The sequence below is a fragment of the Myxococcales bacterium genome (genome assembly GCA_016699535.1).
Taxonomy (GTDB): domain Bacteria; phylum Myxococcota_A; class Polyangia; order Polyangiales.
Map to the genome: position 1 here is coordinate 1,827,793 of CP064980.1, position 115,343 is coordinate 1,943,135.

A 115,343-nucleotide genomic window follows, 5' to 3' on the forward strand; every position below is an offset into this window, starting at 1 on the left:
TAGCCTTGCACGCGTAGATCCGGGACGAGTAGCTCAACACTTCCCGCACCTGTGTCACGCAAGGTTGGCGCAAGTGGCGCGTAGGTTTTGAAACGAATGGGGGAACTTGGTAGCGCCGCTTCTGGCAAAGGGAGAAGCGCGCTTAGAAAGCCCACGTTCAATTCTTCGCCGCTGATTGGGGGAGCGTCGAGTTCTTGACTGAATATTCCTGCACTCCACGCTGCGTAAAAAGCTGCATTGATTAAGTCCGTGGATAGACCCGCACTGACCTTACCGTTGCGATCCAAGTCCGGTCTTCCCTTTCGGAAGTTAACGATGGTGCCTGGCCCTTGTAGAACAGGATCAAGTGCCCGAAGGCCCACGTTGGCATAGATTTCAATTGCGTTTGCATTGATCGCGATTGAAGCAGGCGTAGCGGTAACACGTCCGCGATAGCCTGAAAGTTCGAAGTCGTAGGCAAGTTCTGTTTGAAGCGCTTTGTCGATGGATAGGTCGGTGTCCTTATGGATTTCACTGCGCATCGTCGCCATCGTTGTCTGTCGAACTTTTTCCTTTATGGCAGAAAGCTGCGCAAAGGAGTTGTACAGATTGCTGTTCATGCTCAGTACGCACTGATTGATATTGGGACAAATTGAGACCTCAGGCGGTGGAAGGTCGATAACAACTTTACCATCCTTGACGTCCGCTCGTGCGTGGAACTCCGTTCGTACAACGGGAATGAATAGGTTGCCGTTATCGGGAGGAATATAGTGAGAGCTGATCGTGAAGTAGGATCGGTAGTTGTAGAGTTGGGCGACAATGTGGAGTTCACCCCGTTTTAGTTCGACGCTTATGTCGGCTACACCGCTGTGTGTTGATTTGTAGCCGTTGACCTCATATAAAATATTGCCGAAGGAGTCGTACACCTTTGCCAGTGGATTTAGGGCATTGATTTTGGCGGTAAAGTCACGAGCAGCTACAAGCTTCTCTGCATAATTGGCGATTTCATTGAGCGCATTTTGCCCGACGGAAAAACCGATTGCATCGGGTATTTCGACGCCGCTTTGGGAATCAAGCTTGTCGCCGACAGCCGCTGCAAGATGTCTGCACATCATGTTGTCTGCACGATCCACTGCGCATATGCGTCTGCGTTGAGCACCGGGCTGTACTCGTTCATCGATTACGAAATGATTGTCTGCGCCTGAAAAAAGCAGATTCTTGCTGCGGTTTCGGATGTAGGTTGGATCCTCAATAAAAATACGCTTGAGGTTGTTGTCGGCAATGTGGCCTTTGACCAAAAAGCGTTCGCCATCGGAGGCCCCGACGCCGTTTTCATAAGGCGCATCAAAGTAGATGACGGGGCGCTCTGGGTCGCAATAGAAATCAACGTTGGCACTTAAATCGGTATCGGGAACCCATACCACGACACTTTGCACGTCGTCGCAACCGTCGAGTTCGACCGTGGTGCTAATCCTGCCGTTGCGAATGGTTTCTTGTTTGCCGTTGACTTCGACGTAGCGGATGTCGGGATCGGTCAGTTTCATCCTTGCCTGGACGGTGACTGTGGTTGTCGGCAAAAACCCAGCTGGCTCAGGCGAAATGATGCGTAGCCATCCACTTGCCGATTTGACCTCAATGTTCGAGGTGTCGCGAGGGTCACGGGCTTGTTGCGGAACGCAGGACAAAGACCCAAGGGTCCATAGAAAAAGGAGCCCGACGAGAAATACACACTTTTTCATGGTGGTTTTTGGTTACCACCACAAATGGCCCTGCGCAAAGAGAATGTATCCTTTTTATGGCGCGTCAAGCTAACGCGTTGCGTCAGGTTCTTGTCTCGCTTTTTGCGTGATTGTATGGTTATTTCGGTGCTTGATGGCGTTTTTTGTGAAATTTATCACTCAATTCTGCTCGAGTAGTTGGCATCTATTCACTACGCTACGAATTTTTTAGGGCACAGCGCGTCAACAACGACAGGCTATAGGAATCAAAAGCATGCAAGGAAAAGCAATTGTAACTGGAGCGAGTGGTTTTATTGGATCGCGTTTGCGCGAGCGACTTTTAAAGGACGGTATAGACGTCCTTGCCATACGGCGTCCAGGCTCGCCGCCAGCGAAGCAAGGCCGTTCGGTCGAAGCGAGTTATGAAGATCTGTCAAAACTTAGGGCTATCGTTAGCGAGGAAAAACCAAACTACTTGTTTCACGTGGCTGGAGCGACCAAGGGCGTGCATTATTCAGATTTCGAACGAGCAAACGTGTTGCCCACCGAGAATCTTGTCGAAGCGTGCAATGCTTCTGGTCATAATCTCGAGCGATTTGTCTTGGTTTCCTCGTTGGCTGCATTTGGGCCTTCTGGACTAAACTGGGAGCATGACGAGAGCAGCGAAGCCAGACCGATCGAGTTTTACGGGCGAAGTAAATTAGCCGCAGAGCGCGTTTTACAAGAAAAGGGAAGTGATCTGCCTTGGACGATTGTGCGCCCGTCTGGTGTGTATGGGCCTGGCGATGTCGATTATTTTCAGCTGTTCAAAGCAGTAGCGCGCCGGGTTAACGTGTTTTTTGGAAATCGCGAACGGCTTTTCTCTGCGGTGTACGTGGATGATTTAATCGATGCACTTGTGCAAGCTGCGGAGAGTCCCAAAAGTGTGGGTAAGGGCTACTTTATCAGCGATGGAAAGCCGGTGACTTGGCAGCATTTTCAAGATGAAATTATTCGAGCAGGTAAGAAGCGAACCCTCACTTTGAATTTGCCGGAAGCACTCGTCTATGTGGCTGCATTTGGCGGCGAGTTCTTGAGTCGCTTCGATGGCAAACCGCGTTTGTTTAACCGTCAAAAAGCAGCCATGGGTGCTCAGGATGCTTGGACTTGCAGTCCTTCAGCTGCGCATCGGGATTTTAATTTCAATCCGAAAATATCTGTCCCTAAAGGTGTGGAGTTGGCCTTCCAATGGTACCAAGACCAAGGCTGGATCTAGAGCCCCTTGGAAAGTGCTCTAAGCTCGTGAGGCATTTCTTCCTTCGCGTTTTGCTTGGTACAGTTTTTCGTCTGCAACCTTGATGAGTTGTTCTGGATCTTGGATATCTTTTGTCCACTCGGCGATACCGAGGCTAATGGTGATATTCAGACGTAGTCCTTCGAAGGCGAAGATTTTTTGTTCAACAAGCTTGCGTAGCTTTTCAGCCAGTTCGAAAGCTCCGCGTTTTTGAACTTCAGGTAATAGAACGCCAAATTCTTCACCGCCCAAGCGGGCTACAATGTCGTCGCGACGGACACGGGACTTAACCATTTGGGCCATTTGTCGAAGTACGGCATCGCCGGCAAGGTGGCCGAAGTTGTCATTGACTTGTTTGAAGTGATCGATGTCGAAAAGAATTAGCGAGAAGGTTCGCTCGTAGCGCCGTGCTCGAGAAATCTCTTTTTCGAGTTCTTCATGAAAGTGGCGTTTGTTGTAAACGTCTGTCAGTCCGTCGATGGTCATCAAACGGTAAATTTCTTCGTGGTACTGACCCTCAACATTGTCGCCACTAATAAACTTAAGAATGGTGCGACCTATTTTAATTTGGTCACCGTCGAGCAGCACTTTTTCGTCGACAAAAGCGTGGTTTACAAAGGTGCCGTTGGTCGAGCCTAGATCACTAACGATGTACTCTCGTCCATTATATGTGACTTGCGCGTGGTTGCGTGAAACGTTGTCTTGGTCCACTTGCACATCACAACGTGATGAGCGTCCAATGACGATGGGTTCTGCACCAAGAGGCACCCTTCTTCCCAAGTCATCGCCATAGATGACGACCAAGCAGGCTTGGCTGCTTGCGCCTCGCCGCTTGGGGGTCGAAGTAATAACTGTGACGACCGTTTTACTTGGGTTGGTCGTGCGTTCGGTACTCACACCTTAAGTGTAGCCTCATATTTGGCTTGTCGGCAAAACTAAGGTGAGTTTTATGTCGCTTATGGACCCACTTGGGCAAAAACAGAGGGCTAATTTCGCACCAAGGGGCATTCCAAGAGGTGCGTCTGACTAGGGGAATGTGCGTCTAGGCTGAGCCCTTTGCCGTATGCCTCGTAGCCGGGCCTGCCAAGCAAGCCTGAGGTCAGTTGTTTGCTTGCTTCGACGCCTGGCTGATCAAAGGCGTTGATGCGATACAATTCGCCGGCCAAAGCGGTGGCTGCTTCGTGTAAAAAGAAAAGGGCACCCAGGCTTCGCTCATTGACGGCAGATAGCTTGATGCACAGTGAAGGCCTGCCTTGTCGATGGAGCGCTGTGCGCGTGGCAAGGCACTCGGCACGAAGCACGGCTTGCAGGCTGTGCTTCGCAAGGTATGCCAGATCTCCAGAGCTTTCGGGAATCTTCAGATCCTTTTGAGCGTTCAGCACTTCGATGAAGCTATAAAACTTATCATCAGGACCTTCTGAGAAAAGCTGAAGCTGGGCGTGCTGATCGGTCGCGCCAATGGCTGGAAGCTGGGTGGGCCCAACGTGGACTTCTTTTCCAGACAAGTCGAGCCGCTTGCCTAGGCTTTCGGCCCAAAGCTGCACGAACCAGCCTGCGTAAGGACGCAGCGCATCGGCGTAGGGCATAAGTACATGCACATGCCGACCATGCATCTGGTGGTGCAGGTAATTGAGAATTGCTAGTAGTCCTGCTGGGTTCTCTTTAAGCGAGGTGGCCGCGCATGCTTTTTTCATTTCGCGTGCGCCCGCTTGAACTTCCGCAATGTTGATGCCGCTCATAGCTGCTGGAAAAAGGCCTACGGCGCTTAATACAGAAAATCGTCCTCCAACATTGGATGGAACTGCAAGTGTTTGGATCCCTTCTTCCTGAGCTTTTTCACGAAGCTTTCCGTCCTTAGGGTCGGTGATGAGAACAAGATGCTTTTTGGCAGTCTGCTTGCCCAGCGTACTCGCTAGCCACTGCTCGACAATAAGGAGTTGCGACATGGTTTCAACGGTGCCGCCGGATTTAGAAATCGGGACGACCAAGGTCTTGCTGGCTTCGATACGTTCGAGCAACTGCTGCAAATACCAAGGATCGCTGTTGTCGACGAAATAGACCCGAGGCGTGTTTTGCTTTGCATCGGCTGGAATCTCAAGTGAGCCGCTGAGCGCGTGGCATAGACTTTTGCCTCCGAGCGACGAGCCTCCGATGCCCAGAACAAGGAGATGTCTAATCTCTTTTGGGAGCGCTTTCTTTAGCTCGGAAATCGATGCAAGCAGACTTTCATCATCGGGCAAATTCCAAAAACCTAGTTCGCCGCTTTGTACGCGTCTCAGGGTATTGGTTAACGCATTTTGAAAAGAGGATTCATGCTTGATCAGCTGTGCGTCATCGATGGCTTTTGAGCCACTTCCAACCGCAAATGAATAGTCCAAGGACAGGATATGTTGTGAAGTCATAGGGCGCTAGCTAGCGCCAGTTGAACAAAATCACAACTGGCGAATGAAAATGGCCCGTTTCAAGCGTTTTTTTTGCTTAGTGCGTGCCGTGGATGGCTTTTTAGCACCCTACTATGACTGATGCTTTGCTCAGTTATGATGGCGTTGAATTTGGCCTTATGGTGCTGCACTCTACAGTTTTTGGCTCCATGGGCGGGAGTAGGGTTAGCATCGTTCGGTGGTTTATCGTTGTTTTAGTCTTCATCGCGTGCTTTTTTTTGCTCGGCTCGTGCTGCTTTTGTTTAGTGGCTCAAGTTTGGCTGTAGCCAGTCCGGAGGTTGTGCGTTCGGAACATGGCATGCAGATGCAAGTCGATCTCAACAACGTTGATGTCGAACCTTCGGCTTTTTTGTACGAAGAGCATGCTGTGGTTGTGCCAAAGCAAGACCGCGCGTTGGTGCTAAGTTTGCATCCGGGTTTGCAACAGCATTTGAGTGCGCTTTTAGAGCGGAACGAAGTTCCCGCAGCAGGCGTGGTGGTGATGGAAGCAAAAACCGGACGTGTGCTGGCCTATGTAAGTCATCAAAGCGATGCAAAGCAAAGCAATGTCGAGCGTGCGCAGTCCGTCGATTGGGCACGTGAAGCCAAAGCGCCAGCTGCATCGGTCTTTAAGATCGTAACAGCGGCAGCCTTGCTCGACTCGGGTATCACGGCCTCAAAAAAGACATGTTACAGCGGAGGACGTAGCAGTCTTGTGGCTTCAAACCTGCTTGATAATCCTGCACACGACACCTCCTGTGCGAGTTTTGCGCAAGCTCTGGGCTATTCCATCAACAGTGTGTTTGCCAAGCTCGCGGTGCAGAACTTAAAGCCTCAAACCCTAGAGCGTTATGCTTCGGCCTTTGGTTTCGGCCATGCCTTGCCTTTTGATTTGCCAACATCGATTAGCGCGGTGGACATTCCACAAGATGATCTTGAGTTTGCGCGCATGGCAGCAGGTTTCCGTCATTCGACGCTTTCTCCGCTGCACGGAGCGCTGCTTGCTTCAACTATCGCCAATCAAGGCGTTATGCCGCGCCCTTACATGATTCAAAGTGTACGTTACCCTTGTGGCGAAATTGAAGTTGCTCATGACTCTAGTCCTTTTCGTTCGGTGATTCCTTCGTCAACTGCTCGAGTGCTTGGCTCGATGATGGAGCGCACCGTAAGTTCTGGAACATCGTACAAGAGTTTTCATGACAAAGATGGTAAGGCCTATCTTCCAGGTGTTTCGGTGGCAGCCAAGACCGGTTCGCTAAGCGACTCCAATCCTTTTCGAGCTTATTCCTGGTGGGTAGGGTATGCCCCTGCCCAGAATCCCAAGTTTGCGGTTGGCGTCTTGGTGGTGAACCATCCGAGCTGGCGGATCAAAGCGCCTTACGTTGCCAAAGAAGCGCTTCGCTACGGTCTCTATGAAATGAAAAGCCAAAAGGCTACTCCGTCTCAAGAACGAGCTTGCCGTCAGGGCAGTCACGATTCTTTTTCAGGATAGAGACTCGTTGCGGGGACAGGGACTGTACATGCGACCGTAACTGTAACTGTGACCGGGTCTGTGTCAGTGACCGTGACAGCCACCGTCCCAGTCACTGACACGGACACGGCTACAGTCACTGGGGTCACAAGGTATCGGCGCTCTGGGGTTTGGGGAGCATGGATGGCGTGTTTCGTGTAGGTTTGCGTGGGTCCGTGTGGCACCTGCGATCGTGTGCAGCTGAGCTCGCTAGGGTGAGTTCTTTGATTTGTTTTGCAAGCGAAAACTATTAGGTTGTGATTTCAATGATTTGAAGCTTGTCTTGTGGAGTGGCGATGAAGCACTTGCTTGGGGGCAAAAAAGAGGGATAGTGCGGCACTGTTTGGTACGGTTTTTGCTTATTTCTTAGCTTACTATGTTGTTGACCTACTTTTTTGTCTCAAAGCTTCCTAAGTTGCTGCGCTTTAAACTGCTTAGTGTGCTTGTGGTTGGAGCTTTACTTTGCTCCCTTCCGGGCTGCTCCGCGCTTGCGGGCGATGATGTGGCTGCTTCCGATGCCGAAGCCATGATGGCCATCGAGCAAGACTTATTTTCGCTTTCTGAACACGAAGCTTTAGAGCGAGTTGTGCGCGCTTCGTATCGCCTGGGTTGGTTTCATCCCTTGTCAAAATATCCTAGCGAAGATGCTGCTGTGGCTGCTGAGGCCGAGACTTTTTTCAACAAAGTGGATAGCTCAAACGAACGCTTAAGCATCACAGACTGGCTCACGACAAGCCGTCGCGATGAAGTTGAGCGCTGGACGATTGCAAAAGCAAGATTCGATAAGCAGCCGTCGTATATTCAGTCGAACATTCTAGGCATCATGTCCGGTGAAGTACTTACGGGCGACCTTGTAGCCGAAAACGATTTTGCGACCTGTCCGATTATTGTAGGCATACAGCAATGGTTACATAGCGCGGAGTTGATGCCTGAGAAAATTCGCGACGGTATTAGTGCGCTGCTTCCTTACTGTTCCTCTGCGGATGCCGTGCCAGCTAAAAATACCACACTAGCAAAACCGTCAGAACAGATCGAAATCGTTCTCGGAATCGTGGGCATAGTCATGTTAGCCGCGTTGTTGATATTTAGTGTTGCACTCTTAATTTCCCCGAATCGAGAGCAGATGATTCAGGATGCTTCGGCGGCCATATCGCAGATTTGGTACAACGTGACGCATCCTGCCCAAGTGACGCAAACTGCTATTACACAACCCACTCAGGTTGAAGCCAGTTTCGCAACGGTGACACGAGACGGTGACACGATCACCGTAACTGGGGAAATCTGTGATGCCCAAACGGGCAGCTGTGAAACGATCGTGATCGAACTTCCGGTCGAAGAGCTCGGCGAAGCAGCAGAAAAGATTGCAAATATCATTAAACGTATCTTGGAGCTTGTTGAGCAGTGGGTTCGTGGCAATGTTGGATCCGTTGGCGGCCTGGATCCCAACGATGTAACGACCGGGGATTGGAACGCTCGCCGTGTCTTGATTGATCAGCTCATTAGTCTATTAGGTGTCTACCTCGATGCGATCTATAGTGAGGTGGAAGATCCGTCCTGGATATGCGAACTCGTTGCCGCGCTTTTGCAAGAAGTGCAGGCAGCGCGTGAAGCTTTCCTTCAGGCAAGAGATGCACTCTATGGGCAATATCCGCCGTATAGCGTTGAGCGACAATTATAGAGCATCATATGAATACGACTCGTGGCAATTTGGCTTGCTTGATCTTCTCTATGGCCTGGAGTGTGGTAACCCAGCCTTGCCACGCACCTAGCGACAGGCGCTTTCGGCTGTGTTATCACTTCGCGCAGAGGTGATATGCGGCGAATTTATCCAGCTACGTTAGTAATGTTGCTTGCGGCAGCGGCAGGCTTTGTGTTTGCGGCTTTCTCAACGCACGACTTTATTAATCATCTAGACCGGCAAGTGCACAGTTTGCATTGCTCTTTTATTCCCGGGCTTGCCGCGGCCGATGCCACTGGCAGTTCGGGCTGTCATGTGACCATGATGAGCCCTTACTCGTCTTTTCTAAGAAGTACGGTCTGGGGTGGGGTGCCAGTATCCTTGCCGGCCATGGCCGTCTTTGCCTTTTTGTTTTTCTGGGCACTTAAGTTGTGGTTCGGCGGGCAGCAACGTGATCAGGGACGCACGGGCTTTTTGTTTTTGGCGACCTTGCTTCCTTTCCTAACTTCGGTGGTCATGGGCATTATTTCCTTTGCCACTCTTGGTGCGGCCTGCAAACTCTGCATCGGGATTTATGCTTCGAGCATAGTGTGTACGGTTGCTGCTTGGCTTTTATGGAAGGGTGCGGCTGGATCTCCGGCAGACGGCCGCATGGCTGCTGTATCTCATGAAACAGAGTTGGGTAATGATCCTCCCTTTCCTGGCAGCGAGCCTACACGGCCGTTTGTCAGAAGCGTGCCTTCTGATTTTTCTTTTGGGCAAAGCTTCTTTTCCTTTTTACTCGGCGTGGCTTTTGTGGGGGTAGCCGTTGCGGCTTATTTGGCAGCGCTGCCCGATTATTCACAGTACACACAGGGTTGCGGCGAACTTAGCAAAGGGGAAGACATTTATGACGTGATGGTGCCACTCGGCTCGCAGCTTGGTGTTGAGACGATTGAAGTCGTTGACCCTTTGTGCCCCGCTTGTTCAGCTTTTGAGCAGAGGCTTGAAGCTTCCGGTCTTAGTGAGAAGCTTTCACGTAAGGCTTTGCTTTTCCCGCTTGATTCAACATGCAACTGGATGGTCGGCGAAGCAGTGCATCCTGGTGCTTGCATCATCAGTGAAGCGGTGATGTGTGCTGATGAACAGGCCGATACGGTGCTTGCCTGGGCTTTTGAGCATCAAAGTGAGATTCGAGAGCTCAGTGCTAACAATCCCAAGGCAGCGGAACGTGCGGTGCTTGCAGCCTTTCCTAGGCTAAAGCGTTGCATTGGATCACCCAAAGTAAAAGCAAAGCTTAATAAATCGCTAAGGTGGGTGGTTAACAACCATTTGCCAGTGCTTACGCCGCAGCTTTATGTTGGAGGCAAAAAGCTGTGCGACGAAGATATTGATTTGGGACTTAGCTATACCTTAAGTCGTATGCTCGATAAGCAGCAGAAAGGAGCTTTCTAATGACCAAAGCGATGCAATGGATAGCTGCCTTAGTCTGTTTACTGCTACCTGCAGTGCTTGCACATAGCTGGGTGAGCGCGGCAGAAACGCGTTTGGTGCAGCTTGAACAGGAGCACGAAGAGGCCGAAGTAGCAGTGGCCGCTGCGGCTGATGAAGAATACTGCACAGCAGATTTAAAGCGCATTTTGCGGCGAGTTTTGCAAAGCTGTGGTTTGCTGAGCAGTGGGCAAGTGCGAGGTTGTCAGCCACTTGAGGCTAAAAACGTGGCAACAATGAGCGGTGAAGACTTTAACGCTTTGTTTTTGCCCATGGGCGAGCGCGCTGGCATTGTGCAATTTGATCGCGACTCTTCTGGGCTTGATCAGTTTGATGCGACCTTAATCGATAAAGTTTTTGCTGACCAACGTGGAGCAAGTTACTTTTTTATAGTGGCGCGTGCTTCCCCAGAAGGTGCTGTCGAGCACAATCGTGAACTCTCACGCGCTCGGGCCGAAGCAGTCATGAATCACTTGAAGGCTACGTTCAATGATCCGGATTTGGATCGCGAAGTCGGTTTGCTCTGGCTCGGTGAAGAGTTTGCTCAGCTTGAGCAAGTGTTTTGCAGCTGGAATCGCAGTGGCGCTCAGGAAGGGTGTCAGCCCGAAGAACTTAATCGGAGTGCCTTTATTACATGGATAGATTGTCGCTTATGAAATTGTCGAGCTTGGTGCTTGTCTTTAGCTTTCTCGCTATCGGCTCTTGCAGCAAAGGTGAAGAAAAAGTAGCGGAGCCGCTTCGCCGGCGTGTCGATTCAATCAAAGCGCCAGAAAAGAAAATCTCGCTGGATGCCTTTTGTGATGTGCGCGCTGAGCTATCCAAAGCCCCAGAGTTTCACTTGCCTGAACTTGCAAGTGAGCCCAGCTCTACGCCCAAGGGCTGGCGCTGGATTAACGTGTGGGCCACCTGGTGCAAACCATGCATTGAAGAGATGCCGCGCCTAGCAGCATGGAAAGCACGACTTGAAAAGACAAAACACCAGTAAGTATGGAGTTTATGTCTGTTGATAACAGCGCCGAGGTTGTCGATAAATTCCGTAAGGCGCATCCAAAGATTCCAAACGGCGTACGCATAAAAGAGTTTGGCCTGCTCGAAGGCTGGTTCAAGAGCATTGGCCTTGATGCAGGGGCCACAATCCCGATTCATGTCTTTGCTAATCCCCAAGGCAAAGTCCGGTGTGTTCGCACTGGAGCAGTTGACGAGCCTGACTACGACATAGTCAAAGCCCTAATCAAAGCAGGATAATTCTCCGATCCAGGATCCCGCGATATTACCGTAGAGAATTCAACAACTTAGAGGCTGCAGCGCGATAAATGGGTTTTAGACTCAAAAATATGCCTAAGAAGTGGTCTCGTTTATGGATGCCCACCTTCCAGTTCATGTCTTCGCCAATCCCGAGGGCACAGTACGATGTGCGGGCACGGGAGCCGTCGATGAACCGGACTACGATCCCGTCAAGATTTTAATCACGACGGGATACATCGCTTTTTCCATTCCTTAGAAAACGTCAGTGGGGACGTCTTGCAGACATTTGAAGGTGGTTTCAACCAAGAAGTTGGAACCGCAGGTATGACGTTCGGCATGGAAAAGCTCCAAGGGGTATACCTCTCCGTCTACCAATGCCAATGAGGCTTGGAGATCATCGAGATTAACAGATTCGTCTTGAGGATTATGTGGACCACCAAGATCGATCACTAACTTGTCGTTCATGAACACCCACAAGTCATCATCGCCTCTGAATCGGAAGGTTTGGCCTGTGCCCTCGAGATACTGAAAAGTGATGTGCATCTCAGTCGTGAAATGGTATTGTGGTTTTCAAATCCTGGCTCTTCGGTACACGGATCGGTGAGTAAATTCTCAGGGTAAAAACCGTACGTTCCCGCTACCTCATCCAATGGGAAAAACCGGTTGCTTTCATAGCGCCAAGTGCCATCGGATTGTTTTTCAAAAGTGAGGCTAAGCTCAAAGCGTTTATTTTGTCCTTGCTCATTGCCTGGAACGTCACGATACCATTTATCGAAGAGGGCCTTGCTGTGTGTGGTGTCACTTGATTGTCCGTCTAGCGCATAGACCGGTTTGCGGTCCGTTGTATTGAGTTGCTCTTCAACGATACCTTTTTCATCAGGCCAGCTTACATATTCAAAATCTGGATGGCCCAATGTGGCACTCTCATCAACGGAGCGGAAGTCTCGGACAATTACGGGCACAATCCCATCACAGGTGTCTGCACCATTTAGAGAGCCATCGCCAACAGTTGTCCCGCCGTTGCTTGAGTCAGCCCCCGCGTCATCCGCTGAATTGTTATTGGAACCATTGCTGTCCGAGCTGGAAAAGATATCGCAGCCCAGAAGCAAAAAGAAAACAACAACGTTAATCTTACATAATCAAATCCATAACTGCCCGCCTCGCCCTCAACACATGAATTGTTTTAATTGTACCAGAGCGAGACAGTAGGCGCTAAGTTCAGATGGAAAATAATCCTATTTTCCGTTGATTGCTTTCGATCCGCTCCAACTTACTATCATAACGATACAAGATCGGTGTGTTGACAGAAAAATTCTTACACTCGCTTACTCCGATCCACATGTCTGCAATGAGACTTGCTTTATGACCGGTTTTGCCGGAGTTTGTTTTGGATTCGACTAAAGGTGAAAATAATTAAAGAACTTATTATAAACGCAGGGGCCAGTTCATAGAGGTCAAAGATACCGCCTTTCAAGGGGCGCCAGATGAAGACCGTGGCGGCGCCGCTGAGGATGCCGGCTAGGGCCGCAGCGCGAGTAGTACGTTTGTCGAGTAAGGAAAAAAGCATAAGTGGGCCGAAGGCTGCGCCAAAGCCGGCCCAGGCGTAAGCGACTAGATCAAGTACGCGGTTTTTGGGATTCCACGCAAGTACAAGGGCTAGGCACGCGACAGCAATTACAGCGGCTCGACTTAGCCAAATTAGTTCCTTTTGACTTGCATTCTTGTGAAGGAAAGCGCGGTAGATGTCCTCGGTTAGGGCGCTAGCACAAACGAGGAGTTGAGAGTCGACGGTGCTCATCACCGCTGCAAGGATAGCGGCTAGCAAAAGACCGGCCATCCAGGGATTAAAGAGAATTTGAGTTAATGCAATAAAGACTTTTTCGGGTTGCTCCAGGGGTGCATCGGCAAAGTAAATGCGACCGAAGAGGCCCGTGCAGATGGCGCCGCAGAGCGATAGCACCATCCACGACATCGCAATGTTGCGTGCAACGGGCATGCGCTTTAGGTCACGCAGAGACATGAAGCGCACCAGAATGTGGGGTTGGCCGAAGTAGCCCAGCCCCCAGGCAAGTAATGATGCTACGGTGATCCATCCGGTTGCTTGGGTTTTGTCCGATGAAAAAGTAACTATCTGGCGAAGATCAATGTGTGACAATAAAAACACGGGGGTTGCGATCAAGGCAAAAAGCATAAGTAGGCCCTGAAAAAAATCAGTCCAGCTTACGGCATTGAAGCCACCCAGGAAGGTGTAACTGACGATGACAGCAGCGCCGATGAGCAAGGCCATATGGTAGGAGAGACCAAAACTTTCCTCGAACAAGATGGCTCCACTGACCAGACCTGAAGCGGTGTAGATTCCATAGAAGGCGAGAATAATCGCGGCTGAACTACTGCGAATCAGACGGCTTTTGTCAGCGAAGTGATTTTCGAAAAAATCGGGGATGGTGAGTGCGTCTCCCTGGGCCTGGCTTTGTGCTCGAAGTCGAGGTGCTACAAATTGCCAGTTGAGATAAGCTCCGATAGTTAGGCCTACTGCCATGTAGATATTGACCCAACCACCGGCATACAAAGCTCCGGGAAGCCCCAGTAATAGCCATCCGCTCATATCGGATGCCCCAGCGCTGAGCGCTGCTACCGGGGAACTGAGTTTTCGACCTCCAAGAATGTAATCGGAGAGTTCGCCGGTGCCTTTGAAAAACTTGGCGCCAATAAACACCATGGCGAGAATGTAAAGCGCGAAGGTGACAAGCGTTGGGATCGGCATCGTTACTAAAAGCTACGGACAATCACACCGGCGATACCGATGGGGCAAACCCATTTGACATAACTTGGCCAGATTTTCCAAAACAAGCCGTGCTCCAAATGAGGAATGGCAATGCGGAGTTCTTCAAGAAGTTTGGCACGCTTCCAGATCCAGCCAAGAAAAATGCAATAGACGAGGCTCAGAAGGGGCTGACCGTATTCGGTGGTGATTGTGACGACCCACGAAAAAAGTAGATCGAAGTTTAAGGCGATGATTGTCGTGACAATGGCGATAATTATTCCCAAGAAAACGGTTATCCGAATGCGGTTGGCTTGAAAGGTTTCAATGCATACTGACACCGGAACTTCGAACATGGATATGGCGGAGGTTAGCGCTGCCATGGACATCAGCGTGAAAAAAGAAAAAGAGACGACGGGGCCTACGCTGCCCATGTTGTCAAACAACGCTGGCAGGACCTTTAGGATTAATGCAGGACCGGCAATCAGTTTGCCTTCTGCATCCATAATAGTAATACCATGTTCTTGGGCAGCATACATGGCAGGGATCACCAACAGACCAGCCAAAAATGCCAGGCCAACATCGAGCAAGGTGACCCACACAGCGAGTCGCGGGAGGTTTTCTTTTTTACTCAGATAGGAGCCGTAGACCATCATGGTGCCCACTCCTAAGGACAGGGAGAAAAACGCCTGTCCCATGGCATCGAGCAAAAGCGATGGACTAAGCACCTTGGAGAAATCTGGGAATAGATAATGTTTGAGGCCTGTGGTCGCGCCAGGTTGACCGAGTACGTAAAATACTAGGGCAAACAAGATGGCAATCATGGCTGGCATGAGGCGTTTGGACCAGCGCTCAATGCCTTTGGTGACGCCGCCAGCGATGATCCAAAAACAAAGAAGAAGAAAAAGCAGGGCAAACATTGCATCGCTCAAATCACTGCGGCCCATGAGTGCATCACTGCGAAGGTCAACGTTCCAAAATGCGAAAAGGGAACCACGGTCTCGCGAAGCATCCATCCGGCGACGATCGAGTAGAAACATAGAATCAAACTGCCACAGACAGTGCCAGCGATGCCCGTGATGAAGGCAATTCGTGTTGTTTTTGGCCCAATAGCGATCGTCTGAAGGGCGGTGACCGGATTGGCTTGAGCGTGCCGTCCGATAGTGAGCTCTGCCATCAGGACTGGATAGGCTAAACAAAAGGCCAGGCCTAAATAGACAAACACAAAGATAGCACCGCCATTTTCGGCTGTATTTGTAGGAAAGGCCCAGATATTGCCAAGCCCGACGGCAGAACCTGCCGCGGCCATGATGAATCCAAGCTTTGAGGAGAATTCGCCTCGAGCAATCATAAAATCAGGGTTTACTACAGGCACGCCTTTGGCGTAAACGAGCTGGAAGATGTTGGGACCGTTCAATGAAGGCTTTTTCTGCCAGATAATGCGGCTCCCCCCAAATGATGTTGGGAGCTGGGTTTGGACTTAATACGAGAGTACGTCATTTTAGCCGCCAATTTATTAGGGAATTCGACTTACTTTCCCTATTTGCTCATCGGGGTTGGCTCTTTTTTCACCATCTATCTGGGATTTCCGCAATCCGTTATTTTATTCATGCTTGGAAGGTTTTGAGTGGACGCTACGAGCGAGAGGACGCTGAAGGCGATACCACCCATTTTCAGGCTTTGGCCACCGCGTTATCGGGCACGGTTGGCACCGGAAATATTGCGGGCGTAGGTTTTGCTATTTTTCTCGGTGGTCCTGCTGCGCTTTTTTGGATGTGGGTGACTGCCTTTGTGGGCATGGCTTCAAAATTTGTCGAAGTGACCCTTTCTCACAAATATCGAATCAAAGCAGATGACGGGTTTATTTCGGGCGGTCCCATGTATTACATGGAACGCAAGCTCAACCAGAAATGGCTTGCTGTTATTTTCGCGATCGCGACGGTGACAAGCTCCTTTGGAACCGGAAGCTTGCCGCAGATCAACAGTATCGCAAGTGCCATGCACACTACCTTTGAGATTCCTCACATGCTGACTGGCGCTGTGCTTGCCGCCGTCTTGTTTATGGTAATTATTGGAGGGATTAATCGCATTGCGCATTTTACGCAGAGCATTGTGCCGACGATGGCAACTATCTATGTCGTTGGAGCGCTTGCGGTGATCCTTCCGCACTTGGACCAGGTGGGTCCTTCGTTTCTCGCGGTGTTTCGAGACGCGTTTTCCGGCACGGCGGCCGTAGGCGGCTTTCTTGGTGCGAGTTTTTCCTTTGCGTTCACTCGTGGTGTGAATCGTGGTTTGTATTCCAACGAGGCGGGGCAAGGTTCGGCTCCGATTGCTCACGCGTCGGCCAAGGGCGAGGATCCCGTTGCCGAAGGCATGGTTTCTATTTTAGAGCCCTTCATTGATACCATTGTGATTTGTACCATCACCGGTTTGGTAATTTTGAGCTCGGGGGTTTGGACTCAAAAATATGAAAACGATTTTCAACGCAGTGATACGCGTTTTATTCATGGTCGATACGACGACGCATCTCACAAGGATCGGGCTGTTTTATTTCAACATCTCTCAGGGATCAAAGGTTCCGGTATTGAGACGCTGAACGGTGCAATCGACGTTGTAGACGGCGTTCCTGAACAGGGTGAATACACTATTTTGCATGCGCGTTCAGTTGCAGAAGATGTTCGCTTCTATCGGAAGGGTAAGTTGTATACGGGCAAAGTGGATGTCGCGGACGGCAATGTCATTGACAGTACGATTTCTCTAAAAGGCAAATCGCTTTTGCATACTGTGCAACTTACGGCGAAAGCTTTTTCCATGGGTTGGTTTGGCGACTTTGGCCAGATTATTATCGCTATTGGTCTTTTGCTTTTTGCTTTTTCGACGGCGGTTGCTTGGTCCTACTACGGGGATAGAGCGATGGTTTATCTTCTTGGTACCAAGTTTGTTTTTCCTTATCGTGTTGTTTACTGTATAGCGTTTTTCTTAGCTTCCTTTGTGGACACGACTTTGATTTGGGATATCGCCTCGGTGACGATTGCGCTGATGGCAATTCCCAATCTTTGCGGCATAGTGATTCTTCATAAAGACATGAAGCAGTCGGTGAAGCATTATTGGGAAAATTTCGAAAAGGGCCCGCATGGCTCTGGCAAAGCATAGAATGGATCGTTTGAGGGCAAAGCATGGCAAAAAACGGCATCAATAAATACAGCAAGCTCATTACCGAGCCCAAGTCGCAAGTAGCATCGCAAGCCATGCTCTATGCAACAGGCCTTTCGGAAGAAGACATGCACAAGGCTCAAGTGGGCATTGCAAGCATGTGGTTTGAAGGCAACCCCTGCAATATGCACCTGCTTGATTTAGCGGCAAGTGTGAAACAAGGGGTAGAAGAAGCAGGCTTAGTGGGGATGCGTTTCAACACCATTGGTGTTTCAGACGGAATTTCCATGGGCACGGACGGAATGAGTTTTCCTTACAGAGCCGTGATCTTATTGCTGATAGCATTGAGACGGTGATGAGTGCGCAGTGGTACGACGGCGCGGTGGTGATACCTGGTTGCGATAAAAATATGCCAGGTTGCATGATAGCTCTTGCGCGCTTAAATCGTCCGGCCTTGATGGTGTACGGCGGCACAATCCAGGCAGGGAAAAGCACAAGCGGTAAGTCATTGGATATTGTTTCGGCTTTTCAGTCCTATGGTGAGCTCGTTTCGGGGAAAATCACCGAAGCGGAGCGCATTGATATTGTTAGACATGCCTGCCCTGGTGCAGGGGCCTGCGGCGGTATGTACACGGCAAATACGATGGCGTCCGCTATTGAAGCGATGGGTATGGCGCTGCCTTACAGTGCATCGACTCCGGCAGATGATCCACAAAAAGAAAAAGAATGTTTAAAGGCGGGTGTAGCGCTACGCCATTTGCTCGAGCAAGACATAAAGCCACTTGATATCATGACACGCCAAGCCTTTGAAAATGCGGTAGTGGTTGCAACGGCGCTTGGTGGATCAACCAACTTGGTCTTGCATTTGATCGCTATGGCGCGTGCTGCTCAAGTTTCGCTGACGATTGACGATATTCGTGAGCTTGGTGAGCGCACTCCTGTTCTGGCGGATCTTAAACCCAGTGGTGAGTATGTGATGGCTGATGTGCATCGCGTTGGTGGTGTGCCGGCGGTGATGAAATACTTGCTTGAAAAAGGAGCTCTTCATGGGGACTGCTTGACCGTAACCGGCAAAACTTTAGCTCAGAATCTGAACGACTTACCTGCACTGAGCAAAGGTCAGAAAGTGATTCAAAGTTGGGATAAACCCATCAAGGCCACCGGACACATTCGCATTCTTAAAGGGAATCTTGCGCCCACAGGTGCAGTTGCGAAAATCACAGGCAAAGAAGGTTTACGTTTTTCCGGCCCAGCTCAAGTCTACGATAGCGAAGAGCAGATGCTTTCAGCGGTCGAGGCCGGCGAGATAAAGAAAGGTAGCGTGATCGTGATTCGCTACGAGGGTCCTAAGGGCGGGCCGGGTATGCCGGAGATGCTCGCACCGACCTCGATGATCATGGGTGCTGGACTTGGCAAAGAGGTAGCGCTTATGACAGACGGACGTTTCTCAGGCGGCTCCCACGGATTTATCATTGGTCATGTGACACCTGAGGCTCAAGAAGGCGGTCCGATTGCATTGATCAAAGATGGCGATACTATTTCGATTGACGCGGAAAAAAATACCATTGATTTAGAGCTCGAGGAAAAAGAACTTGCTGCGCGCAAACAGCAATGGACCGCTCCGCCGCTGAAAGCCACAAAAGGGACGCTCTACAAGTACATAAAGAATGTACGCTCTGCTTCCGAAGGTTGTGTGACTGACGAGTAGGGAAGCGTTGGTGCGCTTATCTGTTGAAGAAACTTACCAAGTCTCGCTTCCATGACAGCTCAAATTTGAGCAGCGTCTTGTGCTCGGGTCGTAATTTCCACCTTTGGGCATGAGGACGTTTTTTGTGCCATCGATATGCAATTGCGAATCGATGATCTGAAGTGATTGATTGACTACCTGGGCATGGCAATCTGAACACGGGATTCTTTTATCTTTAATATGCTTGTTGTGATCTCCGCTCATACCTGATGCACTTTGCCCACCGGCAGGTGTCAGATGGCACGAGGAGCACGCCATGTCGGTAGTGCTGGTCCAGTTGATACTGCCGTTGTTGCCCCGCCCGTTCCCGTGGCAATAAAGGCTGTTGCAGGTGCCGGTGGTGAAATCGACGGTAGCGGAAGGGTTTAGACCATCAAAAGGAATTTCGGCGACGTTGTCACCATCAATATGTCCAGGACTATCTACATTGCCGGGCACAGTGTGGCAGCTCTCGCATGCGATAGTGCGTCGCCACGTTGAAGAGCTAAGATGCTCGCGGTGAGCACCGACGCCTCGCGCGCTTCGAGTTGAACTTCCCGCAAGGTTTTTGGGTGGGGCGGAGTTTCCGTTTGAGCCGTGACATGAATCGCATGCGCCGCCCGTATTGACGTTAACAATTCCATCGATATGGCTTGATGGGTTGTTGAAGGTGTCTGTGCCGGAGTTCACATTGGGATGACAGGAACCGCAAGCTGTTGAATCTGGGTGAGGCGATGGCGGCGGGTAGCCATGACAAGAACTGCATGTCATGGCAGTTGTACTGGTCCAGCTAATTGAACCATTGGAAGCAGTGCCGTCTCCGTGGCAATACAAATTGTTACATTTATGGGTTGTAAGATTTACGGAGGCGCTAGGGTTGAGCGCTCCAAACGAGACTTCGGCGATATTATCACCGTCAAGGTGTCCTGGAGAGTCGACGTTGTCGGGCACGACGTGACATGACTCGCAGGACATCTGTCTGGCCCAACTGGTTGCTCCGAGATGAACGCGGTGAGCGCCAACGCCGGGCACTGTGCGAGCCGTATTGCCTGCGAGATCCAAAGGTGGAGCTGAAATTCCATTCGAACCATGGCACGAATCGCAGGCTGTCGATCCGTCGGTTACATCAAGCACCCCATCGATGTGTCTTTCCGGTGTTCGGAAGGTATCGCTGCCAGGGTTCATCGTTGGATGGCATGAACCGCAATCAGAGGCCTGTGGGTGTGGAGCGGGTGGTGGGTTGCCGTGACAAGAGCCGCATTGCATGGGCTCGGTGCTCGTCCAGCTTACTGTTCCGTTCGATGACTTGCCATTGCCATGACAGTACAGATTGCTGCAAGTCGCATTCGCAAAATTAACGGAACCGGAAGGATTCAGTTCATCAAAAGGTACTTCTGCGACGTTGTCTCCGTCGATGTGACCCGGAGAGTCAACAGTACTTGGTACGGTGTGGCAATTGGAGCAGGACAAGGTTCGATGCCAATCCGAGCCTCCAAAATGCTGCCGATGTGCACCAACGCTTGCGAACGACCGATCCGTGTTTCCATCGAGATCCAAAGGTGGCGCTGAGTTTAGATCTGAGCCGTGACAGGTCACGCATTCGGAGCCATCACCAAGGTCAAGTACGCCATCGATGTGACGACTGGGATCAAGAAAGGTATTGGTGCCTGCCTGCATTGAAGAGTGACACAAGCCGCAATCGGAAGAGGCAGGGTGAGGAGCGGGTGGTGGGTTGCCATGGCAAGTACCGCAAGCATTTTGCGTACCGTCGACTCGTGTCCATAGCGGTTCATTCAGCGTTCCGCCGCTAAGCGTCGCGCCGTGACAGTAGACGTTGGTACAGGTGTCGTCGTCACGAATCTCGGGAGTTAGGCCGCCAGTGGTTGCAAGCGCGGAGAAGGTGAGTTCGGCCTTGCTATCGCCATCATCGATGTGTCCGGGTGAGTTGACTTCGGCGGGTACCAAGTGACAGGAGTCACAGGTCACTGATTTATGCCATGTCGATATGCCACCAATGTGGCTGCGGTGCGCACCGACGCCTCGCGTGCTTGAATCGATTGTTCCGCCAAGACCACGGGGTGGAGCTGGACTGAGTGAGTTGCCATGACAGGTGTAGCAAGCCGGATCGGATGATTCGACGACTTGTGGTAGTTGATCTTGTGGGTCAGGGCGCGTTGAAGAACAGCTTGCTAGTCCGAGCGCAACTAGAACACAAGAAACTCGCGCAAGCGTTTCTATAAACAGCGTGCGACGATGCACTTGTATAAGTAAACCCACACGTCATTTTAGCCCGCGATAGCCTCAGAGGCAAATGTTGGGTATATGTTTTGTTCGTTGTTCAAAATCTTTAGCAATGTAAGCTATCGCATAGGTAGCTGTCGCGCTTACTTATCTTGAGTTGGCGTGCAGTGTATGCGGTACGCCGTGTCATGGGGGCTTGAAACAGTTTGCTGAAGCAAAATCGCACAACTTTGTCCTTCTAGAAATTCTGCTATGATGGCGCTGCATGCCTCGTTATTGTGCGGTTTTTTTTGCTTTGTCTTTTACATGGATGCTTTTTGCATGTCAGGGTCATGGAAAATCCACTTCAAAAGAATCCGATGCGGGCACGGATGATACGGGCCTGTCCAATACGCCGCTAGCCACATCGAGTGCGATTGTTAATATGTCTCGTCTTGAAGGCGATTCACCCTTACTCCATGCGGCGTTGTTTTGGTTTGGTAGCCTTTCTTTGGAAAGTAACTACGCTGATGGGCGTATAGGGTTTGATGACACTGGACTACAGCTTCATCTTACAGCCTTTGATTTTAAAATTTGGTATGACGAAAATCCTAGTATTGAAACGCTCGAGCAATGGGATGCTTTTAGTGTCTATCTTGCAAGTGATACGGACGGCGTGAACAGAATGCGCTTTGTAGGTCAATTCGCCTATGGCAATGACAGCAGCGGATATCAGCAGGCCTATGCTTGGAATGGAAGTGATTGGGAGACTAGCTCTACTTCCTACACCATCGAGACGGGGTATCGCTCTTCAGGCTTAAACCGTGACGATGCTGAAGCAAGTGGCTGGAACCTTACATTGACTGTTCCATATGCATCACTCGGTCTTTCCGCCGCGCCGGATACGGGAAGTGAATGGCACATGGCAGTGCTTATGCACGATCGTGATTCGGGCGATGGTCCTGCCCTGGAGCCCAAGGGATGGCCCTATGGTGTCGATGTGGACGATCCAAGTAGTTGGGGCGTGTTGCGTTTTGGGATGCCGACTTACAGCTCAAGTCCTTCAAACACCGGGACAGAGTACGAAATTTACGAGGGTCTTGATGGACAGCATGTCGTTGATGCGCATGTTGGCGGCAGCAGTGATTGTGGCGGAGTGTTGGGGACCGGCGAGAAGAAGTTTAGTGAATGGGGTGATCTCAACTATGCAGGCTCAATTTTTCTAAATGTTCAAAACCAATGGGATGTTGCAGACTCAGGTTGCTTTTCAAAGGTGTACTTGCGGTTTAACTTGGGTGCCTTGCCAGCCGATAAAGTTGTCCAACACGCTGAGTTGCGTATGCATCATTTTGGCAATTCCTTGCCTAGTGAAGCGCCGGATTCCTATATACAGGTTCATACCACCGCTGCGCAGTGGGATGAGCAGACCATTACTTGGAACAATGCCCCTTCTGCTATTGAGAATCTAAGTGGCGTAGTCGTGCAGCCTTTGCCTGCCGGATCAACCGATGTGGTTGCATACGAGTGGGACGCGAGTCGAGCGGTTGCTGCTTCGTATGAAGAGGGAAGTGAAGTTGCTCTAGTCTTGTACAGTGGCGATGGGCCTCGACATACAGGAAAATATTTCACGGCTTCTGACGGCTCCGATGGAAATCCGTTTCGCCGTCCAGCTTTGTTAGTAACTTTAGCCGATCCGTGATTTTATGATGGGTTTCGTTAAAAGAGCGATGGCTGTTGGAGTGTTGCTCTGGTTGTATGGCGACACTGCTCAAGCGCAACAAGATTGGCCCATGGCAGCAGCCAATCCGGCGCGCACTTCGCACTGTGATACTGAAGTGGCAGGTGGACTTAAGGTCCAGTGGTATAAACCCATCGAGCCCTACATTTCTCAGAAAGTGCAGCTCATCGCGGCTGCTGATATGATTTTTGTTAGCACCGCGCGTGGTCTTTATGTGCTTGATGCAGCTTCAGGTGATGAGCTGTGGGTCTTTCCAACTGAGATGCCGCTTGGCCATTCACCCACCTACAGCGACGGTACGCTTTATGTGGGCGGACATGATCGGCGACTCTACGCTGTTGATGCAACGAATGGGAGCTTAAAGTGGAGCTTTGATGCCGAAAGCGGTTTTCAAGTTAACCCGCTTGTCATAGATGGTTCTGTGTTTGCTGGAAACAGAGATGGAAACTTTTACGCACTTGATGCCGCAAATGGAAATGAGCGTTGGCGATTTAAGACGGATGGACCGATTCTTTTTTCGGCTGCATACGACAATGGGCTTCTGTTTTTTGCTTCGCAAGACAGTCACGCTTATGCCATTCGAGCGAACAACGGAGAGCTCGTTTGGAAAAAAAAGCTTGCAAGTGGTGGCTTTCATTCCTATTGGCCTGTCGTTTATCGAGACCGTGTCGTCTTTGTGACTGCTCACAACTACCTGACCAGTGGTGGCGACCCGGGCAGCGAAATCGCATCGCTATCGCAAGCCGACTCCGCCGCGTTGTTTCCTGATCGAAACTCGACCGACCCTCCTGCTCCTCCAAGGGGAACTCCCATTAGTACAATTGGCCAAGCCACAGGGAGCTGGGTGACAGGTACCCCTACCTACGATGCTTCAAGCGTAGTGAATTATCATGACTCAAACCCATCACGTCGTACGGTGTATGTTCTTGATTTGATTACTGGCGAGGAGAAAGAACCAGCCCCTTACCTGTGGGCTTGGACGCGCAGCGGAACCCGTCATCCACCCGTGGTAGGTTACGATGATGTTCTTTATCTAACCACGAACTATTTATTTGATCCGGCTATTAACGGTGGGCACGTCAGCGGCTGGGAGCCCGGCTCCAATGTCATGAGTGTGATCAGTTCAGATTGGGCAGCGGTTGATGAGCCACATGCGATTTCAGCAGGAGGCAAGTACATCTACTGGAACCTGTGCTGCAACCGACAAGGCGGCACGATTGACATCAGTAAGCCCAATACCGATTTTTATAACAATGCACAGCAAGCTGGGGATCCGACTTCTTTGCCTGACCCGTCGCGTGAATGGTTTCACATCAACTACAATCTGGATGAGCTTGCGCCGGGCTATAACGATGCCTACGCCTTCAACGCGACCGAGAAACCCTATGCCGCTTTTGGCGGACCCAACGGATCGTATGGCTATCACGGTGACGTCAATGCGTTGATCCCCTATAAAGGTCGTTTGTATACACACCGTGGCAATTCGGTGTTTGCGTTTTCGGCTGATGGCTCGGCTAAGCTGCTTTCACAAGCCATGATTCAGCCGAGCGTGGCTGCTCCGCCGGCTTACCACAACGCGGATATACTACGTGAGAAGCTTGCCAGCGAGATTAACAAGATGCTGGAAAAAGGTCATCTACGTCCTGGCTACAAGGGGCATGGAATCTGGTCACTGCGAGCGGAGAGCGTATGCGGCGAGCGACTCAACAGCTACTTCCATCATCCTGCTGAAACCTTGGCGACCTTGGCCTGGGCACTTCCTTATCTTGATGCTGATTTGGCGGAGCAGACCAAGCAATACATGCGGATGGAATACGAATCCTATCCGCCGCAAAGCACCAATGATGTAGGTTGGAGCACGGGTGCGGCGCGTGAAGCTTTTGAGTTACCTCCCGAGGTCCAAGCGGATCTTCCGAGCTTGCCCGCCAGTGCAAGCTTTTTTAACTTCGAGGGCTGGCAGCGTAACCCCTATGCTTTTTATGGACTGTGGAAATACGCTGAAGCAATCCAAAAAGAACAAAGCATTTACGCCTCGTTAACAGACTTGCCCGAAGCGCCTCCGTCGGATGACTACCTGAAGCGCAATCCGCACGTGCTCAATGCTTATATTGCAGGCTACATAGGTTATACCGAACTGCAAAAAGCGGCAGGTGTTCAGGAAGATGCCAGTCTAGCTTCAGAACGAGATCGCTTGATTAAGCTGCGAATTGATTCGTTTACCGTCGATTCAGGCTATAAAGATGCCAACACGGTTCAGGAATACTACTGCCGCACGCTTAACACTTCCAATAATTTTATCTTTCTCGTTCCGGAGCTTGCACTTCGGTTGCGCGATACGGCGTATAGCCGAGTTGAAGCAGCTATTCTGGCTTACAGTATAAGTGCTCCTTATTGGTTTGTTTCCTTCACCGAAGAGGGCTATGCGGAAAATGCCATTAGCCCTTTACAGGATACCACCATGCTCATGGCGCGAACGTGGATCATGCGGGAGTCGGTCGATAAGCTCGATCGCTATTTGGATGTGCCGGGTTTTGCTGTCGGAGACCTTTATTACATTCAAAAACTTGTTGCTTTGCTATGGGCCTATGAATTTGGTCCTGCTCCTGCGCCTATCACATCCTCAACAAACACAAATGTCATCGGCGGTTGCGGCTGTGAGCTACGAGAGTCTTTTCGTGGCTCTTCTTGGCTGAAGTATTTTGGAATGGTTGTGTTTGTCGTCTTTTTGTGGCGACGTAAAAATACGTTGTAGAGCTTGACGTTAAGGAACCGCAGAAGCTCTTTTGCACGGTTCTGGATGGGTGAAAGCTAAAAAGACCTCAATTTGTTGGCTTTTGTTTTGGTATGGATTTTGCTGATGATAGGGATGAGTATGGAGGGGTGGAGTGAGTTTGCGAATTTTTAATTGCTTAATTTTTCTTGGCTTGGTGAGCGGATGTGGTTTGATCGTCGATGCCGATTCTTCGCGTTTCGCCAATGATTTTAGCGGTAGTGCATCAAGCGATGCAGGCACTTCTTCTCCGGATGCATCCTTATGCCCAATCGATTGTGACGATGGGGTTGCCTGTACGGAGGATCTTTGTGTGGATGGAAGCTGTCAAAACACCCCCAACGATGCCCTTTGCGGTGATGCTGAGCGTTGTCATCCCACACGTGGTTGCATCGCTGCGCGTTGCACGGATCAAGCAAGCTGCGATGATGGTCTGGTGTGCAACGGTGAAGAGACTTGCAGTCCGGGACATCCGAGCGCGGATCCTGTAACGGGTTGTCTCGGTGGACTCCCGATGAACTGCGGCAGTGGCGATCAATGTGATGCGAGTTGCTACGATTGTGGCTCTGGCAGCTGTTCTGAAAGTCTGCAGATGTGCGTGTACGCCGGCATCGATGATGATGGTGATGGCGCCACTGTTGATAGTTCAAACAACGGTATGTGCGAGGGGGGCAGCGACTGCAACGATCAGGATGCTGCTATCCATCCAGGAGCGGACGAATATTGTGATGATACCGATTCAGACTGCAACGGCGATGCTTTGAATCAAGGAAATTGTTTTGGCCAAAGTTGCAGCATGGCTTTGCCTGTCTCGGGCAGTTCGTTTTCTTTTATCAACTCTTTTCGAATTTTGAGGCGAACCACACGACTTCTTGTGATCAATCAAGTGAAAGTCCTGATGCCGTGTTTGCAATCGCAATCGCTCAACTTAGTTCAGTAACGATTGACTCGAAGGGCGATGAAAGCCTTATTCTTGCGGTAAATGACAGCAATTGTGGCAACTTTAACACCTGTTACGGATCGGGTAACGGCAATGGCAAGATCAAGCTAACAGTAAACTACGTGCAGCCCGGAACCTTTTATCTTCTCGTCAAGGCCATGAACGCGAATGCGCAAGGCAACATTGATATTGATATTTCTGTGACGCCTATGTAACTCTAGTTACACATGTTGCCAGGAGGATTGTTGTTGTCGACTGGTAGGTCAAAAGGTGGCTTGAAACAGCAAACATTGTCACCGCATGCTGGGTCATCGGGACCGGCCGGTTGTTTCATGCCTCCCTCTCGTAGGGTTAAGTAACCGCTATCGCAACCATCCTGAGCTGGAGCGCAATGGCAATAACTGTTTTCGGTATCACAAAGGCATACACCTCCCCACCCGGTGCTGTAGCCCATGCATTTGAGATAGTGATCGATGATGCAGGCACAGGTGACTTCGGTGGGATTGATCGCGTCCGGGCATTCGGCGTTTGCAGTTGTAATGCAGGCTGCAGACGGATCGGGATCCGGGGGTGGATCTGTGGTGCCCGAATCGGTTGGAGGAGTTGTCGTTCCGCTATCGACGAGCGGGTTGTCCGGAGTGACGCGGTCTTCGATGGGACAATTTTCACCGACTTCCGATGGTAGACAGGCGGTGAGCATGCCATGGGAGCATTCGATGTGGCCTATTGGGCAGCCGTTTGGATAAGTTCCTCCACACGGTCCACGTGCCGGATCGTTGGGGTCTGGCTCGTCGACGAGGCCTTGCGGGTCGTTATTGTCATCGACGCCGTTGCATACCTCAACGCCATCCGTACCGCTGTCTCTGCCAGTGTTACTCACATTGCACGCGAAAATTCCAAAAGCAAGGCATGCAAAGAATGTGTTGCGTAAGCAAAGCATACCCTAGTTTAGCGCAGCTCTTACCTTTGCGCACATGCTTTATTGAAGAGCCGAAAATAGACACAAAAACCAGACTAAAAAGCGATTTTATCTGCTTTGGACTCTGGGAGAGTCAAATCGAGAGCAATCATATCCAGCCCCTGTTGGGCTCGATATTCCTGGTAGTAAGTCAGTACGCGGCGTACGTAGCGGTGGGTTTGGCTAAAAGGAATGCGCTCAAGGAAAGCATCAAGGGGCATGTTGGAAGCATGGCGTCGGAGCCACTTGCGAACATTATGTGGCCCGCCGTTGTAGCTCGCGATGGCTAAAGGAAGTTGTCCGTCAAAGCGTTTGATCAAGGATGACAAATACCAAGCGGCAAATGCGATATTGGTTTCAGGCTCCAAAAGCTCATCGACCGTGAAGTCTGTTCGACCCATGTTGTTGGCAATCAAAGCGCCCGTTCGGGGCATGATTTGCATGAGACCCATGGCGCCCGCGTAGGAGATGATCCGTTTTGGTAGACGCTTTCAACTCGCATGACGGCAAGCAAGAGATTCGGATCCAAGTCGTGACGTTTGGCGGCTTTGACTACGGCGTCGTAAAAGGCCGAGGAAGGGTGGAAAGGTGGTTCCATCCGGCAAGTGCGATGGCGGTACCGTAATCGCCCAAGGCAATCGAAGCATCGGCCAGGACTCTTCGATCATCGACATCGAGAGCCATTCGCGCGCGTTTCGTTTGGACATCGGGCCAGCCGAGTCGCACTGCGCGGCCCTTGTAAACCGAAGCAAGACCCATGCGAAGATCCTTACGGCCGGTCGCCGAGCGCCAAGCACGGTAAACTTCAACAAGTTCATCGTTGGCAGCGTCCATTTCTCCGAGCCGCATCAGATCACGTGCGCGACGAAGCCAAGGAAAGGCATCGTCATGTTCACGTACGAGTGGGCTTAGCTTCGTGATGACATTGCGCAATGCTTGGCTTGCTTTTTTACCAAAGGCGATGTTGCTCTGCTCGTAGCCCATGTTGGACTGGCTTCGAGTGAACAAGGCCTCTCGCGAGTTGATGTGCTTGAGTTCTTCAAGTTTACACATGGCAGAGAGCCGTTGTTCCGCCCACAACTTATAGTAGGGCCGCTCGTTGTCGTCTTGTTCGACGACTTGCACGAAAGCTTTCGTTGCAGCAGTCTTTTGACCGCTGCGCTCCAAAGCTCGCGCGTAGTGGTAGCGTGCTGCAAGGCCAAGGCGTCGGTCTTCAAGCATAGGCGCTAGAAGCTTGATAATCAGCTCGTCCGACGCATTGCCCGTGGCAAGCACCGCCATTTCGAAGCGAAAGGTGGGCCAAAGCGAGCGACGCGTGCTGAGCAATGCTTCAAGTACTTGATTTGCGCTTTCTTTGATGCCTGCAGCGGTTGCGATTTCCAACACAAGCTTGAGCTGCGGAAAGCTTAGGCGAACGTAGGGTCGGCGCCGCAGAATCTGATCGATGCGTTGTTTGCCGAGCTCAGCCTCAGTAGCAAGAGCTTCTTCTTCAATGGCCGCTGCCTCGTCATTGTCGATGGCGCCTTGTTTGGGATCTGATTTCTGAGCTTCTTTGAGAAGTTTTTGAGAGTCTTCGAATCGACCTTCGTATCTGGCCAGTTGCGCTGCAAGGGCCGTAACGCTTGCGCGGTTGCGCGCAGAGAGCACTGTGTTCAACAGCGCATCAATTTCGCTGCGCGCGAGGTCGAATGGACCCGAACGCAATAATAGCTCTGCTCGGGCGATACGTTGCACGATGCTATAGTCTCGTACAGGAATCCCTTCATCGTGCAAAAATTGCAGCTCTACTCTTGCAAGTTTAGCAACCGGATGCCCTGGGTTGTTGAGGTCAATGCTGCGAAATGCGTTAACTGCGCCTTGAATGTCTCCCCAACTCTTTTTAGCTTTGGCGAGCTTAAACTTTAACAGTAGCTCGTTTGGCAGATTTGGGTAGCGTTTCACAAGTTCATTCAGTGCAGTGCTTGCACCTTTATCGTGAGCTTCGAGCAAACAACGGGTTTGTCCCATGCGAGCTTCGACGATAACGCGTGATTCAGGGCTCGTGCTCGCCAAGGAAAAGGCCCGACAGGCTTCTGGGTAGTGTCCCTCCTTCATCAAGAGTTCAGCACGGCGCAAAGCAAAGCGGTCTTCAAGATGAGGCAGTGCCCATTCAACGACTCGCAGGTGCATGCGTGCCTGAGCAACGTCGCCATGTTCGTCGGCGAGATCTGCCTGCTCGAGGGCGCGCCTGGCGGCCTGGAACATCTCGGGGGAACTTTGTTGATCAATCAACCGCGGCGGCAAACACATTGGTACTTCGCCGCTGTTTGGCCTCAGGGTGTAGCTTTGGTTTTCCACCTGGCTGAGCTGTTTCTGTGGGACAGCGCAAATTGGGGCGTTGGGAAATGCCCCCGCTGGTGAAGACAACCCCGCAAATAAAGCCATTAAAAGTATGGGAACAAAGCGTACTGCCACCTTCTTAGTATGACTGATTTCTGTCGTACATGCAAAAATTGCAGTTATACTGGATCTGAAAATTCGCCTGTTCTGGCAAGCTAAACATCTGGGATTGTTGACATTATCCACTCTGGCTTAGACGTAAAGGCAAGCCAAAACATTCATTCAGTGGTGTCGTTTTAAGGGGTTGAGCTGGAGTCCGACGAGCCATCTGTTTGTTCAGTGCTCGATGAAGCTTTCCCGTCGTTACGTATTTCTGGAATCAGCACAGTCGCGATGCTGAGAGACACGACAAGCAAAAGGAGACAAGAAAAATAACTCAAGAGCTGTTGAGCTTTGATTGGCCACGAAGTTTTTTTTCATTGGCTTTCCTTCTTCTATGGGTTGCCTAAGCGAGCGAGGATGTTATCGGGTGTGATTTTTTCTACAGCATCACTATGACGCTCTTTAAACTCCACGATACCATCGGCTAGCCCTTTGGCTCCAACGGTGATTCGAACCGGAATGCCAAGTAAGTCAGCGTCTTTGAATTTCACGCCTGGCCGTTCATTGCGCTCGTCCCAAAGTGTCGAAACCGAAGCTTCTTGGAGCTGGTTATAAAGCTCTTCTGAAGCATCCATGACCGCATCGTCCTGACCGAGTGTGGTCAAAATAACTTGATAAGGTGCAATGCTTATTGGCCAGACGATGCCGTGCGCGTCGTGGTGCTGCTCGATGGCTGCAGCAACCAGTCGTGAGATACCGATGCCGTAGCATCCCATGATGAGGGGAGCCTCTTGCCCCTGCTCATTGAGGAAGTTTGCACGCATTTTTTCACTGTAGTGCGTGCCAAGTACAAAGATATGGCCAGCTTCGATACCGCGATAGCTTTTGATTGGCCTGTTGCAGTTCGGACAAGGACTGCCTTCTTTGAGTTTCGCTGCATCAGCGATTTCCGTATTTGCGGCGTAGTCGCAGGCTTCGCATGCTACGATGCTGTCTTCCCCGGTGGTGGCTAGCACCTGAAACTCGGCACTGCTTGAGCCACCCATTGCGCCGCTATCGGCGGCGACAACGCGGTAATCTAGGCCAATCCGTCCAAAGATGGCATGGTAAGCGTTTTTCATCTGCTCGTAGGTCTTTAGCGCGGCTTCTTCGCTCACATCGAAAGAATAAGCATCTTTCATGAGAAACTCGCGACAACGCAAAAGACCTGCGCGGGGACGTGGCTCATCACGGTATTTCATTTGAATTTGATAGAGTGTAGTAGGCAGCTGTTTGTAGCTTTTGATCTCACGCCGGGCCAAATCGGTGATGATTTCTTCGTGAGTTGGTGCGAGCATGTAGTCTGCTTTGTGCCTGTCTTTGATGCGAAACAAGGTCTCGCCGAAACTTTCCCAACGTCCTGTTTCTTGAAAATGCTCAGCAGGCACAAGTGCAGGCATGAGCAGTTCTTGGGCGCCAGCTTTGTTCATCTCATCGCGAACAATCGCGCTGATGTTTTGCAGCACGCGTAACCCTAATGGCAGAAGTTCATAGACACCTGCGCCAACGAGACGCATGTAACCACCGCGCAGCAACAAGATATGCGAAGGCGTTTGAGCGTCTTTGGGCGCTTCTTTAAAGGGTAGGGATGAAAGCTTTTGAATAGCGCATGGTGTTTACTCGGACGAGCCTTGTTTGGGGTCAACTTCGATGTGAAAGTCTTCGATGACGGGATTGCACAGAAGTTTTGTGGACATGGCCTCAAGGCGGTCTTTGAGATCCTTGGCATGACTGCTTTGGAACTCAAGTTCGATAAATTTACCTACTCGAACTGATTCAAGGTCGTCAAAACCAAGACTCTTAAGCGCGCGTCGCACGGCATCGCCTTGCGGGTCGAGCACTTCTTTTTTTAGGGTAACAATGACATTTGCTTTCATGAGGATAGATTCTTTCTTAGGCGGTCGTGGGGCTCTTGTAAATCTGGGATGAAGGCTTGTCCATAGATGCTTTCACAGGCTTGGATGTAGCGTCTGGCGGCTTCGATTCGGACATCATCGGGCAGGGTTGGAACAGCGCCTTCGCCTATAAAGCCCTGCCCTTTAAGCCAAGCACGTAGGTATTCCTTGTCAAAGGACTCCGGCGCCAGCCCAGCTTCTAAGCGTTGCTTGTAGCTTGAAGCGAACCAAAACCGTGATGAATCAGGGGTGTGGACTTCATCGATTAGGACAATCGTTCCGTCACTGGTTTTTCCAAATTCGTATTTTGTGTCGACCAAAATGAGGCCCTGCTTGGCGCAGTGAGCTTGCCCGAAGGCGAACAGGCGATGCGCAAAATCTGCCACCTGATCAAAGTCCTTGGCGCCAATTACATTTGCTTTGAGCAATTCTTCTCGGCTTACGCTTTGATCGTGACCACCGTGTTCTGCTTTTGTGCTGGGTGTGAGGATCGCTTTAGGAAGTGGCCCGTTGTGCACTAAGCCATCAGGAAGCGTGTGGCCGCAAAAGATGCGCTCACCCTTTTCGTAGTGGGTCCAAACGCTTGTGCTAGTCACGCCTGTCAAATACGCTCGCATGACAAACTCAACCGGCAAAGGTGTGCATTCGATGACTTTCATGGCAGCAGGATCGACGCGTTCTAGAAAATGATTGGGCACCAAATCTTTACTTTGCTCGAACCACCAGGCAGCCAGTTGGTTTAGAACTTGCCCCTTAAATGGTAGTGTTCCGATGCTGCGATCAAAAGCGCTGATGCGATCGGTGGTGACGATGAGGCGAGTGCCATCACTTAGGCTGTAGCTGTCACGAACCTTGCCTTCTTGTTTTGTTCCCAGCCAATCAAGGTCTGTGCTGTTAAGGCACAGATGAAGTCCCTGCTGAAGCGTTTGCTGGTTTACTGTCACGATGGGGTCTGCTCGAGTGCGCGATCAATAATGGTGTCAACGTGGCTTAGGACATGTTGTAGGTCAAACTGGGCTTCAATGTCGGTTTCGGAGAGTTTTGATCGAATGTCTTTGTCCTGAAGAATTAGATCTTTGAACGAAGCTTCTCCTGAAAAGGCGCGCATGGCATTTCGCTGCACAAGCACGTAGCCTTCTTGGCGCGGCAAGCCTTGCTCGACCAAACGAAGTAAAAGACCTTCGCTTGCCCAAAGCGAGCCTGTGCGGTCGAGGTTTTGCTTTAGATGTTCGGGATACACCACAAGATTAGCCATCATGCGGTTAACGCGATCGAGCATGAAAGCAAGTGTGGTGGTGGCATCAGGCAACAGCATGCGTTCAACGGAAGAATGCGAGATGTCACGCTCGTGCCACAGCGCGATGTTTTCCAGAGCTGGCGTGACAGCTGCGCGCACGATGCGAGCAAGGCCGCAAAGGTTTTCGCTGGCAATGGGATTACGCTTGTGCGGCATCGCGCTTGAGCCTTTTTGCCCTTTGCTAAACGCTTCTTCGGCCTCGGCCACTTCAGTGCGCTGCCAGTGCCGCACGTTGGTTGCGAGGCGCTCGATGGCAGCGGCCATCAGTGCCATAGCGGAAAAGAAGCTTGCGTGTCTGTCGCGCGCTACGACTTGCGTTGAAACTGTTTCAGGCGCAAGACCAAGCGCTGCTAAAGCTTCCTTTTCAATGCTTGGAGTAAGATGACTGTAGCTGCCTACGGCTCCTGCAATTTTGCCGACTGCGATTTCTTTTCGAGCGCTGCGAAGGCGTTCGCAGGCGCGATAGATCTCAGAATAGTGCCCTGCTAGACACAAGCCAAAGGTAAGAGGTTCAGCGTGGATGCCGTGGGAGCGACCTATCATGGGCGTATGTCGGTGCTCTTCGATGCGGACGCGCAATGCTTTGAGAAAGTCTTCGCTGCGCTTGATAAGGGCATCGCAGGCTTTGACCATGAGCAAGGCAAGAGAGCTATCAAGTACGTCTGATGAGGTCATGCCTCGATGAAGCCAGCGCGCGGGGCTGCCGCCCAGCTCTTCGATATGTGTTAAAAACGCAATCACGTCGTGTCGAGTGCTCGTTTCTATCTCATCGATGCGTTCGGGTTTGATTTTATCGCGCAAGTTAGCGAGGGAAACTGCCGTGCCTTTCGGAACAAGCTTTGCGTTTTCCATAGCGCGGCATGCAGCAAGCTCGACGTCGAACCAAGCTTGGTACTTGGCTAACGGCTGCCAAAGTTCATCAAAATCTGCGGGAGTATAACGAGGAATCATAATGTGGGCCTGACCCTAGCAAGGCCTTTGCGCCGCGCCAAGTGATATCAATAGCGAGAAAAATAGGGCTTTTGATTATGGTGGGAACCAGTAGCGGTACTATGGCGTACAGATGCCCATAATCTTAGCGCCTACACCCCAGCCGGTGCCATCAAGGTTTTGGGCAGTGTAGCCGACCATGTAGGTACCGTTTGCAAGCGTGGTTAGCATCGTGCCGCCTTGTATACCTAGGGTCGTATCGTTGATTTGAAGTTCGCCGCCGTTCTTGAGTCCAGCATTGTCGAAGCTCTGGGCATAGATACCGTAGTCACTGCCGTCTTGCAGATAACTTTGCCAGCTCACTACGAAGCCACCACCATCGAAGGCCGCAACGGAAGGATAAACCTGATGATTGTTGGTTTCAGTGTTGACGAGAATTTCACCGCCTAGCTTGCTTGGTGGATTGGTGGAGGGATCAAAAATCTGGGCATACACACCGTAGTTTGATCCGTCCTGATTATTGCTCGACCACACAACCACGAAGTTTCCGTTGCTTAACGAAGCTACGGGATCAAAGTTGGCCATGTTGTCATTTGCATCGGTAAATTTCTGTTGATCTGCCGTCGTTGTATTGACCATAAACTGAGCGCTCACGGCGGTTCCACTCGTGTCATAGACGCGGCCATAAATTTCAAAGTTACTAAAGCTGCCATCGTCTTGCTGCCAAACAACAACGAGATCTCCAGTTGAAAGCCGCTCAACGCCGACACCGCCTTCGACCGAGAAGGCTCCACTGTTAACGCGTACTGGTGTGCCAATCGTTGTTCCCGATGCATCGTAGCGTTGGAACAACACTTCATACCAAGAACGCGTGTAAGCCACCATCCAGTCGTCGCTGCCATTGAGTAGCGTTCCTGCCGGGAAAAATTGGTTGTTCGCATTCGGGTCCACGATGAAAGATGCTCCGTTGGGTGTAAAATCGGCATTGAATAGTCTAGCGCGTATGCCGAAGCTGCCATTGCCTTGCAGATCCCAGCCATACCAAGTGACTACAAATCTTCCATTGTTGAGTGGAATGATGCTTTGTGAACTAGCAACCTCCTCGGCATCTTGGATTACGTTTGCTCCACCTATCGTGTTACCGAGCGCATCATAGTGGGTCACGTACAGGAGTTCTCCCCACGATGCACCGGAAGCATGGACTTCTGCCACGGTTCCGTCCGAGAGTCGTGCCGCTGTAAAGCCAAAATCGTCGATCGGGGTGTAGTTGTTCACCACAAACTCGGTTCCGGTAGCTGGGCACTCGGGGATCTCGTCCGAGCAAGCATTGGTGTAGGCTTTGGCAAAAACGCCATCACCGTTGCCGTCCGCTCCGTTCAGGTCATTCCAAGTGGCAAGGAAGCCATCGGCCGCGCAAGCCACATGCCCGGCCAATTGATGCCCGCTTGTGGTGTCATTGATGACAAACTCGCTTCCGACTTTGCTGAGATCCTGGTTGAAAATCTGACCCACGAAGGCGCTACCGCTGCCATCTTTGTTTTCGCTACTCCAAGCGGCGACCATGCCGCCATCGCCAAGTGGGCAAAGAACAGCATCAATTTGTTCGCCAGCTGTTGTGGTGTTAAGGCGCAACATGTCTCGAATCACCAAACCATCATTGGAAAATCGCAAAGCATAGACGCCGCGAAGATCGCCATCGGCATTGTCGGTATTATAGTCGTAACCTGTAAAGGAAAGCATTGGTGTGCCATCGCCTAACAACACTGGCATGAGTGCCGAGTCATAATGGGACGACAGGTCGGCCGGAATGCTGTCTATCGCCGAGTTTAGAGCGGTAGGTGGATTTGTGGCGGGACTATAGACTCGTGTGTATACAGTCGGCTGCCATCCGTCGTTCCAGATAGCCATGAAGTTACCATTGCTCAGGGTGAGTACACTGGTTGCGGAGATGTTTAGCCCGCCTGCGCTTACCGCCAGCTCGGCATGCAATGCCGTGGGCGGATTGCTCGAGGTATCGAACATGCGTACCATGGCGATGTGTCCGGTAACGGCATAGGTAAAGACAACGCGATTGCCACTAAGTACATCCACGGGATGAATGCCCGCTCTAAGTGTACCATAGCTTCCAGCGTAGCTGAGATTATCGAAATAGCCATTGGCTGCAGACACCTGGAAGATGGCGCTTGCGGCCGTGCCATCGTAGTTGTAGACACGTGCGAAAATAGGGTCACTGTTTCCATCGCGATCCCAGACCACCAAGAACCTATCCCCACCCAGATCCACACCGTAGGGCATCATGTCGAAAGGACCGGGACTAATAATCCAATCGCTAACTTCCTCTGTTCCGGAAGCATTAACAATGCGTCCGTGGATCGAGCGATCGCCCCCGAGTCCGCTGTAGAGCAAAACATAGTTTCCGTTTGCCAATAAGAAGGTAGACGGATGTCCTTGGTTGCCTATGGTATGTCCTGTATTAACGAGGAAATCGCCCGAGTCCGTCATTGCGCTAATGTTGCAAGCTAAGCACGCGCTGCAAGTGCTGCCGCCGCAGTCAACATCGGTCTCGTCTTGGTTTTGAATGCCATCGGAGCAGGTGGGAGCTTGGCAGATGTTGCCGTTGCAGACGCCCGATAAGCAATCGCTACTCACAAGACAGTCGGCTCCGTCGATGCAGCTTGGACATGCGTCTCCACCGCAATCAATGTCTGTTTCGCCTGATGATAGAAGGGCATCGACACAGCTTGCTGCGACGCATTGTTGCTGAACACATAACCCCGTGCTGCAGTCTTCGCCAGCTGTGCATCGTAGACCTTCCCCGCAAGCCCCGCATGTATCGCCACCGCAATCGATGTCAGTCTCGTCTTGGTTGTGAACGCCATCGAAGCAAGTGCCGGCGTTGTCAGCCTGAGTGTCACCGACAAAGGGATCGTAACCGATACGACCACAAGCCGAAAACGCACTAATTGCGAAGACGGACAGCAAAAATCCTTTGAAGCGCATACTGAGTAAAGTATGACACATCTTGCTTGTATGTAAAAAATAGCCGTGATATTGAATTTTGTGGTTATAGGCACCAGACAATTTGGGCAGGATTGAAGCTAGTTTACGATCGATTCCCTTTGCTACGTCACATTCTGCGCTTTAGCGAACCCGAGTAGGCTAAAAGGCTTGAATCGAAGGTATGAGAGCGTGCTGTTGTACGGGCTCGCTGGGGTTTTAGTTATCTGCAATATAGAGGCAGTTGCCTGAGTAGCTTGAGCCAGAATAGGTGGGCTCGCCCTGTCCCTCAACATAGTCCGGGTTGTTGCAAGCAAAGCATTGTGAGGTTGGGAGCTTCTCGGTGCTGTAGGCCGCGAACCTTCCTCCAATACACAAACCAGCAACGAGTCCGTAGGTATTGTGATAGGCACATTTCCAAGTGTAGTCGGATGATCCGTCAGCGCAGGGAGGTGTGGTATCGGCTGCGGAATAGCACTGTCCACCCATGGCGCGCCATGCGTCTTCGTCAAAACCGTGAATGCTTGCGTTGCCGTCTTTGTCCGTAAGGGTACAAGTTCGTTCTTCGTAGTATTCGGCATGAGCTTGTTGCTCTTCAGGGCTTGCAGACTGGTCAATCACGCGACTTAATCCCTCGGCTGTCGGTTGCAGTGCACTCGGATCATGCTGTGGTCGATATCGGAACTCTGGATCGGAGGCGCCTCTTATTTCGTTGAGGACGGGGAACACGTATTTGCCCGGACAAGTAGTCACGTTATTCTTGGTTTCGCCATGGCCTCTTAGGCAAAAGCCGCCGTCTTCGCTTTCATTTTCATCGTCAGGGTTTGCGCAGTGTGCGTGCCTGCCCTCTAGATCGATATCAAACCCCAAGGTGGTGGTGATGTAGCCAAGCAGGTCTTTTAGTGCGCTCTTCATGGCTAAACTTGGCTCTTCTTGCTCATAGTTACCCATGAGCGCAATACCGATATTGCCATCGTTTTGATACGCTGTGTGCGAACCGATGTATTCAATGGGCCGTCCTTCGTAAATCGTGCCTGAAGGAGCGATAAGGAAGTGGTACCCCACGTCACACCACCACGACTCTTCGTATTCGTTGGCGACGCGGCTTCGGTGGTAAGCTAGAATACTTCGGGCCGAACTCTCGCCATCGGTCACATCGTGTTGGTCGGTGTGATGTACCGTAATTCGGTATCGTGGTACCTTATCGATGGCTTCACATTGTGTTTCTGAGTTGCCATTGATCCAGGTATCTCGAGACACTGGAGCCGTAAGTGCGTCGGAGGCTTCGCCTATGCCAAACTCGGCAGCCGGCGTGCATCCAAAGGATAGGGCTATCAAACAGAGTGCAGTCTGATGTAAACGAATTTGAGTCATACGCTCACATGGTAGCAAGAAGTAAGCCAAAGGCATGGCAAAAAGTACCAAAAAAAACGAAGTAATTTCATGCGGGCTTGACTTGCAAATGTGCTCCGAGTCCCCAGTCTGGGGTCAGTGTACCCAAAGGTGAGGTCACATGACCCCAGATCTTCTCGTTGGTACTCGTTAATGGTTGAGCGGGCATTTCCTAACTTTGGCTTCTCGGTTTTCGTCGGCAAATACCGTCGTCGTTGTGTCTTTGCTTTAGTTGCATCCGCATAGTGAGTCATCGCAATAGCGCACATTGTATCTTCTGTCTTCTTGATACGACATCAGGGTACAGATCCATCACTGCATGTGTGTTTGTTGCTCTTTAGGTCGATGCTCGTAGTTTGAATTTAACTCGAATTACCGTACAGTTAACCTTGGCTTGGCTACAGACCCATGTGTCATATGGCTTTAGTCGCAAACGAGGCATGAACAGGTCTAGGATTGTAGTTGTTGGATTTTGTTTTTTTGCGGGATGTTCGTCCTTCGATCCGGGGTTAGTTTCGAGCGATTCTGGCGTCAATGAAACGGGCAGTGACGTTTCAGTCGATTTGGATGCTTCCATTGGCTCCGATGTGTTTGTGCCGCCACCTCCGGATTGCGTGCCGAGCACTGAAATCTGCAATGGCAACGACGATGATTGCGACGGTTACACGGATGAAGACTTTGCTTTTACTTCCGATCCGAACAACTGCGGTCAATGCGGCACGGTCTGCGATACCGGATCATGCAGCAACAGTACTTGCGATACCATCGAGGTTGCCGAAACGTCATCGGGAATCTCGAGCCTAAGCAATACAGTACAAGTTTCTGCGCTGACTGCTGCAAGCTCCGACTTGTATTTGCTTGCGGTTACTATGCGAGATCCAACAGCTGCTTCAGTTCAGTCCGTTAGTGGAATGGGTTTGTCTTGGAGTTTGCTTCGCTATCAATGCTCTGGGCGTATTACCCAGCAACTCGAGCTTTGGGTGGCTTCAGGTACGCCTGTTTCATCGGATATCATCGTTACGGTGAATAATACTGTACGATCGATTGCAAGTGTCGCTTTCCGCGTTTCTTTTTTGGATAGCAAAAGTGTAGGGGACTTGGAATCAAGCAACACGCTGGGTTCTCAATTCTGCTCAGGTGGAACGGACTCCAGTAGCTACTCCATCGACCTTGATCTTACCCTTGCCGATTCTCTTGTCATTTCGGTTGCCGCGATGCGGGAAAAGGGACATCTCCCGGGATCTGGTTTTGTCGAACACGCTGAGATTTACGCAGGCAGCAGTGGCGATGTGGCCAGCGTTTCGATTGCTTCGAAACCGGCAAGCGCTGCGGGTGTCTTCAACGTTTCGGGTAATTTTACGAACAACGTGGACTGGTCCGTAATTGCTTTTTCACTGCGGTAGAGCAGTGCTCTTTTATTTGTGCTTTTCAAGAGGTAACCTTCTGATCCTAAAACAATCGAAGATTGGGAGATGAGTCATGGCAGATAATGCATCCTCTAAAATAGCACTCGTTACAGGTGCCAATCGCGGTATTGGTTTTGAAGTGTGCAAGCAGCTCGGCAAACAAGGGCACCATGTCATTGTGGGTGCGCGTGATGAGCACAAAGGGCAAGAGGCGCAGCAAGCTTTGCAACAAGAAGGTATTGAAGCCATGCATGTTGTACTCGAAGTAACCGATTCTCAAAGCATTCGTGCTGCCGCGGAATACTTACGCACCAAGTTTGGTCGAATCGACGTGCTTATCAACAATGCCGGTGTTTTCTTGGATCAGCACGAAGCAAGCGAAGAGCATCCTGCATCGGCACTGGGAACGGACATCGATGTCATTCGTCGCACGCTTGAGATTAATACCTTCGCACCGCTTGCGCTTTGCCAGGCCTTTATCCCGGGCATGCTCGAAGGTGGTTACGGTCGGGTGGTCAACGTTTCAAGTGGCTTAGGGCAACTCTCTGAGATGAACGGCGGCAACCCAGCGTATCGCATTTCAAAAACCGCACTGAATGCTGTGACAAAGATTCTTGCTGATGAACTTAGAGAAAGTTCAGTGAAAGTTAATTCAGTGTGTCCAGGTTGGGTTCAAACCGACATGGGCGGTCCAAATGCGACCCGCAAAGTGCAAGAGGGAGCTTCGGGGATTGTTTGGGCTGCGACTTTGCCCGATGACGGGCCGTCGGGCGGATTTTTCCGAGATGGGAAAGCCATCGCTTGGTAGTGAGTATTTTAGAAAAAAAATTACCTAGGACTATTCCTGCGCATGAACGATTGATAGCAGGCGTTGCGCTTGTGTTGCGTCAAACTAAGAGCGGATCAGAGCTGCTCATGATTGAACGTGCCGAACGCCATGGCGATCCATGGTCAGGACACATGGCTTTTCCCGGAGGCAGGGCTCAACGCGAAGATAAGACCCTCACGGACACGGTTCTGCGAGAGGTCCACGAGGAAATCGGATGGGATCTCACCCAGCAAGCGGAGTATTTGGGGCATTTGGGACCTTTGCCAATCCGAGCTCGAGGAGGGCTAACGGGCGAAGAACTGCTGCCTTTGGTCTTTGATTTGCGAGAAGAGCGCGATTTTGTACTTAATGAAGAAGTTAATGAAGTGTTTTGGTTTCCACTTCAAGCGTTTGGTTCGGACGATTTCCGCATTACCTTCCCGTACCTGCACGAAGGCAAGAGCTATGATCTTCCTGCTTATCTTATGCGCAATAAACGCATCTGGGGATTGAGCTATCGCATGATTCAACGCTTGCTAGGGTAGCTGTGTTCTACCAGGCAAACTGCATTTGCTTAGCGGCTATCGTTCGAGTGCTTGAGGCAGACGGAATGCTCAAAAGGTGAGGGAGGGAATCGCCAAGCAGTAAATCCACGTTGCTGCGCAACAAGGCTTGCGAAGCTGCTTGATGCGCAAGTTCGGGTAGGTTGTTTTTCTTTGAAAGGTGCATGAGCACCACACGTTTGGTTTTTGGGCTGAGTCCTTCAAGAGAACTCGCGCATTGTTCATTGGAAAGGTGTCCGTACCCCGATCGGACACGTTCTTGGATGTGAGGAGGGTAGGGTCCGTTTTTTAGCATACTCGGATCGTAGTTCGACTCGATCATGAGTGTGTGACAGTCTTTGATGTGCTCACCTAAGTTCGGAGGGATGGCGCCAAGATCGGTGACAAGCGCTGCGCGAGCTTCTTGGTGTGAAAAGACCAGCGCCACTTGGGGCGCATCGTGCGGCACTTCCATGGGATGAATATCGAGGGTGCCAATTCGGAAGGGTGTGTTTTTACCGTAGATGCGCTGTTTGACGTAATGGTCGAGTTTGATGCCTCGCTCCGTGGCTTCGGTCATGTACAAGGTTGCATCAAAGGCATGCGCACACGCGCCAGCAAAGCCGCTGTGATCGGAATGCGCGTGCGTGACTAGAACAGCGTCAATCGTGGCGGGAGGCCGTGCCAGTGTGCCAAGCATTTTTTTTAGTGGTCCCGGACGAACACCCGCATCAACGAGGATGGTAGTGTCGGGGCTTTGCACCAAGCAGGCATTGCCACTGCTGCCGCTTGCTAGAATCGTGATCTGCACTGGGGCCCACGTTACAGTTTTTTGATCGGAGGTCAAGAATGACTGTGACGGTGTTCGTGATCAGGTTTAGCCAAAAAATCGCCTACGGTGCGAAACCATGCGCCTACGCCAACGCGCCACATGCTCATCAAAATCAAGAGTGCCAAGATCGCAGTTGCGGCATAAGTGCTAAGATCGTGAGCATATAAATGCGTATCTTCAATGACCTGTTCGGTCACAAGTGGAATGGGGCTTAGGTTAACAAACACTGCAATCAGCCAGCAGAGCAAGATAAGGGCGCCCAGGCCGCCGAAAGTCGCTTTTGCGCCAATTGATCGCGTAAGAAACCCACCGTCGCAATGTTGGTAGCGGGGCCGAGCAGCAAGGCTGTAAGCGCAGCGCCGGCCGAAAGCCCTTTACTCATGAGAACAGCAGCAAGAGGTGTAGCCGAGGCTGCACATACGTAGCTCGGCACGGCAATGATGGTTACTACGAGTACGTCCACGCCGCTGCTTGCCATGCGATACAGCGCTCCGTTCGGTAAAACCGCCTGCACGTAAGCTGCAACAACTAGGCCGGCAACGGTCCATGGGCCGATATGCAAAAGTAGTTCATTCAGATGTCCCCAGAAACGCACGAACACTGAGGATGTTGTTTTGTCTGCTACTGGGCTGCTGGGGGTAGAAGCTGTTTGCTCTAGTGATTTTTCGGTTTTTCTATGCTCCCCGGTGAGTCTGGAGATAACGAGTGCTGCAAAGATGGCCACAGCAACCGCTGCGACAAGGCGAATAGCGGCAAGGTGCCAGCCTAAAAAGCGGGCGGTTAGCGCAAGGGTTTCAATTCCGAGTTCCGGCGTTGCAAGCAAAAACGCAACCACGAGTGCGGCGCTCGCGCCTCGGTCACGCAAAGACTTCGTGATTGGAAGGACTCCGCATGCGCAAATAGGCAGCGGTGCGCCGATGATAGCCCCGCGCGTGGCTTGACGAAGCGAGCTGCCTTTGCCCAACCATCGCATCGGCAGTCGAGAGCCTAAGAGCTGCAGCGCGGCAGCAATCAGCATACCAACGAGCAGCGTCGGTGCGGTATCGAAGGTAAGCTCGAGCCAGGCTTTTCCAATTGAAGTGCGTACTTCGCTGATGGTGTGCTGGGCACCTTGGTGGTGAATCGTTCCGAGGTAGACAATTAACAGAGCAGCAGCGACGGCGCCGAAGTCAAGAGCGCGCATACGTGTGTTGCTCGGTTTGGAACGCGGGATATCATGGGCGACAATGTGAATGAGTAGGCCCGCAACAGCTGCAGTCACCCAGGGACCAAAGTCTTCAAGAATGTGAGAAGGAACAAGTCCAGATAGGGTAACGCCTGTGACGGTTGCAAAAAGTAACCACAACGATCTCCATGCAGCAGCTTTCCAGCCAAGTTGACTTCGGCAGGCAACAATCGCGAGTGCGGTCACCGGTATCGAGTGCGCCGCGATGGCAATTGGTACGCTAAATGACACACCACTGTCTCCTGCGCTAAGAACGTAAGCTCCCAAAGCAATGCCGTCGCCCATTTGATGAGCCGCCAAGCCGATGAAAGCAAGCTCAAGGCCTAGGCGATGGCTTTCGTCATGATGGTTGTGGTGGTGATCTGTTTTGCCAACCGTAGCGCTGTAGATCCATTCGAGCAAGGCCGGTAAGGCAAGCGCTACCAAAAAGGCGCCGAGCCCCCAGATTCCCAGATCGGTGAGAGCTTCAGGTAACAACTGGACTAGCACCACGAGCAAAGCTGATGAAAGGGCAAAGGTGTGTACGGGCCGCAGGCTGAGGGCTTTGTTTTTGCCCACCAGGCCGACAAGCGCACCGATAGCAACGGATAAAGGAGCAATGATAAAAGCAAGTAGCATGGTGCCTTTGGAAAGAACGCTACCCTATCACAAGCACTGCCTTGCTTAAAACGAAAAGTCAAAACGATGCATCTTCTCGAAGGTATCGCCTGAATTATTCATGCGGTGGCTTCTGGATACATCGACAAAATGTAGGTAAATAGCCCCACATGAACAGAGTTTGTGTGTATTGTGGCTCGCGCTTTGGAAAACATGACGCCTATAAAGTGGCCGCGCAGAAGATGGGTGAATTGATTGCGACGTCGGGAGTTACCTTGGTTTACGGCGGAGCATCTCGTGGGCTTATGGGGGAGCTTGCCAGTTCGGCTATGAAGCACGGCGGCAAGGTCATTGGCGTGATTCCCGAAGCCTTGGTTGAAAAAGAGATAGCTCATGAAGCGCTTAGTGAACTGCAGGTGGTTCCCGACATGCATGTTCGCAAAGCTACGATGTCTACATTAGCCGATGCTTTTATTGCATTGCCTGGCGGCGCAGGGACGTTGGAAGAGTTTTTTGAGATGTTCACATGGTGGCAAGTAGGCTTTCACAAAAAGCCCATTGCGGTAGCTAACATTGAAGGTTTTTATGATCCGCTTATCTCACTCTTTGAAAAGGCGGTGTCTGAAGGTTTTGTTGAACAACAATGGGTTGATCGATTGCTTATCGAATCCGATCTTGAAAGACTGTGGGCAAAACTTCTAGCGAATTTTGCACCTTAGACACAAGCGAAGCGGCTCATTCGTTTTCGATCTGAGCACTAGCTTCGCTGAATTTCCGAGGAAGAGAGATAGTGAAAGCGTAGCAGCAGAAATAAGGCCACAGCAGTAAGTCCAGCGCTTAGACCCCACCAGAGGCCTTGGGCGCCCCAACCCAGGACAAAGGCTAGTGCAACACCCACAGGTAAACCAATTAAATAGTGTCCTACGAGATTAGAGAGCAAGGGTATTCGTGTATCACCTGCGCCACGCAGCGCACCGGCCGCGACGGCTTGGATCCCGTCGGACAGTTGAAAAATTGCCGCAATCATTAGAAGCTTGCCGGCTGCATGGATGACGGGCTGTTGATTGGTGAGCCACGCAGCAAGAAATTCTGGCAGCGTCCAAAATAAGAGCGAAGCTGTCGCCATAACCGTGGTGGATGTAGCGATGGCGATAAAGCCTGCACGCCTCGCGCTTGGAGTGTCACCTGCGCCAATGCGGTTTCCGACCATGACGCTCGCTGCTGCGCCAATACCAAGTGCAAGATTAAAAGTCGCTGCAGCGAATGTTATCGCGACGTGATGAGATGCCAATGCACGTGGGCCTAGGTTGGCCATAAGGATATGAACGATAGTAAACACCCCAAACTCGGCCAGCAGTTGCAGTCCAATGGGAGTGCCCAAGGTGGCTATGCGTCGCATGATCGCCATTTCCGGAGCTCGACGTTGCGGTAACTTGTGTTGCTCTAGCAAATGAATGCTGACGCTGACCCAAACAAGTTGAACCACAATGCATAGGGTGCTTGCCCAAGCGGCACCAGCGACTCCAAAGCCATCAAAGCCGATAGCAGGAAGACCAAAGCGTGTCATTCCTTGGTCGCCGAATACCAAATACCAACTTGCCGGGATGTTGATGATGTTTGCTAGAAGAATGGCAATCATCAACGGTTTTGTGTGACTATGCGCCTGCAAGAAACTTCGCCATGCTGAAAAAACAAGCAAAGGAAGTAGTCCTGGGAGGCGAGCAAACAAGTAAGCGCGTGTATGCTCAGCACTCTTAACATCCAAACCAAAGCTTTCAATCTTGAAAGTAAGCAGGGCAATGACCACTCCGAGTGGTATGCTTAACAAAATTGCAATCCACATCCCCTGCCAACGAAGTCGGTCGGCATGAGCATGTTCCTCGGCTCCGATGGCTTGGGCCAGAAGAGGATCGAGTCCCATCATGATGCCGCTTCCCAGGACGGTAACCACAAAAAATACAGCGTGGCCCATTCCTACTGCGCCAAGTTCAATTTCGCCCAAACGCCCTACAACGGCCGTGTCCACCGCGCCAAGTGTCATCGTGCCAAAATGGAAAGTGGCAAGCGGCAGAGCAAGTTGAATGAGCCGTTTTAGTTCATCTACGGTATGTCGCTGGGCCGTCATAAAGCTGATAACGAACGGAGATACAAGGAAAGGGTGCTTAGAGCCACCTGCTGGATTTGAACCAGCGACCGCACGCACGAGGAAAAAAGCGGAGGCGTGAGAGCGCGGAGCGCCTCATCTTGAGGGCGTGTACTGAGTTATTCATGGGAAACATAGCAACGGAGCCACCTACTGGATTTGAACCAGCGACCTACGGTTTACGAAACCGTTGCTCTACCGGGCTGAGCTAAGGTGGCAGTGAGCGGAAGTCGGCGGCTTTGCTCCCGACGACACCAAACGTGGGGGAGTATGCAGTAAGCGTGGTTTTTATGCCAGCAAAGCAAGATGCTTAAAGTTCTTCTTCAGGTTCGTCATCGTCATCGAGATCGAGGTCTGCATTGTCAGTTATGACGTCGTCGTCATCGGATGCCGTTTCCTCGTCCTCGTCGTCGTCTTCCTCTTCGAACTCATGGTCGGTGTACTGAACTTCGAGACCTGCTTCAGAAAGCTGCGCTTCAAGAAGCTCTAGAAGTTCATCCACATCGTCACCCGACCATTCGTCGAGAAGCTCGGAGAGCAAATCGTAGAAATCGCCGCTGTTGATGCGTCTTTCCATTTCCTCGATTTCGCCTTCGGAAAATGCGTCAATGATATCCTCGCGCAGAGTTTCGGTGTCGCCTTCCTGAATCGCATCGGCGGCAGAAAGCCGGATCTGTTTGAGTGCCCGTCGGTCCAGAAAAATTTCCATTTCGGCAATCCCGATAGATCAAGGCGAAGCAGGCTGTCAATAATCTATTTGCACATAGGAAAAAGAAGCCTGGCCTTGGAGGCCAGCCAGACGGTAGGATGCCGCCATGCGTTGGGTGCTATTGTGGGACAAAGCTGTGGTTTTTTGCTTGTTTTTGAGCATTTGCTTTTTTGCCGCTGGGGCGGATGCCCAGCAAAATAAAAAGAGCGGTGGGACAGCCGTCCTCGACCAAATTCCTAGGCTGGGTGGCGAATTGCACCTTTCGTCGGTCTTTCCGTTTCTAAACGGCGATTTTTGTCCAGCCGGGGCAGGCTGCGTTTTGGATCAGGGCTTGGGGATCGGTGTGAGTGTGGAGCGGCGCTGGCTTAGCGGACTTTCCTTTGCGCTTGGTTATGATCTTTGGCTGCTCGATACCGATAGCGTGTACGAGCAGGGCGTAATGCAGTTTTTTTACGGTGCTGCGCGTTTTTATTTTCTTCCAACCCACGAACTCCACCCTTATTTGAGTGCAGGTTTTGGTGCGCAGATGTTTGGCGATACCTTTAAGGTAGCCACGGTCGGACCGGCAGCACAGATCCTTTTGGGCTCAGAGTGGGAGATGAATTCGTCGCTTGGCTTCACGGCCGCACTCGGGGCCAGGCTTTTTAGGTTGGCTTCCTTTACGACAGCGAGTGATGGGGTCGAACGTGAGCCTGGTGGCAGCATAAGTGCGATGTTGACCTTACAAATTGGTCTTAGTGTGCTAGTTCTCTGAGCCGCTTCGAGGCAGGGGCGAGGCCGCGAAGCCAAAGAATCAATTGATATGCCCAAAATTCTCGGTTTTTTAAATGCAAAACAAATCCATGCCAAAGCACTTGGCTACTACTGATCACTATGTGTCCATGACCGGCGATGCCGTATCCTCGGAATGGGATCCAACTCTAACGATGCAACTTGTTTGCAGCGGCTGCAGTATTGAAAATCCAAGCCACATGCGTTTTTGCAAGCAGTGTGGGACGCGTCTTTCGGTTATCGATCCAGAAGGTCGTTTAGAAAAGGCGCCTCTCACCAAGCCTGCTTTGGCGCAAGATTACCTTCCGGAGGAAGGTCGCTTGGTTTCGGTCGGAAGCAATGGTGTTGACGGTAAAACTTACCCACTTACGAGCAACCAGATCGACATTGGTTCTCAAGACGGAGATGTCATTTTTGGTGACGACCCCTATCTTTCCGCGCGGCATGCTCGTTTTCTGAGGGATGCGCAAGGGTTTCGCGTTATCGATCTTGCAAGCGTTAATGGTGTGTTTTTACGTGTGAAGCAGAGTGTTCCGCTTGAGCAGGGCGATACGATTCTTATTGGTCAGCAAGTGTTGCGTTTCGAGATCGGGGCGAAGCCAAGCACAAGCCTTGGTCCAGCTTTTCGCCGTGGCGTGAAGGTTTTTGGAACTCCAGAAGTTTCCAGATTGGCCTGGCTTGTGCAATATATTACCGAAGGTGTCGATCGTGACGCGTACTGTCTCTATAGAGAGGAGACAATCTTGGGTAGGGAAAGTGGCGACATAGTGTTTACTGACGATCCCTTCTTATCTCGAAGGCATGCCTCAATTACCTATGATGCCGATAAAAAAGGCTTTTCTTTGACGGATTTGGGCTCTTCCAACGGGACCGGTTTAAAAATTCGCGGAGAAAGCCGCCTAAGATCTGGCGATCAGATTCGGATTGGGCGACAATTGCTTAGATTCGAATTGTTGAACGACGTCCAGAGCGAGGAAAGGTACGACTGAGGATGCAACGGGACCAAGGCGGTAGCCACCCTCCGGACCAATCGAAAGACGGCCAGGGAACCCCTTCAGCTTCGGAGCGCGCGGGTTCGACAGCGCCGTTTGAGGTGGAGACCGTACGTCCGCCAGATGCTACGGACACAAAACTCATTCATCAACGCGATACGATTGAAGGTGTTGACGGCCACCACATTGAGATTCGTCTCTTTGGTGCAACAGATGTGGGTCTCGTTCGCGAACACAACGAAGACAATTTGCTGATTGCGGATCTCGACACCGGCAGAAAAGATTTTAAGGACGCTTCACTCCTAAGTCATGGCGTAGGCTCCAAAGGTACGATTCTAGCTGTGTGCGATGGAATGGGCGGAGCGGCTGCGGGGAAGTTGCTAGCCAAATGGCCGTCGACATTATTTACGATTGCATGTCCGGCGCTCCAGAGCCCCAAGACCGGGACGTTTTTGCGAACCGTTTGGTCAAAGCCATGGTCCGAGCCGGTGAGCGTATCTTTCTTGAAGCGAGCAATAATCGCAATCGCCGTGGGATGGGAACCACCGGAACCGCTGCTGGACTAATCGACGATACCTTGTTTGTCGCTCAAGTGGGCGATAGCCGTGCTTATCTTTTACGTGATGGCAAATTGAGTCTTATCACTAAAGATCAATCGTTGGTTAACCAACTTATCGAAGCAGGTCAGCTCACCGAAGAGGAAGCTGAGGCCTTTGAGCACTCCAACATTATTTTGCAAGCGCTTGGCACTACCGAAGAAGTTCAGGTGGACTTAACCTTTGCGCAACTTAGGCAGGCTGACCGCTTGCTTATTTGCTCTGATGGTCTTTCTGGCTTGGTGCACGATTCGGCCATCGAGGAAATTCTTCATCAAGAAAAAGATCCTCGATTGGCTTGTGAAAAACTCATCAGGCTAGCCCACAGTGGCGGTGGCCATGACAACATTACGGTGATTGTCGCAGATTTTTTTGGTCCCGGGCTTAAGTCTGCGGATGACAAGGCCGAAGTCCAGTATCAACAATATCCCTTGCCTCCCGACGTTGAACGTGAAGGGGTGCCTCAAACGCGAAAGCTTCGTGTTGATCGGGCTGCTGAAGCGACTGAGCCGATTGGCTTTCATGACACTGTACCGGTTTCCGGTGGCCCTGGCGTACATCTGAAACGCTTGGGTGTATTTTTGATTTCAACGGCGCTGTTGGGCGGACTTGTTTTTTTGTTGATGCTTTCCTGGCCGAGTATTCATCGGCATTTCTTTCGGAATGCCGGTAAGAATGCTATTTCTTCGGGTGAATCGTCAACAATGAGACCACACGATCCGGCTGCTGAACTTGTCGAAGTACGAGTGCGGACGGATGCCGAAGATGCGCTGCTCTATGTCGATGGTGAGCGTTACGGTGAACTGCCGGCTCAAGAAGATCTAAGCTTACTGTTTCCTCCTGGAGCCTATCGTTTCGAAGCGCGAAGCCGTGGCAGTGTCGTTGCTGCCACCCTTGTTACGGTGGAGCCCGGGGCTACTGCTGACGTTGCCCTCAACTTGCCAACAGGAGAAAGTAACCAAGTTCGGCGAAACCAAGCGCCGGTGCTCCTTGAGCCTAACGCGAACCCAGAGCTTCAAGAAGTTCCTCCGGCTGAGCCCTACGATGAGGCTCCTCCCCAAGAGCAAACCCCAACCCTCGCCCCAGCGCCCCAGCGAGTGCCGCCTCGAGAGCAGCCCCCTGCTGAGTCCCCACCGTCCCCACCAGCTGAGCCTTAATCGAGGCCTGTGATGATACGTATTCGTCAGAGTTTTGGAGTGCACGCAGGACGTGTGCTGGAATTTGATCAGGAAGTCGTTCGTTTTGGTCGCCTACCGGAGAGCGACGTTCCTTTTGATCCTAAAGTCGATCTTGATGCTTCGGGTCGTCATGCTGAAATCCGAAAAACGGTTGACGGCTTTCAGCTCGTTGATGTGGGCTCACGTAATGGCACTTTTCTAAACGGCGAGAATATCACGCAAGCGTTGCTTTCGGACGGTGATGAGATTGAGTTCGGAATCGGCGGTCCACGGGTTACGATCGAAATTTCCGGACAAAGTTCCACCATGGCCACTCAAAGCGTGACCGACGACATGTTGGATGAAGCAACCTTGTTGGCCGAGCCATCGTCGGAAAAAAAAAGTCTAGCTGACGACGGTGCAACGAGCGTTTTCGATGAGAACGCCCGTACCACCGCCACGGCCTCGGAGCTGGATGTTGAACTCGCGCGAACACCGCTCAAAACGAAGCGCGTTTCGGCCTGGAAGAAGCCACACGCCTTGCTCGCTGTGTTTTTGTTGTTCTGTCTTGTGCTTGCTGTTGGACTTTTTTTCTATGTGAAAAATCAACGGCAGACGGAGCTCTCTTTAGCCAAAAACGGCGAGCTCAAAGAAGCGCAGCTGAGTCCTGAGCAAATCGAACAGCGCTATATTAAAGCCATGTTTGCTATCGTCGAGCAGAATGCCAATAAACAAGTTGGCTTGGTATGCACCGCGTTTGCTGTGCGCTCGGATCTGCTCGCAACTGCCGCTCACTGTCTTAGTGCGGTTGAAGAAGCAGCGGCTCGTGGCTCGGCTTTTCATGTTGCGCCGTGTGCAAGCAACAATGGTCCAAAGGCAGCCATTGTTCGTATGTGGCGTCATCCCGAATTTATGCTTTCCGGGGTTCGGCCTTCGGCCAATATCGGCATCGTGCAGGTCGATCGACAGATTGATAGCCATCTGAAGATTGCCGATGCTAAGACACTGGCCGGACTTCAAGCTGGAGTGCCCCTCTTTTTGTTTGCGGCGGGCTCAATCGGTGAAATCAGTAGCGGGAAACTTTATTCAAGCAAACTCGAGTCCCTGTCCGAAAAACGCGAGCCGAAAAACAAACTTGGAGTCACCGTTCTAAACTACAACGCTGTTCTTCCGCCCAGTGCCGGTGGCAGCCCCGTGTTAGATTCCGCCGGCCGTGTGCTTGGCGTGCACGTAGCCAGTCTAGGTGCCCTCGTCGCGGGAATGGCCGCAACGGAGCGTCCTACCGAAGGCTATACCTATGGAATTCGGGTTGATGCGCTCCAGGAGCTGCTTCTTGGCTTAGGTCGCTAAGGGACTGGGCGAAATTCAGGTTACAACCTGGTTTAACGGTATTTCTTCAACTCCGGTTCGAAAACTTGACGGAGGGATCATCCCAGCGGACAGTGTAGGTATGTTTACTACAGGTGGTCGTGTTACTGACATTGTGGGTCTTTATCGTTACCGAGGGCAATATCCTGCTGCAGTACGTGCCGTGCGCAGTCGGGCTCCAGAGCAACGTCGCTGGCGTTGGGCTGTGGCGGGAATTACCGAGAGCGCGGGCGCTTTGCTTGGAAAACAGCGTCGTTTTGTAGTCGAGCCTGTGCGTGAAATGGTGCTTGATATGCAGGATGATTCACTTCGCAGCCAAGTGGTGCTTGACGCCTGGCAGCGCGGCGTGGATCTCGATCGCGGCGAAGTGCTTCCAGAACACAACACCTGGGACCTACGACGCAAAGCGTTTTTGAAAAATCTCTACCTCGAGAGCTTGGAGCCTTGGATTCATCTTCCCAAGGATGGCTTTGCCCCAGTTACGCTTGCGCCGGTGATTCTTGCCGCAAAAGATCGGGCGCAACTTGATCGCAGTCATGCGGCTCGGCTCACTGCTTTTCTTGATGATGAAGAAAGCGGTCGTGGCGAAGTGCGAAGTCGCGTTGCAAACTATCTTGAAAACGCGCGTCGCTGGGACGAGTTTAGTGTATCTTTGTGTAACTGAACGAATACCGTGAGTCCAAACACCAGCCATCCACCGCCTCCGATAATTCAGCGCAAACTTGTGTTTGTGATGGTGGGTCTACCTGCGCGCGGAAAAACGCATATCGCGCAAAAACTTGGACGCTACATCAGCTGGCTAGGTTATGAAAGCAAGGTTTTTAATGTGGGTGAGTATCGCCGCCGGCAAACGGGTGGCGGACAGTCTCATGAGTTTTTCAGCGGTGATAATGCCGATGGCTCGGCGCAGCGCAGGCAGATTGCAATGGCCGCGCTTGATGACCTTGAAGTTTGGTTTAAATTGCGCGGCGGAGTCGCCATCTATGATGCAACGAATTCGACCAAAGAACGTCGAAAGCTTGTTCTCGATCGCTGCCAGAGCCTGGGCGCACACGTCGTCTTTATTGAATCGATCTGTGACGATCAAGACGTGATTGAAAACAACATTCGTGAAACGAAATTGCGCTCGCCGGACTATGTGGGTTTCGATGAAGAAGAAGCAGTGCGAGACTTTCGTGCGCGCATAGCTCATTATGAAAAAGCTTACGAAACCATCGATGAAAACGTCCTTAGTTTTATCAAGCTCATCAATGGGGGCCGCAGAGTTGTCATCAACAACATTGATGGCTATTTGCCATCGCGTGTCGTTTATTTTCTGATGAATATTCACACCGTACCGCGTCCCATCTGGCTTTTGCGTCACGGCGAGAGCATCGACAACGTAGAAAATCGTATTGGCGGAGACTCGGAACTGAGCCCGTTTGGCGAGAGTTTTTCAAAAAATCTACCTGGTTTTTTTAAATCACAGCATATCCCTTCGGACTCCTGCGTGCTTTGGACAAGCACGCTTAAGCGTAGCGTACAGACGGCGAAGTTTCTCGACGGGAAAAAAATCCAATGGCGCTTGCTCAATGAAATCGATGCTGGCGCGTGTGATGGTTTGCGCTACGAAGACATGGAACACGATATGCTCGAAGAGTATCGCGCCAGGCAAGCTGAAAAATTTGTCTATCGTTATCCGAACGGTGAAAGTTACTTCGACTTGGTTGAGCGCCTAGAGCCGATGATTCCAGAGCTTGAACGTGTGCGTCGTCCGTTGATTATTATTTCTCACCAGGCAGTGAGTCGTGTGCTCTACGCTTATCTTATGGGCAAAGCCAAAGAGGTATGCCCCCATCTGTCTATTCCTCTGCACACCCTGATTGAACTAAGGCCTACAGCGTATGGTTACGATGAAAGTCGGCACACTTTAAGCAGTGATACCGAAGGCCAACCCTGAAGTCGAGGCAGCATGATCTGCCGAGCGCTGAAATGACAAAACTGGCATGTTTTATGCGAAAAATATGCCAGTTTTGTCGTTAAGTGAGCTGTTTAAATGACAGTCTTGTCAACCTCAGAGCTGGTATTCAAGCTGTTTCAATGCGCACGGTGGTCATTTTTTCTCCACCCTTCATGCTTGTTACTGCGGAAAGGCCGCTCGTGACTTTGCCAAAGACCGTGTGAACGCCATTGAGATGCGGCTGTGGAGCATGGCAAATAAAGAACTGGCTTCCGCCGGTGTTCGGGCCGCGGTGCGCCATGGAAAGCGAGCCTGCTTCATGCTTGTGTGGATTGCTGGGACCGGTCTCACAAGGAATGGTGTAGCCAGGGCCACCCGAGCCTGTGCCATCGGGACAGCCGCCTTGTGACATGAAACCCGAAATCACACGGTGGAAACTTAGGCCGTCGTAATATTTTTCAGAGGCAAGTTTTTCAAAGTTGGCCACGGTTTTAGGTGCCTCTTTGTCAAACAACTCAATTTCGATTTTATCCCCACTATCAAGCTCAATCACCGCACGTTTCATGGCAAAACTCCCTTCGTTGTGCGCGCAAATGAACACACCGCAGCCTTTGTTGTCAAACCTTGTTTATGGCGGATGCCATTCGTCGTGTGCTTATGGTCTTTGGTGCGTGATGTAGGACAGCTTTACTGAGGACTTTTGCTCGCAGCCGCTGGGGTCTTGCTCGTCTTTTTTGTAGCAGGCATCACTTATCCTATCCAAAATCATTGAAAAATCTTCATTTGCCTTGGCTGGCCCGTCTCTTGCAAACGGTTGCAGCAGGGAGATTTGATATGAGCTTTTCAAAAAACACTCGATTGAACTTAGGGATATGCATCGCGGCAACGGCAAGCTTATTTGGAAGTGCTTGCGCCATGCAAGCCAGTGACCTTGACAGTCAAAGTGGTGCCAGCAACGCAGCTTATATTTCTCCCAATGCTTATCAATATTGCCAAGGTTTAGTGGATTACGTGCAGAGCAATATGGGTTTGATTCGCAGTAGTGCATCGCTCAACGCTGCTCTTGGAGCGACACTTGAAACAATTAATGTGACCATGCCTGCGCAGCCAGAAGGCGGATCAATGGCTACTTTGTGCGAACAAAACCCTCAAATAAATGAAAGCGACCCTGAACTTTGCGCAAATGCCATAAAAAACCAGCAGCAAGCCGTCGAGCTTATGCAGGACATTGGGTTCTATGAAACCATTGGTGAGGGCTTTGGACAATCTGGCCACGATTGGATCTAGACGCGCGCCATAGCACCGATGAATTTATTGCCGGGTCCTATCGGCAAGGGCACTCTGACATTGGAGTGGGGGTCTGGTGACGAAGGCTTGCTCTTTAACGTTTCGCTTAAAAAGCTAACTTTTCTCAGTGAAGAGAGTTTTATAAACCCTGGCGGTCAATTGCTGGAGTGCCCGAATCCTTATCCTTGTCTTGAGACTGAAGCCGAAGATACAGGAACGCCCATAGCCTTTGCCGAGAATGATATTTTTGAGAAAGTAAGCGTATCGCGTGCACTTTCTTCTGGTGATGTCGATAACTTTTATGTTTTGGGCTTTGAGGATAGCGCTCTGACAGCGGGTAACCCAACAATACATGCGCGTATTAAAGGTCTTCCAGCTGAGGTAGCTAGCGAGGTGTCGCTGTCGATCGATTACCAATGCGATGAAGGAAACAATCCGGCAACTAAAACCGCAATTCCCCTTTCGAATGGTAATCTTTTGAATTCAGCGCAAACGCTTTCCGTTTCGTCTTCCGCCAACTGCACTGGCAGCTTTTCGAATCCCGTGACGAAAGATTCAGGAGATTTCATCGTGACAGTTAAGGCTTCAGAAAGCCTAACAATGTGTCTGAACTACACCTTGGAAGTGAGTTCTGTCCCTCTGACACTTTAATTAGTTAGGGCACTAAGACATTGCAGCGCGGGCGGTCTCGACGGTGATTTTGCCGGCTTTGACCAGTTCTTTGAGGTGCATTTCAAAGGTTTGCATGCCGTAAGGATGGGTGCCGCGCTCCATGACGTCTTTGAGAGGCGGGTTGTTGGAAGGGTTGCGAATGGTTTCCCGGGCGGTGCCAGTCATGACCAATATCTCGCAGGCGAGAATCAAGCCTTGTCCGTCGGCGCGCGGCAATAGACGTTGTGCGATAATACCTTTGAGATTGTCGGCAAAACGTTCGCGCGTTTCTTGAGAGTCCTGGCCACTGGAAAGCGACAGAACACGTCCCACGGTGCGAGCAACGTCCGGTGTGTGCAAGGTTGAGAGCAGTAAGTGACCGGTTTCAGCGGCTTTGAGGCCAATGTCCATGGTCTCTTCGTCACGAATTTCACCGACAAGGATCACGTCGGGATCTTGGCGCAGTGCGCCGCGCAAAGCCGTGCCAAAATCGCTGGTGTCGATGCCGATTTCGCGTTGCGAGACACAACTCAGCGCATCTTGGTGCAAAAACTCAAGTGGGTCTTCGACGGTGACGATGTGCATGCGTCTGCTGCGGTTCAGATGCCCAACCATGGCGGCTAGGGTAGAGGATTTCCCGTTACCTGCAGCGCCGCAGACCAAGATCATCCCGCGTTCGAGTTCTGCAAGACGCTGGATCACCGGTGGCAAACCGAGGTCTTCGAAGACCGGTATCTTCAGAGCAATCGAGCGCATGGCCAAAGCCAGCGAACCTTTTTGCCGAAACACGTTGACGCGATAGCGACCCAAGCCTTCAATCGAATAGGCGGTATCAAACTGGTGCAGCGCATCGTAGTTGCCATCAAAGGTGGTTCGCCTAAGCACAAGCTCGGCTAAGATGCGAGTTTGCTCAGGCACCAAAGCATCGCTTTGCAAATAGTGAATATCCCCTGCCACACGAAAAGCTGGAGGCTGACCCACTTTGAGCAATATATCGCTTGCTTTGTGTTGCGCGCCGGCTTTTAGAATCGCGTGGAAAGTCGCTTCATCCATAGTTCAATCGATGCTTTTTACAACAAGCGTTTTAAGCTCTTCTTTAGCCTCAAAGCTTTTCTGATAGCTTTCGGCTTCCTCTCGAGAAGAAAAGGGGCCAACACGAACGCGCCAGTAGCTGCCTTTGCCTGGCAGCGTGGAGTTGAGCACCACAACGTTGTCATGACCACGCTGTTTGAGCAAATCGGCGTATTCGTGAGCCTGCGCAGACTCGGTATAGGAGATGATTTGTAGAGCATAGGGGCCTTTGCCTGTTTTCTGCTTTTTTACGGGTGCTGAGACTTTGATCTTCGCGATGTTGTCAGTTGGCTTTTCGGTACGGCGTACTGCGGGGCTCGGTGCTGCAACCGGATGGTTGGCTTCGCCGAGTACTTTTCCGGAAGCTACATCGGCGTTTATGGCGCTTGGCTGCTGCACTGGAACCTGATCGTTCAAGGTGGTGGGGTCAATGGGATCAGGATGCTCGGCTTCGGCAGCTGCAGCTGCAAGGGCGGCTTCGACTTCTGCATGGCTACTGGAGTCACGCAGTGTTTCCGGAAAAACTAAGCTTTGTGGATCGATGTGTTCATTTTTTGAATCACGATCGCTACTGTCTTGGCTCTCTTTGGATGTTCCAGCGAGCTTTCCGTGCGCGAGAAGTTCGGCGAGAGGATCGTAGCCAGGGTCGGGTTTGCGGTCGACACCTTTAACGACGACGACACCCGTTGCAAAAATCACTGCAACAACCGCAAAAGCCCCCATTGCGATGAGTGAAAGACGGCGCATGGCCGTGTCATCTTCTTGTTCCTGAATGTGGTTGAGATCGCGAAATTCACTGTCCATAATAGAGCCCTCACTAGTCATCGCTTACAGGTCGATACGAAATTAGACCGCTTGACGTAAGTTCTATGATGTAGGATCAGCTCCCACACAGGCAAAAAAACCGTCAACTAAGGGTTGATAAAAGCGTAGCTTGGGTAAAAGAACAAATTTTTAGCAGGATCTTCTACCAGGGATGGTAGGGGCAGAAGTTAGGATAACCATGGCTGAATATATTTTCACGATGCAGGACCTTACCAAGGTTCATCCACCAGATAAAAAAGTAGTCTCTGATGTTTATCTCTCCTTTTTACCTGGGGCGAAAATCGGGGTGCTCGGTGTGAATGGCTCAGGTAAGAGCTCGCTTCTGCGCATCATGGCCGGTGTGGATGAAAACTACACCGGCGAAGCGCGGCTGAGTCCGGGTTACAGCGTGGGGTATTTCGCTCAGGAGCCTGATTTAGGTGATGCAAAAACAGTGCAGGACTGCATGGATGCGGCGGTTAAAGAAAGCAAGCAGCTGCTTAAGCGTTTTGAAGACCTTAGTCTCAAGCTTGGTGAAAGTCTTAGCGACGATGAAATGAACAAAGTCATTGAAGAGCACGGCAAGGTTCAAGATGCGATTGAAGCAAGTGACGGGTGGAATCTCGATCATCGACTTGAAATTGCCATGGATGCACTTCGGCTGCCGCCCGCCGAGGCTAAGCTCGAGAATTTGTCTGGTGGAGAGTTAAGGCGGGTGGCTTTGTGTAAATTTGCTTGAGGCGCCTGATTTACTTTTGCTTGATGAACCTACCAACCATCTTGATGCCGAATCGGTCTCGTGGCTTGAGCAGCATCTGGCTCAATATCCAGGCTGTGTGGTTGCGGTCACCCATGACCGATATTTCTTAGACAACGTGGCTGAGTGGATTTTGGAACTTGATCGCGGCCAAGCCTTGCCATTCAAGGGCAACTACTCCGCTTGGCTGGATAATAAAAAAGCACGCTTGGAAGTTGAGGAAAAACAGGATTCTTCACGACGTCGCAAAATGGCCAGTGAACTAGAATGGGTGCGCAGTTCGCCTAAGGCGCGTCAGGCAAAAAGCAAAGCTAGGCTCTCAGCTTACGAGCAGCTTGTGTCCGAAGAAGGCCGCACGCAGCGGGATCCAAGCGAGATTCAAATCCCGCCCGGACCGCGTCTGGGCGATGAGGTGATTGAGGCCAAGGAGCTTCGAAAAGCCTATGGTGATAAACTGCTTTTTGATGCACTGAGTTTTCGCGTGCCCAAAGGCGCGATTGTGGGCATCGTCGGTCCCAACGGCGCCGGAAAGACGACCTTGTTTCGTTTGATCACGGCTCAAGAAAAACCCGATACCGGCGAGCTTCGGGTAGGGGAGACGGTCAAGTTGGCCTACGTGGATCAAAGCCGCGATGAGCTCAATACGGACGACAACGTTTGGAAAGCGATTAGCGATGGCGCGGAGACCATTGATGTTGGCAAAAATAGTATCAGCTCGCGCGCGTATGTTTCAGCTTTTAACTTCAAGGGAAGCGATCAGCAAAAGATTGTGCGGCAGCTTTCGGGTGGCGAGCGCAATCGTGTGCATTTGGCGCGCGTGCTTAAAACGGGCGGCAATGTGCTTTTGCTTGATGAGCCGACCAATGACCTTGACGTCGAAACGCTGCGCTCTTTGGAGGACGCGATTTTACGTTTCTCGGGTTGCGTTTTTGTAACCAGCCATGACCGTTGGTTTTTAGACCGCATTGCGACTCACATTTTGGCTTATGAAGGTGATAGCCAAGTGGTATGGTTTGAAGGCAGCTACCAAGACTACGAAGCCGACCGTAAAAAACGTCTGGGCACTGAAGCCGACCAGCCCCACCGCGTCAGATATCGTAAATTCGTAGCCTAGAAAGAGCAGCGTTCCGAGCGGCATCTTTGAGTTGCCCAGAAGATCCAGTCGGGAGCCGTTGTGCCACTAATATTGCTTTGTGACAAAAACAGCTTTTTATGCTATAATTGTAATAGGGTTTATGTTTATTGACGCTCTTTTTACTGATCGTGCTGCGTTTCAAACCCCAATTGCTCGGAGCTGTTTTATCACAAAGGCGTCTCGAATAACCCCTTTTCCTGCGCTTGTTGCCTGCCTAGCGATCATGGCTTTTGGACTGTGGGGTTGCGGTCGTTTGGGCCATGACAGCGAACAAAAAGAAATACTCGACCCGGGAGGCACTGACAGCGGCAACGACGCAGTTTCTTTTTTGGACACGGCTGGTGATGGCATCAGTGACGCCGTTGAGGTAACAGAAGACTTTGATGCGGATGGGCTTAGCCCACTATCTCAACACCGACGGCGATGGAGATTCGATTGGTGATGAAATCGAGGGTGCGAATGATTTCGACTTGGATAGATGGGCAAACTTTCTCGATCAGGACGAAGGTGATGGCGATCTTGACCAAGGTGGCAATCCAAATTTTCTCGATAACGATGCGGACGGAGACGGCCTAAGCGATAGTGTTGACCTTGACGCCTATTGCAATGACGCCCGACTCAACTTCGGAGAAAGTGAGGTGGATTGTGGCTGCAACTGCAATAGCTGTAGCAATGGAGGCGCATGTAGCGCGAGCACTGATTGTCCATCAGGTCTATGTTCCGGCGGGGGCTGTATCCCGATAACCTGCGCCGATAGCGTGCTCAATGGCGAGGAAAGCGACGTTGATTGGGGCGGGAGCAGCTGCAGTTCGTGCACGGACGGTTCGAGCTGTACCAATAGTTCAGACTGTAGCTCGGGGGTTTGTGCTGGCAACATCTGCCATGCTGCTACCTGTTCCGTTAACATACAAAACAAGATGAAAGCGATATCGACTGTGGTGGAAGTTCGTGTGGTAGGTGTGTCAACGGGGACAGTTGTTCGATCGATCTCGATTGTATTTTTCTTAACTGTGACACTGGAATGTCGATTTTGGCGACGGAGCACTCAGCTCTTTTGGAGGGTCCGATGTATTTGTCGCAAGCTTTAACGCGACGAGCGCGTATGTTTGGTCGCAAAGCTTTGGCAACACCTTGAACGATGGCGGATATGATGTTTTAGCGGATTCAAGCAATAATATCGGCATCATCGGATATTTCAGATCTTCGATTGGTTTTGGTGGTGGAACTTTAAACGGCGTAAACTCCAATGAAGACTACTTTGGCGCGATATTTAATTCGGCAGGCGGCTATCTGTATGCCGATGTGAATGAATCGACGGGACGAGAGTGCAGCAATGCTGGTACTTGGACTTCCGATGGACGCGGATGTCACATCGGGGTGTTCAATAGCCCCAGTATTAATTTTAATTTTGGAAACCATACGCTCGTTGGCGGCAAAGACTTCTTCACTGTTTGTAAATAGGAACATCAAGAACGAATAACCTCTTACCGGGTAAATCCTCCTGTTGCGACGCAGGAGGGCTAAGCAACAGTGTGATGGATGATCTTGGTCCCACTGATCGGAGCGTTTGTGGCGCCGAATGTGTATCGCCGACCCCATCTGATAGGGTTTTCAGTACCCTCTTTACATAAAGACAAGTGATTTCAAGGAAGAAAAAGCAGGCATAACTCTTGCATGTCCTAAGAGTGTGCGCCCTTGCAACCCGGATCATTTATGAAACGTTCCTTCTTTTTCCAACGTCTATTGGCTGTCATGCTCCTTGCCCTGCTTGGCTTCAGTGGGCCGGGTTTGCTTGGGTGCAGTCCATCGTCCGAGAGTGAGGTTGGCATCTCCGAGGGTGCCGCCATCGCAAGCTTTACTGGGGTTCTCGACAGCCTTGAGCCAGAGGTGATGAAAACTTCGATGCTGCTTGAGCTCGGCTACAGCGGGATGCGCTTTCGCAATCTCCGGCACCAGCCAGCCCCGGAGCTCTTCGCGGCAGCATCATCGAGGCTATTCAATTTCGAGCAACTGAAAAACGAAGAGCATCCTTTACTCAGCATGCTTGAAAATTACGCTTTGAGCTTCGATACACCATCAGAGCCGGTCAACCGCTGCGTGACCGACTACCTTAACAGTCCGGTCTCTGAGACCCTGCACACCGTTTGCGGCAATATTATCAACACCGAGCTCCTCAATTCGCTGGCTAATGCTTCGGCCGAAGTCGTAGACCCGATTCTCAACAGCATGGCCTCGAGTATCACTGTGTCGTTAGGTCTCCCTGATGGTATGGCGTTCGTATTTGCCAATCTTATCAGAAACGAACTCGCTGACTTTTTCCCTGGGTTTCAACCTGCTGTTGCTCCACCGTCTTTGGCTGCACAGGGCAAAACTCTGCTTGCACATGCTTTTTCTGAACTATTCGGCGTGAACAAAGCTCAGGCACAGACCCTGGTCTTAGAAGGATTGGCTGTTGTTGCCATCGCAGTACTGGTCGTGCTGGCGTATATCGGGTTACGAAATTTACTAATTTTCAATGGTGTTATTCAGGGCACCCCGTTCAATTTTACTTTCAATTTCGACCGCATTTTTCACGCTACCCACGCGAGCAATAGTTCCGCCCTACAAACTGGAACGCTGATCTACAACAATCAAACCCTAGCCTTTGAAGACAGCACAAATTTGCAAGTTGGGCCACCGAAGAATACCAGCGTCTCCTAGCACTCAATCCGTCCACGGAATCGTTGCAAGCCGTAACCGATCTTCAAGCGCTTATGCTTGCCTCTGTAACTACCTTTGGGAAAGTGCTGCTAAGCAACTTAGATGCTTCTGCGTTGTCCGTAGGAATCGACGATGGAAAAACGCCTGAGGATTTTGAACGTTGGCTGCGGGAGCTGGCTGAACAGTCCGATCTTGAAAGCTTTACCAAGGAAATTCAGCGCTTGCTTGGACTTGCGCAGGCAAGTATTCGCGAGCTCCGGGATGCGCTTCTCGTGTGCAGTCAAGAGAGTTGCGATGCGATCATGAAGCGGCTTGTTTTGGTCCTACTGATGTTAACTATAATTGGGAAAGTGATCCTCAACACCTTAAGTAGTCTTGAAGGCGCAGCAGAATGCGCATTCGCTGCTGCTGTCTGCGAGATATCGCACATCGTTGTGGTTTTCGTAGAAGAGTTGGTCAGCACATCCGATGGACTGATCGCGCATCGTCAAGACGACACATCCTTTGGTGAATGGCTGCGCCAGGTTATCCAGGGGGATAACCATCTCGTTGGCGATAGGATTACAGAGACAAATTCCAATGGTTATTTTCTGGGACACTATTCCCGTACGGCTGGAACCCATCTCAAGATGGGCGTTAACGCAGCATGCATTGTATTGCGGTTTAAATGTGGCAATTAGATTGAAGTCGAGCCATCCCAGCGCCTTCGGATGCGGAAAAATTGTCGATAAATGCAAAACAGTATCGGCTTTGACTTGCGTAAAGAGCTAAAGCGGGTCACAAAGCATAGCAAGGGCTCACACACCTGAGGATTTGGTATCCGGCGTCAATGAAGTCGTCGCTATCAACCTTTAATTGGCCAATGTTGGCTTGTGTGGCTTTGTAGCTCATCGGATTTGCCCGCTGGGCGGGTAGTAGAGGCAGTGTAGCTTCTGCTGCTTTGGAGATAGAGAAAATGTCGAATAAGTTATTTGTAGGTAGCCTGAGTTTTAACACTGATGATCATGTCCTTCGTGAGGCCTTCGAAAAGTTCGGAGAAGTCACTGAAGCACAGGTGATCACTGATCGCGAAACAGGCCGAAGCCGTGGCTTTGGTTTTGTGACTTTTGCGGATGCAAGCGCGAGTCGCAGTGCCATGGAGCAGATGAACGGCGCAGAACTAGACGGTCGCACCTTGAACGTCAACGAAGCGCAAGAACGCCAGTCTGGTGGCGGCGGCGGCGCACGCGGTGGACGTGGCGGCGGCGGCGGCGGTCGGCGTTGGTAGTATTTAAGAGTCAGTGCTAAACTGACTTGTGTTATCGCAACATCTTGAGAGGCTCTGGGATTCCAGGGCCTTTCTTGTTTAAACGAACGGCACAGTCTTTCGCTACGAGCGGAAGAAGGCTGCCGTAAGTAAGGCCCATCCGATGAGGAAGGCGAGACCACCCAGAGGTGTTACCGCTCCTAGATAGCGTAGGCCAGTGATGGTCATGGTGTAGAGGCTTCCGGAAAAAAGCAGGATGCCGAGTATAAAAGCAAGAGCGCTTAATTGAAGCAAAAGCTGCGTTTCTTGTTTATACAAAAGCAGCAGGCCAAAGAGCGCTAGCGTATGGAACATCTGGTACTCGACACCCGTATGCCACCACTCGAGGCGTTTACTTCCTTCCTCCAAAAGAGCGAGTTTTGAACGTAAAGCATGGGCGCCAAACGCGCCAAGCGCGACGCTTGTAAAGCCGAAAAATGCCACCAAGATTCCCCACCATCGCACGGTTAGCATGCTTGTTTTTCCTTTCGCTTTCGTTGCTTTACCATGCCTTGCGAAGAAGAGGGGAAAAAGCTTAAAAACGCCGTGAAAACAGGGGTTTCCCTGTGCAAAAGAGGCGTGCACTTTAGCTACCTTTATGGTAGCCTCGCGGCTTCAGTTGTGCCTTGCTTTGGGCACAAGATGGAGGGCATGTGGTTGAGAGCTCGATAAAGATTCCTGTAGCCATCGAAGATGAAATGCGCACTGCTTATTTGGATTACGCGATGAGCGTGATCATTGGCCGTGCGATTCCCGATGTGCGTGATGGTCTAAAACCCGTGCATCGCCGGATTCTGTATGCGATGCATGAAATGCGCGTGGTTTGGAATCAATCCTATAAAAAATCAGCGCGTATCGTTGGTGAAGTACTTGGTAAAATACCATCCCCATGGCGACAGTGCTGTGTACGATGCCCTAGTGCGCATGGCTCAAGATTTTTCGATGCGTTATCCCTTGGTCGATGGCCAAGGTAACTTCGGTTCGGTGGATGGTGATCCAGCGGCTGCGATGCGTTACACCGAAGTGCGTATGGAGCGGTTTGCTTCGGAGCTGTTGGCTGACATTGAAAAGCAGACGGTCAACTTTGGCCCCAACTTTGATGACTCGGAGCAGGAACCCTTGGTGCTGCCAAGCCGGATTCCCAACCTGTTGATTAATGGTTCGGGCGGTATCGCGGTGGGTATGGCGACGAACGTGCCGCCTCACAATCTAACGGAAGTCGTCGATGCAACTATCCGCTTGATTGATCGTCCAGAGCTTACGGTGGATCAGCTCATGATTGACGATCCGGAAACCGGTCGGCTGGGCGTTAAGGGCCCTGATTTTCCGACGGCTGGTTTTATCCATGGCGTGGGAGGGATTCATCAGGCTTTGCGCACAGGGCGAGGTCGCGTGGTGATGCGGGCGCGCGCAAACATTGAGCCCCTAGGTAAGAATGACCGCGAGCAAATCATCGTCACTGAGCTTCCATACCAAGTTAACAAAGCTGAGCTTTTGAAAAAGATAGCGGACCTTACAAGAGACAAACGTGTTTTAGGTATTGGTGATTTGCGTGATGAGTCCGATAGGGATGGTATGCGCGTAGTTATCGAGCTTAAGCGCGGCACGATCAGCCAAGTCGTATTAAATCAGCTCTACCAGATGACGGCGCTTCAATCGACCTTCGGTGTCAACGCGATGGCTATTGTTTCGGGCCAGCCACAGCTTTTGGATCTGAAACAGATGCTCGTCTGCTTTATTGATCACCGTCGTGAAGTTGTGACGCGTCGCACGCGCTATGACTTGCGGCAGGCCGAGGCGCAACGTGAACTTGTGGAAGGCCTTGGCATGGCCGTCACCGAAGTTGATCTTGTGGTCAAAACCATTCGTCAGTCCAGTGACCCTGAAGCAGCACGCGAAGCTCTAATGAAACTACCTCTTACGGGTCTTGAAGAGTTCGTAAAACGCGCAGGTCGGCCTGAAAAAGAAATCGAAGAAGCCAAATTGCGTGGCGAGTACCGTCTCTCGGAACGCCAAGCCAAAGCGATTTTGGACATGCGCTTGGCCAAACTCACTGGCCTCGAGCGTGAAAAGCTCGCCACGGAATACGGCGCGCTCTGCGATATCATTGCTGACTTGCGGGATATTCTCGGTAGCGAGACGCGTTTGATGCAGGTGATCGTCGATGAGCTTGAGGAGATTAAAGAGCGCTATGGAGACAAACGACGCACCGAAATCGTAGCCGACGAGGGCGAGATTGCGATCGAGGACCTCATTGCCGAAGAAGAAGTGGTTGTGACGGTAAGCCATGCTGGCTATGTTAAGCGCGTTCCAATTTCGGAATATCGAGCGCAAGGGCGTGGCGGTCGTGGCTCCCGTGCAGTGCAAACCAAAGATGAAGATTACGTGAACCAAATCTTTGTTGCGAGCACACACAATCACGTGCTTTTCCTTAGTGGCAGAGGCAAAGCCTATCTGAAGAAGATTTATGAAATCCCTGCTGGTAGCCGTACTTCTCGAGGCCGTGCCATTGTCAATTTTGTTGGCATGGAACAAGGCGATACGGTGGCTGCAGTGTTGCCCGTAACCGAGTTCGCTGAAGGCAGCGATTTGCTAACGGTGACCAAGAAAGGCCGTATCAAGCGTTCTTCGCTCAGCGCATATTCCAATATTCGCGTGACGGGTATTATTGGCGTTGGCCTTGAGGAGGGTGACTCGCTCTTGGCCGCCCGCGTGGTCAAAGAGGACGACGATGTGATGCTTGGCACGGCGTCTGGCATGGGTATCCGCTTCAAAGTCTCGGACGTGCGTTTCCGAAACGGCAAGGTTGTGGCGCTACGTTTGGTTTATGCGCAAGATCAAGTCATGGTGATTACCAACGGTGGTCAAATGATTCGTACCAATGTTGCCGAAATCCGGGAAACCGGACGCAACACCCAGGGTGTTCGTGTGATTCGTTTGGGCGAAGAAGAAAGCGTCGTTGACATTGCAGTGATTGCCGAGCGCGATGAACCCGACGGTAACAGCGAGGCGCCAAGTGATGAGCCGCAAGGCAATAGCGAGCCGCCACGCGATGAAGCAGATGGCAATAGCGAAACGCCTAGCTCATAGGGCAAACCTTTGCTGTCGTTGTAAAGCAGTAAGGATCGCCAATTAGATTTGAGCAACAAAGTTGGCCATCGGTGCAGACTTCTGTTCCGCATTGCTGCTGAAGGTGAGCATCTTGATCACCGTTGTCCGGTACGATTGCATCGTCTGACAGGTCTGTTGATCCGTCTGTGCTTGCGTCCGCCTTCGTCGTTTCCGCTTCATCTCTGCACGCTAGAAACAAACACAGCCCGGCGAGTAAGATTCCTAAATGTCGATACTTCATGAATATCCCTTCTCCTATAGGGAAGCGGAAGAAAGACGGATTGTCCAGTTGGCTCGAGTTTGTTTTTTTGAGCTGCTTTTAGGGCTTTGGTGCTAGCCGAGCCTCGATCGCGTATGTGCAGTTTGTCTGCCGGCCGTCCGCTGTGATAACGACACGAAAGGAAGCTTGCTCACTAAGTTCTCCAGAAGGCAGAAGTTCAAGGACGTAAGAATCATAATAAGCCATAGCATGCTCTGTGACGGCGCAACTTTGATTTGGCAAAGCGATAGCGCTTTGTGCGTTGGTATTCATATCAATTGAGCAATCCGGTACGTTGAAAAAAACGAGCTCGCTATCAAAGCCCTCGCCGATTAAAAAGCTACCGCCAGACATTGGCTTGGTGCTATCCCCGATGGGAGCCTCGCATTGGATCTGCATGGAGCCGAAGGGGCGTGTCCAAGTTCCGAGAAAACTATCAAGGGTTGCGGTTTCAGGGTCATCGAACGAGCCCGTGTCCGTACCTCCATCGGCAGGAATGTCAAAGGGGGCATCTGGTGTTTCTGGAGGGGATTCATCTCCTGCGCAAGCTGCTCCAAGCAAGGTAATGACGGTGAACGCGGCGAATGTATGGCGTTGCTGACTAAGCGCTGTCTTAAGATAGGTCATAGCTTTCCTTTATTTTTATTTGTACGTATCTGCTTTAGAGCAAGTAGCGTGCCAGCTATAAAACAAAGAAAAACAACCTTGATTCGATCGAAGTGTCGCAGAAAAATCACAATGAGGTGTATGCGTTTGGATACAGTTCGTTGCAACGTTGTTGCCTTGATGGCGATCCGGTATTTCTAAAAAGCGTTGAGCAGCCACATGACTGCAAGTCCACTTAACAGTGTCCAAACTATTTTTTTAGTGCGTTGAGCAACGACGGTAGCTACAGCGAGCGCAATAACTCGAGCAATGTTGGTTAGTGAAAATTCGAGGGTCAAACCCGATTGAAGTGTATAGGCAACCAGGCCGCTGAGCGCAGCAGCCGGTAGAAATTGCAAACCCTGCTTAACGCGGTAAGGCAGACGATCGGCCGGGTAGAGGGTTAGAAAACTGGCACGAATGAGTAAAGTTCCGATGGCTACGACAAGGGTGCATAGCCAGGCAAAATTCGTCATGAAGCCTCTTTCTCTGAGACCGGGACTCGGGACGAGCTCCACATGCCCGCGGCAATGCCAGCGAGGATACCCACCAATAGACCTGTTTTCATGGGTAAGATCGGGGAGAGTCCAAGTGTGAAGGTTGCAGCAACAAGGGCGGTAAAGACTTGCGGCGAGGTTCTAAGTCCTGGAATGAGCAGTGCGAGGAAAGTTAGTGGCACGGCGAAATCAAGTCCCCAGGATGCGGGAATGACTGCTCCGATAAGGGCGCCAATGACCGTTACCGCCAGCCATAATCCCCAAAGTGAAAAAGCTACGGTAAGGTAATACTTCTGTAGCATGGGACCTGAAAAACCACGGCTTTGCCTAAAGACACTTAGGGCAAAAGCTTGGTCGGTAAGCACATAGGACATGAGCCAGCGCCTTTTTTTGCTCAATGTAGAAAAGATCTGCCCTATCGAGGCGCTGTACATCATCATACGCAAGTTGATGACCAAGGCAGTTCCAATCACCACAAACCATGGAGCGTGTGCGTTAAAAAGCTCAAGCATGGCAAGCTGTGCTGCTCCGGCAAATACAAAGACAGAAAGCAGGCCGCTTTCGATCGCGCTAAAACCGATTTCAACAGCGCGCACACCGGTGACGAGGCCAAAGGGAATGAGACCTAAAATAAGGGGTAGGATGTCTTTTATAGCCGCTTTGTATGGGTTTTCCAGGGCCTCTGATTCACTCATGGGAGCCAGGCGATACCACGACAGGCCTTTCTAGGAAAGTTCTCCTTTTACGCACAAAAAGACCTCGCATGTTAAGGTCTTATCATGAGTGCACAGAAAGATACGCGCTGTGATCAACTGGTAAAGGAGCTGACGCTTCGCTATCCAAGTTTCGCGTTAATTTCAAAGCAGCAAAGTACGGTATGCCGCATGATTGATTTTGCTCTTCGTGTTGTGACACTGAATATGAATCGAAGTTTTATGATTGATGTTGTCACAACACTTGGCCAAGTCATTTACTTGCCTCGGGATTGGTCGAAACGAAGCGATGCCGAGCGATACGCTGTTTTACGACATGAAGCTGTTCATCTTGAACAGTTTTCCCGCCTGGGCTTTTTTGTTATGGCGGTGGTCTATGTGTTTGTTTTCTTCCCGTTTGGACTGGCTTGGGGTAGAGCAAGGCTTGAATGGCAAGCATACGAGGAGACCATGCGTGTACACAGCGAGCTCTATGGCATACGAGCTCTAGAGCAAGATGCATTTCGAAGGAAGCTCGTGCGTTTGTTTACTGGGCCGGCTTACGGTTGGATGTGGCCCTTCCCACGTACGATTGAGCGTTGGTATGACAAGAGCCTAAGCAGTATTCGTGGGGATTCGAATTGACAAAAATGGCAATGTTTTGTTCAAAATCTGCCAAAAAAGTCCTTTTTTTGCTGAAAATGTTGCCATTTTCCACTCTTCGCCATAGATAAAGTGAGTTGTCATCATGTCAGCAGAAGCTCAACAACTCAGCATCAAAGACCTTGTAGGCTCCCTCCGTCGACGTAGTGCTCATATGCCATACGAGATTGGTGTCTTTGTCGCGCTCGAAACCTGTGAGCAGATCCAACGTTCACCGTCTACGGTCGATAGTAATCGTGTCCTTGTGGGCGTGGACGGTCATATACAAATCCAGGGGCAGGGCATACAGGCCGAGCAGCATCGAGTCGCACGCTCGGTGGTGGAGATGTTGGGCGAGCTTTTATTGGCTGCAGCTCCGGGAGTGCCTGAAAACATCGTGGCCCTGGTTGAGTCTGCACGCAAAAGTACCGTCTCGGATCTGAACGTTTTGCGAGACGATTTGCTAAGTCGCCTTGTGCCCTTAAATCGGCAAGCCTCTCGCCGGATCTTAGCGCGTCTTTTGCGAGAAGCCGCGCGCGATACAAGTTTGCCAAAAGGTCTATCTCGCTTCGATCAGGAAGCGGCGGAAAGCACTGAGAGTCCGAGAGATATCATTTCGGATATTGATGATCTTTTGGATTCACTGCCTCCAGCCGCTCCTCCAGAAGAAAAACTTCCTGGCGGAGTTGCGGACAGTATGCGCAAGGATAATACGGGATCCTACCTTCGCACCGATGACGATTCCCCTCGTCCTTTTGCTCGAAAAAGCAGTGCTCCGCCTCCCAGTCCCAGTGAACAGTCGAGCGCGCCAAAGCTCAATAGAAGCGATTGGCCCGATGAAGCCCCCGAGCTACCCCTTCGAGGCAGCTCGATGCGATATAAAATCTTGTTTTGGTCCTTTGCAGCAGTGGCTGCGCTCGCCATTGCAACAGGAACCATTCTGTTATTGCGATAGGGTTGGTGTGGCCAGCTTGCATATTGCATAAATAGTCATTTCATCAACTTCAGAAAAAGTTCATGGGTGCTCAGACACTCCGCCTCTTTAACCTATAATTTTCATCGAGTTGCATCTTGAAAAAAGGATGCTACCTTTTGTAGACAATGTAGGTTTTTTACCTACTGTAGAAAGAGTGTTTTCATGTATCGAATCCCCCTCCTATTGTTTGTTTGCTCGGTTGCTTTAACTGGGTGCAATGCTTCAGTGGATTTAGTGGAAGGCAGTTCCAATCAGTCTAAAGGCAAGGAAGCGATTCGTATTGATTTCCCTGAGTATGACTGTGGAGCCGGACAAAGCGAAACAGCGATGGTCCATGTGAATTTGACGTGGACCGGCGATCCTATTGAAGACAATTACTTGCATTTGACCTACAAGTTGATTTTTGCCGATGAAAGTACTTCCGAAACAACACAGAGCTTTCCAAAGGATGATATCAATAGCGGCGACTCATTTGAAACAAATTTGGGTATTTTTCTAGGAGCTTTGGGCAAGAATGTGACTGCCATTGTCATTCCGAGTTTACCACCGCAACTGACTCTTGAACAAACTGAGCTTTTCTACGGAATGTGTGTGGATGCTGTAGATGCGTCAATCGAACGCAACAGCAATGTAAACGAGACAGTTGTTATTCCAGAACGTAAATGTGCCTATGACAATGCCTTTGTGGGTTTCTCTATCGATCCATACTCCTATGGAGTTACAAAAGGGGAGTCGACTTTGTACCAAATAAGTGTCGAAAGTTCTGGTGAACTAACAGCACACGAATCGATTGTAGTCGAACCCGAGGATGCTCAATATACATACCATTACGGTAGTCGCGTTCCTGATGATATGGACAAAATCATAATAAAAGGTGTCTGGCCGAAGCAATTTGCTCCTTCCATTCACCTTGGTCACAGAGGCCCACTGACAGGGATAATTTTTAATTCTTGGTTGGAAAATATCGGCTTGACTTGTGCTGTGGAATACCGAAACGACTTGAAGGGAGCTAATGCAGCAAATCCCAGTCCACTGACAAGTATTTTCTAGTGCAATTTTTCGATGCAGGTTTGAAAATACTCTCTAGTTTCTGGCTTGCTTGACGACGGATTCTACTTCGTTGCGAATGGCTGATAGGGCTTCTTTTGTGGCAGCTTCGAATCGTAGGACGAGGACGGGTTGGGTGTTTGATGCGCGCACCAGGCCCCAGCCTTGTTCAAACAGAATTCGTACGCCATCGATGTCGATAACTTCTTTTTTGCCTTTGTAGTGTGCTTTGACACGCTCAACGACATCGAATTTTTGATCGTCTGGGCAGTCGACACGAATTTCCGGTGTGGCGTAGGTCACGGGTACATCGGCAATGAGTTCGTGAAGGGCTTTATCTTCTCGGGATAAAATTTCGACTAAGCGAAGTGCGGTATAGATTGCATCGTCAAACCCAAAGTAGCGATCGGCATAAAAAACGTGGCCACTCATCTCGCCAGCGAGCAAGGCCTTTTCCTCTTTCATCTTTTTCTTGATCAAAGAGTGCCCGGTTTTCCACAGAATTCCGCGACCACCATGTTTTGCAATGTCATCGTATAGCGTCTGAGAGGCTTTCACTTCGCTGATGATGGTTGCTCCGGGATGCGTTTTTAAAAGGGCACGGGAGAGCAAGATGAGAAGCTTGTCGCCCCAGATGATCTCGCCATTGGCGTCGATGACGCCAATGCGATCGGCATCGCCGTCAAAGGCAATACCAAGGTCGTAGTGTTGCGATTTGACGCGCGTGATGAGTGCCTCAAGGTTTTCCGGCATGGAGGGATCGGGATGGTGATTTGGAAAAGCGCCGTCCATGGAGCAGAACATGGGATCGGGTTCAAGCCCAACGGCATGCATAGCTGCAAGCGCGGTAGGGCCGCCTGCGCCATTTCCAGCATCGATGGCGAAACGAATGCGTTTGCCCTTGATGTCAAAATTGCCTTTCATGTAGCCCGCATAGGCCGGAATGGCATCGACTTCTTCGAGTCCGCCTTTTGCAGGCAGCTCAAAATCCTGCTTTTCAATCATCTCGCGCAAGGTCTGAATGTCTTTGCCGTAAAGGGTGCTCTTGCCCGACATGAGCTTAAAGCCATTGTCGTTTGGAGGATTGTGGCTGCCGGTGATTTGTACGCCACCATCAAGATTAAAATGAAAGACCGAAAAATACATCAGCGGTGTTGGTCCGACGCCGATATCGAGAAGATGAATACCGGTTTCAAGTAGGCCGTCACGAAGAGCTGTATGCAATCGGGGGGAGCTCATTCTGCAATCGCGACCTAGAACGATTTTAGCTGCTCCTTTGCGTTTCAAAAAGGTTCCAACCGCTCGGCCTAGGTCTTTAACAAAGGCATCGGGCATGTCGTGTTCGGCCACACCACGGATGTCGTATTCACGGAAAATACTTGGGTTCATGTGTTGTGCCGTACTCCAATTTTGAGCTGAAAACAACTGACAAAAAGCAGTCGAGTTGCTTTACAGAACTTTTTCTTTTTTTGCTTCGATGAGCTGTTTGACTATTTCTCGGACATCTTGAGCGCGATGTTTGGGCATGACGAGCAAAGCGTCCTTTGTATCAACTATAACAAGATCCTCAAGTCCGACGACCGCGATAATTTTATCGTCAAGACCTTTGATGTAGCAGCCTTTGCTGTCGTGTAGGACTGTGCCGCTGTGGACGACATTTTCGTGAGCGTCTTTGGCGCCTAGCTCCCAGGCACTTCGCCAGCTGCCGACATCGGACCAAGCAAAGGAAGCGGGAATGCAAGCGATGTTTTTTGTTTTCTCCATGACTCCGTTGTCAATGGAAATGCTGGGCACGCTTGGATACAGAGCCGATACTTTTGCTTTTTCCTCGCCGTTGGCGGCTGCTTTTTCGAATTGTGCCAAGGCCTCAGATAGTTCAGGTAAGTGCTTTTTGATCTCCTCGAGGAGGATGGCAGCTTTGAAGAAAAACATGCCACTGTTCCAAAGATAGTTCCCATCTTTGAGATAGCCTTCAGCTGTTTTTTGATCGGGTTTTTCAACAAAGCGGCTTACGGCATGAATACCTGGCTTCTGCTCTGAAGCGATTTGAATGTAACCAAAACCAGTCTCAGGATAGCTTGGTTTTAAGCCAATGGTGACAATGTTTCCATCTTCCGCGTGATTCAAAGCGAGCTCGAGTTTTGCGCGGTATTCTGCTGGATCGCCGATATGTTGATCCGAAGGTAAGACGGCAAGAACCGCATCTTTATTTTCCTTAGTGCATGGCTTGCTCCCAGCCCACGCAAAGGAGCGGTGTTTCGGCCTACAGGTTCAGCTAGGATTTGTGCTTTGGGTACCTGCGGTAGCTGAGCGCATACGGCATCGACTAGATGTTGCCCAGTCACGACGAAAACATTTTGTGGAGGGATAAGGGGCTAATACGATCCACGGTTTGTTGGAGTAAGGATTGAGCGCTGTTGCCAAGACAGAGCAGTTGTTTGGGATTCGTCTTGCGCGATAGAGGCCAGAAGCGTGTTCCAGAACCTCCTGCCATGATCAGAGCAAATCGATTTTCCTTCGCCATCTTTCCTCGCTTCTAGCTAAGATTACTTCCCCACCAGATTAGGAAAACACCCAAAGGGAAAAGGTACAATGAAAAGCCCCAAAAATGGCCCTGTATCAAGATCCTGCGTAGCAATAGCAGGGCGATATAGCCTGAAATAAATGCGATCAATGCTCCGATCAGCGCGTCATGTGAAAAAAGTCGCTCAGGCGAAGCACCCAAGCCTTCGAGAAGGGTGGCGCCGAGAATTGCAGGAATGGATATTAAAAAAGAAAAACGGAAGGCTTCAACCGCAGGGACGCCTAAAAACATTGCGCAGGCGATGGTGCTGCCACTTCGACTGATTCCGGGTGTGACTGCAAGGCCCTGCGCTATTCCGATCCACAACGCATACTGCCAGCTTAGTTTTCGCGTTCCCTTTTTTTTCGCACGCAGTGCAAATAGCGTTGTAGCCGTAAGGCAAAAACATAAACCAAGGGTCTGCGGTTCATGCATCCACTGCTCGACGTGGCTTTTCAGCATCATTCCAACAAGAGCGGTGGCTAGCGACGCCAAGGTGATGGCTATCAGCAGCTCCAAGGAAATGAGTTCGTCAGGCGCTTTAGGTTTACCGCGCAACAGTTCGCTGATTTTTGTAAAAATGCTCGTTATATCTTTGCGGAATACCACAAGGGTTGCTGAAAGCGTGCCGATGTGTAGCGCAATGACCAAGGCAAGCGACATGTTCTTGACCGGCATAAACAACGCCAGCGTTGCAACATGGCCGCTGCTGGACACAGGAAAAAACTCGGTGAAGCCTTGAAGTACACCCAAAGCAAGCAGGGGCAGAAATGCTAACATAGTGAAGTTTCGAACAGGCCGGGAAACTAAACCCAGAGTAGCCCAGTGTCTATTCAGATCGACCTTCCACCCGCCCACTCTGTAATTTTCCTCTCCTGCCAAACAAGCCACCTTTGTCGCAACGCGGCTTGTTGTGCGTCCCAGTAACAGGGCAAGGAGCTGAGCCCGGGGCAATCAAAAGCTCGCGAAAAGCCCTGGCAGCTAAAAGATCTGTTTGCAAAACAAAAACAATGCAACTCTTGCTCCGGCTATGGTAGCCACCTAACATGCGAGTAGTTCAACCCGAAGGCTTTCAGGGGTGTGTCACAAGGCAGGACGATGCGATGCAAGGACAAAAGCCGCAGCGTGAGCACTGTGTCGAGCGTGCGCTGGCGCAGCGTGAGCACTGTGTCGAGCGTGCGCTGGCGCGGCGCGAGCTCTACATGGACGAGATTTAGATGGTAGATAGTTGGAAAGCTGTCCGTGTTGGCTTGCTCGTTGTGGTGGTTGGCATCGCGAGTTATGTCACTTACCGCCTTGTTGATGAGACTGCGGGCAATGGCGATGAATATACCGTTTGGGCTGTGTTTGATGATGTTCAGGGCTTAGTCGAAAAATCACGCGTGCTCGTGGCCGGTATTCAAGTTGGATACATTCAGAAGATTCGGTTGTGGGGATCGCGTGCCCGCGTTGATATTCGTATCCACGGTAATGTTAAGCTTCACTCGGATGCCTATGTGATGCGAAGGAGCGCGTCTATTTTGGGCGAGACTATCTTGGTTGTCGTGCCAGGGAGTGCGGACCAAGAACGGCTTAAAAATGGCGATCAAATTGCTGCGCTAAAGGGCGCTTCTGATACGAGCGACATCATCGCGAACGTTGCGGACATAAGTGATTCCATACGCAAAGTTTCGCACCAGCTGGAGCATGCTTTTGGCGGAGATGAGGCTGGTCAGCAAATGTCCAGTGCTTTAAGAAATCTAACGGAAGCCTTAGAAGCGGCGAACCGCACGATTTCTGAGAACGAACACGCGATTGGTAATACATTGAAAAATGTTGAATCGATTACGGAAGATGCCGCACCCAAATTAGCTCGAATTTTAAATAATATTGATCTGGTGACCAAAGACGTAAGCAACTACGTCAAAGAAAATGGAGAGGGTGACAAGGCTGGAGGAATTGGCGATACACTTGCCACCATCAACCGTGCTTCTCACGAACTTGAAAGTGTGCTCAAGGATGTCGAAGAGGTGAGCGATCGGACGGCGCGTGGTGAAGGCACCATCGGACGCTTAACCAGTGATGAGACCTTGATTGATGAAGTAGAGGGCGTGGTCAACGACGTTGGCGATTTTGTAGGCGGGATTTCACGACTGCAAACGATCGTGAGTCTTCGTAGCGAGTACAATTTCTTGGCCAATACCTTTAAGAGCTACGTTCAGCTTCGCCTTCAACCTCGTGAAGATCGGTATTATCTTTTTGAGTTAATTGACGATCCACGCGGTCTTACGCAGTTCTCGCAAACTACGGTCCGTACGAGCCCGCCGCTTGATGGGGAACCTTCAAATTATACCCAGACTCAAGTCACCACACGCGATGCGTTCCGCTTTTCCTTGATGTTTGCCAAACGTATTCATTTTGCCACCTTTCGTTTTGGTATTTTGGAATCAACAGGTGGTGTGAGCGTGCTGTTTCATTTGCTTGATGACCGTTTGGAAATGACAAACGACTTGTTTGCTTTTGGCGAGCAAGCCATGCCGCGGTTGCGCACGAGGATTGCTATGGAAGTAGTTAATCGTTTTTGGATTTTGGGTGGTCTCGACGATTATCTGAACGATACGCGTGATATGTTCTTTGGCGCCCAATTGCGCTTTAATGATGAGGATCTGAAGAACATCTTGCCATTTGCCGGCGGCGTTCCTGCCAGGTAGACATCATGCTTGGTTTTTTCGCGGGCTTTAAAGCAGTGTTTCGTGGAGCTGATTGGGTTTATCGTAAGCGTTTGAGGCTTGCGCGTATCTGGGTTTTTCCTATTGCGATTACCTTTGTTTGTTTTGCTGCTGTTTTTGTTTCTTCTGTTTTTTTTTCCGATGATCTGCTTGCTCTCTTTTGGTCAGATGCCGGTTCCAGCTCGTGGTGGAAAAACATAGTGCACACCTTGCTGCGATGGGTGATCGGAATCGCTTTAGCTGTGGGTGGAGTAGTGCTGGTCTATTTTACCAGTACAATTGTTGCTGCTCCGTTTAACGATGTGCTGAGTGAACGCATTGAAAAAGAGGCTTCCGGAGCAAACATTGAGCCTTTGTCATGGATGGAATTGGGCCATGACATTCTACGTACCGTTAGCATGGAGCTTGTACGTTTTCTTGTTTATTTGCTGATTATGGTGCCGCTGTTTGTTCTTTCGCTGCTTGTTCCGGGCGTAGGACAAGTTGCATATGCTGCTGTGGGTTTTTTATTTACCGCTTTTTATTTTGCGTTGGACTATATGGACTGGCCGATGGCTCGAGCAAAGATGACGATGTCAGAGCGCTTTTCCTTGATTTTTCGTTATCCAGGCACGGCACTTGGCTTTGGCACAGGTGTCTGGCTGCTTTTGTTTATCCCGATCGTGAATCTGTTTTTTATGCCCGCTGCGGTAGCAGGGGGGACACTACTGTTCTTGGAGATTAGGGAGTACTCGAGGAAACAGCAGCGAAGCCCGGAGAGACAAAACTAACCTCGAGCTCTTCAGAGCCCAAAGCTTTTCGCAGTGCAGGTTTTACGATGAACTCTTTTGTGTAGTAGGCCCCTGGGCAGCCGACACATGCTTTAGACAGCTCAACGATTGCGCTTTTTTGATCGACAGCGATAAGTTGTATCGCTCCACCATCTATTTCAATCAGTGGCCTAACAACTTCATCGATGATTCGAGCAGCTTCCTCAGGAATTGTTGCGTCTTCGTCGTTAGAAGGCAAAACGTTCCTCAAGCTTAGCTATATCGCCAAGCGCTTTTTCGAGGCGACCTTGTGTTTCTACAGTAGCTTCAATAAGCGCGCCAAGTTCCAGAAGGTCTTTGGAGTAAGTTGCGAAGGCATCTGCTGGCTCGCCTAAAATCGCCATGCTGCGTGCCTTTTCGACAGGAATCACATAGTTGTCCGTATTCTCTTTAAGGCTCTGTCCAGAATACAATGTTTTCGTGTATTGCGGACCACCGCTACGTGTTGAGACTTGGAGCTCTTTGGGGGTATCGCCTGATCCGTCGGGTGTTGCAATGTAGGTTAATCCAGCCGCGTATCCGTCTCCTTGACGCATGACGATGACGCCGAAGTTGGTTGAACCGATCTTTCCTGCCGCTTTTGCAGCGGCATCGAGGGTCTTGCGGTTGGCTTGCGGAAGCGTACGGCCAGCTAAAGTCTCGATTTTGGCCCAAATCAAGTTATTGTTGTTGTAGTAGTCGAACAGGTCATCAACCGTCGACGCTTTAAAGTTGCTGTAGTGTTTTCGGTGAAATTCATTGGCCGTGAATGGCTTTTTTATCGCCTGTAGCTTTTGAAGAGAGTCGTAGTCGACAGCCGTGTCACTCCGTGCTTTTTGAACAGCTTTCGTAACTAAGCTTTGCGCTTCAAGTACGCTTTTTGAGCTTTCTTGAACTTTGGCGTAGATGTCTTTTCCGTCTCGAACGGTACGGTTGTAAATCTCGTTCATGCCGGAGGTGCTGCCCACGCCATAACCAAGCACTAACCCTACGAGGGCCGTAATGCCGCCTACGATGGCCATCATCCGGAAACGTGATTTCCCTATCTCCGAGTCAGCCATTGCGGACTCGTCCACTACGATGCGTACTTCGCGAGGACCTGTCGGTTGTACGGATGCCGTCGCGAAGGGATCGGCAGCGGCAGTTCCTTGGGCCTTTTTACGCCGAAATTCTGGGGCCTGAACTCGACCAGAACGAGGCACATCGTTCGTCGGGGGAAGAAGACTTCCGAGCGCCGCTCGTGAAGAAACAGGTGCGCCTGATGGGAAGCTGCGCCCTAGAGTGGGTTTTACAATGCCTTTCTGTGCTTCAGATGGGCTTTGGCTTGTGTTACGTCCAAGCCTAGCTTTAAGATCCTTAATATCGCGTGGTTTTTTTGAGGACATGTGACCCGTAAAATTGGAAATTTTTCTCTGGGACTGCCCCAGAACATTGTACCGAGTCAGTATAGCGAGATAATCACGATGGCTTCGTTATTTTTATCGCAAGAAGCTCAAACGCTTGCTGCAAAAACTTCTTTGCCATCAAAAAAATCTCGTTACACTGGCGACGGGAACTATTTTGTAGCAGTCCCTAGAATCAAAGGGTATCTGTCGCCTTTTGTACGTGTCAAGATAGAGCGTTAAGAGACAGGGTTTGAGCATGGTGTGCTGTGGCGAGGAGTGGGACAATGTTGGTCATCGATAACTACGATTCTTTCACCTACAATTTAGTACAGTATTTGAAGGAATTGGGGCAGCAAGTCGATGTGCTTCGGAATGACCATGAAAATTGGGAGCAAATTTGTGAAATGCGTCCAGAGCGCTTGCTTATTTCTCCTGGTCCCGGGACGCCCGACGATGCGGGTCTTACTTTACGGGCCATTGCCCATTTTTCGGGGAAAATACCTATTTTGGGGGTGTGTCTCGGGCATCAGGCGATTGCCCAGCATTTTGGTGGGAAAGTTGTTCGAGCGTCGCGTTTGATGCACGGCAGAACATCGATGATTGAGCATGACGGCGTGGGGGTATTTGATCAGCTACCATCTCCTTTCACGGCTACAAGATATCATTCCCTGATCGTTGAAAAAGCTAGCATCCCCGCGGAGCTTGTATGCTCTGCATGGACGCCTGAAGGTGAAGTGATGGGGTTGCGGCACGCAAGCTTAGCGGTTTATGGCGTTCAATTTCATCCGGAGTCTTTTTTATCGGAGCATGGGCACGCTCTGCTTCGGAATTTTGTTTCAATGGGAGGGGGAGCGTAGTGCAAGTCATTCAGGGGGCGATTCAGGAGCTCATCGACGAGGTTGAACTGAGCTCTGAGACAATGGCTTTGGTCATGCATGAGATCCTTTCGGGCAAAGCAACAAGCGCCCAAATCGCAGCGTTTGCCGTTGCGATGCGTATGAAGGGCGAAAGCTCGCTCGAACTGGCTGCGGCAGCGAAGATCATGCGGGAGCATAGTGTTGCAGTGCAACTTGATTCTGAAAAATACCCCATCCGTTTGGATACCTGCGGTACTGGAGGCGATGGAGCCCAAACATTTAACGTCTCCACGCTTACGGCTGTTGTCGTTGCCGCCTGTGGGGTCCCGGTGCTCAAACACGGCAACCGTTCAGTGTCATCGAAATGTGGTAGTGCGGATTTGCTCGAAGCTTTGGGTGTCAACATAGACGCAGATATAGCAACGCTTAAAGCCTGTCTTGAGCACTGCAATATTTGTTTTATGTATGCACCTAGGCATCATCCAGCGATGCGGCACGCAGCAGCTCCGCGCAAAGAACTCGCCGTACGAACTTTTTTCAATTTATTGGGACCGCTCACGAACCCAGCAGCGGCAAATGTGCAACTCCTTGGGGTCTACGATGCCAAACGTATCAAACAAATGGCCGAGGTGTTGAGGGAACTAGGTAGCCAAAGTGCTTGGGTTGTGCATGGCCATGGGGGGCTTGACGAAATTTCTCCCTCCGGTCCAACCAAGGTCGCTAAATTGTCCGATGGTAAAATCGAGGAGACAACCCTTAGTCCCAATGATTTCGGCTTTGAGCCTTTTCCTATCGAATTGGTGCAAGGCGGTGATCTTACTGAGAATATAAGAATTGCGAATTCCGTTTTTGCCAATGACACGGGTCCATATCGGGATCTCGTGCTAATGAATTCATCTGCGGCTTTGCATCTTTCCGGAAAAACCGAGGACTTGAAGTCCGGGGTTGCTCTCGCTGAAGAATGCCTTCGAAGCGGTAAAGCGGCCCAAACCCTAGAACGGTGGAAGCAACTAAGCGAGTGAAGCTTTGAACTATCTAGCAAGCATCATCGAACGAAAAAGAAAAGAAACAGCGTCTCGAAGTCGTTTTGTTTCAATGTACCTAAAGCACAATGCTTTTGTTGGTGGGGACACGAAGCAGCTAGCCGAGCACTTGCGGCGGAGTTCCTCCGAATGGCCGAATGTGATTGCCGAGATTAAGTTTTGTAGTCCGAGTGCAGGCCCCATTCGAAAAAGAGCTCCAGGAAAGCTCATCGAGATAGCGCAATCTTACGAGCGAGGTGGAGCCTCGGCGATTAGCGTCCTTTGTGATCGTGCTGGCTTTTGTGGAAGCCCGCTAGACCTCAGACGTGTGCGGAGTGTCACGCGGACACCGTTGCTCTTCAAAGAGTTTGTGCTTGATGAAGTACAACTTCATTTAGCTCGTGCGATGGGCGCAAGTTATGTATTGCTGCTTGTATGCGTATTGGATCAGGTCGAGTTAGTTCGCTTGATCGTCAAAACACGTGAGCTTGGCATGGAAGCTGTCGTTGAGTGTGCTTCGGCCGAAGAGCTGAGCCGTGTGCTGGATACAAGCGCAACGATTGTTGGCATCAACTCCCGTGATTTACGTAGTTTTAGCGTCGACTCTCAACGAGCAAAAGAGTTGGTGCAAATTATCCCCGATACAAAAATAGCTGTGTATATGAGCGGCATTAAGTCCAAAGAAGAGTTTCAAGCCATGCGCGATTCACGTGTCGATGCTGTGCTTATGGGTGAATCTTTGATGCGACAAAACGAACCGGATCGCTTCCTAAGCACTTTGTTTGATCGTTGAAGTTTCTGGAAATCGTGCAACGAAACAGGCTCCTTTATCAAGGTGATCTTTGATCGAGATGCTGCCACCATGTGCATCCATGATTTGTTTGACCAAAGCTAGACCTAAACCGACACCATGAAGCCGGCCCGTGAAAAACATATCAAAAAGTTTGTCCTTTTTAGCTGGAGGAATTCCTGGGCCTTCATCGACAACTTCCAAACAACTTGCGTTCATTGCATCTCGATAGAGATGGATGCCAATCTTCGAGTTACTAGGTGCTACTTGCAAAGCGTTTCGGATCAAATTCCAAAGTACTTGCCTTACTTGATCGGCGTCTACCATGGCGACGACAGGGGGCTCCGGAAGGTTAAGTTCAAATGCAATTTGCGTCTCGCGAGCGAGTCCTTTTGAGATGACTTCGACTACATCAGTGCACAATTTGTTGAGGTTAACCTCGCTGCGCGTTGTTTCTCTAGGAATGCCAAGTTCCAACATGGTCGTGACAAGTGCATTGAGACGTTCGGTTTCTGCTAGAATAATGTCGAGGAGGCGCCTGTCGGCATCGTTGTAGCTTTGTGAATCACGGATGATTTCCACCGATCCTGAAATTGAGCCCAGAGGGTTACGAATTTCATGGGCAAGTCCAGCCGCTAGGCGTCCAAGTGATGCCAGTCGTTCTGCACTGCGCGCAGCACTTCGCAGCTTTTCAATTTCTGTGAGGTCTTGAAAGAGTATGAGTTCTCCGTGAATCTGGCCTTCAGCATCACGCAAAGGACTAGAGCTATAGCCTACAGGAAATTCTGTTCCGTCGATTCGTTTGCCGCTTCCGCCTGAACGTTTTACGGTTTCATCTTCAAAAGAACTATCCATTATTGGATCTGGAAAAAAATCATAGACGTAAAGACCGATAAGTTTTTCGGCTTCCTCCCCCAAGATGCGTGCTCCTGATGGATTGACGGTTCGAATAATTCCGTTGATATCTGTCGTAATTAAGCCGGATGAAAGCGAGCGAATAATGTCTTCGTTCAACCGAGCATAACGTGCAGCATCGGAAGTAGCTTGTTGCAATCGTCCGCCCGCCAAGCGCAATCGCGAGGATAAGTTGCTGGCAAGTAGAGTAACGACGACAAGGCCAAGCGCATGTAAAAGCGCGAAGATGGTCACCTCGGCATCGAGAGAATAAGCCTTGTTACCGGTTTGGTCCGAGGGAAAGGGCAGGATTTCCCCTGCCAGTCCAAAACCGATGATCGCGTACAGAATAATGCTTGCAATTCCTGTGAAACGAGAGCTCTTCGGGCCTATCGTAATCGCGGCCATCAGAATCTGAATGCCATAAAGGAAAGGGAAAAGACTCGTGAAGCCACCTGTAAGGTAGATTAGACAGGACGACAGTAGTAAGTCCCAACCGATTTGTATGAAGGCAAAGAGATGGGTGTTGATCTTTTTTCGTAAGGCTAGCGCGGAAGCCAAAGACGTTGCGTAGGTTGCAACAATCAACACGAGTAAGAAGCGTGTTGTGAATCCTTGAAACTTTGGGTCTTGATCAATGGTTAGAGCAAGCGTTCCGCCGAGCAACAGCGTGGCTACAATCAATCGGCCAGCTATTAGCAATATCAAGCGTTGCTTAACCTTGCTGTCGGCAGGCTTAGAGTTGTCGGATAGAAAGGGCGTGATGACTGAATGCCGAACCTGCGGCTCGCTCATTCCGTCTTCACTGCTCCGGCAATGTTGAAGATGGGTAGATACATCGCGATAAGCATAAATCCGACCATGCCTCCGATGACTACCATCATGAGTGGCTCAAGCATGGATGTCATTGCACCAACGGCAACATCCACTTCCTCTTCGTAGAAATCTGCAATTTTGGTCAGCATTTGATCCATGGCACCGGTTTCCTCTCCAACGCCAATCATTTGCACGACCATAGGAGGAAAGACTTTCGTTTCCATTAGTGGTTCGGCAACGGTAGTACCTTCTTTGACGCGATCCGCCGTATCCATAATCGCTTTTTCAATAATGACGTTTCCAGCAGATTTACCGACGATGTTCATCGCTTCGAGAATGGGAACACCAGAGCTGAGCAAGGTTCCCATGGTCCGCGTAAAACGGGCGACTGCAATCTTTCGTATCACAGGGCCCATGATAGGCATGGTTAAGAATAGTCGATGCCAAATTTCTTTCCAGCGGGGATTTTGTAGCTGTAGCTGATGCTAGTTACGACAATTACGATGCCTAATATGATCCATACAAGGTTGCTTACGACGGAGTGAGACATGTTAATAACAAAACGTGTCAGTCCAGGCAGCGCATCTTCGGCGCCAAAATCTTTAAACATGTTTTCGAAGGTGGGAATAACCCAAATCAAAAGGATGGAAAGCACGACAATCGCAATCATCATAACGCCAATAGGGTAGACCATAGCGCCACGGACCTGTCGCTTTAACTTAACACGTTTCTCAATGTACACTGCAAGGCGGTTTAGGATGGTATCCATGATGCCGCCGATTTCTCCGGCTGCTACAAGGTTGACATACAGCTCATCAAACACCTTTGGATGTTTTCGTAGGGCATCAGAAAATGTCGAGCCTTGTTCGACCTGCCCCTTAATGTCGCGAATCACTTTGGCAAAAAGTTTGTTTTCTCCTTGTCCAGAAAGGATATCAAGACATTGTACGATAGGCAGACCTGCATCGATCATCGTAGAGAACTGACGGGTAAAAATAACGAGTTCTTTTTGCGATACTGGAGAACCAAAGGAGATGCTTAAATCCCTTGGTTTCTTTTTCACCTTGATAGGCGAATAGTTTTGTGCCCGGAGCCGATTATTTGCAGCTTCAATAGACTCGGCTTCGATCATTCCTTTCTTGATCTCGCCGGTACGTGCTTTGGCTTCGTAAACAAACTCAGGCATACTTTTACAATTCTACTCGAAATTCGGGCTTGTGGTCAAAACTCGGCCAATTACTTCGAGCGCTTGGAGCCTGTGCTCATCTGTTGTCCGCGCTCGACCATGGTTGCTAACTCGACTGGGTCAGGCGAACGTGTCATCGCCTCGTCGTGGGTAATCTTTCCCGTTGTAAACAAGGATAGCAGCGATTGGTTGAGTGTTTGCATACCACTCGTACCTTGTCCTACCTGCATGGACGAGTAGATCTGGTGAACCTTGTCTTCACGTATCAGATTGCGGATGGCTGGGTTTGGAATCATGATTTCCAAAGCGGGCACCCGTCCATTTCCAGAGGCCAGTGGAAGCAGTGTTTGCGAAACAACTCCCTGCAACACGAAAGAAAGCTGTGCTCGTATTTGTGGTTGCTGATGGGCAGGAAATGCGTCGATAATACGGTTAATCGACTGAACGGCGCCGTTTGTATGCAACGTAGCAAAGACTAAATGACCCGTTTCCGAGATCGTCATGGCTGCTTCGATGGTTTCAAGATCACGCATTTCACCAACAAGCACGACATCCGGATCTTGACGTAAGATGGACTTCAGGGCGGCTGTAAAAGACCAGGTATCGCGTCCGATCTCTCGTTGGTTCACCAAGCACGATTTGTGAGGATGAACGTATTCGATGGGATCTTCAATTGTGACGATGTGCTTGCGACTCTCGCGGTTGATCTTGTCGATTATGGCTGCCAACGTAGTTGATTTACCGGATCCTGTTGGCCCTGTGATAAGCACCAATCCTCGCGGAAGTTGGGCCATACCGGCGATTACAAGAGGTAGACCGAGATCTTCGAAGCTTTGTATTTTGTATGGGATGATACGAAAAGCACCTGCTACGGCACCGCGTTGCATGAAGATATTGGCACGAAAACGTGCGAGGTTTTTTACGCCGAACGAAAGATCAAGCTCATTGTTTTTTTCAAATTTAACTTTTTGCTCTTCGCTTAGGATTGAATAGCACAGTTGTTTGGTTTCAATTTGTCCCAACGGAGGTGTTCGGAGCGGAATTAACGAGCCGTCGATTCGTACTTGGGGTGGCGACCCGGTCGTGACGTGCAAATCAGAACCTCCACGTTCAACCATGACACGTAGAAGCTGTTGCAAATTGAAACGAGGTTGCTGTTCATCCTCAAAGCCTTGCATGCACTAAGTGTATCAGATCACGATCCTAGTAGGGCATTTGCGGTACATAATTTAGTGCACACACTGTAGGCGACAGATTTCGACGGTTTTTTGCCACTGCTTTCCGCCTTACAACGAACTGCTGCGAAAAAGGGCCCTTTTCGGAGCCATGCACGTCTGCGTTCGATGAAATTGACACGCTTGGTGGCGGCTTGCGCGGTAAGGAGTGCTCCCTCCATACCAAGTCCGGGTAGGACTTGGTCGTTGCACAGGATTAAGTTTCGCAGTGGCGTTCTCAAGGGCAAGCCGCCAAGCCCATGTAATCCTCGCGTGGGGTACTCCCACATGGTTGGCATGGTTTGCGGACCGCGTGTCCAAGGTTGATCGACATGAACCTTCATTTTATCGCCAGGCGATGTGGGAACCTTGCCATCGTGAGGTGAGTCAATGAGCTCGATATGATCTTGAATAAAAGGGAAAACCTGTTCGAGCTTTCCAATCGTATCCTCCCGAAGGGTGTCTAGGCTCAGGTCTCGATGTTTATCAATACGAAGAAAGCCTCCAACACAAAGGAGCACTTTATCGTCCTCAGGCCACGGATGCTGTTGTACGTGAAGAATTTCATCGTTTCGTTCTGCGCTCGATGCGCTGGAAACAACGAGTAGGTCTCCTTGGGTGGAAGGCGGGATACAGTTTCGCGGAATGAGAAGATTTACAGTGAAGCGCGCGAAATGGGCTGCGGGCTGGCCAACACGCTCAAAGAGTGGCTCCAAAGGGTGTCGATCCTCAAGTAGTTCCAGAAATTCATTTAATGACGTGCCGACGAGAACCGTTTTCGCGCCTACTTCTTTTTCCGAATTTGCGAGTTCAATCTCGGTGGCTCCTTTTGCGTTGAGAATGATTTTCGATGCTCTATCGTCGTCCCAAATCTCTCCTCCATAGGCTAAGATTTTTTCGCGAAGCTTTTGTTCAAAGAACAGTTCTCCTGCGGCCAGATCTTGGCCTCGCGTGAAAAGTGCAAAAGCACGCGCCAAATCGACGGGAGCGGGGTTATCGGGCCGATCGAAGGCCGTGCATTGGTAAATAGCTCCAATGGATTTTCGAAAAGGGTGCTGGGTGGGGAAATCTTCAAGAAGGTATCCTTGTTGAACCAGTGCACGATTGACGGTTTGAAAGAAGCGCAAACCAAGTTGCAGGCTGTCTTTTAGGCCGGCGGGCGGTAGGCTGAGTTGTGTGCGAGTTAAGCGTGAAAAAGCTTCCGATAGGGTTTCACACTGTTCGAAAAAACGACTTGCTAGAGCTGTTATTTCTGGAAACTCACGCTCAATTTCTTTTTCGTTATCGAAGCGATTGGGCCCAAGCGTGAAGCGATGATTTGGCAGACAGACTTGCAAAGCGTGTTGTCTGTTGATGGTGTTTTTCTTTAACTCTTGACCTAGACCAAGCTTGGCTAAAATATGCGTCGATAGGGTCGAGCTCAGCCCATAGCTTCTCGAAGTAAGCCGCGGCAGTTCAATTCCGTTGATCCGGTAAGAATACGGATAAGTGTTTTGCCCAAGCACAAGAACCCGGAAGCCGCCTTTCGCCAAGAAAGCCGCACTCGCTAAGGCCGGTGGTGTTGTTCCTAAGATCAACACATCATAAAAACGCGCAGACATAAAACTATTCCTGAAGAGGCGGCGAGAAGAGAAAGGTGGACTCCGTTGTGGTTTTTTTCACAGAAAGGGTGACAGGATTTAATGTGATTTCCCCTGATGCGATACGTCTTACAACTGAGCAGAGCAAAGGATGTTCGGTTTTTTGGATACGTTCATGCAGTGTTTGAGCGCTGTCTTCAAGCATCACGGGCACAGCAGCTTGGGCGAGGATGGGGCCTGTGTCCACACCTTGATCGACAAGGTGCACCGTGGCTCCGCTAATACGGACGCCTGCATCGATGGCTTGCTGTTGTGCATGAAGGCCAGGGAAGCAAGGCAGAAGCGAAGGGTGAATGTTGATCGTGTAGTTGCCGTGCCGGCAGAGAAATTGATTGTCTAAGATTCGCATAAACCCAGCTAAGACAACCAGCTGAGCATCATAAGCAGCCACTGCGTCGGCCTAGGCTTTGTTCCATGAGTCACGGCGTTCATGGTCCTTTTTCAAGATCAACCGAACTGGAATACCTTCGTCTTTTGCGATTTGGACTGCATAGCATTTTGCTTTCTCGGAGAGTACCGCGACGATTTGAAAATCGTCGGGAGTGCGCTTTGCTTCTGAGATTAGAGCGCTAAGGTTGCTTCCCTTTCCAGACGCTAAAACGACAATTCGCATCATCTGAAAACCACTCGAGCGCCGTGCTCGCTTTTGATGACCTTGCCCAATTCAAAATAAGTTTCATCTTGAGTATCAAGAAGCGTTTTTACTCGTGATAGCTTTTTGCTTTCAACGAGGAGTATCATTCCAACGCCTAAATTGAAGACACGTCGCATTTCGTCTTCTGATATTTGTCCGCTACGTGCGATAAGCTCAAAAATCGCAGGTCTGCTCCAAGCCTCGGTGTCAATCTCGGCTGCATAACCTTCTGGTAAGATACGTGGCAGGTTCTCAACAATCCCGCCGCCAGTAACGTGACATAGACCATCGATAAGCTGCTCTGCTAGCAGAGGTTTGAGAGCTTTGACATAGATTTTCGTGGGTCGAAGTAGTGCGCTTGCCAAGGGTTCATCGAGTTCCGATGGTTTATCTTCTAGCTTGAAAGCTTTGGTTTCAAAAAGGGCTGCTCTTGCCAGTGCATAGCCGTTGGAGTGGAGTCCCGTTGAAGGCAAAGCAATGATGACATGGTTTTCGTTAATGCTTTCAGAATTCAATATGCGAGCGCGCTCAACAATGCCTACACAAAAGCCAGCCAAATCGTATTCTCCTCCCTGGTAGAAGCCAGGGAGTTCGGCGGTTTCCCCGCCGATCAAGGCACAGTCGGCCTCGCGGCATCCTTGAGCAATACCAGAGACGACGGCCTCAGCCTGATCGATTTGCAGCTTGCCGGTGGCAAAGTAATCAAGAAAAAATAACGGAGAGGCTCCCACGGTGAGCACATCATTGACACACATTGCAACGAGATCGATTCCGATGCTCGAGTTATTGTTGAGCTCAAAGGCGAGTTTGAGTTTTGTGCCGACGCCGTCGGTGCCGGAAACGAGCACAGGATCGTTGAGTCCTTTGGGCAGCGACATAAGTCCCGCAAAGCCGCCCACGCTTGAAAGCACATGGGGTGTACGGGTCGAATGCACGTGCTTTTTGATGCGATCGATAAATGCGTTACCAGCGTCGATGCTGACGCCTGCTTTTGAATAGTCTAGGCCGCTCACAGTCCAGGGAAGCTAGCGAAAGCTACCTTCGCGGTCAATGTCTCAGAGAGACAGAGCACTGGTTATTTCCTTTGTAGATAAGGGTTTAGGCGTGAATCGTCATCTTTGACTGCCGATGGGGTACGGCGGGGCTAAAGTTGCTCTTTAGATCTTCAATAGGGATTGTCTTTGATAATCTTGCCCGACGCAGGAGTTTTGGGCCGAGGACGTGGCCTAACGGGTTTCTTTGCTTTAACGGGAGCCTTGACTGCCTTAGGAGCCGCCTCTTTTTGCAAAGTGAGCGTAATGCTTCGCGGTCTATCCACAGTAACTGTCATGCTGCGCGTGACATATCCAGTCGCCTTCGCCTCAAATAACAAGCTACTACCTGACTCTACTTCGCTCTTAAAAGGATTCGAGACCTCAAGCCCATTCATGGTAACGCTTGCTTCGATTGGGAGTGCCTGGATTTGTAGTTCAAGCAATTCGGGTGCTGCGGGCTTCTCAACCTTGGTGCCCGAGACGGGTTTGGGGGCTTTTTTAGCTGGGGTAGAGCTTGCAGCTGCGCCAGTGGATGGCGCCTTTTCAGAGGCTTGTGCGTTGCTTGGTTCAGGTTGTTTTTCGGGGTTATCGTCGGAGCCACCTAGTGCCCATGTGCCAAGTGCAACTAAGACTATGGCAGCTGCGCCCGCTCCGATCATGAGTGTTTTTTTGGACGGTGCCTTCTTTTCGGGCAGTTCTACTGGGAAGTCATCGGCCATTGGCTGGGACTGCCAGGCAGCGGATTGTTTTGATGCCGATGCGGTTGCGGATGATGTGAAGGTATTTTGATCTTCGGTATCCGGATCCGGTTTGCGCAATAAGGTTTCAGCGAAGCCTACTTCAGCAAGCGCACGGGCCTGCTGCGCTGGAAAGTCTGCAGGATCCGATTTCGGAGCATCGGATGCAATTTGAGTAGCCTTCCAAGGCGCAACATGGGTTGCGGCTAGGGCTTCAAAGTGCTCAACGTCGAAAGAGCCATCTTTAGCCCAATCGACTAGACCTTGTGTTTCTAAGCTTTGCCGATCTTTCATTATCATCATTATAGAGTACCCTTCTCGGGTTTGGTAGTTTCGTTTATGTGCCCCAATGTCCGACATGCTTTGAAAATCCAATTAAAAAAAGCCCTCAAAGCATGCTATTGACAAAATATAGCATGCTTTTGCCTTCAACGTTGCCGATATTGCTTGTGTTTTGCTTGCAGCTTTTCGCGTGTCGTCCTTCCTTAGCCGACAGGGAGGGAGAGGGGGCGCAGTCAACTCAAAGCAAAAGCCATTCATCTCGAGTGGCCGTTAGAACGAAACAGGATGCTGCCAGTCCCTCGAAGAGAAAGGTGCGGCTTGAAGAGGTGGTGCTGCCGCAAAAGGGCTCTAGTTCGACAATTAGTCACACCCTAAGCAGTTCGACGGTTAGTTTTCGTTTTGATGGTCCAGTGGTTTTTAAATCACTCGATCCGATTGTTGAACACGACGGTTTGCGAAGGTGGGGCATCGCGATGACGGATGTCATCATTCCTTCCGGACTACAGTTGCCTAGACGCTGGACGCCCTTTGGTCCAGATAACGCAGCGTTCAGGTTCAAACATGACAAGACGGTGGTAGTCGAATTCTTGCTTCCGAATCGCTGGCAAGTTCGGGTTGGCTTTCTGCCCGCTCCTTTTCAAATTGTCGTTGATTTTGATACGGAACAAGTAGGCATCGCTCTGCCCACTAAACCCTTTGTCGTTGTTCTTGATCCAGGCCATGGGGGGCAAGACACTGGAGCAAAAGCAGCTGACGGAAATAAGGAAGCGGACTATGCGCTCGATATAGCTCGTCGTGTGCAACTCGTTATCAAGAGATTGGTTCCAGGAGCCAAGGTTTTTCTAACACGTAAGACGGATCGCTTTATCACTTTGGAAGAGCGCGCAACCATGGCAAATCGCTTGGAAGCTGATCTTTTGTTTCCATACACCTAAACGCACTTCCCAATCCAGAAGAGGGCGGTATTGCAACTTTTGTTCTTGACACAAGCGATGACAAACATGCTTTGAGATTAGCTGCGCGAGAAAATGGCGTTGACGAGTCAAAGGTAAGTGGGTTGCAGACCGTCCTTGCATCTTTACAGCGTCAAGGCCAAATGCCGAAATCTGAGCGCCTGGCAGCTTTGATTCATCGTGGTCTTTTGGCTTCTGCCAGACAACATTATCCGACAGTAGAGGACCGAGGTATAAGACGCGCTTTGTTTTTCGTGCTTGCCGGGGTTCACGTACCATCGGTGCTTGTCGAAGCGTCGTTTATGACTAATCCTACCGAGGCACAGCTTCTCAAGACACGACGTTACCGGCAGTTGCTAGCTGAGGGTGTTGCCGAAGGCATGCTGAGCTATTTGAGTGAAAATGAGTAATTCGAACAAACAACATACAGTCACAGGCGATGGCAAGTCAGTGCAAATTCAACTGAATGAACAGCTTGCAAAGCTTAAAACGTTTCGGCGTTCCATTAGTGATTATCTAGGAAGTGACGAAGCGGGCATGGTAGCGGCAGGACAGCATGCTCAGCACATGCACGTATTACTTGAAGTTTAGCAAAGAGTAGTGAGGACATTCTAACAAAAATAAAAAAACGCGCTGCCCTTGCAGCGGTTGGAAGCTTTGCAAGAGGCACGCTTGCTCCTTTTGCGGATGTGGATGTGGTTTTGTTATGTGATGATCCGGAAGATAAACACGTGCAGCTTTGGGCAGAAGCTCTTTTATATCCGCTTTGGGATGCCAAGCTTAGCGTAGGGCACGCTGTGCGTGGGGTTGAAGAAACGTTAGCGCTCGCTACCAACGACTTGACCACCGCGACGACTCTGCTTGATTTGCAGCCCATCGTTGGTGACTCCAGTTTGGTCAACGAACTCAAAAAACAGGGTTTAGAAAAACTCCAATCAAAGCATTCGAGGCATTTTCTAAAGATGCTCCGTGATGATACGGCTGCACGCCATGAACGCTTTGGTGGCTCTCTTTTTTTGCTTGAGCCGGAGGTGAAACTTGGCCGTGGAGGCCTTCGCGATTCGGATGTAATTGGCTGGGTAGCCAGAACAAGTTGGAATGCCGTCGAGCTCGCTGATCTAGTCGCACAGGACAGGCTTCATAGTCGCGAACTGCTGGAGCTCGAGCAGAGTTGTGAGTTTTTGTGGCGTGTGCGAAATGCACTTCATGTTCGAGCTCAAAGGAAGCAAGATCGACTTACTTTTGAAGACCAAGAAGAGATTGCGCTTCTTTTTGCATATGTCGATGCAGAGGATCTCGCGGTCGAACAATTTATGCGGCACTACTATCAGCATGCCCAAACCATAGCATCGGTTACCGACCGTCTACTTGCGCGGGCGACGAGCTCGACCTTGCCTCGAAGTAAGCCGACTGAGCTTGGCAGCGGAGTGGCGCAAAGCGAAGAGGAAATTATTTTTTCTGATTTTTCTAGTTTGGAAAATGAGCCAATTTCGGCACTGCATTTTTATCGTCAAGTCGTGCGTCAAGATAAGAGACCTTCGGTGTTGGGTCGCGACGCTGTGGCGCGAAAAGCGGGAGATGAAAACTGGTGCAAGGCATTGAGAGCGCATCCTGAAGCGGCTTCCTTGTTTCTCGAATTGCTTTCGTTTGAAGGTGTTGCAAAGGTACGTAGAGGCTCCATCTTGGGAGAGTTGCTTGAAGTCGGTTTGATCCTCGCGATGATTCCCGAGTTTGAGCACGTGCGTGGCCGTGTTCAACATGACATCTATCACGTGTACACCGTTGATGTGCATTCTGTGGCTGCTGTCGATCGATTAGCGGCTATTGCTCGAGGTGATTTCGCAGAGGAATGGCCTTTAGCCACACACCTGGCTACAGATTCTTCGCGGCGCAGGCCGCTTCAACTTGCTTTGTTGCTTCATGATATCGGCAAGGGTCGCAAAGGTCACCATGCCGACATTGGAGCCGATATCGCAAAGAAAGTCTGCGAGCGCCTTGGTATACAAGAAGTCGACGCTCAACATATCGAGTGGCTGGTTCGCGCTCATTTGCGTCTTTATCATTGGGCGATGCGGCGAGATATTAGTGATCCCATTATTATCGAAGAAGTTATCAAAGAAGTACGCTCGGTTGATCGACTAAGGGATCTGTACTTACTTACAATTGCTGATTTATCTACCACGAGTCCGCATGCACTTAATGCATGGAAAGATCGCATGCTTGATAGTTTATTCCGGACTGCGGTGGACGCTATGGATGGCTCAGCGTCGCTGTCACGTCAGGAGCGCGCGGCTGATATAAGAGAACAGCTTTTAGCAAACACAAAAGATCAAGCAGAGCAACTACGACTGACGCGTTTCTGGACTGGTCTTCCTAGACGATATGTGCTTTCAAACACTCCCGAAGCAATTCGTGCTCATGCTGCAATTTATAACGACAATGCATCAAAGCCATTGAGCCTGGTTGTTCGCGAAGGACCCGATCCTGAACTCAAGGAAATGATCCTGTTGAGTGAGGATAAACCAGGCTTGCTTGCTTCGGTTGCTAAAGTGTTTTTTGCGCATCACATCGAAGTGCGCTCTGCACAAATTTACACGCGTTTACAAGAGGGCGGAAAAAGAGAAGTGTTTGACGTCTTCTACGTTGCAACAAAGAGAAAAATAAACGGGCAGTTTCTGAGCGCTCTTCAAGATGCAATTGCTGGTCTACTCTCTGGCGACCAAGCCTCCAAGGAAATCATTCAAAAGCGTTCAAATCCACCTGTTTGGACCAAACGTAAACAACCTAAGGTTTCAACAAAGATAAATGTCGACAATAATTCCTCTCGGTATTTCACGGTGTTTGATGTGTATACTCATGATCATGCAGGTCTGCTTTACACTATTTCCCAGGTGTTCCATGAAGAGGGCCTCACCATTGGACTATCCAAACTCAGCACCGAAGGCGTGAGCGTTGCTGACGTTTTTTATGTGCAAACCTTGAAGGAAGAAAAAATCGAAGACAAAGAGGCTCTCGACTCCCTTAAGAGTAAACTTAAAAACGCGCTAGAAAGACTGTACAAGGAAAAACAATGAAACAAATACACGAAATAGGATTGTTGTTGTATGTGGCTGCATTTGGGTGTGCGGGCGTAACACCTAGTCCTGAGGAGCAACAAAACGAAACGAAGGAGCAACAGGCGAGTGAGCACGAAGATGCTCTCGTTCCGGATGCAAGTCCATTGGTAAAAAGGGGAGAGCGCTATATGAGCATTGGCGAGCTTGGTGAAGCAAGTGCATCATTTCGTTCAGCGATTATTGAAAACGCACAAGATGCACGCGCCTATTTTGATCTTGGTTTGGTGCTAGAGCTGCAGGGACAACCTCAGTTAGCTATCCCGGAGTATCAAGAGGCGGAACGGCTTTTACCGCAGTTTGTTCAGGCAAAGAACAATCTTGCGGTGCTGCTTCGCGAGCAGGGTAACCTAAGGCGCGCTCAGGAATTACTGAGCGACGCAGTAAAAATTGATCCAACTTACGGAGACGCTTGGTTGAACTTAGCGCTTAGCTTCGAAGATTCAAGGCAACTCGACAAAGCTAAAGTTGCTTATCAGCGAGCCATCAAACTACTTCCGTCTGACCCTCTTCCTCTCACTAACCTAGCTTTGATTGAGCTTGCTGCAAATGATGTGAATGCGGCGAAGACAAAATTGCAAAAGGCTTATCCGCTTGCGCGAAACGACGCCCAAATGCTTATCGAGATAGCAAGCGGTCTGCGGCGTGCTGGAGATGCAGCACTGGCGGTTAGGGTGTTAGGTAACGTGAAAACATTGCTTAAAGAATTGCCCCCTGCGGTCTTGGCCGAACTTGCCATCGCACAGCATGCAAATGGCGCATCCGAGCAATCATTGGCTACGTTGGATGAGCTTGAGAAAAAAGACTCGAAGTATACCGCCGTTCATTATTTTCGCGGAAGCATTCTTGCTGCTATGGGAAGTTATGCAAAAGCTGCACAAAGCTTTCGTCGTTATCTTAAACAAGAACCAAAGGGTGCTTTTACGGAAAAGAGCAAAGCTCACTTGGAAGAAATACAACGTCTTCAGAAAAACAAATGAAGCGAGAAGTATTGCGAATTGTCCTGAGCATCGGCCTGATGTGCTTGGGTTGTTCGGGAAATTCAGCATACCAAGGTACCACGGTTCGTGAAAACGACGAGGTGCGTATCGACTTGATTGATGCAGATGGCGCTCAGCTTCCAATTGAGGCGTTCCGGGGACATCCTTTACTGGTTTTTGTTTTTACGACCTTTGATGGCTATTCACAGATTGCTTTGCATCATGTGGAAACCTTCCACAAAACTCATTCTGAAATAACGATACTGGCAATTGCCGTACAGCCTGAACCAGGCCGTATTCTCAGAGCGTTCAAGGCAAGTTTGCAGGCTGATTTTTCAATTGCCTACGATCCCAGCAACTCACTTCTCCAAGGAAAAAGCGATTTTGGTGTTTTAAACGTCATCCCTGCTTACTTTCTGCTCGATAAGCAAGGCAAAATAAGCAAAAGCTACCAAGGTCCCATGACAGATGATCAGCTAGTCCAATGGCTTGACTAACGGTACCCAAGATCGACCTATAGCTGCCAAGCTTGCAAAGAGACGTAGGGTTCCCATGCTCAAAGGAGAAAATTTTACTTTCCGATGTCGCGGTGGGCTAGTGATACGGCGGGCATGGATGAGAAACGCTGTACAATTCTCGGCTCAGTGCGACTGAGCGGTGTTTTCCACCTGTGCAGCCTAGGGCCACCGTAAGGTAAGCTTTGCCTTCTCGTTCGTAGTTCGGAATGTGCCGACGAAGGAGCTGCTCAATGTCAGCTAGCAATTCTTGGCTTTGTTGTGCCTTTAGAACGAAGTCGCTCACGTCGGGGTCTTCCCCCGTCTTGGCCTTTAATTCTGGGACGAAGTGGGGGTTGGGCAGCGCACGCAAATCGAAAACCAAATCAGCATCGATTGGCAACCCATACTTAAAGCCAAAGGACATGAAACGTAGCACCATGGGTAGCCGTTCGCTTTTTCCTGCCTCGGCATATTCAGACAGCAGGCGCTTTAGCTCGTGTACGGTGAGCGAGCTTGTATCGACTACGTAGCTGGCACGTTCTCGAAGTGAAGCAAGTTGTTCTCGCTCCCGTGCAATGGCGCCCGGCAAATCTCCTGCGGGTGCCAATCTGTGAGGTCTGCGGCTTTCGCTAAAGCGCCGCACGAGTGTTTCGTCTTGGCAGTCCAAAAAGAGGACTTCGAGCTCATGGCCTTGTGCGCTGAGTCGATCTAAGACTTCGTCGGTGCCTTCCAAAAAGGTGCCCGTGCGAAGGTCTATCCCAAGCGCCACCCAGTTCACGCCGTCAGTGTCTTCAAGCATGTGTATTAAATCTGGCGCAAGAGCGGGAGGGAGGTTATCGACGCAATAAAAGCCGAGATCCTCTAAGACGTGCAAAGCCGTGCTCCGGCCTGCACCTGACATGCCTGTAACTATAACAATTCGCACGTGCCACCGGCACCCTAGTGGTGTGTTGTTCTCTATTGTCTAGAGTGCTGCTCTAGATCTTACCTGCTTCGGTCAGGTTTTGCCATGGCATCCGCTGAGGAACGACGGCGGCGCTGATTGGCGTACTTCTTGCTTCTTCGAATTTGCCGATCGATTTTGTCCATGACGAGGTCAACGGAGGCGTAGAGGCTGTCGGAGCCTTCGTGCCCAAGATAGGTGTTCCCATCGGCACTGATGTTCATGTCGATGCATTGCAAGTGCCCGTCCAATGAAGCGGTGATTTCGGCGTCTAAAGGCGTATCTGAGTACTTTTGCAACCTAGCAACTTTGTGTCGCGCGTATTCCCGCAGCGCGTCTGAAGGATCCATATCCCTAAACGTGAACGCGATTCTCATGCTTCCTCCCCGGTTTTGTGTTTTCAAAAGCTGTTTATGTAGAAACAACTAAGCTCTAAAAATATTTCTTACGCTTTGAAGAACTAAGGATACCTAACATTTCTCGATATTTTGCAACGGTTCGGCGAGCGATGACGATGCCCTGCGCAGAAAGCATTTCCACGAGTTTTTGGTCGCTTAGCGGTGATTTGGAGTCTTCATCGGCGATGAATTTCTTTATCTTCTGTTTGACGCTTTCTGAGGCGATGTCTTCGGTGTGGCTGCGTCGGATTCCGCTGTTGAAAAAATATTTTAGTTCGAAAATTCCCTGAGGCGTGTGAACGTACTTATTGTTCGTGACGCGTGAGACGGTGCTTTCGTGCATCTCAACCGTTTCGGCGACGTCCCTAAGAATCATTGGCTTGAGATGGGCGACACCTTTTTCAAAAAAGTCTTTTTGTTTTTCAACAATGCATTCCGTGACCCGAACGATGGTTTTGCGTCGTTGGTCGATGCTGCGAATAAGCCACTGCGCACTTCTTAGTTTGTTTTGGATGTATTCTTTTGCTTCTGTGCTTTCTCCAGAAAACGCTGAACGATAGAAGGAACTAATACGCAACCGAGGCATACCGTCGTCGTTTGATACGACAAAATATTTATCACCGACCTTATGCACATAGACATCGGGGGTGATGTATTGAGGATCCTCGGTGGTGAAGGAACGTGCAGGGCGTGGCTCCAGGCCTCCGATCAACTCGGCTGCATCGTAGACGTCTTCCAACGAAAAGTTTAGCGCTTTGGCGATGGCGTTGTAGTTGCGTTTCTCGAGATCCGAAATATGATTCTCGATAATTGCGCGCACAAGCATATCCATGCCGTAGTGCTCAGCTTGGATAAGCAAACACTCTTTGAGATCGCGAGAAGCTACTCCGACAGGATCAAAGCGTTGAATCAGTTTGACCACTTCTTCCGCATCTTCCGGATCGATCTCGGCTTCTTGGGCCAGTTTGGGTACAACTTCGCTTGGCTCGAGGCCTTCGATACGTAAGTAGCCACGCTCATCGAGGTTGCCAAAGACCAGGGCTGCAAAGTTCTTCTCTTCCTCAATAAAATCAGTCATCTGCAATTGCCAAGTGAGGTGCTCGGCAATGGTCTCGGCGCGTGTTGCTGTTTGATCGACCCCAGGAAGCTCGTCGTTGTCGCCTCGTCGAATCGTTGGCATGGGGGCTTGATTGGCGTGGTTTTCGAGATAGCGCTCCCAGTCAATATCGTTTGAGTTGTCCGAAGCTGCGCTGTTGTCGCCATCCACGCTTTCAGCTTGAACATTGTCCTTGGGGCTATCGTTGGTCTCTGCCTGCTCTTCGAGCACGGGATTTTCCAACATTTCTTCTCGTACTGATTCAACCAGCTCCATGCGGGACATTTGCAGAAGCTTAATCGCTTGCTGCAATTGGGGTGTCATGACAAGTTGCTGGGACAGCTTGAGCTGCTGTTTTAGCTCCATCGTTCTGTCCTTGAAAAAACTTCTCTCACGCCTTTAGTGTAGCGTCCTAGCGCCAAGCAGGAAAGTCTTAAGCATCATTCCAGGCCCGTGAAATGCCTTTAGAAATCAGTTTTGTGGGCGTTTGAGTGTCCGTGTAGGAGAAGTCAGCGAACGATTGATACAACAAAAGAGTGGTGGGCTCCGAGTGCATGGGATATTGTAGGCAGAGCAAACAAATGTCATATTGCTAGTGGTTTTTGGGACTGTCGCAGGGTGGTGGCGATAGTTTAACCTAGGTCATCCTTCCGGGAGTGTGTTTCTTGCCAGTGCCGACACTTGTACTTTTAGGCTTTTCAACAGGCCTTGCTGCGGCGCTCGCTGCACGTGGCGATCTGTGCCTTAGCCCGCGACCCGCGCTGTTTTCTCGGGCCTGTGGTGCTTATTTCATCTTCATGCTTCTGGTCTTGCTTCCGCAAACTGCATATTTTTACATCTTTCATGGCGATTGGTCGCTTCTTTACCTCATGGATACTGCAACCATACCTTCTGCTCTGGTGCTGTTGGGTTTTATGTTGCAGATTCTCATTGGACTTGCCGGCTTTTTGCTCGGCGCATTTTGGGTGAGAGGACATCGAGAGGGCCTCGTTCTGGCCATGGCGGGCGTCGGTGCACTCGGTGCGATCGCATTGGTCCTGGTCTTTTGGAACCGCTTGTCGGTGGTGGGGAGTTACGCTCAGTTCCACGGGCAATTTGGACTAACGTCGTATGGAAGTGGGGCAGTCTTTCAAGGCACGCTCACCATGGGCCTGGTTTTGGGCCTGGGAGTGGCTTATTTGCTCGTCAGGTTGTTCTCGGCAGGCAGACAACTCGGCTTATAACGAGGCCGCTCCTGCCGAAAAGGCGCTAAATCATCATAAAAATAGCGATTTAACTGTAGGATTACGGTCCACCGCACTCCAACAATTCTGCAAAAGGGTATATGGTAGTTGCACCGATGCTTATTTATGCGTAAAAAGCGGTTCCGATAAAAAAGAGGTTTGTTGTGTATATTCATCAATTTGCAGATTCAGCTGGACGTTCCCGTACGAAGAGCAAGCGATTGCGCGCTAAGCTAAAGGCCAAGAACCGCCGTCGCGTTAATCGCATGGGCGGAAAGAAGCTTTCACGTCGATTGCACAAAAAGCGTTAAAGTCGTCCTTCCTTCGGACTGCTTATGGTGAACCGACCTATCTACGTCATTAGTGACTCAACTGGCGAGACCGCCGAGCGTGTGGTCCGTGCTGCCTTGTTGCAATTTCCTCAGCACAAAGTTCGAGTTCGCGTTTTCACAAGAGTACGGGACCAAGAGCGAGCGCAAAAGGTTCTCGAGAAAGCAAAAGAGGACCAAGCCATGGTTGTATTCACCTTGGTTTCTCCGGAGATGCGAGATTTTTTTCACGCTTGGTCAGTTGAGAACGATTTGGGTGCAGTCGATGTGATTGGCGCCCTTATGGGAAAAGTGTCTAACTTTTTGCAGGCTAATCCCACCTATGTTCCGTCTTCCGCGCTACCTCTGTCAGATGACTATTTTAAGCGAGTTGAGGCTATTGAGTTTGCGGTTAAAAGCGACGATGGACGTGAGCCGCGTAATCTAAGCCGGGCTGATCTTATTTTAACCGGTGTGAGTCGAACGAGTAAAACGCCGCTCTCGACCTATTTGGCAGGGCGCGGCCTTAAAGTTGCCAATGTCCCTTTGGTTCTTGGTGTGGACCCTCCTCCTGAACTATTTGAAATTCCTCCGGAGCGGGTTGTAGGGTTGACGATTGATCTAAATCAACTCTTGGAAATTCGTCGTGCACGTTTACAGCAACTTGGCATGCCTTCAGAGACCAACTATGCCATGCGTGACCATATTCGTGAGGAGCTTGATTACACCAATTCGATATTCGCGCAGCATCCGGATTGGTTCATTGTGGATGTAAGTGGACGAGCTATTGAAGAAACGGCTGCCATTGTGCTCGAGTACGTCAAGGACCGTGAAGAACGGCGACTGAGCGAGTAAGACAGCGATATTTTGCGTGATTGATTGGCTAGGGGTGTACATTTCAGCCAAGTCCGTACAGCACAACTCTTTGTAGAGAAGTCGAGTACCATTGCGGCGTGTTTGGCCGGCATTCACTTGGTCTCCGATGATGCCAATGAATTAAAGTTTCGGTTTTTTTAGCCGTATTAACTAGTTGAATTGAAATGTCACCAATTCTCCCAGCGCAGTTGAAACCAACCGGTATTCCTTCGGTACCACCGTGGGAAATCTTGGTGGACCACTCGCCTCTTCCGACCCTGGTGGCAGCCCATGAAGTTGTTATGTACGCCAATAGCGAAATGCAAAAATTTCTTCGTTATGATCCTGTTGGAAAGAGTCTAACGAGCGTTGTCTTAGTTAACGACCTTGAAGCAATGTTGAAATTTGAATCGCAAGCAACGCTCAGTTTGCCTCTCAAGACGACAATGGCAAAGGTCGACTCTCAGATTCGCGCTGTGATATTGCATTTTTCAGCTGAACAAACAGGTCTTGCTGTCTATGTTCTTGGAAATCGATGCATCGAGAAATTAAGTGAAAGTACTCAGTGCATGTCTAGAGCCACCACCGCAGAGGATGTAGCGGCGAGTGTGCTTCATAACCTTAGCAATGCTCTAAACACGGTTAGTGTCTCTTCCGACCTTCTGCATGCAGGTCTTCGCGATTCGCGTCTTCCCCAGATTGAAAAAGCCATTGGGATTCTGACGGAGCATGAAGATGGCATGACAAGTTTTCTTGGGACCAAGGACGCTGAGGTCATCATAAAATATCTAAGTGCGGCAATTGCAGAAGTTGCAAAAAAGAATGCTGATCTAGTAAACGAAAGCAATGTCGTCCGTGGCACACTTCGTCACATTCATTCTCTGATTAGCACTCAGCAGCGTTACGCCAAATCCACGGGTAGGGCTGAGCCTTGTCTGCTGCAGGAGTTGATCGATGACGCTGCCTCGTTTGTGAGCGCGTCTTGTCAGCGTCATGCTATCTTTTTGACGACCAATGTTGTGGATGCGCCAAATCAAATCGTTGTGGATCGACACCGGGTGCTGCAAATCCTTATCAACCTTGTAATGAACGCAGAACAGTCGCTAAAAGTAAGCGAGCGCATGGACAAAGCGATTTGCATTAAGGCTGCATCGCTTGGAAGTGACTTTTTTTGTATTACTGTTAGTGACAATGGTCTTGGAATTGCGGAAGAAAATATGAGCAGGGTTTTTAGTCATGGCTTTACAACCAAGAAAAACGGTCATGGTTATGGTTTGTATAATTCACACAATACTGCGAAAGCCATGGGAGGCATTTTGAGCTGCAGCAGTTTTGGAATAAACCAAGGTGCTATTTTTCGCCTTGAACTTCCGATAACTCCGGTTGAGAAAGTAGACTAACCCTTATTCTCCGACTATGCCGCATCAAGAAACAGAACAGCGACCCAATGCCTTTGAGAATACAATGGATTCGAAATCACGTATTTTAGTTGTCGATGACAACGAGCAGATTCACAGCGACTTCCAAAAAATTCTCGCACCCCAGTCATCGACAAGTTCGGAGCTTGCCGCTCTTGAAGAAGCCTTGTTTGAAAAACCGACATCCAATGTTCCGGATCTAAGTTTCAAGATCGATTCAGCGTATCAAGGCAAAGAAGCTCTAGGGCTGGTTCGACAGGCTATTCAAGAAAATCAGCCCTATGCGGTTGCTTTTATAGACGTGAGGATGCCGCCTGGTTGGGATGGTATCGAGACGACTTCTGAAATATGGAAAGTTGATCCTGACATTCAAATTGTCATCTGCACGGCGTATTCGGACTATTCCTGGGAACAGATGATTTCCATCCTTGGTCAAAGTGATCGTCTCCTTATATTAAAGAAACCTTTCAATACCATTGAGGTTCGCCAGCTCGCATCGGCATTAACGGAAAAGTGGTATGCCATACGGAGCAACCGGATTTTATTGCATGGGCTTGAAAGCCAGGTGAAGCTGCGAACTCGAGATTTGCAAAACGCTAACGAACAACTGCGCCATGAGATGGAAGAACGGTTGCGAGCTGAACGCAGTTTGAGGCGGACGCAAAAACTGGAGGCCCTTGGCAGACTGACGGGTGGGATCAGTCACGAAATAAATAATCCGTTGAGCTATGTCTTGGCCAATCTGGATTTTTGTCAAGTAGAGTTGACTAAACTGAAGGAACAATGGCGTGAGATTGATGTAGACGAGTTGTGTGAGGTGATTCAAGAAGCTATCGAGGGTGGCGAACGCATTAAGAAAATTATTCAAGATGTACAAGCTTTTTCTCGCTATGAAGAAGGTGATACTACCGAAGTTGACGTTGTTTCTACCATGCAAGGAGCGGTTAAGCTTCTGCACAATCAACTGCACCATCAAGTGCAGCTTGTAACCGATTTTCAAGAGGTCCCACTTGTGATGGCTGATCGGTGGCGTCTTGAGCAGGTTTTTGTTAATCTTATTGTTAACGCTTTAAAAGCGATGGAACAAGACAACCCTAACAAAGAAATCCGTCTGACGATACAAACTCGGCAGGACGGCAATGTTGTTGTTGAAGTCTGTGACAATGGAGTCGGGATTCCCGAGGAAGTCATGAGCCGTATTTTTGATCCGTTTTTTACAACACGCGATGTTGGAGAAGGTACAGGGCTTGGGTTGTCTATTTGTCGTACGATAATCAACGGTTTTCAGGGCGAGATAGAGCTAATCAACAATGCCAACAAAGGCGTATCGGCGGTAGTTACTTTGTTGCGTGCGCAAGAATCTGAACGAAAAGTGGGTGCTGAACAAGGACTTGTGGAAGGAAAGGATTTCGAAGAAATGGAAAAGCAAAGTGCCAAAGCCAGCATTCTGATTGTCGATGATGAAGAAAATGTAGGAAGAGCTCTGAAGCGTTTGTTGTCCGGCTACGATACTCAAGTAAGCACGGACGCGAAAGAAGCGCTGGATTTGTATAAACATGACCATTTTGATTTGGTGCTTTGTGATCTTATGATGCCAGGAATGAATGGTATGGATTTATTCCATGAGCTAGAGAAATTGGGTTCCGATCACGCAGATCGCATGGTTTTTGCTACCGGCGGTGCGTTTACCCCGGCGGCAGAAAATTTTCTGAAATCAATACCGAATCCTTGGCTGCAGAAACCTTTTGCAAAAGACAAAACCATCGATTTGATTGAAACGCGTCTTTCGTCGTTGAGAGCAAGCTAAGGGGCTTTTGTATTGGGCATTCGCAGAGGATAGCCGGGCTGGCCACATTTGTATTTATCAACGGTGAGCAAAGCCGCTTTACCGCGATAGTATTTCAGAGGTATATAGGAAATAGCGCCTGGGATTTTGGCTATGACTTTTTCTAGCAATAACAGCGAAGGAATTGTCCTGATCGATCGAGCGTTTCCACGAATTTTTTGATCGACCCAAAAGCGACCAGCTTCTTCTGGGCTCATGTTTAGGACCGCTCTGTCAAAAGCAACGCGTATTGAGTTTCCTGCCGGCAGGTTGAAGGGACGAATGCGAACTCCAGATGGAGCATTGTTGGGGTTGGCTATGAAAATGTCGCGTAAAAGAGAATGAGATACCGACGAGAGTTTTGTTGTTTCTGAAGCGATAACACATAGGGCTTCATCGTTATGGTCGCCGGCGTTTGCGTCTTTTACTCCTAGAAGCAAAGTTAATGTGACGACGAGTATTTGAATTAGCAATGGCAATTGAACTCCTTAGAAAAACCAAGCCACTTGAAATGAAAGTCCGTTTAGTGGGGCTCCAAATACGGTATCGGATGGTGCGCCCGGTAAAACAACACGGATGTACTCTCCTTTCAATACGACGTTTGGGATCGGTCGTATATTCAATCCAGCGATTAGTATGACAGTGCGTTCTGAGATTTTTGTCCCCGAATTGTAGAGTTCCCCACTTACATAAGGTCGTATCCCAAACCATGGCAGTTCATACATGGTGATGAGATAGGAGCCCCATGCTCGGCGGTTCGAAGCGTATGCTCCAGGATAGACTTCAGGGCGTTTCCCGTTCTTATAACTTAGCTCATTAACAACCGCCTCTGCTTGAAAGAGCCAGGGGCCTAGCGTCCATCGAGCATCGGCTGCCATCGAGAACTCGGTGAATTGTTCATTGAGTGGCCGTCGAACCGCAGCATCAATGGTACTCAGTACAGCTCCGCGGTCTGTGTACTCGCCCCAGTAGCCTGAAAGGCCAAGTTGCAGATCACCCAACCACTGTCCCCTAAGATACAGACGGCCGCCCAACGCCTTGTTATTGTCGAGATCCTGATACGAATCGACTGGTCCACGACCATTGGATACCGTCAGATGGTAACCTACGGTTGTATGGCCCATGGAGCTTGAGCCAAGCAGCTGTAGTCCCGTCTGGCGTTCAGGAAAGAGCTGCTCTCCGATAATGTATGGTCGATTTATGGTAATTACCGTAGGCGAGCCGTGATCGACGTTCCAGATGCCGTAAGGTGTGAGCCAGATGCCCGCACGTAGGGTGGCCATTGGATGGGCTGTATATTCGACCCACGCCCGCTCGATTTCTACCCCTCCCCAACGCAATGGCCTGTTCGTCTCGCTGTAGTCTGCAACCGAGGTGTTTTGTCGGTTGGCTGTACCGGATGGCGACAGGGTACTTGTGTCTAGTGCACCGTTTGGCAGTAGCAAAAAACGAATCTCAGATAAGCTTCGCCAATTTTCTGCTAACTTAGCATCAAGATAAAGATTTAGATTTCCAAGTGCAAAACTGGAGTATGGATCGTGAACATTGGACCACGAATCGGCACTGTCATAAAGCGGCACATTCAAAGTAAAATCGGAAAATCCGTACAACTGCAATGACGGTTCGTTTTCCTTGTAGGCCTCAAGCGACGAAGCCTCGGCAAGAGCGACTTCGTCGAGTAATAATTCATCTGTGTTCCGCTCGTCGATATCTACATCAACGCTGTCATCGTTAAGCTTTTTTGAAGAGCTTTCTTCCTTTTGTTTGGCGTCGGTCTGTTTGACGTCCCCCGAAGGAGTGGAGGGCTTATCCTCGGCCGGCTGCTTCTGAGACTCTTTTTTTACTGTCTCATCCTGCGCCGCCAAGCTCTGATCTTGTGCTGTTGCAATCGAGCTTTGAGTGATCAGAACGAAAACACCGGTACATAAAACGGAATTTCTACTGAGGTTCTTTTTCATTCGATCGTTTCCTTAGATTTTCCATGGCTCGCAACTTACCGTCACATTATCAACGGGGCGTTTGCAGTAGTTGGTCGTTGCAGTTCGCTCGCATATATAGCCCTCAGTTAACTCGCAATCTTCATCTGTCGTGCATCCTGAAACGGTGCAGTAGCCACTGTCAGCTCCCTCCGGTCTAAAACAATAACTGTAAATCGGATCCGCGCACCCCTCGGTCTCATTGCATTCTGTGCCCAAGGCTTCAGCAAAACAGGCACAGCTCAGAGGCGATCTTTGAAATCCATCTAAGCACTGGCAACTTGAACCAATTGCGATTTCATTTTCACCGCATGGGATACAGCCGTCGTCTCCGAGCACCTCAGCAGGCGGGCAGGAACAAAGGCCGTATCGATCCAGTATTTGCCCTGCTTCACATCGCTCGTTGTTGTCCACCAAGCATGACAGTGCGAGCAGAATCACTACTAAAAAACCAACTGTTTTCAGCCAAGGTAAATGGTTCATCATCACTCCAAACATGTTGTGTGAAACAAAGTTAATTTATGCTCGTGGACCGTTTGTGTGACCAAAGAAAAATTTTCAGTTTGGTGGCTCAATGGGAAGTTCCAGGTGAAATATAGCCCCCTGTCCAATACCTTTGCTATGCATGGTGAGGTCGCCGCCAAGTTCTTTGGCGGCATTTGCGCTGTTGTGCAGACCAAAACCGTGCCCTCCTACTTTTGTTGTAAAACCATAGTTAAAGATTTTCATTGCAACCTGTGGATTGATGCCAGTGCCCGTGTCTTCGACCTCTAGCGCAACAGACTGATCCGAGCTCGCAGTTCGTATGGTGATAGACCGTTTGTCTTTGTCAATGTCCATAAGTGCATCTCGCGCGTTGCTAAGCAAGTTGACGACAATTTGGAAAACTTTGTGCCGATCAATTGAAATAAATTTCTCATCATGAAACTCTTTTTGCACGGCGATATGATGCCGTTTGAACGACGAGGAGTTCATACGTAACACTTCCTCAACCAGTAAGCTGATTTTGGTGTTTTCGACTGCTCCAACGACTGCTTTTGCATGAGCTTGTTGTTGCGAGACAATCACTTTTACATGGTCGATGTTCGATTGCAGGGATTTGAGCTCCTCGTTAATGTTCATCTTCTCCTCGCCGAGCGATTGATCAACTAGCTTTAGAAGCCGAAACATCTTTTTTTCGCGCTCCTCATCCCTTGCTCGTTGTTGTCGGTCGCTGTCTTGTTGCTCAAGAGCAGACACAATTTGGTGCAGAGTAGAGCTTTTTGATTTGTCCAACTTTTCTTTGATGAGGTTTGCGGAAACATTAATGCTGTTTAGGACATTGCCTACGTTATGGAGCACACACACCGCCACGTCAGCCATGCCTGCTTTGCGGCAAGCCTGAACGAGTTCAGTCTGGATTTTTTGCATTTTTATAAGGTTTATTTCGAGTTCTTCGTTTGCAGTTTGTAAATCAGCGGTTCGCTTTAGGACCTTGTTCTCAAGTGTGACGCTTAATTCCCGAAAACTCTTTAGACTTGACTCCGTTAGTTTTACAATTGGCCCGACATAAAAGCGTACAAAAGCCAGACTGAGTACAAGAGCAAACGCACAGCCCAGCGCAATCAGGAGTATGAAGTTTTCCAAAGCTAGATTTCCGACGTTCAGGCGTGCTTTGGAGACGGCTACTGCTACTTTCCCTATTTTGACGCCTTCAATTACCGAGAACTTCCGAGCGATGAAGTAATGCTCTGTTTCATGAAAATCTTTTTCATCGTTCATAAAGCTGCGCCAATCGAGCTCTCTAGGCCATTTTCCTTGGTGCCACAGGGCCTCGTTATCCTCGTTTAAGACGACTACAGCGACCACGTCTCCGGGGCTATTAAGAAGGCGATAGGCTTGGTTTACCGCATGGATGTCCATGGCAGCTATTCCGTAGTCCGCCCGCATGGCCATCTCTTCGGCGAGTTGCAACGTTCGCCATTTTAGATCTTTACGCACTTCCTGATTGATGGCCTCAATGGTGTTTCTTGCGAACAAGAGAAAAAGGCTAGTGACACCTAGGATGAGTATTGTGTTGAACACAATTAGGGTGACACTCAATCGCGTGCTCGATAGCAAGCGTGATGTGTGACTGCCTTCTGAGCTCATTCGCTTCGAGTTAAACAAAAAATCCTTCTTTCCTCCGTGTAGAACGGTAGTTAGCGTTAAAACTTGAATGATTTTGTTGTTTTGTTCTCATGATGCATGGCCTTAACCTGTCGGTCGGTGTGCTCATGCCATCACGGAAGTGTTTTTGAGGACTATTTTGCAGCTAAGAGCCTTGCTGTCTTGCTACACGCTATTGGCTAACCGTTGTGAGCGATGTTGGCCGCTTGGCTTAAAATGCCACTGGTGACGCGTAGGCGTCGTGATAGTTCACGGGCTATATTGGTAATGAGCGCTGCATAGGTGCGCATGTCACGATCAAATATAAGAGTGCGTATTTGCTGTGCGCTCAAGGGAAGTAAAATGCTTGGCGCGAGAGCTCGCACAGAGGCAGAACGGGGCTGAGGGTCAAGCAACGACATTTCACCAAACCAGCCGCCGGGTCCGAGCATGGCAACACGGACAAATTGATTGCCTTTGTCAAGACTCTTAACGACTTCGAGTTCGCCACTTAGGACGACATAAAGCGAAAGATCTTGCTTTCCTTCGGATACGATTTCCACACCCGTTTCGATAGGCTGAGGTTTGAGTTCACTTTCCAGAATCGCCAAAGTCTCTTCATCAAAGTTATGAAACAATGACAGTCGCGATAGCGTTGCCCGGGTTATTGCAAAATGCTCTTTGGTATCTTCTCTTAAGTACATGTCCATAGGGTTTCACCTAGCACCATGTTATCGATAAGACGGGTTTGACCCAAATAGCCCGCGAAGGCCACGACAGCACCTTTGAATGCCGAACCTGACAGTTCCGTCATGTTTTCCGGATCAAACATGCCAAAATAGTCTATTTTGTCCATGTTTTCTTGCAAAATAACTTTAGCCTGCGCCAGGGCTTTTTGAGGGTCTTTTTGCCCGACTGCAAAGGCTTTCGCTGTTTCAAGCAGTGCTTGGGGAATTGCACAGGCTCGTTTGTAAGCTTTTTCATCGAGGTAGGCGTTGCGCGAAGAGAGCGCTAAGCCGCGTCTGTCTCTCACAATGGGCGCAGCGATCAGTGATACAGGAAGGTTGAGATCCTGGACCATGCGTTCAATGATCTTGAACTGTTGATAGTCTTTGCGTCCAAAGACTGCAGTGCACGGACCGCAAAGATTGAATAGTTTTAGAACAACTGTGCAAACACCATCAAAATGACCAGGTCGAAATTGACCTTCAAGGACCGTGGCGAGTTTTGGTACACTTACGGTGGTTTGATAGCCTTGTGGGTACATGGATTGCACAGTAGGCGCAAAGACCGTATCCACGCCCGCGTTTGTGCACCGTTCAAGATCCTTGTCCAGTGTTCTCGGGTAGAGGGCTAAGTCTTCTTTTGGGCCAAATTGAGTGGGGTTAACAAAGATACTCACCACGCAGATATCGGCTTGCTCTTTTGCGAGGCGAACAAGTTCGAGATGGCCATGGTGCAATGCTCCCATCGTAGGAACGAAGGCAATACTCTTTCCTTCGATGCGTTGATGGTTGCAGCGTTGATAAAACTCGTTAGCTTCCCTAACGAGGGTGGTCACGTATCACTCACGATGTGCAGATTCGGCTTTGAAGGCGACGGCTCGGAAGGTTCTTTTTTGTTTTTTTCGTAGGTGTGTTCCATCTCCGGAAAACGACCGTGTTGCACATCGTCGATAAAGCGCGCAGTGGCTTTGATTCCCTGCTCAAAAAAATTGGAATAATGCTTGACGAAACGAGGCGCAGGATCAGGGCTGAGGCCCAATAGATCGTAGCCAACAAGAACCTGTCCATCGCAAGTTGGGCTTGCACCGATCCCAATCGTTGGAATGTCGAGACTCTCGGTAATGGCTTGTGCCAAATCTTCTGGCACAGCTTCGATGACAAGTGCGTAGGCTCCAGCGTCTTGAATGGCTTTGGCGTCTTGAATAATTGAGTCGGCCTCTTTTGGGTCACGACCTTGTACACGAAAGCCGCCGTAACGATGGACGCTCTGCGGCGTGAGCCCAACATGGCCCATGACTGGAATGCCTGCATTGACCAAGGCTTCAACGGTTTTTGCGCTTCTTAACCCACCTTCGAGTTTGACGGCTTGGGCCTGGCCTTCAGAGAGACAACGCCCCGCGTTGCGTAGGGTTTGTTCGGTCGAAAGATGATAGCTCATAAAGGGAAGATCGGCGACGAGATGCGCGCGATAGCTTCCACGTGCGACGGCTTTGCAGTGGTAGATGATTTCATCGATACTAACGGCTAGGGTGTTTGGATGGCCTTGAATCACCATTCCGAGCGAATCACCCACAAGCAAGGCATCCACGCCCGCGTCGTCAAAAATACGCGCAAAGGTTGCATCGTAGGCGGTGACCATAGTGATGCGAGTATTGTTTTTACGCTGGGATAGTTCAGGGGCACCAAGGCGTGAGTTCTGCTTGGCTTTTGTAGCTGGCTGGTTCATGGAATGCTCTGCCATCGATCGCGGCCGAAGTAAGTTTCGGTCCCCGTCTAGACACGGCCTAGACTACCATAATTGTCAAGCTCTTCAACGACCGGAGAGGGGGCGTTCAATTAAGCGATGAATTGCTTAATGTGCCGAGATTTTTTCTATTTGCTGGAAGACGATGGCGGGGTTATCTTCGCAAGCTTGTTTATGGGGGCTGCTCTAAGATGATGGATCGAGCCAGTTCCTTCTAAGAGGGAACGTATCTCCATGGTGAAAAAAAAGCAGTCCACTGCACCAATAAAAAAAGTCATCGGGTGGCGTGAGTGGCTGTGTTTGCCGGATCTTGGTGTGCAAAGCATCAAAGCCAAGGTCGATACCGGAGCGCGCAGCTCCTCGCTGCATGCTTTTGATGTTTCCATAGAGCAAAGCCCGGAGGGGCGACTGGTTAGCTTTAAAGTGCATCCTATTCAGCATGATTCGAAAAGCACCGTAAGCTGTCGTGTTCCTTTATTTGATCAGCGATGGGTTCGTAGCTCTAACGGTAAACGAGAGTATCGTCCAGTGATTCGAACAACGGTTGAATCATGGATGAACAATGGTTGATTGATTTGACTTTGACTTCCCGAGATGTCATGGGCTTTCGAATGTTGCTTGGACGGGAAGCCATTCGAAAACGTTTTTTAGTGGATGCTGGTCGGTCCTTTCTTGGTGACGCGACTAGACTTTTCCAAGCTAGGCAAAGCGAGTTATGAAGATAGGGATTCTTTCTAGAAAATCAGAATTGTATTCAACTCAACGTTTGGTTGAATCAGCCCAGTCGCGTGGACACGAAGTACGCGTCGTTGACTATTCGCGTTGCTACATGAATATCACCTCGCTACGGCCGCAAGTGCTTTATGGGGGCGAGGCTCTTCATTTTGATGCAGTGATTCCGCGTATTGGAGCATCGCTTACCTTTTATGGTACGGCTGTGGTGCGGCAGTTTGAGATGATGGGAGTCTATTCTTCAAACACCTCCCAGGCGATTTCCCGTTCGCGCGACAAGCTTCGCGCGCTTCAGCTTTTGGCACGCGAGGGGATTGGCTTACCTGTCACCGGTTTTGCGCGTTCGACAAAGGACGTTGACGGCCTGATTAGCGTTGTTGGCGGAGCGCCGCTTATTGTGAAGCTTCTTGAAGGCACGCAAGGCGTGGGCGTAGTGTTAGCTGAGACCCTTAAAGCAGCGGAATCGGTCATTGGTGCCTTTCGGCAGTTGGACGCAAACATTCTGGTTCAAGAATTTATAGCTGAGGCTGGAGGGGCAGATGTGCGGGCCTTTGTCGTCGGCAACAAGGTCGTTGCATCGATGATGCGCCAAGGGCCGCAAGGTGAGTTTCGATCCAATCTGCATCGAGGCGGCACGGCTATGCATGTAAAGCTGACGCCCGAAGAGCGAAGCACTGCAGTGCGATCCGCCAAAACGCTTGGCCTTCGCGTGGCAGGTGTCGATATGCTGCGCTCAAACCATGGGCCTCTGGTCATGGAGGTTAACTCATCACCCGGCCTTGAGGGCATCGAAGAGGCGTGCGATAAAGATGTCGCTGGCGCAATTATCGAACACATTGAACGACATGCCAAACCCGGTAAAACCAAAGACCGCATCCAAGGTTGAGTCAGCGCCCTTTTACATGGGTAGCGATGTTATCAAAGCTGGTAGCATGTCTCGACTTGAGCTTGCTGTAGCCAATCTGCCCACGGGTAATAAAATTTCCTTGCCGGTGGCGGTTCTTCACGGCAAAAAACAGGGACCCTGTATTTGGCTTAGCGCAGCGGTTCATGGCGATGAGCTCAACGGCATTGCGGTGATTCAGTCCGTGGTGGACAGCATTGACCCAAAGAAATTAAGTGGAACGCTAATCGCGCTTCCGGTGATCAATGTGTTTGGTCTTATTAATCATTCTCGGTATTTGCCCGATCGACGGGATCTAAACCGAAGTTTTCCAGGCTCTTTGCGTGGATCACTTGCTTCACAACTCGCTGATTTGTTTGTCCGTGAGGTCATGCGCCGTTGTGATTTCGGGATTGATATCCATACGGGGTCGGGTGGTCGTTGCAATCTTCCACAGATCCGAGCGGATCTCGACGATAAAAAAACGGCTCGGCTTGCAAAGGCATTTGGGGCACCCGCTACGATTCATGCGCAACTGCGTCGTGGCTCGCTTCGCGCCGCTGCTGTTGACCTCGGTATACGTACTCTTTTGTACGAAACAGGAGATGCTTACCGCTTTGATAAAAGCGGTATTCGTTGCGGCATCAACGGGATCTTAGCTGTGATGAAATCGCTTGGCATGCTTGAGCAGGCCCCGGAGAACAGGGGGAGCAAGTCCTTTGTTGCTCAATCGAGCACTTGGGTTCGGAGTAAGCGTAGTGGCTTTTGCGAGCTTGCCGTCGAGCTAGGAGAATACGTCAAAAGTGGACAGCAGATAGCGTCAGTGTTTACGCCTCTTGGCAAGGAGCGATCACGTATGCGTGCTGAGAGTGACGGGATGGTCATTGGTATCCAACGCCATGCATTGGTCAACAAAGGCGATGCGATAATTCACATCGCTGAAAGAATAAAAACTTAGTTATTGAGCTCTAAGTTTGCCCAGCAGTTCATGACATTGCAAGCCGAGTTCCGACTCTTCGCCAAGAAGAGCGGTAGCGCGCTGCAATGCTTTTTGGGCTTCGGCATTGGCATTGAGTTCGTGAAGCAGTTGACCGAGCTTGGCGTAGTAGCGTCCGTGGTTTTTGGTGTCACTACCTTCGCTAAGCAAGCGATATAAGTCTGCAGCGCGCTGCAGGTTGCCTTGTTCTTCCAGAAGTTCCGCCAATTGGCTGGTCGAGCCTGGTGGCAGGTCGATATGTCCGCGGGCGATCAGCTCTTCGACCATGCGCTCAAAGTTAGCAATGGCTTCTTCTTTTTTACCCATCGCAGCCAGATTCATTCCAAGTTCAATCCACACTTGAACATTCGGCTGGACGTCGTCCATCATTTCTAAAACGGTTTCAAGGATTTCAATCGCCTCAAGGTGATGTTCTTTGTCGCGCAGAAACGCAGCAAGAGCCATGTAAGGTCGAGGGTCGTCATGAAGCGCATCCATGGCATTTTGAAGTTCCTCGACGACTCCTTCAAAATCATTGGCATCGTTGGCAATTCTTGCGAGCTCCATGTGAGCGCTAAGTCTGGTTTCCTGACCAGAGCTTTGGGGTAATCGCTGCAAAAACAGACGAAATGCTTCTTTTGCTTCGTTATCTTGCTCGTTCAGGAGCCTTAGTCGACCAAGTTCGAAGAGTAGGTAGACAGGATGCTCTGCGTCTTTGGCCAGAGCTTCAAAATAGCTCAAGGCATCCGAAAAGCGTTCTTCGTGAAAAGCGCGCAAACCTTCTTCAAAGTCTGAACCGTAGCCATTGTACTCAGCTTGCTGCGCATCGTCCCATGCGCTTTGCATAATCTGAACTTGTTCGTGCACGGAGGGAGGAGCCCCAACGACGCTCGCGACGGCAGCTTGTTTTTCAAGTGACTCCAAAAGAAGCTGCGCCTCATTGATGTTCTCTGGGGTAGGGCGAATCTCTTGCATGGCGTGGAGCTCTTCGACGGCCAGATCGACGTCTCCCTGTTCAATGAGGCGGTTTGCTTCGGTAAGTCGTTGCTTGCCAATCGCCGTTGCACAGTTTTGGATGGTGCCGCGGATGGTTTCATTGAGCTGGACCGAACCCTGTTTGTTGGCGCGAAGCGCTTTTTCAAGAAGTAGTTTTGCTTCGCCAAAGCGTGCTTGACTGATGAGTTGCTCCGCTTTTTGCAACAAACTTTCAGAGCATTGCTTGGCGAAAATCTTTCCGAATGAAAACATGAATACCATCTCCTAGGTTGCGAATAGTCTGCGATAGTTTGACCGAAAGGAAAAGGCTTTTTAGTTTCGCCCTTATACCACTAGCGCTTTTCTTTTTTGGCCAAGCGCTGCCGTGCAGCGGCTTTTAGTGGAGATGACACGTTGCGAGATCGTGACAGGTTCTTTAGATCGTTGTCCCTTAAATGGCTCAGGAAACGTAGCGAAATCCCGATAGGTGTTTTTGAATTGAAAACCAAGGCTTTTTTGATTTCGTAGTTGCGAAGCCATTCACGCTTGTTGCCAATATAGCGTAAGATTTCCTCTCCGACTTCTCTGCTTTGTGCAAACGAAGCTGCTTCAACTTCAGTCGCACGGGGAGAGCTTACTGCAGCGTAGGCCACTTGCTTGTTTGTATCTCGAATGAGGAGTGAGCGCGCAGCGGCATTGCCGACCATCGCCAATCGCATCTTGTCGGCCTTGCTAAGCTCCGTCACAAGAATCGAAAGTGGTTTGTACTTCGATTTAATTTCCTCAGAGCCGTCGACCATGTCCCTTTCGATAGCTTCCTCTTCATCGGAATCTTCTTTAAGGGTTTTCTTAAACAATTCGTCAGAAGGCAGTGCTTCTTCGGATGCTTCGGGAATGAGCTGTCCGTGAATAGCTTCAGCATGGGCCTTAAAGGAGGGAATGCCCGTAAGGTCAATGTTGTTGCGAACAGCTAAATCAATAAGACGATCGGCTGTGGACATACGCATGTTTGGGTTTTTGTACAGCGTTTCAATGATCAACGGGCTTTGAAGTAAACGTTGCTCATTGACGGCGATTCGCTCACAAAGCATTTCAGACGCACTTCGTGCAATACGATTGATGGTTTCTGAGTCCGTATATCTATTGGATACCAGCGATTCAAAAAGTGGACTGTTTCCTGCCAAATTATCGGCAATCCCATCAAGGAAGGGTGCAGGGATGTTCGCTTCGCAAGCTGACCTTAGAATATTTTCGGGAAGTTTATCGTACGACTCTTTGGCGGTTTGGGCGACCTGCTTGTCTTCATCGGCAGCAAGTTGAAGCAAAAGGCAAACAAGATAGTGACCCTTAACTGGCACAAGACCTTTAGCTGCCATGGCTTTAGCAGGCCCAGGGGCTTTCGGATCACCAAAGCGCTTCAGCTCTTCAGGCAACTGATCAACAGGCAATGGAAGCCTAGGCAGAGTACTCATTCCACAATTCTATCCCATAAACCCAATCCTGTCGGCTTTTCATTCTGAATTTATGTGTGTAAAGGTATTCCGTTAACGAAATAGTCAAATTCGCCCTTGGTCTTGAGTCGAGGAGCGTGTCGCCTTGCAGGAGCATCTGCCCAGAGCGCTTGAAGTGTTCTCGAGAGATTCGTTCGCCACTGGTTTTGCCGAGCAAGTATTCTTGAGAGCTCCAGCAAGGCGACACGCTCCTCGACTCTCTCAAGCTTATCGGTTCAAATTTCTCATTGAAGATTGAGCCAGAGCTTCGGATCGAGGGCGCGGGTGCCCAGGCGTAGCTCGAAAAATAGCACAGCAGGGTTTGTATCGTTTGCAAGTTTGGCAATCACGGTTCCTGTCGAAACCTGATCCCCTACAGAAA

At 50.2% G+C, this 115,343-nt stretch carries 102 protein-coding genes, 1 tRNA gene and 10 pseudogenes (2 of these 113 only partly in view); 56 read left to right on the forward strand and 57 right to left on the reverse strand.

Features of this window, described 5'->3' with window-relative positions:
• A protein-coding gene (locus IPJ88_08700) for a hypothetical protein (protein QQR91765.1) crosses the window boundary here: on the reverse strand, positions 1-1,718 show its 5' portion. Its footprint begins 334 nt before the window's first position; 1,718 of the gene's 2,052 nt are visible here — the first part of the coding sequence; its start codon is at positions 1,716-1,718; its stop codon lies beyond the left edge, outside the window.
• 253 nt (positions 1,719-1,971) lie between these two features.
• Here IPJ88_08700 and IPJ88_08705 point away from each other — a divergent pair, with 253 nt between their 5' ends.
• Positions 1,972-2,952, forward strand: coding sequence for an NAD-dependent epimerase/dehydratase family protein (locus IPJ88_08705; GenBank protein ID QQR91766.1), 981 nt, complete (start codon positions 1,972-1,974; stop codon positions 2,950-2,952).
• A gap of 18 nt (positions 2,953-2,970) precedes the next feature.
• Here IPJ88_08705 and IPJ88_08710 read toward each other — a convergent pair whose 3' ends face one another.
• Positions 2,971-3,867, reverse strand: a complete 897-nt coding sequence (locus IPJ88_08710) for a GGDEF domain-containing protein (protein QQR91767.1) — start codon at positions 3,865-3,867, stop codon at positions 2,971-2,973.
• Between the two features lie 89 nt (positions 3,868-3,956).
• Positions 3,957-5,372, reverse strand: a complete 1,416-nt coding sequence (locus tag IPJ88_08715; protein QQR91768.1) for a glucose-6-phosphate isomerase — start codon at positions 5,370-5,372, stop codon at positions 3,957-3,959.
• 217 nt (positions 5,373-5,589) lie between these two features.
• Here IPJ88_08715 and IPJ88_08720 point away from each other — a divergent pair, with 217 nt between their 5' ends.
• From IPJ88_08720 to IPJ88_08750, 7 genes are all read left to right on the forward strand, one after another.
• Positions 5,590-6,882 (forward strand): penicillin-binding protein, encoded by a 1,293-nt coding sequence (locus IPJ88_08720; GenBank protein QQR91769.1) that lies wholly within the window; start codon positions 5,590-5,592, stop codon positions 6,880-6,882.
• Between the two features lie 394 nt (positions 6,883-7,276).
• Positions 7,277-8,578 carry a hypothetical protein gene (locus IPJ88_08725; protein QQR91770.1) on the forward strand — a complete coding sequence of 434 codons (1,302 nt, stop codon included), beginning with the start codon at positions 7,277-7,279 and terminating at the stop codon, positions 8,576-8,578.
• A gap of 165 nt (positions 8,579-8,743) precedes the next feature.
• Positions 8,744-10,012, forward strand: a complete 1,269-nt coding sequence (locus IPJ88_08730) for a hypothetical protein (GenBank protein QQR91771.1) — start codon at positions 8,744-8,746, stop codon at positions 10,010-10,012.
• Complete coding sequence (locus IPJ88_08735) at positions 10,012-10,704, forward strand: hypothetical protein (GenBank protein ID QQR91772.1); 693 nt, start codon at positions 10,012-10,014, stop codon at positions 10,702-10,704. The genes IPJ88_08730 and IPJ88_08735 overlap by 1 nt, the downstream gene beginning before the upstream one ends.
• Positions 10,701-11,033: a hypothetical protein gene (locus IPJ88_08740; GenBank protein QQR91773.1), complete on the forward strand. Its 333-nt coding sequence runs from the start codon at positions 10,701-10,703 to the stop codon at positions 11,031-11,033. Before IPJ88_08735 ends, IPJ88_08740 begins: the two co-directional genes overlap by 4 nt.
• 11 nt (positions 11,034-11,044) lie before the next feature.
• Complete coding sequence (locus IPJ88_08745; protein QQR91774.1) at positions 11,045-11,293, forward strand: hypothetical protein; 249 nt, start codon at positions 11,045-11,047, stop codon at positions 11,291-11,293.
• 112 nt (positions 11,294-11,405) lie between these two features.
• Complete coding sequence (locus tag IPJ88_08750; GenBank protein ID QQR91775.1) at positions 11,406-11,549, forward strand: hypothetical protein; 144 nt, start codon at positions 11,406-11,408, stop codon at positions 11,547-11,549.
• On the opposite strand, the gene IPJ88_08755 is transcribed toward IPJ88_08750, so the two are convergent.
• The 4 genes and pseudogenes from IPJ88_08755 to IPJ88_08770 all read right to left on the reverse strand — a co-directional run bounded on the left by IPJ88_08755 (position 11,546) and on the right by IPJ88_08770 (position 15,405).
• Entirely contained in the window at positions 11,546-11,836 is a 291-nt protein-coding gene (locus tag IPJ88_08755) for a fibro-slime domain-containing protein (protein QQR91776.1), read from the reverse strand. The two genes, IPJ88_08750 and IPJ88_08755, sit on opposite strands and share 4 nt — an antisense overlap.
• Complete coding sequence (locus IPJ88_08760; GenBank protein ID QQR91777.1) at positions 11,755-12,402, reverse strand: hypothetical protein; 648 nt, start codon at positions 12,400-12,402, stop codon at positions 11,755-11,757. The genes IPJ88_08755 and IPJ88_08760 overlap by 82 nt, the downstream gene beginning before the upstream one ends.
• A 251-nt stretch (positions 12,403-12,653) precedes the next feature.
• Positions 12,654-14,057, reverse strand: a complete 1,404-nt coding sequence (putP, locus tag IPJ88_08765; protein ID QQR91778.1) for a sodium/proline symporter PutP — start codon at positions 14,055-14,057, stop codon at positions 12,654-12,656.
• Positions 14,058-14,062: 5 nt separating this feature from the next.
• A pseudogene (locus tag IPJ88_08770) lies at positions 14,063-15,405 on the reverse strand (sodium-dependent transporter).
• Between the two features lie 123 nt (positions 15,406-15,528).
• Between IPJ88_08770 and IPJ88_08775 the strand changes: the two are divergent.
• Both IPJ88_08775 and ilvD read left to right on the forward strand, forming a co-directional pair.
• Positions 15,529-17,207 (forward strand): annotated as a pseudogene (locus IPJ88_08775) (amino acid carrier protein).
• 23 nt (positions 17,208-17,230) lie between these two features.
• Positions 17,231-18,915, forward strand: a pseudogene (gene ilvD / locus IPJ88_08780) (dihydroxy-acid dehydratase).
• Between the two features lie 33 nt (positions 18,916-18,948).
• Here ilvD and IPJ88_08785 read toward each other — a convergent pair.
• Positions 18,949-21,210: a CxxxxCH/CxxCH domain-containing protein gene (locus IPJ88_08785; GenBank protein ID QQR91779.1), complete on the reverse strand. Its 2,262-nt coding sequence runs from the start codon at positions 21,208-21,210 to the stop codon at positions 18,949-18,951.
• Between the two features lie 274 nt (positions 21,211-21,484).
• Here IPJ88_08785 and IPJ88_08790 point away from each other — a divergent pair, with 274 nt between their 5' ends.
• The 4 genes from IPJ88_08790 to IPJ88_08805 all read left to right on the forward strand — a co-directional run bounded on the left by IPJ88_08790 (position 21,485) and on the right by IPJ88_08805 (position 26,816).
• Positions 21,485-22,852 (forward strand): DNRLRE domain-containing protein, encoded by a 1,368-nt coding sequence (locus IPJ88_08790; GenBank protein QQR91780.1) that lies wholly within the window; start codon positions 21,485-21,487, stop codon positions 22,850-22,852.
• A 4-nt stretch (positions 22,853-22,856) separates the two neighbouring features.
• Positions 22,857-25,643 carry a PQQ-like beta-propeller repeat protein gene (locus IPJ88_08795; GenBank protein QQR91781.1) on the forward strand — a complete coding sequence of 929 codons (2,787 nt, stop codon included), beginning with the start codon at positions 22,857-22,859 and terminating at the stop codon, positions 25,641-25,643.
• A 133-nt stretch (positions 25,644-25,776) separates the two neighbouring features.
• Positions 25,777-26,601, forward strand: coding sequence for a putative metal-binding motif-containing protein (locus IPJ88_08800; protein ID QQR91782.1), 825 nt, complete (start codon positions 25,777-25,779; stop codon positions 26,599-26,601).
• Positions 26,565-26,816 (forward strand): hypothetical protein, encoded by a 252-nt coding sequence (locus IPJ88_08805; GenBank protein QQR91783.1) that lies wholly within the window; start codon positions 26,565-26,567, stop codon positions 26,814-26,816. The genes IPJ88_08800 and IPJ88_08805 overlap by 37 nt, the downstream gene beginning before the upstream one ends.
• Positions 26,817-26,818: 2 nt before the next feature.
• Here IPJ88_08805 and IPJ88_08810 read toward each other — a convergent pair whose 3' ends face one another.
• The 9 genes and pseudogenes from IPJ88_08810 to IPJ88_08850 all read right to left on the reverse strand — a co-directional run bounded on the left by IPJ88_08810 (position 26,819) and on the right by IPJ88_08850 (position 38,512).
• A complete protein-coding gene (locus IPJ88_08810; protein QQR91784.1) occupies positions 26,819-27,481 on the reverse strand; it encodes a hypothetical protein in 663 nt (220 codons plus the stop codon).
• 134 nt (positions 27,482-27,615) lie between these two features.
• Complete coding sequence (locus IPJ88_08815) at positions 27,616-28,011, reverse strand: lytic transglycosylase domain-containing protein (GenBank protein QQR91785.1); 396 nt, start codon at positions 28,009-28,011, stop codon at positions 27,616-27,618.
• Positions 28,012-28,111: 100 nt separating this feature from the next.
• Positions 28,112-29,830: a hypothetical protein gene (locus tag IPJ88_08820; protein QQR91786.1), complete on the reverse strand. Its 1,719-nt coding sequence runs from the start codon at positions 29,828-29,830 to the stop codon at positions 28,112-28,114.
• 542 nt (positions 29,831-30,372) lie between these two features.
• Positions 30,373-31,630 (reverse strand): annotated as a pseudogene (gene proS / locus IPJ88_08825) (proline--tRNA ligase).
• Positions 31,631-31,635: 5 nt separating this feature from the next.
• Complete coding sequence (gene purS / locus IPJ88_08830) at positions 31,636-31,896, reverse strand: phosphoribosylformylglycinamidine synthase subunit PurS (protein QQR91787.1); 261 nt, start codon at positions 31,894-31,896, stop codon at positions 31,636-31,638.
• The gene (locus IPJ88_08835; protein QQR91788.1) at positions 31,893-32,858 is read right to left on the reverse strand and encodes a phosphoribosylaminoimidazolesuccinocarboxamide synthase; all 966 of its coding nucleotides are present in this window, start codon (positions 32,856-32,858) and stop codon (positions 31,893-31,895) included. Before IPJ88_08835 ends, purS begins: the two co-directional genes overlap by 4 nt.
• A complete protein-coding gene (locus IPJ88_08840) occupies positions 32,855-34,162 on the reverse strand; it encodes an adenylosuccinate lyase (protein ID QQR91789.1) in 1,308 nt (435 codons plus the stop codon). The genes IPJ88_08835 and IPJ88_08840 overlap by 4 nt, the downstream gene beginning before the upstream one ends.
• Before the next feature lie 99 nt (positions 34,163-34,261).
• Positions 34,262-37,141, reverse strand: coding sequence for a hypothetical protein (locus IPJ88_08845; GenBank protein QQR91790.1), 2,880 nt, complete (start codon positions 37,139-37,141; stop codon positions 34,262-34,264).
• A 216-nt stretch (positions 37,142-37,357) separates the two neighbouring features.
• Complete coding sequence (locus IPJ88_08850) at positions 37,358-38,512, reverse strand: N-acetylmuramoyl-L-alanine amidase (protein QQR91791.1); 1,155 nt, start codon at positions 38,510-38,512, stop codon at positions 37,358-37,360.
• 458 nt (positions 38,513-38,970) lie between these two features.
• Between IPJ88_08850 and IPJ88_08855 the strand changes: the two genes are divergently transcribed.
• The 3 genes from IPJ88_08855 to IPJ88_08865 all read left to right on the forward strand — a co-directional run bounded on the left by IPJ88_08855 (position 38,971) and on the right by IPJ88_08865 (position 41,289).
• Entirely contained in the window at positions 38,971-39,933 is a 963-nt protein-coding gene (locus IPJ88_08855; GenBank protein ID QQR91792.1) for a hypothetical protein, read from the forward strand.
• A 76-nt stretch (positions 39,934-40,009) separates the two neighbouring features.
• The gene (locus tag IPJ88_08860; GenBank protein ID QQR91793.1) at positions 40,010-40,744 is read left to right on the forward strand and encodes an SDR family oxidoreductase; all 735 of its coding nucleotides are present in this window, start codon (positions 40,010-40,012) and stop codon (positions 40,742-40,744) included.
• Positions 40,744-41,289 (forward strand): CoA pyrophosphatase, encoded by a 546-nt coding sequence (locus IPJ88_08865; protein ID QQR91794.1) that lies wholly within the window; start codon positions 40,744-40,746, stop codon positions 41,287-41,289. The genes IPJ88_08860 and IPJ88_08865 overlap by 1 nt, the downstream gene beginning before the upstream one ends.
• A 7-nt stretch (positions 41,290-41,296) precedes the next feature.
• Here IPJ88_08865 and IPJ88_08870 read toward each other — a convergent pair whose 3' ends face one another.
• The 3 genes from IPJ88_08870 to IPJ88_08880 are packed head-to-tail and all read right to left on the reverse strand — an operon-like array spanning position 41,297 to position 43,961.
• The gene (locus IPJ88_08870) at positions 41,297-42,097 is read right to left on the reverse strand and encodes an MBL fold metallo-hydrolase (protein ID QQR91795.1); all 801 of its coding nucleotides are present in this window, start codon (positions 42,095-42,097) and stop codon (positions 41,297-41,299) included.
• Between the two features lie 32 nt (positions 42,098-42,129).
• The gene (locus IPJ88_08875; protein QQR91796.1) at positions 42,130-42,345 is read right to left on the reverse strand and encodes a hypothetical protein; all 216 of its coding nucleotides are present in this window, start codon (positions 42,343-42,345) and stop codon (positions 42,130-42,132) included.
• Positions 42,346-42,350: 5 nt separating this feature from the next.
• The gene (locus IPJ88_08880; protein ID QQR91797.1) at positions 42,351-43,961 is read right to left on the reverse strand and encodes a permease; all 1,611 of its coding nucleotides are present in this window, start codon (positions 43,959-43,961) and stop codon (positions 42,351-42,353) included.
• A 149-nt stretch (positions 43,962-44,110) separates the two neighbouring features.
• Between IPJ88_08880 and IPJ88_08885 the strand changes: the two genes are divergently transcribed.
• Positions 44,111-44,659 carry a TIGR00730 family Rossman fold protein gene (locus IPJ88_08885; GenBank protein QQR91798.1) on the forward strand — a complete coding sequence of 183 codons (549 nt, stop codon included), beginning with the start codon at positions 44,111-44,113 and terminating at the stop codon, positions 44,657-44,659.
• A gap of 38 nt (positions 44,660-44,697) precedes the next feature.
• On the opposite strand, the gene IPJ88_08890 is transcribed toward IPJ88_08885, so the two are convergent.
• The 3 genes from IPJ88_08890 to IPJ88_08900 all read right to left on the reverse strand — a co-directional run bounded on the left by IPJ88_08890 (position 44,698) and on the right by IPJ88_08900 (position 46,792).
• Complete coding sequence (locus IPJ88_08890; protein ID QQR91799.1) at positions 44,698-46,065, reverse strand: MATE family efflux transporter; 1,368 nt, start codon at positions 46,063-46,065, stop codon at positions 44,698-44,700.
• A 162-nt stretch (positions 46,066-46,227) separates the two neighbouring features.
• Positions 46,228-46,301, reverse strand: a tRNA-Thr gene (locus tag IPJ88_08895).
• 92 nt (positions 46,302-46,393) lie between these two features.
• Positions 46,394-46,792 carry a hypothetical protein gene (locus IPJ88_08900; GenBank protein ID QQR91800.1) on the reverse strand — a complete coding sequence of 133 codons (399 nt, stop codon included), beginning with the start codon at positions 46,790-46,792 and terminating at the stop codon, positions 46,394-46,396.
• A gap of 106 nt (positions 46,793-46,898) precedes the next feature.
• Here IPJ88_08900 and IPJ88_08905 point away from each other — a divergent pair, with 106 nt between their 5' ends.
• The 6 genes from IPJ88_08905 to IPJ88_08930 all read left to right on the forward strand — a co-directional run bounded on the left by IPJ88_08905 (position 46,899) and on the right by IPJ88_08930 (position 53,615).
• Positions 46,899-47,546: a hypothetical protein gene (locus IPJ88_08905; protein QQR91801.1), complete on the forward strand. Its 648-nt coding sequence runs from the start codon at positions 46,899-46,901 to the stop codon at positions 47,544-47,546.
• A gap of 88 nt (positions 47,547-47,634) precedes the next feature.
• A complete protein-coding gene (locus tag IPJ88_08910) occupies positions 47,635-48,552 on the forward strand; it encodes an FHA domain-containing protein (protein QQR91802.1) in 918 nt (305 codons plus the stop codon).
• A gap of 391 nt (positions 48,553-48,943) precedes the next feature.
• Positions 48,944-50,308 carry a protein phosphatase 2C domain-containing protein gene (locus IPJ88_08915; protein ID QQR91803.1) on the forward strand — a complete coding sequence of 455 codons (1,365 nt, stop codon included), beginning with the start codon at positions 48,944-48,946 and terminating at the stop codon, positions 50,306-50,308.
• A gap of 12 nt (positions 50,309-50,320) precedes the next feature.
• Positions 50,321-51,658 carry an FHA domain-containing protein gene (locus IPJ88_08920; protein QQR91804.1) on the forward strand — a complete coding sequence of 446 codons (1,338 nt, stop codon included), beginning with the start codon at positions 50,321-50,323 and terminating at the stop codon, positions 51,656-51,658.
• Between the two features lie 100 nt (positions 51,659-51,758).
• Positions 51,759-52,340, forward strand: a complete 582-nt coding sequence (locus IPJ88_08925; GenBank protein ID QQR91805.1) for a hypothetical protein — start codon at positions 51,759-51,761, stop codon at positions 52,338-52,340.
• A 69-nt stretch (positions 52,341-52,409) separates the two neighbouring features.
• Positions 52,410-53,615 carry a 6-phosphofructo-2-kinase/fructose-2,6-bisphosphatase gene (locus tag IPJ88_08930; GenBank protein QQR92003.1) on the forward strand — a complete coding sequence of 402 codons (1,206 nt, stop codon included), beginning with the start codon at positions 52,410-52,412 and terminating at the stop codon, positions 53,613-53,615.
• A gap of 127 nt (positions 53,616-53,742) precedes the next feature.
• Here the strand turns inward: IPJ88_08930 and IPJ88_08935 are convergent, their stop codons facing one another.
• Positions 53,743-54,180, reverse strand: a complete 438-nt coding sequence (locus tag IPJ88_08935; protein ID QQR91806.1) for a peptidylprolyl isomerase — start codon at positions 54,178-54,180, stop codon at positions 53,743-53,745.
• Between the two features lie 269 nt (positions 54,181-54,449).
• Here IPJ88_08935 and IPJ88_08940 point away from each other — a divergent pair, with 269 nt between their 5' ends.
• Together IPJ88_08940 and IPJ88_08945 are read left to right on the forward strand one after the other, a co-directional pair.
• Positions 54,450-54,902, forward strand: coding sequence for a hypothetical protein (locus IPJ88_08940; protein QQR91807.1), 453 nt, complete (start codon positions 54,450-54,452; stop codon positions 54,900-54,902).
• A gap of 18 nt (positions 54,903-54,920) precedes the next feature.
• Complete coding sequence (locus IPJ88_08945; GenBank protein QQR91808.1) at positions 54,921-55,553, forward strand: hypothetical protein; 633 nt, start codon at positions 54,921-54,923, stop codon at positions 55,551-55,553.
• A 12-nt stretch (positions 55,554-55,565) separates the two neighbouring features.
• On the opposite strand, the gene IPJ88_08950 is transcribed toward IPJ88_08945, so the two are convergent.
• On the reverse strand, positions 55,566-56,606 hold the full coding sequence (locus IPJ88_08950) for a PilT/PilU family type 4a pilus ATPase (protein QQR91809.1): 1,041 nt from the start codon (positions 56,604-56,606) through the stop codon (positions 55,566-55,568).
• 3 nt (positions 56,607-56,609) lie between these two features.
• Positions 56,610-57,428 carry an SPOR domain-containing protein gene (locus IPJ88_08955; protein ID QQR91810.1) on the reverse strand — a complete coding sequence of 273 codons (819 nt, stop codon included), beginning with the start codon at positions 57,426-57,428 and terminating at the stop codon, positions 56,610-56,612.
• 199 nt (positions 57,429-57,627) lie between these two features.
• Here IPJ88_08955 and ettA point away from each other — a divergent pair.
• The 7 genes and pseudogenes from ettA (at position 57,628) to IPJ88_08990 (ending at position 63,287) form a co-directional block, all read left to right on the forward strand.
• Positions 57,628-59,299 (forward strand): annotated as a pseudogene (gene ettA, locus IPJ88_08960) (energy-dependent translational throttle protein EttA).
• 244 nt (positions 59,300-59,543) lie between these two features.
• The gene (locus IPJ88_08965) at positions 59,544-59,762 is read left to right on the forward strand and encodes a hypothetical protein (GenBank protein ID QQR91811.1); all 219 of its coding nucleotides are present in this window, start codon (positions 59,544-59,546) and stop codon (positions 59,760-59,762) included.
• Positions 59,710-60,408: a hypothetical protein gene (locus IPJ88_08970; protein QQR91812.1), complete on the forward strand. Its 699-nt coding sequence runs from the start codon at positions 59,710-59,712 to the stop codon at positions 60,406-60,408. Before IPJ88_08965 ends, IPJ88_08970 begins: the two co-directional genes overlap by 53 nt.
• Positions 60,409-60,451: 43 nt before the next feature.
• Entirely contained in the window at positions 60,452-60,781 is a 330-nt protein-coding gene (locus IPJ88_08975; protein ID QQR91813.1) for a hypothetical protein, read from the forward strand.
• Between the two features lie 429 nt (positions 60,782-61,210).
• Complete coding sequence (locus IPJ88_08980; GenBank protein ID QQR91814.1) at positions 61,211-62,020, forward strand: hypothetical protein; 810 nt, start codon at positions 61,211-61,213, stop codon at positions 62,018-62,020.
• 23 nt (positions 62,021-62,043) lie between these two features.
• Complete coding sequence (locus IPJ88_08985; GenBank protein QQR91815.1) at positions 62,044-62,700, forward strand: hypothetical protein; 657 nt, start codon at positions 62,044-62,046, stop codon at positions 62,698-62,700.
• 275 nt (positions 62,701-62,975) lie between these two features.
• Positions 62,976-63,287 carry an RNA-binding protein gene (locus IPJ88_08990; protein QQR91816.1) on the forward strand — a complete coding sequence of 104 codons (312 nt, stop codon included), beginning with the start codon at positions 62,976-62,978 and terminating at the stop codon, positions 63,285-63,287.
• A gap of 102 nt (positions 63,288-63,389) precedes the next feature.
• Here the strand turns inward: IPJ88_08990 and IPJ88_08995 are convergent, their stop codons facing one another.
• Positions 63,390-63,779, reverse strand: coding sequence for a DUF423 domain-containing protein (locus tag IPJ88_08995; GenBank protein QQR91817.1), 390 nt, complete (start codon positions 63,777-63,779; stop codon positions 63,390-63,392).
• A 224-nt stretch (positions 63,780-64,003) separates the two neighbouring features.
• On the opposite strand from IPJ88_08995, the pseudogene gyrA reads away from it, so the two are divergent.
• Positions 64,004-66,395 (forward strand): annotated as a pseudogene (gyrA, locus tag IPJ88_09000) (DNA gyrase subunit A).
• Here the strand turns inward: gyrA and IPJ88_09005 are convergent.
• From IPJ88_09005 to IPJ88_09020, 4 genes are all read right to left on the reverse strand, one after another.
• Positions 66,385-66,657: a hypothetical protein gene (locus IPJ88_09005; protein ID QQR91818.1), complete on the reverse strand. Its 273-nt coding sequence runs from the start codon at positions 66,655-66,657 to the stop codon at positions 66,385-66,387. The pseudogene gyrA and the gene IPJ88_09005 overlap by 11 nt on opposite strands.
• Before the next feature lie 78 nt (positions 66,658-66,735).
• Positions 66,736-67,302 carry a hypothetical protein gene (locus IPJ88_09010; protein ID QQR91819.1) on the reverse strand — a complete coding sequence of 189 codons (567 nt, stop codon included), beginning with the start codon at positions 67,300-67,302 and terminating at the stop codon, positions 66,736-66,738.
• Between the two features lie 176 nt (positions 67,303-67,478).
• Positions 67,479-67,796, reverse strand: a complete 318-nt coding sequence (locus tag IPJ88_09015; GenBank protein ID QQR91820.1) for an AzlD domain-containing protein — start codon at positions 67,794-67,796, stop codon at positions 67,479-67,481.
• On the reverse strand, positions 67,793-68,512 hold the full coding sequence (locus tag IPJ88_09020) for an AzlC family ABC transporter permease (GenBank protein ID QQR91821.1): 720 nt from the start codon (positions 68,510-68,512) through the stop codon (positions 67,793-67,795). The genes IPJ88_09015 and IPJ88_09020 overlap by 4 nt, the downstream gene beginning before the upstream one ends.
• A gap of 84 nt (positions 68,513-68,596) precedes the next feature.
• Between IPJ88_09020 and IPJ88_09025 the strand changes: the two genes are divergently transcribed.
• From IPJ88_09025 to IPJ88_09035, 3 genes are all read left to right on the forward strand, one after another.
• The gene (locus tag IPJ88_09025; GenBank protein QQR91822.1) at positions 68,597-69,154 is read left to right on the forward strand and encodes a hypothetical protein; all 558 of its coding nucleotides are present in this window, start codon (positions 68,597-68,599) and stop codon (positions 69,152-69,154) included.
• Positions 69,155-69,257: 103 nt separating this feature from the next.
• Positions 69,258-70,106 (forward strand): hypothetical protein, encoded by an 849-nt coding sequence (locus IPJ88_09030; protein ID QQR91823.1) that lies wholly within the window; start codon positions 69,258-69,260, stop codon positions 70,104-70,106.
• Between the two features lie 246 nt (positions 70,107-70,352).
• Positions 70,353-71,177, forward strand: a complete 825-nt coding sequence (locus IPJ88_09035) for a hypothetical protein (protein ID QQR91824.1) — start codon at positions 70,353-70,355, stop codon at positions 71,175-71,177.
• A gap of 33 nt (positions 71,178-71,210) precedes the next feature.
• Here IPJ88_09035 and IPJ88_09040 read toward each other — a convergent pair whose 3' ends face one another.
• The 4 genes and pseudogenes from IPJ88_09040 to IPJ88_09055 form a co-directional block, all read right to left on the reverse strand.
• A complete protein-coding gene (locus IPJ88_09040) occupies positions 71,211-72,563 on the reverse strand; it encodes a phosphomannomutase/phosphoglucomutase (GenBank protein QQR91825.1) in 1,353 nt (450 codons plus the stop codon).
• 60 nt (positions 72,564-72,623) lie between these two features.
• Positions 72,624-73,301, reverse strand: coding sequence for a mannose-1-phosphate guanylyltransferase (locus tag IPJ88_09045; GenBank protein QQR91826.1), 678 nt, complete (start codon positions 73,299-73,301; stop codon positions 72,624-72,626).
• Positions 73,298-73,698 (reverse strand): annotated as a pseudogene (locus IPJ88_09050) (NTP transferase domain-containing protein). Before IPJ88_09050 ends, IPJ88_09045 begins: the two are co-directional and overlap by 4 nt.
• A 12-nt stretch (positions 73,699-73,710) precedes the next feature.
• Positions 73,711-74,517, reverse strand: a complete 807-nt coding sequence (locus tag IPJ88_09055) for an undecaprenyl-diphosphate phosphatase (GenBank protein ID QQR91827.1) — start codon at positions 74,515-74,517, stop codon at positions 73,711-73,713.
• A gap of 266 nt (positions 74,518-74,783) precedes the next feature.
• Between IPJ88_09055 and IPJ88_09060 the strand changes: the two genes are divergently transcribed.
• The 3 genes from IPJ88_09060 to IPJ88_09070 are packed head-to-tail and all read left to right on the forward strand — an operon-like array spanning position 74,784 to position 77,215.
• Complete coding sequence (locus IPJ88_09060; GenBank protein ID QQR91828.1) at positions 74,784-74,954, forward strand: hypothetical protein; 171 nt, start codon at positions 74,784-74,786, stop codon at positions 74,952-74,954.
• Positions 74,955-76,427 carry an MCE family protein gene (locus tag IPJ88_09065; protein ID QQR91829.1) on the forward strand — a complete coding sequence of 491 codons (1,473 nt, stop codon included), beginning with the start codon at positions 74,955-74,957 and terminating at the stop codon, positions 76,425-76,427. It abuts the gene before it with no gap.
• A 5-nt stretch (positions 76,428-76,432) separates the two neighbouring features.
• The gene (locus tag IPJ88_09070) at positions 76,433-77,215 is read left to right on the forward strand and encodes an EI24 domain-containing protein (protein QQR91830.1); all 783 of its coding nucleotides are present in this window, start codon (positions 76,433-76,435) and stop codon (positions 77,213-77,215) included.
• On the opposite strand, the gene IPJ88_09075 is transcribed toward IPJ88_09070, so the two are convergent.
• Both IPJ88_09075 and IPJ88_09080 read right to left on the reverse strand, forming a co-directional pair.
• Positions 77,166-77,453, reverse strand: a complete 288-nt coding sequence (locus IPJ88_09075) for a NifU family protein (GenBank protein ID QQR91831.1) — start codon at positions 77,451-77,453, stop codon at positions 77,166-77,168. The two genes, IPJ88_09070 and IPJ88_09075, sit on opposite strands and share 50 nt — an antisense overlap.
• Positions 77,443-78,618, reverse strand: coding sequence for a hypothetical protein (locus IPJ88_09080; protein QQR91832.1), 1,176 nt, complete (start codon positions 78,616-78,618; stop codon positions 77,443-77,445). The genes IPJ88_09075 and IPJ88_09080 overlap by 11 nt, the downstream gene beginning before the upstream one ends.
• 284 nt (positions 78,619-78,902) lie before the next feature.
• Between IPJ88_09080 and IPJ88_09085 the strand changes: the two genes are divergently transcribed.
• From IPJ88_09085 to IPJ88_09095, 3 genes are all read left to right on the forward strand, one after another.
• Positions 78,903-79,475, forward strand: a complete 573-nt coding sequence (locus tag IPJ88_09085; protein QQR91833.1) for an aminodeoxychorismate/anthranilate synthase component II — start codon at positions 78,903-78,905, stop codon at positions 79,473-79,475.
• A 62-nt stretch (positions 79,476-79,537) separates the two neighbouring features.
• Entirely contained in the window at positions 79,538-80,497 is a 960-nt protein-coding gene (trpD, locus tag IPJ88_09090; GenBank protein QQR92004.1) for an anthranilate phosphoribosyltransferase, read from the forward strand.
• Positions 80,498-80,501: 4 nt separating this feature from the next.
• Positions 80,502-81,290, forward strand: coding sequence for an indole-3-glycerol-phosphate synthase (locus IPJ88_09095; GenBank protein QQR91834.1), 789 nt, complete (start codon positions 80,502-80,504; stop codon positions 81,288-81,290).
• Here the strand turns inward: IPJ88_09095 and IPJ88_09100 are convergent.
• The 7 genes and pseudogenes from IPJ88_09100 to IPJ88_09130 form a co-directional block, all read right to left on the reverse strand.
• Positions 81,267-82,976 carry a PAS domain S-box protein gene (locus IPJ88_09100; protein QQR91835.1) on the reverse strand — a complete coding sequence of 570 codons (1,710 nt, stop codon included), beginning with the start codon at positions 82,974-82,976 and terminating at the stop codon, positions 81,267-81,269. The genes IPJ88_09095 and IPJ88_09100 overlap by 24 nt on opposite strands.
• Positions 82,973-84,183, reverse strand: a pseudogene (locus tag IPJ88_09105) (type II secretion system F family protein). Before IPJ88_09105 ends, IPJ88_09100 begins: the two are co-directional and overlap by 4 nt.
• A gap of 50 nt (positions 84,184-84,233) precedes the next feature.
• Positions 84,234-85,361, reverse strand: coding sequence for a type IV pilus twitching motility protein PilT (locus tag IPJ88_09110; GenBank protein QQR91836.1), 1,128 nt, complete (start codon positions 85,359-85,361; stop codon positions 84,234-84,236).
• Between the two features lie 17 nt (positions 85,362-85,378).
• Positions 85,379-86,998, reverse strand: a complete 1,620-nt coding sequence (locus tag IPJ88_09115) for a hypothetical protein (GenBank protein QQR91837.1) — start codon at positions 86,996-86,998, stop codon at positions 85,379-85,381.
• Between the two features lie 4 nt (positions 86,999-87,002).
• A pseudogene (locus IPJ88_09120) lies at positions 87,003-87,653 on the reverse strand (phosphoribosylglycinamide formyltransferase).
• Positions 87,650-88,684 (reverse strand): phosphoribosylformylglycinamidine cyclo-ligase, encoded by a 1,035-nt coding sequence (locus tag IPJ88_09125; protein ID QQR91838.1) that lies wholly within the window; start codon positions 88,682-88,684, stop codon positions 87,650-87,652. The pseudogene IPJ88_09120 and the gene IPJ88_09125 overlap by 4 nt, the downstream one beginning before the upstream one ends.
• Before the next feature lie 152 nt (positions 88,685-88,836).
• Complete coding sequence (locus IPJ88_09130) at positions 88,837-89,736, reverse strand: hypothetical protein (GenBank protein ID QQR91839.1); 900 nt, start codon at positions 89,734-89,736, stop codon at positions 88,837-88,839.
• Positions 89,737-90,035: 299 nt separating this feature from the next.
• Between IPJ88_09130 and IPJ88_09135 the strand changes: the two genes are divergently transcribed.
• The 6 genes from IPJ88_09135 to IPJ88_09160 are packed head-to-tail and all read left to right on the forward strand — an operon-like array spanning position 90,036 to position 95,267.
• A complete protein-coding gene (locus IPJ88_09135; protein ID QQR91840.1) occupies positions 90,036-90,659 on the forward strand; it encodes an N-acetylmuramoyl-L-alanine amidase in 624 nt (207 codons plus the stop codon).
• Positions 90,650-91,087: an N-acetylmuramoyl-L-alanine amidase gene (locus IPJ88_09140; GenBank protein QQR92005.1), complete on the forward strand. Its 438-nt coding sequence runs from the start codon at positions 90,650-90,652 to the stop codon at positions 91,085-91,087. The genes IPJ88_09135 and IPJ88_09140 overlap by 10 nt, the downstream gene beginning before the upstream one ends.
• Positions 91,080-91,268, forward strand: coding sequence for a hypothetical protein (locus IPJ88_09145; protein ID QQR91841.1), 189 nt, complete (start codon positions 91,080-91,082; stop codon positions 91,266-91,268). Before IPJ88_09140 ends, IPJ88_09145 begins: the two co-directional genes overlap by 8 nt.
• Positions 91,269-91,285: 17 nt before the next feature.
• A complete protein-coding gene (glnD, locus tag IPJ88_09150; GenBank protein ID QQR92006.1) occupies positions 91,286-93,751 on the forward strand; it encodes a [protein-PII] uridylyltransferase in 2,466 nt (821 codons plus the stop codon).
• Complete coding sequence (locus tag IPJ88_09155; protein ID QQR91842.1) at positions 93,748-94,770, forward strand: tetratricopeptide repeat protein; 1,023 nt, start codon at positions 93,748-93,750, stop codon at positions 94,768-94,770. Before glnD ends, IPJ88_09155 begins: the two co-directional genes overlap by 4 nt.
• Positions 94,767-95,267: a TlpA family protein disulfide reductase gene (locus IPJ88_09160; GenBank protein ID QQR91843.1), complete on the forward strand. Its 501-nt coding sequence runs from the start codon at positions 94,767-94,769 to the stop codon at positions 95,265-95,267. Before IPJ88_09155 ends, IPJ88_09160 begins: the two co-directional genes overlap by 4 nt.
• A 97-nt stretch (positions 95,268-95,364) precedes the next feature.
• Here IPJ88_09160 and rapZ read toward each other — a convergent pair whose 3' ends face one another.
• The 3 genes from rapZ to rpoN all read right to left on the reverse strand — a co-directional run bounded on the left by rapZ (position 95,365) and on the right by rpoN (position 98,070).
• Positions 95,365-96,192, reverse strand: coding sequence for an RNase adapter RapZ (rapZ, locus tag IPJ88_09165; GenBank protein ID QQR91844.1), 828 nt, complete (start codon positions 96,190-96,192; stop codon positions 95,365-95,367).
• A gap of 59 nt (positions 96,193-96,251) precedes the next feature.
• Positions 96,252-96,560, reverse strand: coding sequence for a ribosome-associated translation inhibitor RaiA (raiA, locus tag IPJ88_09170; GenBank protein QQR91845.1), 309 nt, complete (start codon positions 96,558-96,560; stop codon positions 96,252-96,254).
• Positions 96,561-96,642: 82 nt separating this feature from the next.
• Complete coding sequence (gene rpoN / locus IPJ88_09175; protein ID QQR91846.1) at positions 96,643-98,070, reverse strand: RNA polymerase factor sigma-54; 1,428 nt, start codon at positions 98,068-98,070, stop codon at positions 96,643-96,645.
• Positions 98,071-98,369: 299 nt separating this feature from the next.
• Here rpoN and IPJ88_09180 point away from each other — a divergent pair, with 299 nt between their 5' ends.
• From IPJ88_09180 to IPJ88_09195, 4 genes are all read left to right on the forward strand, one after another.
• A complete protein-coding gene (locus IPJ88_09180) occupies positions 98,370-98,927 on the forward strand; it encodes a hypothetical protein (protein QQR91847.1) in 558 nt (185 codons plus the stop codon).
• 335 nt (positions 98,928-99,262) lie between these two features.
• Positions 99,263-100,090: a kinase/pyrophosphorylase gene (locus IPJ88_09185; GenBank protein QQR91848.1), complete on the forward strand. Its 828-nt coding sequence runs from the start codon at positions 99,263-99,265 to the stop codon at positions 100,088-100,090.
• 185 nt (positions 100,091-100,275) lie between these two features.
• Positions 100,276-101,490, forward strand: a complete 1,215-nt coding sequence (locus IPJ88_09190; GenBank protein ID QQR91849.1) for a hypothetical protein — start codon at positions 100,276-100,278, stop codon at positions 101,488-101,490.
• A gap of 16 nt (positions 101,491-101,506) precedes the next feature.
• Complete coding sequence (locus tag IPJ88_09195) at positions 101,507-103,315, forward strand: response regulator (GenBank protein ID QQR91850.1); 1,809 nt, start codon at positions 101,507-101,509, stop codon at positions 103,313-103,315.
• Here IPJ88_09195 and IPJ88_09200 read toward each other — a convergent pair.
• From IPJ88_09200 to panB, 7 genes are all read right to left on the reverse strand, one after another.
• On the reverse strand, positions 103,312-103,812 hold the full coding sequence (locus IPJ88_09200; GenBank protein ID QQR91851.1) for a hypothetical protein: 501 nt from the start codon (positions 103,810-103,812) through the stop codon (positions 103,312-103,314). The two genes, IPJ88_09195 and IPJ88_09200, sit on opposite strands and share 4 nt — an antisense overlap.
• A gap of 9 nt (positions 103,813-103,821) precedes the next feature.
• The gene (locus IPJ88_09205; protein ID QQR91852.1) at positions 103,822-105,291 is read right to left on the reverse strand and encodes a hypothetical protein; all 1,470 of its coding nucleotides are present in this window, start codon (positions 105,289-105,291) and stop codon (positions 103,822-103,824) included.
• Between the two features lie 12 nt (positions 105,292-105,303).
• A complete protein-coding gene (locus IPJ88_09210) occupies positions 105,304-105,795 on the reverse strand; it encodes a hypothetical protein (GenBank protein QQR91853.1) in 492 nt (163 codons plus the stop codon).
• Positions 105,796-105,867: 72 nt separating this feature from the next.
• A complete protein-coding gene (locus IPJ88_09215; GenBank protein ID QQR91854.1) occupies positions 105,868-107,457 on the reverse strand; it encodes a GHKL domain-containing protein in 1,590 nt (529 codons plus the stop codon).
• Positions 107,458-107,636: 179 nt separating this feature from the next.
• Positions 107,637-108,140, reverse strand: coding sequence for a cyclic nucleotide-binding domain-containing protein (locus IPJ88_09220; protein QQR91855.1), 504 nt, complete (start codon positions 108,138-108,140; stop codon positions 107,637-107,639).
• Positions 108,131-108,997, reverse strand: coding sequence for a pantoate--beta-alanine ligase (locus IPJ88_09225; GenBank protein QQR91856.1), 867 nt, complete (start codon positions 108,995-108,997; stop codon positions 108,131-108,133). Before IPJ88_09225 ends, IPJ88_09220 begins: the two co-directional genes overlap by 10 nt.
• Complete coding sequence (panB, locus tag IPJ88_09230) at positions 108,994-109,887, reverse strand: 3-methyl-2-oxobutanoate hydroxymethyltransferase (protein QQR91857.1); 894 nt, start codon at positions 109,885-109,887, stop codon at positions 108,994-108,996. Before panB ends, IPJ88_09225 begins: the two co-directional genes overlap by 4 nt.
• Positions 109,888-110,139: 252 nt before the next feature.
• Here panB and IPJ88_09235 point away from each other — a divergent pair.
• The 3 genes and pseudogenes from IPJ88_09235 to IPJ88_09245 all read left to right on the forward strand — a co-directional run bounded on the left by IPJ88_09235 (position 110,140) and on the right by IPJ88_09245 (position 112,478).
• A pseudogene (locus tag IPJ88_09235) lies at positions 110,140-110,624 on the forward strand (ATP-dependent zinc protease).
• Entirely contained in the window at positions 110,621-111,523 is a 903-nt protein-coding gene (gene rimK / locus IPJ88_09240) for a 30S ribosomal protein S6--L-glutamate ligase (protein QQR91858.1), read from the forward strand. The pseudogene IPJ88_09235 and the gene rimK overlap by 4 nt, the downstream one beginning before the upstream one ends.
• A 16-nt stretch (positions 111,524-111,539) precedes the next feature.
• A complete protein-coding gene (locus IPJ88_09245) occupies positions 111,540-112,478 on the forward strand; it encodes a succinylglutamate desuccinylase/aspartoacylase family protein (protein QQR92007.1) in 939 nt (312 codons plus the stop codon).
• Here the strand turns inward: IPJ88_09245 and IPJ88_09250 are convergent, their stop codons facing one another.
• The 3 genes from IPJ88_09250 to IPJ88_09260 all read right to left on the reverse strand — a co-directional run.
• Positions 112,479-113,744, reverse strand: a complete 1,266-nt coding sequence (locus IPJ88_09250) for a hypothetical protein (protein ID QQR91859.1) — start codon at positions 113,742-113,744, stop codon at positions 112,479-112,481.
• A gap of 80 nt (positions 113,745-113,824) precedes the next feature.
• Positions 113,825-114,943, reverse strand: coding sequence for a hypothetical protein (locus tag IPJ88_09255; protein QQR91860.1), 1,119 nt, complete (start codon positions 114,941-114,943; stop codon positions 113,825-113,827).
• A gap of 263 nt (positions 114,944-115,206) precedes the next feature.
• Positions 115,207-115,343 carry the 3' end of a M23 family metallopeptidase gene (locus tag IPJ88_09260; GenBank protein QQR91861.1) on the reverse strand. It continues 880 nt past the right edge of the window, so 137 of the gene's 1,017 nt are visible here — the last part of the coding sequence; its start codon lies beyond the right edge, outside the window — the gene reads right to left on this strand; its stop codon occupies positions 115,207-115,209.

Excerpts from the sequence above, each read along its gene's own strand:
- IPJ88_08705 (QQR91766.1), top strand. The coding sequence starts at position 1,972 with ATGCAAGGAAAAGCAATTGTAACTGGAGCGAGTGGTTTTATTGGATCG.
- IPJ88_09020 (QQR91821.1), bottom strand. The coding sequence starts at position 68,512 with ATGAGTGAATCAGAGGCCCTGGAAAACCCATACAAAGCGGCTATAAAA.
- IPJ88_09220 (QQR91855.1), bottom strand. The coding sequence starts at position 108,140 with ATGTACTTAAGAGAAGATACCAAAGAGCATTTTGCAATAACCCGGGCA.
- IPJ88_09100 (QQR91835.1), bottom strand. The coding sequence starts at position 82,976 with ATGAGCGAGCCGCAGGTTCGGCATTCAGTCATCACGCCCTTTCTATCC.
- IPJ88_09130 (QQR91839.1), bottom strand. The coding sequence starts at position 89,736 with ATGAAAGATCGGCAAAGCTTAGAAACACAAGGTCTAGTCGATTGGGCT.
- IPJ88_08920 (QQR91804.1), top strand. The coding sequence starts at position 50,321 with ATGATACGTATTCGTCAGAGTTTTGGAGTGCACGCAGGACGTGTGCTG.
- IPJ88_09190 (QQR91849.1), top strand. The coding sequence starts at position 100,276 with ATGTCACCAATTCTCCCAGCGCAGTTGAAACCAACCGGTATTCCTTCG.
- IPJ88_09055 (QQR91827.1), bottom strand. The coding sequence starts at position 74,517 with ATGTTAGCATTTCTGCCCCTGCTTGCTTTGGGTGTACTTCAAGGCTTC.
- IPJ88_08965 (QQR91811.1), top strand. The coding sequence starts at position 59,544 with ATGGCTTTTGGACTGTGGGGTTGCGGTCGTTTGGGCCATGACAGCGAA.
- IPJ88_09005 (QQR91818.1), bottom strand. The coding sequence starts at position 66,657 with ATGAAGTATCGACATTTAGGAATCTTACTCGCCGGGCTGTGTTTGTTT.
- IPJ88_08755 (QQR91776.1), bottom strand. The coding sequence starts at position 11,836 with ATGCACATCACTTTTCAGTATCTCGAGGGCACAGGCCAAACCTTCCGA.
- IPJ88_08970 (QQR91812.1), top strand. The coding sequence starts at position 59,710 with ATGGGCTTAGCCCACTATCTCAACACCGACGGCGATGGAGATTCGATT.
- IPJ88_09145 (QQR91841.1), top strand. The coding sequence starts at position 91,080 with ATGAGTAATTCGAACAAACAACATACAGTCACAGGCGATGGCAAGTCA.
- rpoN (QQR91846.1), bottom strand. The coding sequence starts at position 98,070 with ATGGAGCTAAAACAGCAGCTCAAGCTGTCCCAGCAACTTGTCATGACA.
- IPJ88_09010 (QQR91819.1), bottom strand. The coding sequence starts at position 67,302 with ATGACCTATCTTAAGACAGCGCTTAGTCAGCAACGCCATACATTCGCC.
- IPJ88_09255 (QQR91860.1), bottom strand. The coding sequence starts at position 114,943 with ATGAGTACTCTGCCTAGGCTTCCATTGCCTGTTGATCAGTTGCCTGAA.
- IPJ88_09250 (QQR91859.1), bottom strand. The coding sequence starts at position 113,744 with ATGTTTTCATTCGGAAAGATTTTCGCCAAGCAATGCTCTGAAAGTTTG.
- IPJ88_08905 (QQR91801.1), top strand. The coding sequence starts at position 46,899 with ATGCGTTGGGTGCTATTGTGGGACAAAGCTGTGGTTTTTTGCTTGTTT.
- IPJ88_08925 (QQR91805.1), top strand. The coding sequence starts at position 51,759 with ATGTTTACTACAGGTGGTCGTGTTACTGACATTGTGGGTCTTTATCGT.
- IPJ88_08995 (QQR91817.1), bottom strand. The coding sequence starts at position 63,779 with ATGCTAACCGTGCGATGGTGGGGAATCTTGGTGGCATTTTTCGGCTTT.
- IPJ88_09015 (QQR91820.1), bottom strand. The coding sequence starts at position 67,796 with ATGACGAATTTTGCCTGGCTATGCACCCTTGTCGTAGCCATCGGAACT.
- purS (QQR91787.1), bottom strand. The coding sequence starts at position 31,896 with ATGAAAGCAAATGTCATTGTTACCCTAAAAAAAGAAGTGCTCGACCCG.
- IPJ88_08740 (QQR91773.1), top strand. The coding sequence starts at position 10,701 with ATGAAATTGTCGAGCTTGGTGCTTGTCTTTAGCTTTCTCGCTATCGGC.
- IPJ88_08735 (QQR91772.1), top strand. The coding sequence starts at position 10,012 with ATGACCAAAGCGATGCAATGGATAGCTGCCTTAGTCTGTTTACTGCTA.
- IPJ88_08915 (QQR91803.1), top strand. The coding sequence starts at position 48,944 with ATGGCCGTCGACATTATTTACGATTGCATGTCCGGCGCTCCAGAGCCC.
- IPJ88_08790 (QQR91780.1), top strand. The coding sequence starts at position 21,485 with ATGCTTTTTGCATGTCAGGGTCATGGAAAATCCACTTCAAAAGAATCC.
- IPJ88_08935 (QQR91806.1), bottom strand. The coding sequence starts at position 54,180 with ATGAAACGTGCGGTGATTGAGCTTGATAGTGGGGATAAAATCGAAATT.
- IPJ88_08745 (QQR91774.1), top strand. The coding sequence starts at position 11,045 with ATGTCTGTTGATAACAGCGCCGAGGTTGTCGATAAATTCCGTAAGGCG.
- IPJ88_08795 (QQR91781.1), top strand. The coding sequence starts at position 22,857 with ATGATGGGTTTCGTTAAAAGAGCGATGGCTGTTGGAGTGTTGCTCTGG.
- IPJ88_08940 (QQR91807.1), top strand. The coding sequence starts at position 54,450 with ATGAGCTTTTCAAAAAACACTCGATTGAACTTAGGGATATGCATCGCG.
- IPJ88_08715 (QQR91768.1), bottom strand. The coding sequence starts at position 5,372 with ATGACTTCACAACATATCCTGTCCTTGGACTATTCATTTGCGGTTGGA.
- panB (QQR91857.1), bottom strand. The coding sequence starts at position 109,887 with ATGAACCAGCCAGCTACAAAAGCCAAGCAGAACTCACGCCTTGGTGCC.
- IPJ88_08980 (QQR91814.1), top strand. The coding sequence starts at position 61,211 with ATGAAAACTTCGATGCTGCTTGAGCTCGGCTACAGCGGGATGCGCTTT.
- IPJ88_09040 (QQR91825.1), bottom strand. The coding sequence starts at position 72,563 with ATGAACCCAAGTATTTTCCGTGAATACGACATCCGTGGTGTGGCCGAA.
- IPJ88_09115 (QQR91837.1), bottom strand. The coding sequence starts at position 86,998 with ATGTCTGCGCGTTTTTATGATGTGTTGATCTTAGGAACAACACCACCG.
- IPJ88_09085 (QQR91833.1), top strand. The coding sequence starts at position 78,903 with ATGTTGGTCATCGATAACTACGATTCTTTCACCTACAATTTAGTACAG.
- IPJ88_08945 (QQR91808.1), top strand. The coding sequence starts at position 54,921 with ATGAATTTATTGCCGGGTCCTATCGGCAAGGGCACTCTGACATTGGAG.
- IPJ88_09160 (QQR91843.1), top strand. The coding sequence starts at position 94,767 with ATGAAGCGAGAAGTATTGCGAATTGTCCTGAGCATCGGCCTGATGTGC.
- IPJ88_08955 (QQR91810.1), bottom strand. The coding sequence starts at position 57,428 with ATGGACAGTGAATTTCGCGATCTCAACCACATTCAGGAACAAGAAGAT.
- IPJ88_09110 (QQR91836.1), bottom strand. The coding sequence starts at position 85,361 with ATGCAAGGCTTTGAGGATGAACAGCAACCTCGTTTCAATTTGCAACAG.
- IPJ88_08840 (QQR91789.1), bottom strand. The coding sequence starts at position 34,162 with ATGATTCCTCGTTATACTCCCGCAGATTTTGATGAACTTTGGCAGCCG.
- IPJ88_08815 (QQR91785.1), bottom strand. The coding sequence starts at position 28,011 with ATGGGTCTCATGCAAATCATGCCCCGAACGGGCGCTTTGATTGCCAAC.
- raiA (QQR91845.1), bottom strand. The coding sequence starts at position 96,560 with ATGGATCCTTCAGACGCGCTGCGGGAATACGCGCGACACAAAGTTGCT.
- IPJ88_09025 (QQR91822.1), top strand. The coding sequence starts at position 68,597 with ATGAGTGCACAGAAAGATACGCGCTGTGATCAACTGGTAAAGGAGCTG.
- IPJ88_08890 (QQR91799.1), bottom strand. The coding sequence starts at position 46,065 with ATGACGGCCCAGCGACATACCGTAGATGAACTAAAACGGCTCATTCAA.
- IPJ88_08855 (QQR91792.1), top strand. The coding sequence starts at position 38,971 with ATGAACAGGTCTAGGATTGTAGTTGTTGGATTTTGTTTTTTTGCGGGA.
- IPJ88_09080 (QQR91832.1), bottom strand. The coding sequence starts at position 78,618 with ATGTCCTCAAAAAAACCACGCGATATTAAGGATCTTAAAGCTAGGCTT.
- IPJ88_08950 (QQR91809.1), bottom strand. The coding sequence starts at position 56,606 with ATGGATGAAGCGACTTTCCACGCGATTCTAAAAGCCGGCGCGCAACAC.
- IPJ88_09205 (QQR91852.1), bottom strand. The coding sequence starts at position 105,291 with ATGAAAAAGAACCTCAGTAGAAATTCCGTTTTATGTACCGGTGTTTTC.
- IPJ88_09210 (QQR91853.1), bottom strand. The coding sequence starts at position 105,795 with ATGATGAACCATTTACCTTGGCTGAAAACAGTTGGTTTTTTAGTAGTG.
- IPJ88_08730 (QQR91771.1), top strand. The coding sequence starts at position 8,744 with ATGTTGCTTGCGGCAGCGGCAGGCTTTGTGTTTGCGGCTTTCTCAACG.
- IPJ88_08990 (QQR91816.1), top strand. The coding sequence starts at position 62,976 with ATGTCGAATAAGTTATTTGTAGGTAGCCTGAGTTTTAACACTGATGAT.
- IPJ88_09070 (QQR91830.1), top strand. The coding sequence starts at position 76,433 with ATGCTTGGTTTTTTCGCGGGCTTTAAAGCAGTGTTTCGTGGAGCTGAT.
- IPJ88_09155 (QQR91842.1), top strand. The coding sequence starts at position 93,748 with ATGAAACAAATACACGAAATAGGATTGTTGTTGTATGTGGCTGCATTT.
- IPJ88_08885 (QQR91798.1), top strand. The coding sequence starts at position 44,111 with ATGAACAGAGTTTGTGTGTATTGTGGCTCGCGCTTTGGAAAACATGAC.
- IPJ88_08900 (QQR91800.1), bottom strand. The coding sequence starts at position 46,792 with ATGGAAATTTTTCTGGACCGACGGGCACTCAAACAGATCCGGCTTTCT.
- IPJ88_09030 (QQR91823.1), top strand. The coding sequence starts at position 69,258 with ATGTCAGCAGAAGCTCAACAACTCAGCATCAAAGACCTTGTAGGCTCC.
- IPJ88_09185 (QQR91848.1), top strand. The coding sequence starts at position 99,263 with ATGGTGAACCGACCTATCTACGTCATTAGTGACTCAACTGGCGAGACC.
- IPJ88_09060 (QQR91828.1), top strand. The coding sequence starts at position 74,784 with ATGCGAGTAGTTCAACCCGAAGGCTTTCAGGGGTGTGTCACAAGGCAG.
- IPJ88_09065 (QQR91829.1), top strand. The coding sequence starts at position 74,955 with ATGGTAGATAGTTGGAAAGCTGTCCGTGTTGGCTTGCTCGTTGTGGTG.
- IPJ88_09195 (QQR91850.1), top strand. The coding sequence starts at position 101,507 with ATGCCGCATCAAGAAACAGAACAGCGACCCAATGCCTTTGAGAATACA.
- putP (QQR91778.1), bottom strand. The coding sequence starts at position 14,057 with ATGCCGATCCCAACGCTTGTCACCTTCGCGCTTTACATTCTCGCCATG.
- trpD (QQR92004.1), top strand. The coding sequence starts at position 79,538 with ATGGCTTTGGTCATGCATGAGATCCTTTCGGGCAAAGCAACAAGCGCC.
- IPJ88_08725 (QQR91770.1), top strand. The coding sequence starts at position 7,277 with ATGTTGTTGACCTACTTTTTTGTCTCAAAGCTTCCTAAGTTGCTGCGC.
- IPJ88_08910 (QQR91802.1), top strand. The coding sequence starts at position 47,635 with ATGCCAAAGCACTTGGCTACTACTGATCACTATGTGTCCATGACCGGC.
- IPJ88_08930 (QQR92003.1), top strand. The coding sequence starts at position 52,410 with ATGGTGGGTCTACCTGCGCGCGGAAAAACGCATATCGCGCAAAAACTT.
- rimK (QQR91858.1), top strand. The coding sequence starts at position 110,621 with ATGAAGATAGGGATTCTTTCTAGAAAATCAGAATTGTATTCAACTCAA.
- IPJ88_08750 (QQR91775.1), top strand. The coding sequence starts at position 11,406 with ATGGATGCCCACCTTCCAGTTCATGTCTTCGCCAATCCCGAGGGCACA.
- IPJ88_08850 (QQR91791.1), bottom strand. The coding sequence starts at position 38,512 with ATGACTCAAATTCGTTTACATCAGACTGCACTCTGTTTGATAGCCCTA.
- IPJ88_08860 (QQR91793.1), top strand. The coding sequence starts at position 40,010 with ATGGCAGATAATGCATCCTCTAAAATAGCACTCGTTACAGGTGCCAAT.
- IPJ88_08845 (QQR91790.1), bottom strand. The coding sequence starts at position 37,141 with ATGCGCTTCAAAGGATTTTTGCTGTCCGTCTTCGCAATTAGTGCGTTT.
- IPJ88_09245 (QQR92007.1), top strand. The coding sequence starts at position 111,540 with ATGGGTAGCGATGTTATCAAAGCTGGTAGCATGTCTCGACTTGAGCTT.
- IPJ88_08880 (QQR91797.1), bottom strand. The coding sequence starts at position 43,961 with ATGCTACTTGCTTTTATCATTGCTCCTTTATCCGTTGCTATCGGTGCG.